Source organism: Achromobacter sp. 1L-A-4-B-C2 (genome assembly GCF_057291955.1).
In genome coordinates this window covers 845265-960607 of sequence record NZ_JBXAWP010000002.1, presented here as the reverse complement: position 1 = coordinate 960607, position 115343 = coordinate 845265, and the positions used below count along the sequence as shown (strand labels likewise).

The 115343-nt window shown below is 64.9% G+C and carries 98 protein-coding genes (1 of these 98 only partly in view); 63 read left to right on the top strand and 35 right to left on the bottom strand.

Features of this window, described 5'->3' with window-relative positions:
• Positions 1–152: 152 nt before the first annotated feature.
• A complete protein-coding gene (locus AC0Z35_RS11755; RefSeq protein WP_319305777.1) occupies positions 153–392 on the top strand; it encodes a helix-turn-helix domain-containing protein in 240 nt (79 codons plus the stop codon).
• An 81-nt stretch (positions 393–473) separates the two neighbouring features.
• Here the strand turns inward: AC0Z35_RS11755 and argH are convergent, their stop codons facing one another.
• Positions 474–1895, bottom strand: a complete 1422-nt coding sequence (gene argH, locus AC0Z35_RS11750; protein WP_104144922.1) for an argininosuccinate lyase — start codon at positions 1893–1895, stop codon at positions 474–476.
• A gap of 152 nt (positions 1896–2047) precedes the next feature.
• Between argH and AC0Z35_RS11745 the strand changes: the two genes are divergently transcribed.
• The 3 genes from AC0Z35_RS11745 (at position 2048) to AC0Z35_RS11735 (ending at position 6031) form a co-directional block, all read left to right on the top strand.
• The gene (locus AC0Z35_RS11745) at positions 2048–3418 is read left to right on the top strand and encodes a mechanosensitive ion channel family protein (protein ID WP_046804647.1); all 1371 of its coding nucleotides are present in this window, start codon (positions 2048–2050) and stop codon (positions 3416–3418) included.
• A gap of 69 nt (positions 3419–3487) precedes the next feature.
• Positions 3488–5554: an NAD(+) synthase gene (locus AC0Z35_RS11740; RefSeq protein WP_485132015.1), complete on the top strand. Its 2067-nt coding sequence runs from the start codon at positions 3488–3490 to the stop codon at positions 5552–5554.
• Positions 5555–5692: 138 nt separating this feature from the next.
• Positions 5693–6031, top strand: a complete 339-nt coding sequence (locus tag AC0Z35_RS11735) for a P-II family nitrogen regulator (RefSeq protein ID WP_485132014.1) — start codon at positions 5693–5695, stop codon at positions 6029–6031.
• Between the two features lie 94 nt (positions 6032–6125).
• Here AC0Z35_RS11735 and gspF read toward each other — a convergent pair whose 3' ends face one another.
• Entirely contained in the window at positions 6126–7331 is a 1206-nt protein-coding gene (gene gspF, locus AC0Z35_RS11730; protein WP_485132013.1) for a type II secretion system inner membrane protein GspF, read from the bottom strand.
• A gap of 180 nt (positions 7332–7511) precedes the next feature.
• On the opposite strand from gspF, the gene gspD reads away from it, so the two are divergent.
• Both gspD and gspE read left to right on the top strand, forming a co-directional pair.
• Positions 7512–9923 carry a type II secretion system secretin GspD gene (gene gspD, locus AC0Z35_RS11725; protein WP_485132012.1) on the top strand — a complete coding sequence of 804 codons (2412 nt, stop codon included), beginning with the start codon at positions 7512–7514 and terminating at the stop codon, positions 9921–9923.
• Positions 9920–11347, top strand: a complete 1428-nt coding sequence (gspE, locus tag AC0Z35_RS11720) for a type II secretion system ATPase GspE (protein WP_046804603.1) — start codon at positions 9920–9922, stop codon at positions 11345–11347. The genes gspD and gspE overlap by 4 nt, the downstream gene beginning before the upstream one ends.
• 54 nt (positions 11348–11401) lie before the next feature.
• Here the strand turns inward: gspE and gspN are convergent, their stop codons facing one another.
• The 8 genes from gspN to gspG all read right to left on the bottom strand — a co-directional run bounded on the left by gspN (position 11402) and on the right by gspG (position 16869).
• A complete protein-coding gene (gspN, locus tag AC0Z35_RS11715) occupies positions 11402–12160 on the bottom strand; it encodes a type II secretion system protein N (RefSeq protein WP_485132011.1) in 759 nt (252 codons plus the stop codon).
• A gap of 37 nt (positions 12161–12197) precedes the next feature.
• Positions 12198–12797 (bottom strand): type II secretion system protein GspM, encoded by a 600-nt coding sequence (gene gspM / locus AC0Z35_RS11710; RefSeq protein WP_219992216.1) that lies wholly within the window; start codon positions 12795–12797, stop codon positions 12198–12200.
• Positions 12794–13882 carry a type II secretion system protein GspL gene (gene gspL / locus AC0Z35_RS11705; protein ID WP_485132010.1) on the bottom strand — a complete coding sequence of 363 codons (1089 nt, stop codon included), beginning with the start codon at positions 13880–13882 and terminating at the stop codon, positions 12794–12796. The genes gspM and gspL overlap by 4 nt, the downstream gene beginning before the upstream one ends.
• A complete protein-coding gene (gene gspK, locus AC0Z35_RS11700) occupies positions 13879–14865 on the bottom strand; it encodes a type II secretion system minor pseudopilin GspK (protein WP_255594058.1) in 987 nt (328 codons plus the stop codon). The genes gspL and gspK overlap by 4 nt, the downstream gene beginning before the upstream one ends.
• Entirely contained in the window at positions 14862–15482 is a 621-nt protein-coding gene (locus tag AC0Z35_RS11695) for a prepilin-type N-terminal cleavage/methylation domain-containing protein (RefSeq protein WP_319305760.1), read from the bottom strand. The genes gspK and AC0Z35_RS11695 overlap by 4 nt, the downstream gene beginning before the upstream one ends.
• The gene (gene gspI, locus AC0Z35_RS11690; protein WP_485132139.1) at positions 15479–15877 is read right to left on the bottom strand and encodes a type II secretion system minor pseudopilin GspI; all 399 of its coding nucleotides are present in this window, start codon (positions 15875–15877) and stop codon (positions 15479–15481) included. The genes AC0Z35_RS11695 and gspI overlap by 4 nt, the downstream gene beginning before the upstream one ends.
• A 103-nt stretch (positions 15878–15980) precedes the next feature.
• Entirely contained in the window at positions 15981–16469 is a 489-nt protein-coding gene (gene gspH / locus AC0Z35_RS11685; RefSeq protein WP_046804608.1) for a type II secretion system minor pseudopilin GspH, read from the bottom strand.
• Complete coding sequence (gene gspG, locus AC0Z35_RS11680) at positions 16441–16869, bottom strand: type II secretion system major pseudopilin GspG (protein ID WP_046804609.1); 429 nt, start codon at positions 16867–16869, stop codon at positions 16441–16443. Before gspG ends, gspH begins: the two co-directional genes overlap by 29 nt.
• A gap of 42 nt (positions 16870–16911) precedes the next feature.
• Here gspG and AC0Z35_RS11675 point away from each other — a divergent pair, with 42 nt between their 5' ends.
• The 3 genes from AC0Z35_RS11675 (at position 16912) to AC0Z35_RS11665 (ending at position 18110) form a co-directional block, all read left to right on the top strand.
• Positions 16912–17568, top strand: coding sequence for a hypothetical protein (locus tag AC0Z35_RS11675; protein ID WP_485132009.1), 657 nt, complete (start codon positions 16912–16914; stop codon positions 17566–17568).
• A gap of 2 nt (positions 17569–17570) precedes the next feature.
• Complete coding sequence (locus AC0Z35_RS11670) at positions 17571–17861, top strand: hypothetical protein (protein ID WP_219992220.1); 291 nt, start codon at positions 17571–17573, stop codon at positions 17859–17861.
• Positions 17862–17948: 87 nt separating this feature from the next.
• Positions 17949–18110 carry a hypothetical protein gene (locus AC0Z35_RS11665; RefSeq protein ID WP_006218955.1) on the top strand — a complete coding sequence of 54 codons (162 nt, stop codon included), beginning with the start codon at positions 17949–17951 and terminating at the stop codon, positions 18108–18110.
• A 45-nt stretch (positions 18111–18155) separates the two neighbouring features.
• Here the strand turns inward: AC0Z35_RS11665 and AC0Z35_RS11660 are convergent, their stop codons facing one another.
• Positions 18156–18602: a hypothetical protein gene (locus AC0Z35_RS11660; RefSeq protein ID WP_485132008.1), complete on the bottom strand. Its 447-nt coding sequence runs from the start codon at positions 18600–18602 to the stop codon at positions 18156–18158.
• Positions 18603–18971: 369 nt separating this feature from the next.
• Between AC0Z35_RS11660 and AC0Z35_RS11655 the strand changes: the two genes are divergently transcribed.
• The 5 genes from AC0Z35_RS11655 (at position 18972) to AC0Z35_RS11635 (ending at position 27969) form a co-directional block, all read left to right on the top strand.
• Positions 18972–20951: a PhoX family protein gene (locus tag AC0Z35_RS11655; protein ID WP_485132007.1), complete on the top strand. Its 1980-nt coding sequence runs from the start codon at positions 18972–18974 to the stop codon at positions 20949–20951.
• Between the two features lie 422 nt (positions 20952–21373).
• Complete coding sequence (locus AC0Z35_RS11650; protein WP_485132006.1) at positions 21374–23377, top strand: PhoX family protein; 2004 nt, start codon at positions 21374–21376, stop codon at positions 23375–23377.
• A 180-nt stretch (positions 23378–23557) separates the two neighbouring features.
• A complete protein-coding gene (locus AC0Z35_RS11645) occupies positions 23558–25540 on the top strand; it encodes an alkaline phosphatase family protein (protein ID WP_485132138.1) in 1983 nt (660 codons plus the stop codon).
• Positions 25541–25561: 21 nt separating this feature from the next.
• Positions 25562–25762: a hypothetical protein gene (locus AC0Z35_RS11640; RefSeq protein ID WP_046804613.1), complete on the top strand. Its 201-nt coding sequence runs from the start codon at positions 25562–25564 to the stop codon at positions 25760–25762.
• 35 nt (positions 25763–25797) lie between these two features.
• A complete protein-coding gene (locus tag AC0Z35_RS11635) occupies positions 25798–27969 on the top strand; it encodes a phosphocholine-specific phospholipase C (protein ID WP_485132005.1) in 2172 nt (723 codons plus the stop codon).
• Positions 27970–27975: 6 nt separating this feature from the next.
• Here the strand turns inward: AC0Z35_RS11635 and AC0Z35_RS11630 are convergent, their stop codons facing one another.
• Positions 27976–28878, bottom strand: a complete 903-nt coding sequence (locus tag AC0Z35_RS11630) for a LysR family transcriptional regulator (RefSeq protein ID WP_046804615.1) — start codon at positions 28876–28878, stop codon at positions 27976–27978.
• A 113-nt stretch (positions 28879–28991) separates the two neighbouring features.
• On the opposite strand from AC0Z35_RS11630, the gene ggt reads away from it, so the two are divergent.
• From ggt to AC0Z35_RS11585, 9 genes are all read left to right on the top strand, one after another.
• A complete protein-coding gene (ggt, locus tag AC0Z35_RS11625; RefSeq protein ID WP_046804616.1) occupies positions 28992–30620 on the top strand; it encodes a gamma-glutamyltransferase in 1629 nt (542 codons plus the stop codon).
• A 38-nt stretch (positions 30621–30658) separates the two neighbouring features.
• Positions 30659–32173: an ABC transporter substrate-binding protein gene (locus tag AC0Z35_RS11620; RefSeq protein WP_485132004.1), complete on the top strand. Its 1515-nt coding sequence runs from the start codon at positions 30659–30661 to the stop codon at positions 32171–32173.
• A gap of 135 nt (positions 32174–32308) precedes the next feature.
• Complete coding sequence (locus AC0Z35_RS11615; protein ID WP_046804618.1) at positions 32309–33253, top strand: ABC transporter permease; 945 nt, start codon at positions 32309–32311, stop codon at positions 33251–33253.
• Positions 33250–34128, top strand: a complete 879-nt coding sequence (nikC, locus tag AC0Z35_RS11610; RefSeq protein WP_046804619.1) for a nickel transporter permease — start codon at positions 33250–33252, stop codon at positions 34126–34128. Before AC0Z35_RS11615 ends, nikC begins: the two co-directional genes overlap by 4 nt.
• Before the next feature lie 14 nt (positions 34129–34142).
• A complete protein-coding gene (locus tag AC0Z35_RS11605) occupies positions 34143–36011 on the top strand; it encodes a dipeptide ABC transporter ATP-binding protein (protein ID WP_120154926.1) in 1869 nt (622 codons plus the stop codon).
• A 67-nt stretch (positions 36012–36078) separates the two neighbouring features.
• Positions 36079–36615, top strand: a complete 537-nt coding sequence (locus AC0Z35_RS11600) for a YaeQ family protein (RefSeq protein ID WP_046804620.1) — start codon at positions 36079–36081, stop codon at positions 36613–36615.
• Between the two features lie 104 nt (positions 36616–36719).
• Positions 36720–37319, top strand: a complete 600-nt coding sequence (locus AC0Z35_RS11595) for a TetR/AcrR family transcriptional regulator (RefSeq protein ID WP_485132003.1) — start codon at positions 36720–36722, stop codon at positions 37317–37319.
• Between the two features lie 115 nt (positions 37320–37434).
• Entirely contained in the window at positions 37435–38139 is a 705-nt protein-coding gene (locus AC0Z35_RS11590; RefSeq protein WP_485132002.1) for an SDR family oxidoreductase, read from the top strand.
• A 7-nt stretch (positions 38140–38146) separates the two neighbouring features.
• Complete coding sequence (locus AC0Z35_RS11585) at positions 38147–39553, top strand: MFS transporter (protein ID WP_314357294.1); 1407 nt, start codon at positions 38147–38149, stop codon at positions 39551–39553.
• 20 nt (positions 39554–39573) lie between these two features.
• Here the strand turns inward: AC0Z35_RS11585 and AC0Z35_RS11580 are convergent, their stop codons facing one another.
• Complete coding sequence (locus AC0Z35_RS11580) at positions 39574–40737, bottom strand: hypothetical protein (protein ID WP_485133310.1); 1164 nt, start codon at positions 40735–40737, stop codon at positions 39574–39576.
• Positions 40738–40837: 100 nt separating this feature from the next.
• Entirely contained in the window at positions 40838–41431 is a 594-nt protein-coding gene (locus AC0Z35_RS11575) for a hypothetical protein (protein ID WP_485132000.1), read from the bottom strand.
• A gap of 134 nt (positions 41432–41565) precedes the next feature.
• Between AC0Z35_RS11575 and AC0Z35_RS11570 the strand changes: the two genes are divergently transcribed.
• The 17 genes from AC0Z35_RS11570 to AC0Z35_RS11490 all read left to right on the top strand — a co-directional run bounded on the left by AC0Z35_RS11570 (position 41566) and on the right by AC0Z35_RS11490 (position 62319).
• Positions 41566–42804 (top strand): autotransporter outer membrane beta-barrel domain-containing protein, encoded by a 1239-nt coding sequence (locus AC0Z35_RS11570; RefSeq protein WP_485132137.1) that lies wholly within the window; start codon positions 41566–41568, stop codon positions 42802–42804.
• Positions 42805–42940: 136 nt separating this feature from the next.
• Positions 42941–43738, top strand: a complete 798-nt coding sequence (locus AC0Z35_RS11565; protein ID WP_319305734.1) for a GntR family transcriptional regulator — start codon at positions 42941–42943, stop codon at positions 43736–43738.
• A gap of 18 nt (positions 43739–43756) precedes the next feature.
• Positions 43757–44962: an ABC transporter substrate-binding protein gene (locus AC0Z35_RS11560; RefSeq protein ID WP_046806403.1), complete on the top strand. Its 1206-nt coding sequence runs from the start codon at positions 43757–43759 to the stop codon at positions 44960–44962.
• A gap of 8 nt (positions 44963–44970) precedes the next feature.
• Positions 44971–45843, top strand: coding sequence for a branched-chain amino acid ABC transporter permease (locus tag AC0Z35_RS11555; protein WP_485131999.1), 873 nt, complete (start codon positions 44971–44973; stop codon positions 45841–45843).
• A 2-nt stretch (positions 45844–45845) separates the two neighbouring features.
• Positions 45846–46814, top strand: a complete 969-nt coding sequence (locus tag AC0Z35_RS11550) for a branched-chain amino acid ABC transporter permease (protein WP_104144943.1) — start codon at positions 45846–45848, stop codon at positions 46812–46814.
• On the top strand, positions 46807–47562 hold the full coding sequence (locus tag AC0Z35_RS11545; RefSeq protein ID WP_046806405.1) for an ABC transporter ATP-binding protein: 756 nt from the start codon (positions 46807–46809) through the stop codon (positions 47560–47562). Before AC0Z35_RS11550 ends, AC0Z35_RS11545 begins: the two co-directional genes overlap by 8 nt.
• The gene (locus AC0Z35_RS11540) at positions 47559–48269 is read left to right on the top strand and encodes an ABC transporter ATP-binding protein (protein ID WP_104144944.1); all 711 of its coding nucleotides are present in this window, start codon (positions 47559–47561) and stop codon (positions 48267–48269) included. The genes AC0Z35_RS11545 and AC0Z35_RS11540 overlap by 4 nt, the downstream gene beginning before the upstream one ends.
• A 2-nt stretch (positions 48270–48271) precedes the next feature.
• Positions 48272–49582: a 3-isopropylmalate dehydratase large subunit gene (locus tag AC0Z35_RS11535; protein ID WP_120154943.1), complete on the top strand. Its 1311-nt coding sequence runs from the start codon at positions 48272–48274 to the stop codon at positions 49580–49582.
• The gene (locus AC0Z35_RS11530) at positions 49579–50142 is read left to right on the top strand and encodes a LeuD/DmdB family oxidoreductase small subunit (RefSeq protein WP_485131998.1); all 564 of its coding nucleotides are present in this window, start codon (positions 49579–49581) and stop codon (positions 50140–50142) included. Before AC0Z35_RS11535 ends, AC0Z35_RS11530 begins: the two co-directional genes overlap by 4 nt.
• Positions 50143–50152: 10 nt before the next feature.
• The gene (locus tag AC0Z35_RS11525; protein WP_485131997.1) at positions 50153–51832 is read left to right on the top strand and encodes a hydantoinase B/oxoprolinase family protein; all 1680 of its coding nucleotides are present in this window, start codon (positions 50153–50155) and stop codon (positions 51830–51832) included.
• Positions 51829–53910 (top strand): hydantoinase/oxoprolinase family protein, encoded by a 2082-nt coding sequence (locus AC0Z35_RS11520; protein WP_485131996.1) that lies wholly within the window; start codon positions 51829–51831, stop codon positions 53908–53910. Before AC0Z35_RS11525 ends, AC0Z35_RS11520 begins: the two co-directional genes overlap by 4 nt.
• 9 nt (positions 53911–53919) lie before the next feature.
• Positions 53920–54528, top strand: coding sequence for a cysteine hydrolase family protein (locus tag AC0Z35_RS11515; RefSeq protein ID WP_485131995.1), 609 nt, complete (start codon positions 53920–53922; stop codon positions 54526–54528).
• Positions 54525–55973 carry an FAD-dependent oxidoreductase gene (locus AC0Z35_RS11510; RefSeq protein ID WP_485131994.1) on the top strand — a complete coding sequence of 483 codons (1449 nt, stop codon included), beginning with the start codon at positions 54525–54527 and terminating at the stop codon, positions 55971–55973. The genes AC0Z35_RS11515 and AC0Z35_RS11510 overlap by 4 nt, the downstream gene beginning before the upstream one ends.
• Positions 55970–56830, top strand: a complete 861-nt coding sequence (locus AC0Z35_RS11505; RefSeq protein ID WP_485131993.1) for an isocitrate lyase/PEP mutase family protein — start codon at positions 55970–55972, stop codon at positions 56828–56830. The genes AC0Z35_RS11510 and AC0Z35_RS11505 overlap by 4 nt, the downstream gene beginning before the upstream one ends.
• Before the next feature lie 174 nt (positions 56831–57004).
• A complete protein-coding gene (locus AC0Z35_RS11500; RefSeq protein ID WP_120157440.1) occupies positions 57005–58651 on the top strand; it encodes a mechanosensitive ion channel family protein in 1647 nt (548 codons plus the stop codon).
• Between the two features lie 214 nt (positions 58652–58865).
• Positions 58866–60557 carry an aspartate-alanine antiporter gene (aspT, locus tag AC0Z35_RS11495; RefSeq protein WP_485131992.1) on the top strand — a complete coding sequence of 564 codons (1692 nt, stop codon included), beginning with the start codon at positions 58866–58868 and terminating at the stop codon, positions 60555–60557.
• Between the two features lie 28 nt (positions 60558–60585).
• Positions 60586–62319 carry a SulP family inorganic anion transporter gene (locus AC0Z35_RS11490; protein ID WP_485131991.1) on the top strand — a complete coding sequence of 578 codons (1734 nt, stop codon included), beginning with the start codon at positions 60586–60588 and terminating at the stop codon, positions 62317–62319.
• 34 nt (positions 62320–62353) lie between these two features.
• Here the strand turns inward: AC0Z35_RS11490 and AC0Z35_RS11485 are convergent, their stop codons facing one another.
• On the bottom strand, positions 62354–62974 hold the full coding sequence (locus AC0Z35_RS11485) for a chorismate--pyruvate lyase family protein (protein WP_046806414.1): 621 nt from the start codon (positions 62972–62974) through the stop codon (positions 62354–62356).
• 56 nt (positions 62975–63030) lie between these two features.
• On the opposite strand from AC0Z35_RS11485, the gene AC0Z35_RS11480 reads away from it, so the two are divergent.
• Positions 63031–63762 (top strand): pseudouridine synthase, encoded by a 732-nt coding sequence (locus tag AC0Z35_RS11480; protein ID WP_046806415.1) that lies wholly within the window; start codon positions 63031–63033, stop codon positions 63760–63762.
• Between the two features lie 110 nt (positions 63763–63872).
• Here the strand turns inward: AC0Z35_RS11480 and AC0Z35_RS11475 are convergent, their stop codons facing one another.
• Entirely contained in the window at positions 63873–64778 is a 906-nt protein-coding gene (locus AC0Z35_RS11475) for a LysR family transcriptional regulator (RefSeq protein ID WP_046806416.1), read from the bottom strand.
• A gap of 271 nt (positions 64779–65049) precedes the next feature.
• Between AC0Z35_RS11475 and AC0Z35_RS11470 the strand changes: the two genes are divergently transcribed.
• Genes AC0Z35_RS11470 through adeC form a run of 3 tightly spaced genes read left to right on the top strand, consistent with a single transcriptional unit; the run spans position 65050 to position 70918 of the window.
• Positions 65050–66225, top strand: a complete 1176-nt coding sequence (locus AC0Z35_RS11470) for an efflux RND transporter periplasmic adaptor subunit (RefSeq protein ID WP_104144953.1) — start codon at positions 65050–65052, stop codon at positions 66223–66225.
• Between the two features lie 14 nt (positions 66226–66239).
• Positions 66240–69419, top strand: a complete 3180-nt coding sequence (locus AC0Z35_RS11465) for an efflux RND transporter permease subunit (protein ID WP_219992235.1) — start codon at positions 66240–66242, stop codon at positions 69417–69419.
• Positions 69419–70918, top strand: coding sequence for an AdeC/AdeK/OprM family multidrug efflux complex outer membrane factor (gene adeC / locus AC0Z35_RS11460; protein WP_046806419.1), 1500 nt, complete (start codon positions 69419–69421; stop codon positions 70916–70918). Before AC0Z35_RS11465 ends, adeC begins: the two co-directional genes overlap by 1 nt.
• 79 nt (positions 70919–70997) lie before the next feature.
• On the opposite strand, the gene AC0Z35_RS11455 is transcribed toward adeC, so the two are convergent.
• Positions 70998–71249, bottom strand: coding sequence for a GlsB/YeaQ/YmgE family stress response membrane protein (locus tag AC0Z35_RS11455; RefSeq protein ID WP_046806420.1), 252 nt, complete (start codon positions 71247–71249; stop codon positions 70998–71000).
• A gap of 137 nt (positions 71250–71386) precedes the next feature.
• On the bottom strand, positions 71387–72001 hold the full coding sequence (locus AC0Z35_RS11450) for an SCO family protein (RefSeq protein ID WP_046806421.1): 615 nt from the start codon (positions 71999–72001) through the stop codon (positions 71387–71389).
• A gap of 303 nt (positions 72002–72304) precedes the next feature.
• Here AC0Z35_RS11450 and AC0Z35_RS11445 point away from each other — a divergent pair, with 303 nt between their 5' ends.
• Positions 72305–73063 (top strand): class I SAM-dependent methyltransferase, encoded by a 759-nt coding sequence (locus AC0Z35_RS11445; protein WP_485132136.1) that lies wholly within the window; start codon positions 72305–72307, stop codon positions 73061–73063.
• A gap of 187 nt (positions 73064–73250) precedes the next feature.
• On the opposite strand, the gene AC0Z35_RS11440 is transcribed toward AC0Z35_RS11445, so the two are convergent.
• The 4 genes from AC0Z35_RS11440 to AC0Z35_RS11425 all read right to left on the bottom strand — a co-directional run bounded on the left by AC0Z35_RS11440 (position 73251) and on the right by AC0Z35_RS11425 (position 78742).
• On the bottom strand, positions 73251–75317 hold the full coding sequence (locus AC0Z35_RS11440; RefSeq protein ID WP_485131990.1) for a M3 family metallopeptidase: 2067 nt from the start codon (positions 75315–75317) through the stop codon (positions 73251–73253).
• 199 nt (positions 75318–75516) lie between these two features.
• Positions 75517–76368 (bottom strand): bifunctional methylenetetrahydrofolate dehydrogenase/methenyltetrahydrofolate cyclohydrolase FolD, encoded by an 852-nt coding sequence (gene folD / locus AC0Z35_RS11435; protein WP_120154968.1) that lies wholly within the window; start codon positions 76366–76368, stop codon positions 75517–75519.
• The gene (locus AC0Z35_RS11430) at positions 76365–76991 is read right to left on the bottom strand and encodes a response regulator transcription factor (protein ID WP_006219003.1); all 627 of its coding nucleotides are present in this window, start codon (positions 76989–76991) and stop codon (positions 76365–76367) included. Before AC0Z35_RS11430 ends, folD begins: the two co-directional genes overlap by 4 nt.
• Positions 76988–78742, bottom strand: coding sequence for a PAS domain-containing sensor histidine kinase (locus AC0Z35_RS11425; RefSeq protein WP_006219004.1), 1755 nt, complete (start codon positions 78740–78742; stop codon positions 76988–76990). Before AC0Z35_RS11425 ends, AC0Z35_RS11430 begins: the two co-directional genes overlap by 4 nt.
• Before the next feature lie 353 nt (positions 78743–79095).
• Between AC0Z35_RS11425 and aceE the strand changes: the two genes are divergently transcribed.
• The 3 genes from aceE to lpdA are packed head-to-tail and all read left to right on the top strand — an operon-like array spanning position 79096 to position 85299.
• Positions 79096–81804, top strand: a complete 2709-nt coding sequence (aceE, locus tag AC0Z35_RS11420; protein WP_046806424.1) for a pyruvate dehydrogenase (acetyl-transferring), homodimeric type — start codon at positions 79096–79098, stop codon at positions 81802–81804.
• 12 nt (positions 81805–81816) lie between these two features.
• Entirely contained in the window at positions 81817–83499 is a 1683-nt protein-coding gene (gene aceF / locus AC0Z35_RS11415) for a dihydrolipoyllysine-residue acetyltransferase (RefSeq protein ID WP_485131989.1), read from the top strand.
• A 12-nt stretch (positions 83500–83511) separates the two neighbouring features.
• Positions 83512–85299 carry a dihydrolipoyl dehydrogenase gene (gene lpdA / locus AC0Z35_RS11410; RefSeq protein WP_485131988.1) on the top strand — a complete coding sequence of 596 codons (1788 nt, stop codon included), beginning with the start codon at positions 83512–83514 and terminating at the stop codon, positions 85297–85299.
• Positions 85300–85534: 235 nt separating this feature from the next.
• On the opposite strand, the gene AC0Z35_RS11405 is transcribed toward lpdA, so the two are convergent.
• The 13 genes from AC0Z35_RS11405 to AC0Z35_RS11345 form a co-directional block, all read right to left on the bottom strand.
• On the bottom strand, positions 85535–85726 hold the full coding sequence (locus tag AC0Z35_RS11405) for a putative motility protein (protein WP_104144959.1): 192 nt from the start codon (positions 85724–85726) through the stop codon (positions 85535–85537).
• A gap of 248 nt (positions 85727–85974) precedes the next feature.
• On the bottom strand, positions 85975–86880 hold the full coding sequence (locus AC0Z35_RS11400; RefSeq protein WP_485131987.1) for a hypothetical protein: 906 nt from the start codon (positions 86878–86880) through the stop codon (positions 85975–85977).
• A 181-nt stretch (positions 86881–87061) separates the two neighbouring features.
• Positions 87062–87571 carry an acyltransferase gene (locus tag AC0Z35_RS11395; protein ID WP_485131986.1) on the bottom strand — a complete coding sequence of 170 codons (510 nt, stop codon included), beginning with the start codon at positions 87569–87571 and terminating at the stop codon, positions 87062–87064.
• A gap of 17 nt (positions 87572–87588) precedes the next feature.
• Positions 87589–88344: a CmcI family methyltransferase gene (locus AC0Z35_RS11390; RefSeq protein ID WP_314364043.1), complete on the bottom strand. Its 756-nt coding sequence runs from the start codon at positions 88342–88344 to the stop codon at positions 87589–87591.
• Positions 88345–89172: an NAD-dependent epimerase/dehydratase family protein gene (locus tag AC0Z35_RS11385; RefSeq protein WP_485131985.1), complete on the bottom strand. Its 828-nt coding sequence runs from the start codon at positions 89170–89172 to the stop codon at positions 88345–88347.
• Complete coding sequence (locus AC0Z35_RS11380) at positions 89169–90413, bottom strand: methyltransferase domain-containing protein (protein WP_485131984.1); 1245 nt, start codon at positions 90411–90413, stop codon at positions 89169–89171. Before AC0Z35_RS11380 ends, AC0Z35_RS11385 begins: the two co-directional genes overlap by 4 nt.
• Positions 90410–90967: a dTDP-4-dehydrorhamnose 3,5-epimerase gene (rfbC, locus tag AC0Z35_RS11375; protein ID WP_485131983.1), complete on the bottom strand. Its 558-nt coding sequence runs from the start codon at positions 90965–90967 to the stop codon at positions 90410–90412. Before rfbC ends, AC0Z35_RS11380 begins: the two co-directional genes overlap by 4 nt.
• The gene (gene rfbG, locus AC0Z35_RS11370; RefSeq protein ID WP_485131982.1) at positions 90964–92034 is read right to left on the bottom strand and encodes a CDP-glucose 4,6-dehydratase; all 1071 of its coding nucleotides are present in this window, start codon (positions 92032–92034) and stop codon (positions 90964–90966) included. Before rfbG ends, rfbC begins: the two co-directional genes overlap by 4 nt.
• Positions 92019–92789, bottom strand: a complete 771-nt coding sequence (gene rfbF, locus AC0Z35_RS11365) for a glucose-1-phosphate cytidylyltransferase (protein WP_485131981.1) — start codon at positions 92787–92789, stop codon at positions 92019–92021. Before rfbF ends, rfbG begins: the two co-directional genes overlap by 16 nt.
• Positions 92786–96220, bottom strand: a complete 3435-nt coding sequence (locus AC0Z35_RS11360; RefSeq protein WP_485131980.1) for an O-linked N-acetylglucosamine transferase family protein — start codon at positions 96218–96220, stop codon at positions 92786–92788. The genes rfbF and AC0Z35_RS11360 overlap by 4 nt, the downstream gene beginning before the upstream one ends.
• 254 nt (positions 96221–96474) lie before the next feature.
• Positions 96475–98163, bottom strand: a complete 1689-nt coding sequence (locus tag AC0Z35_RS11355) for a flagellin N-terminal helical domain-containing protein (RefSeq protein WP_104144968.1) — start codon at positions 98161–98163, stop codon at positions 96475–96477.
• A 226-nt stretch (positions 98164–98389) separates the two neighbouring features.
• Positions 98390–99994 carry a methyltransferase regulatory domain-containing protein gene (locus AC0Z35_RS11350; RefSeq protein ID WP_314364037.1) on the bottom strand — a complete coding sequence of 535 codons (1605 nt, stop codon included), beginning with the start codon at positions 99992–99994 and terminating at the stop codon, positions 98390–98392.
• A 188-nt stretch (positions 99995–100182) separates the two neighbouring features.
• Positions 100183–100938: an RNA polymerase sigma factor FliA gene (locus AC0Z35_RS11345; RefSeq protein WP_046806432.1), complete on the bottom strand. Its 756-nt coding sequence runs from the start codon at positions 100936–100938 to the stop codon at positions 100183–100185.
• Between the two features lie 431 nt (positions 100939–101369).
• Here AC0Z35_RS11345 and flhD point away from each other — a divergent pair, with 431 nt between their 5' ends.
• From flhD to flhA, 15 genes are all read left to right on the top strand, one after another.
• On the top strand, positions 101370–101693 hold the full coding sequence (gene flhD / locus AC0Z35_RS11340; RefSeq protein ID WP_046806433.1) for a flagellar transcriptional regulator FlhD: 324 nt from the start codon (positions 101370–101372) through the stop codon (positions 101691–101693).
• Between the two features lie 32 nt (positions 101694–101725).
• Entirely contained in the window at positions 101726–102307 is a 582-nt protein-coding gene (gene flhC / locus AC0Z35_RS11335) for a flagellar transcriptional regulator FlhC (protein WP_046806434.1), read from the top strand.
• 130 nt (positions 102308–102437) lie between these two features.
• Positions 102438–103307 (top strand): flagellar motor stator protein MotA, encoded by an 870-nt coding sequence (gene motA, locus AC0Z35_RS11330; protein ID WP_046806435.1) that lies wholly within the window; start codon positions 102438–102440, stop codon positions 103305–103307.
• A gap of 11 nt (positions 103308–103318) precedes the next feature.
• Positions 103319–104308, top strand: coding sequence for a flagellar motor protein MotB (motB, locus tag AC0Z35_RS11325; protein WP_046806436.1), 990 nt, complete (start codon positions 103319–103321; stop codon positions 104306–104308).
• Positions 104309–104310: 2 nt separating this feature from the next.
• Entirely contained in the window at positions 104311–104691 is a 381-nt protein-coding gene (locus tag AC0Z35_RS11320; RefSeq protein WP_046806437.1) for a response regulator, read from the top strand.
• Positions 104692–104721: 30 nt separating this feature from the next.
• A complete protein-coding gene (gene cheA, locus AC0Z35_RS11315; RefSeq protein WP_485131979.1) occupies positions 104722–106845 on the top strand; it encodes a chemotaxis protein CheA in 2124 nt (707 codons plus the stop codon).
• Between the two features lie 17 nt (positions 106846–106862).
• Positions 106863–107363 (top strand): chemotaxis protein CheW, encoded by a 501-nt coding sequence (gene cheW, locus AC0Z35_RS11310; RefSeq protein WP_006219029.1) that lies wholly within the window; start codon positions 106863–106865, stop codon positions 107361–107363.
• Positions 107364–107456: 93 nt separating this feature from the next.
• Positions 107457–109160: a methyl-accepting chemotaxis protein gene (locus AC0Z35_RS11305; protein WP_485131978.1), complete on the top strand. Its 1704-nt coding sequence runs from the start codon at positions 107457–107459 to the stop codon at positions 109158–109160.
• An 8-nt stretch (positions 109161–109168) separates the two neighbouring features.
• Complete coding sequence (locus tag AC0Z35_RS11300) at positions 109169–110023, top strand: CheR family methyltransferase (protein WP_046806440.1); 855 nt, start codon at positions 109169–109171, stop codon at positions 110021–110023.
• Positions 110024–110043: 20 nt separating this feature from the next.
• Positions 110044–111102, top strand: coding sequence for a protein-glutamate methylesterase/protein-glutamine glutaminase (locus tag AC0Z35_RS11295; RefSeq protein WP_046806441.1), 1059 nt, complete (start codon positions 110044–110046; stop codon positions 111100–111102).
• Positions 111103–111151: 49 nt separating this feature from the next.
• Entirely contained in the window at positions 111152–111541 is a 390-nt protein-coding gene (gene cheY / locus AC0Z35_RS11290; protein WP_006219033.1) for a chemotaxis response regulator CheY, read from the top strand.
• Between the two features lie 8 nt (positions 111542–111549).
• Complete coding sequence (cheZ, locus tag AC0Z35_RS11285; RefSeq protein ID WP_006219034.1) at positions 111550–112185, top strand: protein phosphatase CheZ; 636 nt, start codon at positions 111550–111552, stop codon at positions 112183–112185.
• A gap of 151 nt (positions 112186–112336) precedes the next feature.
• Positions 112337–113881, top strand: coding sequence for a methyl-accepting chemotaxis protein (locus AC0Z35_RS11280; protein ID WP_370512769.1), 1545 nt, complete (start codon positions 112337–112339; stop codon positions 113879–113881).
• Positions 113882–113991: 110 nt separating this feature from the next.
• Entirely contained in the window at positions 113992–115146 is a 1155-nt protein-coding gene (gene flhB / locus AC0Z35_RS11275) for a flagellar biosynthesis protein FlhB (RefSeq protein ID WP_046806442.1), read from the top strand.
• A 3-nt stretch (positions 115147–115149) separates the two neighbouring features.
• Positions 115150–115343: the 5' portion of a flagellar biosynthesis protein FlhA gene (gene flhA / locus AC0Z35_RS11270; protein ID WP_120154990.1), read on the top strand. Its footprint extends 1924 nt past the window's final position; 194 of the gene's 2118 nt are visible here — the first part of the coding sequence; its start codon is at positions 115150–115152; its stop codon lies off the right edge, out of view.

Below are 115343 nucleotides of genomic sequence, written 5' to 3'. Positions count from 1 at the left end.
TGCGATCATATCGGAGCGGCCACGCCGGCCCGTAGTGGGATGTTTCCAGGTGTGGCCAAGCGTGTGAGCCGGGGGGTGAATCGGTCCCACGCTGACTCCCGACACGAACGGTACGTTGTTGGTGCTCTTTCCCGATTTTTCCGAGGCTGCCAGTGTCGCAACCGATGAACGGGCAGCACTCTGTCACCTTGCCCGCCGTGGTTACCAGCAAAGTGTTCCTGTCCAACGAAATGATTCGCCAAGGGGTTCGCAAAGCCGAGATGGCTCGACGTCTGGGCGTTCATACGCCCCAGGTTGATCGCCTGTTGAATCTGCGGCATTCGTCGCGCATCGAACAGGTCGAAGCGGCGCTGGAAACCCTGGGCCGCAGGCTGGACGTGTCCATCGCGTAGCCGATACGCCTGCATGCCTTGAACGCAACAAGGCCCCCAACCGGGGGCCTTGTCTTTACCGCAACCCGCTGGGCGGTGGAATCAGCCTTGGGCCGTTTCCGCCAGCACGCGGCGGGCTTCTTCGGCGACGCGTTCGGGGGCGGTGCCGCCGATGTGCTTGCGGGCGGCAACCGAGCCTTCCAGTGTCAGCACGTGGTGGACGTCGTCGCCGATCTGGGCGTGATACGCCTTGAGCTCGTCGGTGGACAGGTCGGCCAGGTCGCAATTGCGTTGTTCGCAGTCGCGCACGGCGTGGGCAACCACTTCGTGGGCGTCGCGGAACGGCACGCCGCGCTTGACCAGGTAGTCGGCCAGGTCGGTGGCGGTGGCGAAGCCTTGCAGGGCGGCGGCGCGCATGTTGTCGGCCTTGACCTTGATGCCGGCAGCCATGTCCGCGAAGATGGTCAGCGTGTCGCGCACGGTGTCCACGGTGTCGAACAGACCTTCCTTGTCTTCCTGGTTGTCCTTGTTGTAGGCCAGGGGTTGGCCCTTCATCAGGGTCAGCAGGGCGACCAGGTTGCCGTTGACGCGGCCGGTCTTGCCCCGGGCCAGCTCGGGCACGTCGGGGTTTTTCTTTTGCGGCATGATCGAGCTGCCGGTGCAGAAACGGTCGGCCAGGTCGATGAAGCCCACGCGCGGGCTCATCCACAGCACCAGCTCTTCGGACAGGCGCGACACGTGCGTCATGATCAGCGCGCCGGCGGCGCAGAATTCGATGGCGAAGTCGCGGTCGGACACGGCGTCCAGCGAATTGCGGCACACGCCGTCAAAGCCCAGCGTCTTGGCGACACGTTCGCGGTCGATGGGGAACGACGTGCCGGCCAGCGCGGCGGCGCCCAGCGGCAGGCGGTTCACGCGGCGGCGGCAGTCGGCCAGGCGCTCGGCGTCGCGGCCGAACATTTCGGCGTAGGCCAGCAGGTGGTGGCCGAAGGTGACCGGCTGGGCAACTTGCAGGTGGGTGAAGCCGGGCATGATGGTGCCGGCGTTATCCAGCGCGACGGCGGCCAGCGCATGACGCAGCTGGCGCAGCAGGTCTTGCAGGTTGTCGATTTCGTCGCGCAGCCACAAGCGGATGTCGGTGGCGACCTGGTCGTTGCGTGACCGGCCGGTGTGCAGGCGCTTGCCCGCATCACCCACCAGTTCCACCAGGCGCTTTTCAATATTCAGATGCACGTCTTCCAGATCCAGCAGCCATTGGAAGCTGCCGGCGTCGATTTCAGACAGGATCTGCGTCATGCCGCGCTGGATGTCGGCCAGGTCCTGGGCGCCGATAATGCCCTGGGCGGCCAGCATGTCCGCATGCGCGAGCGAGCCCTGGATGTCGTGTCGCGCCAGGCGCTTGTCGAAATCCACGGACGCCGTATAGCGTTTGACGAGTTCGGATACCGGTTCCGAGAACCGGGCGGACCAGGCCTGCGCCTTGTTGGCGAACTGGTTTTGATCGGGGGAGGGAGTGTTTGCCATGATGGGCGGAATTATAGGGCCTGCCGACAAGCCGGCGCACGCACGGGCGGCGGGGCCGCGATTTTTGGGGACGGGAACGCGCGTCGCACGCCACTTGTCGGATAATCCCCCGTTGGTTTCAAGAACGTAGAGCGAGTACAAGACATATGCCCATGGAATGGGAAGAACTGGTGACCCAGCTGGACGCCCACATGCCGCACGAAGCGTGGGCGCAGACGCTGGTCGGCGCCGGCGTGCTGGTCCTGACGGCGCTGTTCGTGCAGTGGGTGGTGGCGCGCGTGGTGCTGCTGCTGGCGCACCGGGTGCTGGTCCTGAGCGGCCGGGGCGACTGGGACAAGGCCCTGCAACGCCGCCGCGCGTATCAAAACTTGTGGTACGCCGTGCCGTTTGCCGTGGTGTCGATGGGTATCGGCCTGGTGCCGCATGCCGAGCGGGCGGTGTCGGTGGTGGGCCGGTTGGCGCATGCGGGCGCGTGGATCTGCGTGTTCGTGGCGTTCTCGGGCGTGTTGAGCGCCTGGCAGGACACGTATTCGGCGACCACTCGGGCGCAGACGCGGTCCATCAAGGGCTATATCCAGATCGGCAAGCTGGTCCTGATGGCCGTGTGCACCGTGCTGGTGCTTTCCATCCTGATCGACCGCTCGCCGCTGTGGATGATTTCGGGCCTGGGCGCGCTGTCGGCCGTGCTGCTGCTGGTATTCAAGGACACGCTGCTGTCCCTGGTGGCCAGCACGCAATTGACCAGCAACGACATGCTGCGTATCGGCGACTGGATCGAAATGCCGCAGTCCAACGCCGACGGCTTCGTCAAGGACATTGCGCTGCATACCGTCAAGGTGCAGAACTGGGACAACACGGTCACCACGGTGCCGACCTACAAACTGTTCTCGGAAAGCTATCGCAACTACCGTCACATGTTTGAATCGGGCGGCCGTCGCATCAAGCGCACGCTGCGCATCGATGCGGCCAGCGTGCGCTTTCTGACCGACGAAGAAGCCCGGCAACTGATGCGGTTTCGCCTGTTGCACGACTATCTGCAAGCCAAGACGCTGGACATCGCCCAAGCCAACCAGACCATGGGTGAACTGGCCAGCGTGCCGGCCAACCGCCGTCGGCTGACCAACATCGGTACGTTCCGCGCCTACGGCCTGGCCTATCTGAAACAGAACCCCGAAGTGCGCCAGGACATGGCGATGATGGTGCGCATGATGGAACCGGCGTCCGACGGCATCCCGGTCGAGGTCTATTGCTTTACCGCCGTGACCGCCTGGGTGGAATACGAGCGCATCCAGGGCGATATCTTCGACCATCTGCTGGCCATCCTGCCCGAACTGGGCCTGCGCCTGTACCAGCAGCCGTCGGGCGCGGACTTTGGCGCCATGGGCAGCCAACTGCGCGAAAGCGCGATCCAGGCCGCGCTGGCGGCCGAACGCGAGCGCCCCGGGCTGGTCTTGCCGGACGGGCACGGCGCGGCGTCGGCGCAGCGTGGCCCCAGTGACGGCAAGGTGCCCGGCCAGCCGTAGCCGGCCCAGACGCCATGAGATAATCCGCGCGTTGGAATTTAGTCTTCATTGACCCCAGGCGAACCCCCGATGTCGAACCCGTTCTTCAACCTGTATTCCCACGGCTTCGCCCGGGTGGCGGTCGGCGTGCCCGAATGCCGCATCGCCGATCCGGCCTTCAACGCCACCCAAACCATAGAACTGGCCCAGCAGGCCGCCCAGGGCGGCGCGGTGCTGGTGGCGTTTCCCGAGCTGGGCCTGTCGGCCTACACCTGCGACGACCTGTTCCACCAGAAAGCCTTGCTGGATGAGTGCGAAGAAGCGTTGGCGCGGGTGGTGGCGGCCACGGCCGAACTGGATATCGCCGTGATCGTGGGCGCGCCGCTGCGCGTATCCCACCAGCTGTTCAACTGCGCCGTGGTGGCCGCGGGCGGGCGCGTGCTGGGCGTGGTGCCCAAGAGCTACCTGCCCAACTACGGCGAGTTTTACGAAGCCCGCCAGTTCAGCGCCGCCGACTGCGCGGCCGTCGCCGACATCGTCTTGCTGGGTCAGACCGTGCCCTTCGGGCCCGAGCTGCTGTTCCAGATGGAAAAGCTGCCGCTGTTCCAGTTCCACGTCGAAATCTGCGAAGACGTCTGGGTGCCGATCCCGCCGTCCTCGTTCGCCGCGCTGGCCGGCGCCACCGTGCTGGTGAATCTGTCGGCGTCCAATATCGTCGTCGGCAAATCGCAATACCGCCATCAGCTGGTGGCGCAGCAGTCCGCGCGCTGCCTGTCGGCCTATATGTACACGTCGGCCGGCCGGGGCGAATCGTCCACCGACCTGGCCTGGGACGGCCAGGCAATCATCTATGAAAACGGCGAACTGCTGGGCGAATCCGAACGCTTCCTGAACCATTCGCACCTGCTGTTTTCCGATGTGGACCTGGACCGCCTGTCGCGCGAACGCATGCGCCAGACGACGTTCGGCCAGTCCGTGCGCCGCCATCAGGACGAAGTGCGCAAGTTCCGTTCGGTGCCGGTGCCGGTAAACCCGCCGCTGGACGATGCCGAACTGCCGCTTGAGCGCCGCGTGGCGCGCTTCCCGTATGTGCCGGCCGATCCGCAACAGCGCGACGCCCGCTGCAAAGAGGTCTATAGCATCCAGGTGCAGGCCCTGGCCCAGCGCCTGTCGGCCAGCAAGATGTCCAAGGTGGTCATCGGCATTTCCGGCGGGCTGGATTCCACCCACGCGCTGCTGGTGTGCGCGCAGGCCATGGACACGCTGGGCCTGCCTCGGTCCAACATCCTGGCCGTGACGATGCCCGGCTTTGCCACCAGCACCCGCACGCTGCAACAGGCGCGCCGCCTGATGGCGGTAGTGGGCTGCACGGCGTCCGAAGTCGATATCCGCCCCAGCTGCCTGCAAATGCTCAAAGACCTGGGCCACCCGTACGCGGAAGGCAAGCCGGTCTACGACATCACCTTTGAAAACGTGCAGGCCGGCGAACGCACCAATCACCTGTTCCGCATCGCCAACTTCAGCAACGCCATCGTCATCGGCACCGGGGACCTCAGCGAACTTGCACTGGGTTGGTGCACGTACGGCGTGGGCGATCACATGTCGCACTACAGCGTCAACGCCAGCGTGCCCAAGACCCTGATCACGCACCTGGTGCGCTGGGTGGCGGAATCCGGCCGGCTGGGCGATGACGGCGCCGGCGTGCTGCTGGACGTGCTGGGCACCGACGTCAGCCCGGAATTGGTGCCGGGTGGCGCCGACGACAAGCCCGTGCAGAAAAGCGAAGACTCCATCGGCCCGTACGAGCTTCAGGACTTCAACCTTTATTACACGCTGCGCTATGGGTTTGCGCCCACCAAGGTGGCCTTCCTGTCGCTGGCCGCCTGGCGTGACCGCGAAGCGGGCGCCTGGCCGGACGCCGGCCACGTGGCGCGCAACCAGTACGACCTGGCCGCCATCAAGCGCAACCTGAAGATTTTCCTGGACCGGTTTTTCCGTACAACCCAGTTCAAGCGCACCTGCGTGCCCAATGCGCCCAAGGTCGGTTCCGGCGGCTCGTTGTCGCCGCGCGGCGACTGGCGCGCGCCCAGCGATTCGGAATCGGTGGTGTGGATGCGCGACGCCGAACGCATCCCGGATGCCGCGCCCGACGCCTGATCGGGGTTCTCCCGCAATGACGCCGGCCGCCCGTTTGCAGGGCGGGCCCCGGTGGTATTCTCTTATTCATCGCGCCCTGGCTGCCTCGCAAGCGGTGGGCAGGGCGCCGCAACACATCAAAAACCCAGGACGCCCAACGTGAAACAAGTCACCGCCATCATCAAACCCTTCAAGCTCGACGAAGTCCGCGAGGCGCTGGCCGAAGTCGGCGTCAGCGGCCTGACCGTCACCGAAGTCAAGGGTTTCGGCCGCCAGAAGGGCCATACCGAACTGTACCGGGGCGCGGAATACGTGGTGGACTTCCTGCCCAAGATCCGTGTTGAAGTCGTGCTGCCCGACGACCAGGTCGACGCCGCCATCGAAGCCGTGGTCAAGGCCGCGCGCACCGGCAAGATCGGCGACGGCAAGATCTTCGTGTCGCCCGTCGAGCAAGCCATCCGCATCCGCACCGGCGAAGCCGACGAAGAGGCATTGTGATCCGCGCCGCCGGTTGACCGCCAGCGGCTGAATGTCCAAGGCGCCCGCCCCATCACCGGGGCGGGCGCCTTGGTCTTTTTAGCCCTCTGTTTTTTTAACGGATCAGCTGGTTCATTTCCAGGATCGGCATCATCACCGCCAACACGATCAGCAGCACGAACCCGCCCATCAGCAGGATCAGCGCCGGCTCAAGCAACGCCGTCATCGCCATGGCGCGGCGTTCCAGATCGCGCGACAGGTTCTGCGCGCCGCGATCCAGCAATTCCGGCAAGCGGCCGGTTTTCTCGCCGCTGGCGATCAGGTGCACCAGCAGCGACGGGAACACCTTCTGCGCGCCCAACGAGGCCGATAGCGCCGCGCCTTCGCGCACGCGGGCCGACGCCTCATCCACCGCCAGCCGCAGCACATCGTTGCCCAAGGTGCGGCGCGCCGCTTCCAGCGCCGTCAACAAGGCCACGCCGCTGCCGCACAAGATGGCCAACGTCGACGCAAAGCGCGCGGCGTTCACGCCCAGCACAAAGCGGCCCGCCAGCGGCAGCCGCAACACGCGGGCATGCCAGGCGCGGCGCGCGGCCGGCGCGCGCAGCGTGTAGCGCCACAGCACGATGGCGGCCACCAGCACCGCGCCCGTCACCGCACCCCATTCACGCACGTAGTCCGACAGCGCGAGCATCACGCGCGTCAGCATCGGCAGCTGCTGCTTGGCATGGTTGAACGCCGACACCACTTGCGGCACGACATAGCCCAGCAGAAAGATCACGATGATGACCGACACGCTGGCGACCACGGCCGGGTAGATGAACGCCGTCATCACGTTGCTGCGCAGCGTGTTGCGTTCCTCGATGTAGTCCGCCAGCTTTTCCATCACTTGCGCCAGGTCGCCGGATTCTTCACCGGCGCCGATCAGCGCGCGATAGATCTCGGGAAAGTCGCGCGGCCGCGCCGCCAGCGCGGTAGACAAGCGATGGCCGGCGCGCACGTCGTCGCGCACCGCGCCCAGCGTGGCCGCGATGTGTTTTTTCTCGGCTTGTTCAAGCGTGGCCGACAGCGCGGCGTCCAGCGGCAGGCGCGCGGCCAGCAGGCTGGCCAACTGGCGCGTCAACCAGGCCAGGTCCGCATCCGACAAACGCGTGCGCAAGCTGGCGCCCAGCCCTTGTGCGCGCGCCGCCGATGCGGTGGACAAGGGCAGCAAGCCCCGGCCGCGCAGCTGGTTGCGGGCACCGCGCTCGGTGTCGGCATCGATCGTGCCGCGCACGATTTTGCCCAGCGCGTCGGTGGCTTCGTATCGATAGGAAGGCATGGCGAAAGCAGGGGGCGCCGCGCGAATCAAAAACGCGCAAAAGCCCCGAATTTAAAGGGTTTGCAGCCCGTATGTTGCATGTCAAATATGACCGTAGTGTTGCACTGTCACCCCGTATACTCCGACGCGATTTCACGTTTTTTCACACTTGCATTCACGTCTGAAGGCACCTATCTCGTCATGCGTCACATCGCGCAATTCAGCCTTGCCGCCTTGCTCATCGCAAGCCAAATCGGACCGGCGATCAGCACGGCCCATGCTCAACAAACGGACAACCGTGTCAGCTTGAATTTCGTCGACACCGACATCCCCGCCGTGTTGCGCGCGCTGTCGTTGTTCACGCAGCGCAACTTCCTGGTGGACCCTCGCGTCAAGGGCAAACTGACGCTGGTGTCGGACCGACCCGTGGATAGCGGACAGGCGCTGGCCATGCTGACCGGTGCGCTACGACTGCAAGGCTTTGCAATCGTGGATGTGGACGGCGTGACGCGCGTGGTGCCCGAAGCCGACGCCAAGCTGCAAGGCAGCGCGGTGGTGGGCAACACGCCGCCGACCCAGGCGCGGCAAGCTCAGGCGCGTCCCGCGCAGGCGGCATCAGGCGCGCCGGCCGGCAACGCCGCGCGTGGCCCGGTGCCGGTGTCCGCGTTCGCCAAGGGCTCGAGCAGCAGCGGCGAGATGCTGACGCGCGTGTTCCCGCTGAAGTACGAAAACGCCGCCAACCTGGTGCCGGTGCTGCGCCCCATGGTGCCGCCGAATAACCCGATCAACGCGTACCCGGGCAACAACACCCTGGTAGTCACCGACTACGCCGACAACCTGGAACGCATCGCGCAAGTCATCGCGCGCATCGACGTGCCCAGCTCCATCGACACCGATGTGGTGCCGGTGCAGTCCGGCATTGCCACCGACATCGCCATCCTGGCCTCGCAATTGCTGGACACGCAAAGCAGCGACCCCACGCAACGCATCGCCGTGGTGGCCGACCCGCGCAGCAACAGCGTGCTGGTGCGCTCGGGCAGTCCGGCGCGCACGCGGCTGGCGCGCGACCTGATCCTGAAGCTGGACGCGCAGCAAAACCGCGCGGGCAATCTGCACGTGGTCTACATGCGCAACGCGCAGGCCACGCGCATCGCCGAAGTGTTGGGCGGCTTGCTGACCGGACAGGCGAACGCGGCGCCCGGCGCCTCGGGCGGCGCGGCAAGCAGCAACACGGGCGGCGCGCAGAACGGCGCGCGGGCGCAAAACACGTCTGCCGGCAACGTGCCGGCGGGGCAGGGCATGGGGGCAATGTCGGGCTCGTCCAAGGGTGGCTTGTCGGGCGAGCAAGAGCGCATCGCGCGGGAAGACAACAGCTCGCAAGCGGTGTCGTATTCGGCCGGCGGCGCCACCATCCAGGCCGACCCGGCCACCAATTCGCTGATCATCTCCGCGCCGGAACCGCTGTACCGCAGCCTGCGTGAAGTCATCGACCAGCTGGACCAACGTCGCGCGCAAGTGCTGGTGGAAAGCCTGATCGTTGAAGTCAGCGAACAAAAGGCCGCTGAATTCGGCATTCAGTGGATGACGGGCGCGGGCAACATCAACAGCAACGGCACCAGCTTTATCGGCGGCACCAACCTGGGCGGCAGCGGCATCACGGGCACCGGGCCCACGTCGATCGACGCCCTGGGCAGCGGCCTGAGCCTGGGGGTGGTCAAGGGCACGGTGGACGTGTTGGGCAACCAGGTCATCAACCTGGGCGTGCTGGCTCGTGCCATGCAGAACACGGGCGAAGCCAACATCCTGTCCACGCCGAACCTGCTGACGCTGGACAACCAGTCGGCCAGCATCCTGGTGGGCAAGACCGTGCCGTTTGTGACCGGCCAATATGTCACGTCGGGCAGCAACGGCAGTTCGAATCCGTTCCAGACCATCGAACGCGAAGACGTGGGTTTGAAGCTGAACATCCGCCCGCAGATTTCGGAAGGCGGCGCGGTCAAGCTGGACATCTACCAGGAAGTCAGCAGCATCGACGAAAGCCGCTCGAACGCCACGACGGGCATCGTGACCAACAAGCGCGCCATCGACACCAGCGTGCTGATCGACGATGGCCAGATCATCGTGCTGGGCGGCTTGCTGGAAGACAACGTGACGTTGACGTCCAACAGCGTGCCCGGCCTGGGCTCGCTGCCGGTGATCGGTTCGCTGTTCCGCTACGACACGCGCAAGCGCACCAAGACCAACCTGATGGTGTTCCTGCGCCCCTACGTGGTGCGCGACGCCAACCGCAGCGCCAGCGTCACGATGGACCGCTACGACTACATGCGCCGCGCACAGGGTTCGGCGCAACCGGGCCAGCACTGGGCGCTGCCCGATATGCAGGCGCCGATGTTGCCGCCGCCGGGCTCGGCGCCGTCGGTGTCGAACAACGCCTATGACCTGCGCCCCGACCAGCAGGCCGACACGCTGCGCCGCCCGCCACCCACCACGGTGCAGTCGTTTGCCGTGCGGCAGTATCCCGGCGCGAACCCCACGCGCGATGCCGCGCGCCCGATCCGCGTGTCCGGCGCGCTGATGCACAGCGTGGCGGTGGACCCCGAGTCGCTGCTATGAGCGCGCACCCCTTGCCCTATGCCTGGGCACGGGCGCAGCGCGCCGTGCTGTCGCTGCGCGCGGGGCAGGCGCAGCTGACCGTCAGCCCGCGCACGCCGGAATGGGCGGTGCGCGAGATACGCCGTTGCCATGGCGAGGTGGCGCTGGCGCAGGTGGATGACGAGGCGCTGGAAACGTTGTTGACGGCGGCTTACAGCCATTCGGAGGATGCCGCGTCCGTCATGGGCGTGGCCGAAAACGAGATCGATCTGGACCGCCTGTTGCAGGACATGCCCGAAGTGGCCGACCTGCTGGAAGCGCAGGACGATGCGCCGGTGATCCGCATGATCAACGCGCTGTTCGCCCAGGCCGCGCGCGATGGCGCCAGCGATATCCACATCGAACCCTTCGAGACGCACTCGGTGGTGCGGTATCGCGTGGACGGCACGTTGCGCGACGTGGTGTCGCCGCGCAAGGCGCTGCACGCGGCGTTGATTTCGCGTATCAAGATCATGGCGCACCTGGATATTGCCGAAAAGCGCTTGCCGCAAGACGGGCGCATCGCGCTGCGCGTGGGCGGCCGGCCGATTGACGTGCGGGTGTCGACCTTGCCCACGGGCCACGGCGAACGCGCGGTGCTGCGCCTGTTGGACAAAGAGGCGGGGCGCTTGCAGCTGGAACGCCTGGGCATGTGCCCCGATGTGCTGACGCAGCTGGACCGCTTGATCCGGCAGCCGCACGGCATCGTGCTGGTGACGGGGCCGACGGGCAGCGGCAAGACCACCACGCTGTATGCGGCATTGAGCCGCCTGGATTCGGCCACCAGCAATATCCTGACGGTGGAAGACCCTATCGAATACGACTTGTCGGGCATCAGCCAGACGCAGGTGAACGCCAAGATCGACATGAGCTTCGCGCTGGCGCTGCGCGCCATCTTGCGCCAGGACCCGGACGTGATCATGATCGGCGAAATCCGCGACCTGGAAACCGCGCAGATCGCGGTGCAGGCGTCGTTGACCGGTCACCTGGTGTTGGCGACGCTGCACACCAACGACGCGGTCTCGGCCGTGACGCGGCTGACGGACATGGGCGTGGAACCCTTTCTGCTGGCTTCGTCGCTGCTGGGAGTGCTGGCGCAGCGGCTGGTGCGCAAGCTGTGTCCGGAATGCAAGAAGCCGTCGATGCAGGATGGCGTGCGCGTGTTTCACCCTGTGGGTTGCCCGACGTGCAATCACACGGGTTACAGCGGCCGTTCCGGCATCCACGAACTGTTCACGGTGGACGATGACGCGCGCCGTTTGATCCACGAAGGCCGCGACGAACGCGAATTGCGCCAGGCCGCCATGGCCTCGGGCATGCGGACGATGCGGCAAGACGGCCAGCGTTGGGTCGACAGCGGCCAGACGTCGCCCGAGGAAATCGTGCGGGTGACGCGCGACGCTTGATGGCGCCTTTTGCTTTTTGCTTTTTGCTTTTTGCCTTTTGCTTTTTGTTTTTTGCTATTTACCCGTGCTGAAGACGACCGTATCGCCGGAACGGCGGCCCAGGGTGGACATCAGGCCGTCCAGCGCGGCGCGCTGAGCGTCGGTGGCCCCGGGCGCGTACGTCGCCTTGCCATCGAAGCGCACCCCGCGTGGGCCGGCCGTGCCCTGGCCCGTTACCGTCAATAGCCCGCTCTCGGTCGTCAGCGCCAATGTAGCGCCAGACTTTCCCGCGCCTTGCAGACGCAACAGGTAGGTGCCCACGGGGGTGATGGAGGTCAGCGCGGTGCCGGCGTTGCGCCAGCGCAGGTCCGCGATATTGCCCGCGGGCAAATCCCCGCCCAGGCGCAGCGCTTGCCAATTGATCTCCAGCATGCCGTCGGGCGCCAGCGTGTTCCAGGGCGCACCCAGCGCGGGCAACACCGTGGCCGGTACACGCAGGGATTGCGCGGGCAATGACACCCCGGCCCAACCGACGCGCGCGCGCAGCGGGCCTTGCAACCATGGGTGCGTGATGTCCAACGCCATCGCATCCCAGCGCCACTGCCATTGCACGGGTTGCGGCAACACGCGCTGCGACCCCGGTGGCCCCAGCGCCACCCACGCGCTGCCTTGCCACAACGTACCGCTGGCATCCGCGAGCGAAACCAGGGAGTCATCCGGCTGCATCGCCAACAGCAAACGTGCCGGCAGCACGCTTGCGGCGGCCGCCAGGAAACACACGCCGCCGGCCAGCCACAGGCCGGCAGTCCGCTTGTTGAAAGGGATGCGCGCCATCAGCGGGCACCCGGCATGGCAAATGAAAGGATCGGCATCAGTGGCTTGCCCCCGCATCGGCGGTGGTTAACGTGATGTGGCCATTGACCAGGCCCGGCAGTGGGCGGCCATTGGGATTGGTCGCACGCGTCAATTCCACTTGCTGTGTTTGCAGGCCCCAATCGCGCGCGGCGCCATCCAGCCAGCGCAGCAGCGCGGACGAGGGCGCCTGGTTCAACGTCAAGCGCACGCCCTTGCCGGATTCGGGCTGGCCTAGCGACCACATCGCCGCCGGCAGCGCCGCGCCTTCCAGGCTGGCGCTTATTTCGGCGGGCGTGGGGGCAACGGCGACCGGCGTGGCCGAGCGTTGCCGCAGGGCGCGGGCTTGCATCGTCAAGTCGGCCACGGTCGCGGCCTGGCCGCGCAGCGCGGGCAGCTCGGCTTGCAGCTTGCGCACGGTTTTCAGGGGCGGTTCGATCAGCGTGACGAAGATCACGGCGACGCCGACGAGCGCGCCCGCGACAGTGACCAGCCGTCGCTCGCGCGGCGCCAGCGCCTGGTAGCGCTGGCGCGCGCGGGTCAGCGTGGGGTCGACGGTTTTGCGCAACGTCCCGGCGGCGGTTTGCCAATGGCGATGCAGGCGTTCAATGGCGGTCATGGTTGTTTGCGCGTGATGCGCCAGGTGTTATCGGTGTCGCCGCGTTCCAGCTTCAGGCCCAGGGCCGCGGCTTGCTGGATCAGCGCGGGCGTTTCGGAGACGCGCTGCGCGTCGGCACCCGCGTCGGCCAGTTGCAGGGTCAGCGCTTGATCGGCGTACGTCAGCCGCGCGACTTTGTCGGCGGCAAAGGGCAGCGTTTGGGCGGCGGCGCGTGCCAGGGGCAGAAAGTCCCCCGCGCTGGCCGCGCCGCGATTGGCTTGCAGCGCGTCCAGGCCTTGCTGCGCCTGCCGCGCCGGGTCCAGCACGACGGGCAGGTCCGGAAAGGCGGCCAGCACCTGTTGACGCATGCCCGCCGTCAGCGCGTCGGCTTCCGCGCTGAGCCGCGAGGCGTAAAGATTCAATCCCGCAATCCAGACCACCGCCGCCGCCGCGCCCCAGCGCCACACGGGCCGCCAGCGCGACGCGCGCACGGGCGCCAGGCGCGGCATGGCCAACGACCACGAGGGCGACGGCGCGAGCCAACGCGGGTCGGCCGGATCGCGCAAGGGCGTGGCGGATAGATCGGCGTCGAAGGCGGAAGAAGGGGGGGAGGAAGGGGCCGAGGACAGGGTCGAGGAAAGCGGGGCGGACGGCTCTGAGGACGGACCGGCCGCTGTCGTATCCAGCGTCTGCGGTGCAATCAGCGCGTCGACACGCAGGCCGTGCGTGCTCAACAACGCCCACGCGCGTCGTACCGGCTCGCGCGGCGACCACGCCAGTGCCACGCTGCCATCCGCGGCGCGCGGGCTGAAGCCGATGGCCAGCGCCTCCAGGTCGCTAAGCACCAGGGGTTCCAGCGCGCCGTGCACGGCGGCGGCAAAGCGCGCACGCGGCACCGCCGGAATGCGGATGGTGGTGGCGATGACGTCGCGCGGGTGCAGCACGGCTTCGCACACCGCGTTGGGATAGGCGTTGCCCAGCGCGTGCAAGGGCAGTTCGCCCTGCTGCGCGCAGCGCCCGCGCCGGTCGAACCAGGCATAGGGCAGCGGCGAATCCGCGCTGAATTCGTCCAGAGGGGCAAGCGCAATGCGCAAGGCGTTTTTCAAGGGGTTTCTCTTGTCCATATCGTGTCGGGCGCAGCGGGCGGGGCGCTGCGCACCAAGGCTTGCATGGCGACTCGGGCGCGTTCGTAGACGACGGTGCCGCTGGCCAGGAACCAGCCGCTGGCCGTGGTGACGGTGGGGGCGGGCGCGTCCACGCCGGTGCCGGCAAGACGGTTGCCAAAGTCGCCCGCGTTGTTGAACCAGTTGCCGCGATCCCGCTCGCCCGCCAGCGCGCGCGCCTGCCCCAGCGAAAGGCCGGGCACCAACGCCGCGATGACCTCGGCGGGCGCGGTATTGACATTGACGCTGGTGGCGATGGGCAGCACGGTCATGGTGCGGCGCATCTCGTCGCGCACCGTCGGTTCCAGGCCCAGCTGCGCGGCGATGTCATCCACGCCACGCGGCAGCGGCGCGCGCGCGTCCGGCGCGGTGGCGGGTTGGCCGTTGGGGGCGGACGGCGCATCGGCGGGCAGGGCGGGCGGCTGCGCCATGGCAATGATGTCGATGATGCGCGGCGCCAGCGTATCGGGCAGTTGCTGCGCGGCCAGCAGCCGGCGCAACACCTTTTCCTGCTCGGGTTGCGGCACGCCATTGCGCGCCAGGTTGCTCAGGTTGTACTTGCCCTGTTCATCTTGCACGCGCCCCGAGAACACGGCGACGCGATCGTCTCCCGGCCGCTCGATGCGCGTGTCCAGGATCGGCGTGGCCCAGATCTGGTCGCCGCGCGTCGTGGCTTCGCGCTTGCCGTGATCGCGGATGACCAGGCGCGCCCAGTCGATGCCGCCCGCCAGCATGACGCGCGCCTGCACGCGCGCCATTTCGTTTTCCACGCGCCGCGTGCTGGCCGTCTGGCGCTGGAACAGGCTGGTGGTCAAGGCGGCAACAATGGCAACGATGATCAGCGCGCTGATCACCGCGGCGCCCTGTTGCTGCGTGCGCGGGCCGCGTGGGCGGGCAACTTGCTGCGTGTGGCGGCGGCGCATCATGGCAGCTCCAGGATGCGCGTGTAGCGTTGCGGCTGGCCGGGCGCGCCGCGTTCCAGCGCGATTTCGATGCCGGTGGGCGGCGCGCCGAAGCTGGCGTTGGCGTTGGCCCAGCCCACGCCGGGTACCCAGGCGCGCAGGCTCAATGTCTTGACGCCAGGCAGCAGCAGCACGCCATTGACGGCGGCGGGTAGCGGGCTGCGCGGCGCGGGCGGGCCGCTGACGCGCCACAAGCCGTCGGTGCGCACCTGCCACTGCACGCGTTGCCACAGGCCGTTGCCGTCCGGGTCGGGGCGCAGCAGTTCCAGCGTCTGGCCGCCCTGGTTTTGGCGCAGCAGGCGCACGCCGCTGGTCAGCGTGACGGCGTCCTTGCCTGCTGCGTCAAAGCCGGGGCCGGAATAAGACAGTTCCACATCGCGCGCCATCTGCCCCAGCGTGCGGACGATGGCGTCGGTGTCTTCGGCTTGCTGCTCGATCCAGTCGCGCGCGCTGGACACGCTGGCCAGCCCGCGCCAGGCCATCAGGCTGACCAGCGCCATCAGCGCCAACGCGACCAGCACTTCGATCAGCGTAAAGCCCGCCTGGCGGGCGGCGCGGGAAACGGGGCGTTGCATCGTCATCGCAGGCTGGACAGCAGGCCGTCCAATTGCAGCAGCACGGCGTCCGGGCGGGCGGAGCTGGCGTCGTGGACATTGACCGACACCTGGCGGAAGCTGCGGTTCATGGAATTGGTAAAGACCAGCTCGCACTGCAACGCGCGCCCGCCTTGCGGGCAGGGCACGGTTTGCGAGCCGGCGCGCGGCAGGCTTTGTTCCAGCCGCAATTGGGTCAAGGCATTCTGCGCGGCCAGCAGGGCCAGCGTTTTGTCCTGCAAGGCGCGGTTGTTGGCCGTCATGACGCCCGTGGCGCGCAGCGCGGCGGCCATCGCCACGGCGATGATGGCCAGCGCCACCAAGACCTCGATCAGCGTAAAGCCGCGTTCACGGCGCGCGCGGGGGGGGATGGCGCGGGGCATATCGAGGGCGGCGGCGGCCTCTGGCGAGCCGCCCGTATCCGGCAAGGCGTCCCCGTCCGTGGGAACGTCCACGTCGCATCGTTCGCCCTCGCGGCGGGAAAATCTAGTGGATTTCATAACGGCCGGCGGCGTCGCGTTGCAGGGTGACCGTGGCATCGCCCGCGTGCAGCGTCAGGGTGATCGGATCCGCGACCCATTCGGTGTTGAACACCAACGGGCGATCGGGCGTCAGCCGCAGTTGCACGGCACCCGCGCGCCAGGTTTGCGGGCGCAGCATGTCGTCGCCTTCCAGGCGATCCACCGGCACGACCACGTTTTCCTGGGCGCTGGGGCCGGGTGGGCGGCCCGCGCGTTCAAACGACCAGCCGGTGTTGCCGGCCAACCAGCGGATGGACCGGCCATCGCTGCGTGCCTCGCTCTGCGCCACGGTGAACGCGTCCGCCAGCCGCTGCGCATCGGTGCGCAGGCCGTTGTCGCGCTTGCCAATCGACAAGCTGACCATGCTGGCCGCGATGGCCACGATCACCAGCACCACCAGCACCTCGACCAGCGTGAAGCCGCGTTCAGAGTTCCCAGGAACCAATGTCGGCATCGCCGCTTTCCCCGCCGGGCTTGTTGTCGGCGCCAAACGAGAACACGTCGATGTCGCCCTTGACGCCCGGGCTCAGGTATTGATACGGATGGCCCCAAGGGTCATTGGGCAGCTTGTCCAGATAGCCGCGCCAGTTCGACGCGCCATCCGGTTTTTCAGCCAGCGCGCGCAGGCCCTGCGCCGTGCTCGGATAGCGGCCGTTGTCCAGCCGGTACAGCTTCAACGCCTGCATGATGCCCGCAATATCCTGCCGCGCCGCCACCTGGCGCGCCTGGTCCGGGCGATCCAGCACACGCGGCACAATCAGGGCCGCCAGGATCCCCATGATCACAATCACCACCATGATCTCGATCAGGGTGAAACCTTGCTGACGGGCAAGCCCGCGCGGTAACTGACGCACTTTACGACTCCGGTCTTCTAGTAGAAGCCCGGGATTGTGGATATGAAATATGACAGTAATGCTTGCGTTGGCGTGGCGGCGGCAAAAACCCCGGGCATTGCGGCTTCCCACAACTGGTGGCGGCTTCGGCTTTGTGTCTATACTTTCCGAATGTCTTGCTTCGGGTCGCAAGACGCCGATAAAAGGGAAGCGCTCATGCGGTCCATCATTTCTCATAGCGGCTTGGTCGCCTTCATTGTCGAGGGCGCCAGGGCCGACAGCAGCCGTTCGCTGCACTTGCTGCGCGCTATCGAAGACACCGTGGCCAGCAACGAAGTGCTGGCCAATACCTTTGAAGCCATTTCAAGAAACGCCGCCGATGTTGCCTACGCCATCTGCCGTGCGCCCGCAAACGAACGGCAGCCCCTGGATCCTGATGGCGCATTCCAGGCGGCGTTTGACGAAACGCTGGATGTGGTGGCGGAGCTAGGCCGCACACTGGAGGAAAAGCGCCTGGCCGCCTCGCTGGATCGTCAACTTCGTGACAGCGATGGGGTGGTGGAGTCATTCGTCAAGGCAATCATTCAGGTCAAGGATGCCTTTTCCCATTTGCACGACTTGAAATGGGCCGTGATGGAAAATGACGCCGACGCGGCGGCGGTGATCACGGGCGGGCCCCAGGACGACGTCGAGGCGTTCCTCAAGTCCTTGGGTCAATAGATTTGGCGGCCATACTGATCAGGGCGCTGTCCAGAAAAGAGACTTTCGACCGTGACTTTCGCCGGGCTCCTGTTGAAATCCAGAATGCCGCAAAGAACGCCATTCGCGATTTGATGCGTTGCCCGCAACCTAGCAAGCTGAGAATGCACTCGATCACCGGCTGCTTTGACCCGCGCATCCTGAAAATAGACGTGCTGGCCAACAAGTCCTGGCAAATCACATTTGAAATGGACGGTTCCGTGGCGATTCTGCGGCGGTTGGGCACACACCGGAATATTGATCGAAGCCCTTGAATGGGCCCGATAGTGTCATCGCCATCAGCGGCGGGAATCGGTGCAAGCCTCTCGCCTGCTACCATGGCCCTTCTACAAGGAGCGGTAATGGCTACAAAAGAGAAGTCTTCGACTGGTTTGGCAGCGTTGGTTGAAAAGGCGCTTCAACAGAAGAAGCTGGCTGCCGCCACGCAAAAGCCGACGGGATCTTCCCTGTCGAACATGGCGGGACGCAAGCAGATGGGGCGTCCCGCAGGCCGTAAGCGCTGATCGGCGGGCGCGGTAAGGACGCGCCAGCGGGTCTGCAACCCCGCATCATTCTTTTCCCTGCGTAATGCCCGCTGGCGCCGCCAACGCGGCGGGCGTTGCCAGGCGATTCAATCTTCCCCCTTGCTCGACCGTCAAGGCGTCTACTGCGATATCGCGCAGCACGATGCCTGGCGCCACTTCGGCGCCGGCGCGCCACGCCAGTGGCGGGCCACCATCCACACTAAGCACCGCCGCCCCATCCGGGCCGGCCGCGATCAGGCCCAGCACGCTGATCTGCGTGCGCATCACTTCATCTTTGCCAAACCATAGCGCCACCGGCGTGTTGTCGGCCGCGCGCGGCGGGGCCGCGGACACGGCGGGCGGCAGCGCGCCCGGACGCGGGGCCAGCAAGATTGACGCCCACACCCCCAAGCCGGCGGCCAATGCTAGCACGGCAATCACGCGCAGCGTGGCGGGGGCGGAGGGCAGGGTGGGGCGAAACGACAGAGGCATGGCGAACAGGAAACGGTTGGGCGGTTAGGCGGTGGAACGGATAAGCGATGGAACGGTGAAGCGGGGTAGCGGTGATGCGGTGATGCGGCGATGCGGTAATGCGGTAATGCGGCAATGCGGCGATGCGGTAATGCGGCAATGCGGTAATGCGGCAATGCGGCGATGCGGCGATGCGGCGATGCGGCGAATCGGTGCAGCAACGCGCCTGACTATAGCGGCGCTTCGTGACAATCGCGCGATGCCGAAGAGGCTGTGTCGATTCAGCTTGCGTACAGCTTTCTGTCATTGTGATTACACGCCGCCTATCTAGCATGCGGGCACCGCTCGGCGTCAATGGCCGGGCATTCATCCGATCCAATGGGAACCCGCATGCAAGACACGAATCAAGCCAATCGCCGCCGACTCCTGAAGATGCTGGGAGGCGCGCCGATGCTGCCGATTGGCGGCGTCAGCATGGCTGCGTTGCTGGCCGGCTGTAATTCCAGCGACGATGATGACGATGACGCCACGGGCAATCCGCAGCCCAATCCCGGCCCCGGCACGCAGCAGCCCGCACCGGTGACGTTCACGTCGGCATCGTTCACGCCGATGGCCGCGCCCACGCTGGCCAACCCCGAACTGATGGCGCGCACGACCGTCAGCTCCGCCATGGCGCTGACGTTCAGCGATGGCTCCAAGCGGACCGTGCAGCTGGGCTACGAACCGTTCTTCATTACCGGCGACACGGTGCCCGACGGCAAGGGCGGCACTGCCGTCGCCGGTGGCTATTTCAACCTGGCCGGCGCGCCCATCATGGACAACTCGGTGCCCGCCCGCGCGCGCCAGTTTTTCTCGAACTGCCCCGACGGCACCTCGCTGCTGGCCTTGTCCGCGCCCACCACGGTGCCGGGCGTGGCGGGCAACGCCGTGTACGCGGTGGTGCAGTTTGAATACCAGTCGATGGACCAGGCCGGCAACGACATGTACGGCTTGCTGCCGTCGCCCATCGCCGTGCTGACGCTGTCGCAAGACCCGAATACGGGCAAGCTCAGCCTGGTGAAGTACAGCAACGTGGACACCTCGTCGGTGCATGGCCTGTGGATCACCTGCGGCGCCAGCCTGTCGCCGTGGGGCACGCATCTGTCCAGCGAAGAATACGAGCCTGACGCGACCACGGCGCGCACGACGGCCTCGTTCCAGGCCTACAGCAACAACGTGTATGGCGACCCCAACAAGGCCAACCCGTACCACTACGGCCACCTGCCGGAAGTAACGGTGCACCCGGATGGCACCGGCACGATCAAGAAGCACTACTGCATGGGCCGCATCTCGCACGAGCTGGTGCAGATGATGCCGGACCAGCGCACCGCGCTGATGGGCGACGACGCCACCAACGGCGGCCTGTTCATGTTCGTGGCCGACCGCGCGGCGGATCTGTCGGCCGGTACGTTGTACGTGGCGCAATGGACGCAGACGTCGGGCACGGGCCCGGGCGCCGGCACGTTGAAGTGGATCAAGCTGGGTCATGCGACCAGCGCCGAGGTCAAGGAACTGGCCGACCAGCTCACGGCCGCCGACATCATGGACGTGCGCACGACGGACCCGGCCGACGCCTCGTTCACCAAGATCCGCTACAGCGGCAAGGACAACTGGGTCAAGCTGCAACCCGGCCGCCGCCAGGCCGCCGCGTTCCTGGAAACGCACCGCTATGCGGCGCTGGTGGGCGGCACGCTCGCCTTCACGAAGATGGAAGGCACCACCGTCAACGCCAAGGACAAGATCGCGTACAGCGCGATGTCGCGCATTGAATCGTCGATGATCGACGGCAAGGTGCCGGGCTTGAAGGTGGAAGCGAACTCGGCCGGCGCGGTGTACCAGCTGCATCTGCAAGCGGGTCAGGCCGATACCGACGGCGGCGCCATCGACAGCGAATGGGTGCCGGTGGACATGGCGGCCGTGCCGGAACTGATCGGCAAGCCGCTGGCCACGCCCGACGCGCTGGGCAACACGCACAACGCCGACTTCATCTCGAACCCCGATAACCTGAAGTTTTCGGAAAAGCTGCGCACGCTGTTCGTGGGCGAGGACAGCGGCGGCCACGTCAACAACTTCATGTGGGCCTACAACATCGACACCAAGGCCTTGTCGCGGTTGCTGTCGTGCCCGGTCGCGGCGGAATCCACCGGTTTGCAGGCGGTGGACGAGATCAACGGCTGGACCTACATCACCAGCAACTTCCAGCACGCGGCCGACTGGGGCAGCGTGCACGCGGTGGTGCGCCCGACGCTGGAGCCGCTGGTCAAGGCCAACTACAAGGACGGCTTTGGCGCGGCGGTGGGCTACCTGACCGGCGTGAAGATCGGCGCGTAAGCGCCAGGCGCAACGCAACCGCCAATAGCCCGCACGCCGGGGCGCGGCATCGCCCATCGGGATGCCGCGCGGTGTAAGGGAAGACATAAGGGACCGGCTAGCCGGTCCCTTATGCATTGTGGGTATCGGCAATCATTTCACAGGTGTAACGCCGACCATGTCCGCGCCGGCTCGCTCCTACACTCGGCGGCGTCAGGCTTGCCTGATGCAGTTGATGCGTCTTCCGGCATGCGCTGCCAGGCGTGATTGCGTTTGCGGTGGCGTTGCGGTGGCGTTGCGGTCGGGCTTGCAATTAGGCTCGCACCCGCACTTGCACTTGCACCCGCACTTGCACCCGCACCTGCACCTGCACCCGCGCCTTCGCCAGCGTCTGTCCGCGCATTGCCGGTTCGTTGTTCGGCTTTGAACCTGGGAGCGTTCACATGAAAAATCCTGATCACACAGAGCGTCGCCGACTATTGAAGATGCTGGCCGGCGCGCCCATGCTGCCGCTGGGCGCGGCAAGCTTGTTGGCCGGCCACCCCGCGCGAGCCTCTGAGGACGGCACCCCCGCGTTGCCAAGCACCAAACCCATCGCCCGGCCATCCGTCGCCACGCCGGGCGCCGCGCCGTTCGTATCCGCCGAATTCATCTCCATGTCCGCGCCCGGCCTGTCCGAGCCGGAAGGCATGGCGCGCACGACGGTGGAGTCCGCGATGGACCTGGTCTTTGCCGATGGCTCGCGGCGCCGCGTGCAACTGGGCTACGAGGCTTTCTTCATGACCGGCGACCGCGTGCCGGACGGCAAGGGCGGCATGGTGCTGGCGGGCGGCTATCTGGACATCCATGGCGCACCCATCATGGATACGTCCGTGCCCGGCCGCGCGCGCCCGTTCTTTTCGGACTGCCCGGATGGCATGTCGCTGCTGACGCTGGCCGGCCCGCTTGGCGAGGCCGACGGCGCAACGGGTCCGCCCACCGTCACCAAACCGGCAACCGCCACCGTCTACGCCGTCGTGCAGTTCGAATATCTGTCGCGCGATCGGGCCGGCCAGGACATGTGGGCGCGGCTGCCATCGCCCATCGCGGTGCTGACGCTGTCGCAAAACCTGCAAACCGGCCAATTGACCCTGGTGCGCTACAGCAACGTGGACACCGCGCCGGTGCATGGCCTGTGGGTCACCTGTGGCGCCAGCCTGTCGCCGTGGAACACGCATCTGTCCAGCGAAGAATACGAGCCCGACGCCACCACGGCGCGCACCTCGGCGTCGTTCCGCGCATTCAGCCGCCACCTGTATGGCGACGCCCGCCGCGCCAACCCCTATCACTACGGCCACCTGCCCGAAATCACCGTGCAGCCGGACGGCACCGGCAGCATCAAAAAACACTACTGCATGGGCCGCATCTCGCATGAATTGGTGCAGATCATGCCCGACGAGCGCACCGCCTTGATGGGCGACGACGCCACCAACGGCGGGCTGTTCATGTTCGTGGCGGACCGCCGCGCGGATCTGTCCTCGGGCACGCTGTACGTGGCCCGCTGGACGCAGACATCAGGCACGGGGCCCGGCGCCGGGACGCTGACCTGGATCCGGCTGGGCCATGCCACCAGCGCCGAGGTCAAGGAACTGGCCGACGACCTGGTCGCCGCCGACATCATGGACGTGCGCACGGCGGACCCCAAGAATGCCGCCTACACCCGCATTCGGTTTGACGGCAAGAACAACTGGGTGCGTCTGAAGCCCGGCCGCCGCCAAGCCGCGGCATTCCTGGAAACGCACCGCTACGCGGCACTGGTGGGCGGCACGCTGGCCTTCACCAAGATGGAGGGCACCACGGTAAACGCCCAGGACAAGATCGCGTACACCGCGATGGCGCACATCGAAACGTCCATGGTGGACGGCACCTCGCCGCACCTGCATGTGGAAGGCCCGGACGCGGGCGCGGTCTATCAACTGCGGCTGCAAGCCGGGCAAGTGGATACGGACGGGCAGGGCATCGACAGCGAGTGGGTGCCGGTGGACATGGGCGCGGTGCCCGAGTTGGTGGGCGCGATGCTGGCCGCGCCCGACGCCTTGGGCAACCGCCACCGCAGCGACCGGATATCCAACCCCGACAACCTGAAGTTCTCGGAGAAACTGCGCACGCTGTTCGTGGGCGAAGACAGCATGGGCCGCGTCAACAGTTTCCTGTGGGCGTTCAACGTCGATACGCGGGTGCTGTCGCGCCTGTTGTCCTGCCCGGTGGCGGCGGAATCCACGGGGCTGCACGCGGTGGACGACATCAATGGCTGGACTTACATCACCAGCAATTTTCAGCACACGGCGGACTGGAACGACGTGCATGATGCGGTGCGCCCGGTGCTGGAGCCGCTGGTCAAGGCCAAGTACCGCAACGGCCGGGGCGCCTCGGTCGGATATCTGACGGCGGTGAAGATCAACGCCTGAGTCCGTGGCAAGGCGGCGCCGCCCGCCGCCTTGCAAAAATTCCTGATCCGTCGATCAAGCTTTCTGCTCTTTGTTTCATGGGCCTTTCACGTTCGCTCGCCACACTGTGCGCAGCGTAAACCGTGTTCATGAAACGAGAAGAGAAGCATGAGAACAATGGATTGGAGAAAATGGTGCGCCATGTTGCTGGCCACCAGCGCATTGGTCGGCTGTGGGGGCAGTGATGACGACGATGACGGCACGACCGCGCCGCCGCCGCCCACGCAACCGCCAGTCAGCGAACCCGCCGCGCCGCGCGCCGACAAGGTGCTGTTCATCGGCGTGGACGGCCTGACCTATGACGCCATGCGCCGTGGCGTGGCCGACAAGTCCCTGGCCAACATCGGCCAGTTGACCGCAACCCGCGCCTGGACGGGCGGCGTGACCGGCGACGTGACGCAGCAGCCGACGCTGTCCGCGCCCGGCTGGGCCACCTTGTTGACAGGCCAGTGGGCGGACGTACACGGCGTGCGCTCCAACGTGGCCGGGCAGGGGATGAAGGCGGCCAGCCTGTTCCAGCGCATCAAGCTGGCGCACCCCGAGGCGCGCACGGCCGGCGCCTTCAATTCGCCGTTGCTGGCCGGCCTGGTCGGCGGCGATCGCGACGCGGGCTACCTGCAAACCCTGACCGACTGCGCGGGCGTGGACGATTGCGTGGCTTCGCAAGCGCGCGACCGCATCACCGAAGGCTATGACGTGGTGGTTGCGCAGTTCGGCGCACCCGAACGCGCAGCCTCGGACAACGGCTTTACCGGTAACTACGATGCGGTGATCCGCCAGACGGACGCGGCCATCGGCGTGCTGGCCAAGCAGATCGCCGAGCGTCGCGCGGCGCATCCGAACGAGAACTGGCTGATGGTGGTGGCCTCCAGCCATGGCCTGGGCAAGACCGGCGTGGCCGATGGCCTGCCCCTGTCCCCGAACAAGACCATCTTCCTGGCCAGCAACCAGCCGACAATGTTGGGCGGCAGCGCGGATGACGCCTCGTTCGACGGCGCGTGGGACAGCAATTGGTACGCGCTGCCCAGCGCCGCCGACGTGGCCCCCACGATGCTGGCGCACCTGGGCGCCTTGCCCGCCGCCGGCCAGTACGACATGGCGGGCACGCCCTTGTCCGAAGCCCTGGCGCTGCGCCGCCTGTCGGCCCGCACGTCCATGGACAACAAGAGCGTGACGCTGTCCTGGGTGCGCGTGGGCGAACCCGACGGCCAGATCGTGGTCAGCCGCGACGGCGTGGAAGTTGCGCGCTTGCCCGGCACCGACGCCACCTATACCGACAGCGGTTTCACGTTCGACACGGAAGGCGTGCACACGCTGAACTACACCGTGTCGGCGGGCCGCGCCAGCAGCGCCACGCATGCGTCGGTGGTGTATGCCAAGCCGGTGCCGCTGTTGGCGTCACTGCGCACGGGGCTGACGATGCTGTTTCCGTTTGAAGGCAATCTGACCGACGTTGCAGCAGGCGGCGGCGCGATCACCCCGTATGACGGTGTGCAGGCGCCCGCATTCGCGGACGGCGGCGTGTTCGGCAAGATGTTCCAGAACGAGCGTGGCTCGGCCGCCCTGGGCGCGTTCAAGCTGGATTACCCGGCAGGCATGCTGGACAGCGTGTCCGTGTTCACCATCGGCTTCTGGTATCAGTCGGACGGCACGGCGAACGACCGTTCGATCCTGGGCAACAAGGACTACAACTCGGGCGGCAACCCCGGTATCACCATCGCCCAGTGGGCCGGCCCCGAGCTGCGCTTCAACGTGGCCGGGGGTGGCGTGCGCGCTGATATCAACGGCATCAAGTTCACGCCGAACAAGCCCGTGTACATCGCCATGACCATCGACAAGCCCGCCAAGATGATGACGGCGTACGTGTACGACAGCGAAATCGGCTTCCTGCGTCGCAACGTGACCACGGGCTCGGTGAACCTGGCGCAAGTGGCCGGCCTGTTCGGCCCGCACATCGGCCTGAACGAAGACGGCAAGGGCACCTACGGCATCTGCTGCGCCGGCACCAAGGGCCCGTACACGATGAATTTTGACGACCTGGCCTTCTGGTCGCGCGCCCTGACCGAGACGGAAGTGAAGTCCCTGGCGCTGTCCGGCAAGTCCGTTTCCGACCTGTTTCCCTGATGTGGCAAGGATAGAAAAACCATGAGCAAGTCCCTGATATTGCGCGGTTTCGTGCGCGCCGGCGCGGTGCTGATGTTGACCGCGGCCCTGGCCGCGTGTGGCGGCGACGACGGCGATGACAGCAAGCCGGATAACGGCGCCGGCACGCCCGGCAACGGCGGCACCGAAACGCCGGTGACGCCGCCGACCCCGGCCAAGCCCGAACTGCGTTGCGCGCCCTGAGCCGCGCTTCTTATCGATCACTAGGAATAGCATCCGTGAAGTCCGAAAAAGACCCGATCCACGCCGGCAAGCGCCGCTTCCTGCGCAATGCCGCCGCATCCACTGCCGGCCTGACCGCGCTGTCGATGTTCCCGCCCGCCATCCGCCGCGCGCTGGCCATTCCCGCCAACAACCGCACCGGCACGATCAACGACGTTGAACACGTGGTGATCCTGATGCAGGAGAACCGCTCGTTCGACATGTACTTCGGCACGTACAAGGGCGTGCGCGGTTTTGGCGACCGCATGACGATCCCGCTGCCGCAGAACCGTTCGGTGTGGGAACAGACCAACGGCACTCGCGTGGTGATGCCGTATCACCTGGACAGCACGCAGGGCAATGCCCAGCGCGTGTCCGGCACGCCGCACGACTATATGGACGCGCAGATGGCCTGGGACGGCGGCCGCATGGATCAGTGGCCGCGCTACAAGCAGAACCAGTCCATGGGCTATTACCGCCAGAAAGAGGTGGAATTCCAGTTTTCGCTGGCCGAAGCCTTTACGCTGTGCGACGCCTACCACTGTTCCACCCACGGCGGCACCAACACCAACCGCTTGTTCCTGTGGACCGGCACCAACGACCCGCTGGCCCAAGGCAATGGCCCGTCGACCCGCAACCAGTGGGACAGCCTGGGCGCGTCCACCACGGGCTGGACCTGGATGACGTATCCCGAACGCCTGCAAAAGGCCGGCGTCAGCTGGAAGGTTTACCAGAACCTGCCCGAGAACTTCGGCGACAACTCGCTGGCCGGTTTCCAGCAATACCGCCGCGCCAACGAACAGGCGGGCAACGCCGCCGACGGTTCGCCGTACCCGGCCTGGACGCCCAGCATGGACGGCGCCAACCCCTTGTACAAGGGCACGGCCAACACCATGCCCGACGGCGGCTTCCTGCAATCGCTGCGCGATGACGTCAACAACGGCACCTTGCCGCAGGTGTCGTGGATCGTGGCGCCCGCCACGTACTCCGAACACCCCGGCCCGTCCAGCCCGGTGCAGGGCGCGTGGTACATCCAGGAAACGCTGGATGCGCTGACGGCCAATCCGGACGTCTGGAGCAAGACCGTCCTGTTGATCAACTTCGACGAGAACGACGGCTACTTCGACCACGTGCCGTCGCCCGCCGCGCCGTCCCTGAACCCCGACGGCTCGATGGCCGGCGCGTCCACCGTCAACACCGACCTGGATCGCCACACGCACGCCTCGGCGCAAGACGCGGCCGACAACCGCGTCTATGGCCCCGGCCCGCGTGTGCCGATGTACGTGGTGTCGCCGTGGAGCCGTGGCGGCTGGGTCAATTCGCAGGCGTTCGACCACACCTCGGTGCTGCGCTTCCTGGAAGCGCGCTTCGGGGTGCCGGAAGACAACATCAGCCCGTGGCGCCGCGCCGTGCTGGGCGACCTGACGTCCGCCTTCAACTTCGCCACGCCCAACGATGAAAAGCTGCCCGACCTGAATATCCTGACCCGGTCCGGCGCCGACCAGTTGCGCGCCGACCAGCAGGCGCTGACCGCCGTGCCCTTGCCGGACACGACGACGCAGGCCAAGCCGGTGCAGGAGCAAGGCGTGCGTTATTCGCGCGCCTTGCCCTACGAGCTGCACACCAGCGGCCGCAGCCAGCCCACCACCGGCAACATGTGGCTGCTGTTTTCCAACACGGGCAAGCAGGCGGCGGTTTTCCATGTGTATGACCGCCTGCACCTGGACCGCCTGCCGCGCCGCTATACCGTGGAACCGGGCAAGCAGCTGGAAGGCAGCTGGGACACGGCGGCCGACGGCGGCAAGTACGACCTGTGGGTGTTGGGCCCCAACGGCTATCACCGGCATTTCGCGGGCGACCTGGCGCTGGCCCGCACGTCGCAGCTGGACTCGGAAATCCGTGTCTGCTATGACATCGCCAATGGCGACGTCTATGTCAGCTTCATCAACAGCGGCAAGGACGCCTGCACGTTCGAAGTCACGCCCAACGCCTACTACAGCAATAACGAGCGCTGGACGCTGACCGTGCCGGCCGGCAGCAAGGTCGAACAACATTGGGCGCTGGAAGGCAGCGGCCACTGGTACGACTTCACCGCCCGCCTGGCGCAAGACCCGTCCTACCTGCGCCGCTTCGCCGGCCGCGTCGAAACGGGCAAGCCGTCCGTCACCGATCCGGCGATGGGCATGTAAGTAGCCTTACGCGGCGGTTTGCGGTTCGCGCGCCCGGAAGGCCGTGGCGCAGGCTTCGCAGATCGCCGCCGTAATGCTCTGGCGCGCGTGTTCGCGCCGTTCCAGCATCCCGACGGCCCGCGACAGCGGGCCTAAATCTTGCGGCAGCGTCAGGATGCGCAGTTCGGGGCTGTGCTGCCAGTTGGACCCGTTGATCAGCGGCAGCAGGGTGACGCCGACTTCCTGGCGCACCAGTTCCACCAGCGTCTCGATGGCGTTCAGTTCCAGGAATTCATTGATCGGCACCGCCAGGCGGCGCAACAGCCGGTCAATCTGCAAGCCGGTGCGCTGCGTGCGGTCAAAGCGCAGAAAGGGGTTGTTGGCCAGCACCTGGCGGGCGTCCTTGCCGGTGGCTGACGCCGGCGCAATCACCACCAGCTGTTCTTCATATAGCGGGGTCCAGCGCGTGCTGGCCATCTTGCGGCCGGCTTCCACCAGAAAGGCCGCGTCCAGCTCGCCGTCTTCGACCTTGCCGGCCAGTTCGCTGGCCTTGCCCGACAAAATGCGCACGTCCAGCTTGGGGTGCGCTTTCTTTAGCCCGGACACGACCTTGGACAAGGTGCCCATGCAGGACACGATGCTGCCCACCGACACCGACCCGGCCAGTTCGCCCGGCACGGTTCGGGGCAGCCGCATCCGGTCGTATAAATCCAGCAAATGCTTGATTTCGGGTAGCAATTCGCGGCCAGCTGCGTTAAGAATGGCAAGTCGGCCGCTACGGTCGAACAGTTCCCGGCCCAGTTCGGCTTCCAGCGAACGCATCTGGAAGCTGACGGCGGCCTGGGTCAGCGCCACCTGCTCGGCCGCTTCGGAAAAAGAGCCATGGTGCGCGACGGCCAGGAAAGTGCGTAAAAACCGGATGGTGCTCATCGCCGTGATCCATAAAAATTTCTTTTATGACGGAACAAAAAATCAAATTGATTTAATTAGATCACGAGAGTACCTTCGCCTGCTTAACCGTTCAGACCGTTTAGAGACAAGCCATGAAAACCTTCGACTGGGTCAATCCGTATCCTTCCGTACGCATTCCGCTGTTCGCGCGCAACGTGGTGTCCACGTCGCACCCGCTGGCGGCCCAGGCGGGCTTGCGCATGCTGCTCAAGGGCGGCAACGCCGTTGATGCGGCCATTGCCGCCGCCGCCACCATCGTGCTGGTGGAACCGGTGTCCTGCGGCCTGGGCGGCGACTGCTTTGCCATCGTCTGGGACGGCAAGGAATTGCATGGCCTGAATTCGTCGGGCGTGGCCCCGGCGGCCTGGAATACCGAATACTTCAAGGCCAAGTACGGCACGGGCCCGGATGGCCTGGCCATCCAGCCCAAGCGCGGCTGGGACGCCGTGACGGTGCCGGGCGTGGTGGCCGGCTGGGCCGCGCTGCACGAAAAGCTGGGCAAGCTGCCGTTTGAACAACTGTTCGAACCCGCCATCGAAATTGCCGAGCGCGGCTATGCCGTGCCGCCGGTGGTGGCGCACAAATGGGCCGCCGCCGCTGACGAATTGAAGTCGCAGCCCGGCTACGCCGCCGCCTTCATGCCCGAGGGCCGCGCGCCCAAGGTCGGCGAACACTTCCGCTTTCCGGATGCCGCCAACACGCTGCGCCGCATCGCCGAATCCAAGGGCCGCGACTTCTACGAAGGCGAGCTGGCCGAACGCATCGCCGCCTTCAGCAAGGAATGCGGCGGCGCGATGACGCTGGAAGACCTGCGCAACTACCGCCCGGACTGGGTCAAGCCCATTTCCAAGTCGTACCGTGGCTACGAGCTGCACGAGATCCCGCCGAACGGCCAGGGCATTGCCGCGCTGATCGCGCTGGGCATCGTGGAACGCTTCGATATGTCGGACATCCCCGTGGATTCCGTGCAGTCGCAGCACATCCAGATCGAAGCCATGAAGCTGGCGTTTGCCGACCTGTACAAGTACGTGGCCGACCCGCGCGCCATGCAGGTGACGCCCGAACAGATGCTGTCGGACGCCTACCTGGACAGCCGCGCCAAGCTGATCCGCCTGGACCAGGCCACGCATTTCGAAGCCGGCCGCCCGCATGCAGGCGGCACGATCTACCTGACCGCCGCCGACGAAAACGGCATGATGATTTCGTTCATCCAGTCCAACTACATGGGCTTCGGATCGGGCGTGGTCGTGCCGGGCACCGGCATCAGCATGCAGAATCGGGGCGTGGGTTTCTCGATGGATCCCAAGTCGGCCAACGTGGTGGAAGGCGGCAAGCGCCCGTTCCACACCATCATCCCGGGCTTCCTCACGCGCGGCGGCAAGCCGGTGATGAGCTTTGGCGTGATGGGTGGCGACATGCAGCCGCAAGGCCATATGCAGACGGTTGTGCGCATGATCGACTACCACCAGAACCCGCAGGCCGCGTGCTGCGCGCCGCGCTGGAAGGTCAACCGCGACTTCACGCTGGACATCGAGACCAATATGAAGGCTTCCACCATTGCGGGCCTGAAAGACCTGGGGCATGCTCTGAAGTCCGTTGACGATCCGTACATGGACTTTGGCGCCGGCCAATTCATCTGGCGCATGTCGGAAAACGACAACGAACTGGGTTACGTCGCCGCCAGCGACAGCCGTCGCGACGGCCAGGCGGTCGGCTTCTAAGACCAAACCGCTCGCAAGCTACAAGGGGAAAACTCACAATGAAACGCTTGACCTTGACCTTCGGCGCCAGCCTGCTGGCGCTGGCCGCCGGCGCCGCGTGCGCGCAGAACATCCGCATCGGCCTGCAGGAAGATCCGGACGTGCTGGACCCGCACCGCGCCCGCACCTATGTGGGCCGCATCGTGTTCACGTCGCTGTGCGACAAGCTGGTGGACATCGACCCCAAGCTGCACTTTGTGCCGCAACTGGCCACCTCGTGGTCGTTCAGCCCCGACAACAAGGTGCTGACGTTCAAGCTGCGCGACGACGCGCTGTTCCATGACGGCTCGAAGTTCGACGCCGCGGCCGCCAAGGCCAACCTGGAACGCGCGATGACGCTGCCGGACAGCCTGCGCAAGGGTGAACTGGGCTCGGTTGAAAAAGTGGACGCGCCTGATGCCACGACGCTGGTGCTGACCTTGAAGAAGCCGGACGCCACCTTGCTGGCGCAACTGTCCGACCGCGCCGGCATGATGCTGTCGCCCAAGACCTTCACCGACGCCGACGTGGCCGCCGTGGGCCGCAAGCCCGTGTGCTCGGGTCCGTACAAGTTCGTTGAACGCATCCAGAACGACCGCATCGTGCTGGAAAAATTCGACCAGTACTACGACGCCAAGGATTACGCGTTCAAGCGCGTCACCTTCCTGCCGATCCCCGACACGACGGTGCGCCTGTCGAACCTGCGCGCGGGCGACCTGGACATGCTTGAACGCCTGAACCCGTCCGACGCGCCGCAAGTCAAGACCGACGCCAGCCTGACGTTTGCACCGGTGGCCGGCCTGGGCTTCCAGCAGTTCATGTTCAACGTGGGCAACGGCAAGCGCGCCGAAGACAACCCGTTCAAGAACAAGCTGGTGCGCCAGGCATTCCAGTACGCCATCGACCGCAACGCCATCAACGAAGTGGCCGGCGGCGGCATCTTTGAACCCGCGCAGCAGCCGTTCCCGCCCGCAAGCCCCTATCACAGCGACAAATTCCCCGTCACCCAGCGCGACGTGGCGAAGTCCAAGGCGCTGCTCAAGCAGGCCGGCATGGATCGCGTGAAGGCGGAACTGGTGTTCGGCAACAACACGACTACCTCGTCGATTGCCGAGATTGTGCAGGCGATGGCGTCCGAGGCGGGCTTTGACCTGTCGCTGCGCCCCACGGAGTACGCGGCGCTGCAAAAGGAAGCGTCGGGCGGCAACTTCCAGATCGTCATGCTGGGTTGGTCGGGCCGGGTGGACCCGGACGGCAATATCTACGCCTTCGTGACGTGCAAGGGCGCGCTCAACGACGGCCACTACTGCAACCCGGAAGTGGACAAGCTGCTGAACGAAGCGCGCACCGTTCCTGAAGAGACGCGCCGCAAGGCCATCTACGAGCAGGCGATGACCATCATCCAGGACGAACTGCCCGGCGTGTATAACTACTACCAGCCGTGGCCTTTCGCGATGGGCAAGAAGGTCAAGGGCTTCACGCCGTACCCGGATGGCATGATCCGCCTGAAGGGCGTGACGTTCGCCCAGAAGTAAGAACGAGGCGCGGCGGCCCCGGGCTGCCGCGCGCGTTGGACGCGGCAACGCGTCCTTTGGCTTTTTGCGGCGGACGCGCGCCAGGTGATGCAGGCCTGATGCCGTCCGCCGTTCCTGTTATACGGTTTTTCCCACATGCTCAAACTTATCTTGCGCCGCGTGATCGTCGCGATACCGACACTGATACTGGTGTCGATGATCGTCTTCATGCTGCAGAAAATCCTGCCGGGCGACCCGGTGCTGACGCTGGCCGGCGAAGAGCGCGACCCGGCCGTCCTGGATTATCTGCGCGACAAATACCGCCTGAACGACCCCTTGCCGATGCAGTACGCGGCGTGGGCCGGGCAGGTGCTGCAAGGCGACCTGGGCAAGTCGCTGCGCACCGACGTGCCGGTCACGACGCTGATCGCGCAAAAGCTGCCGGTGACCTTGCAACTGGCCGCCATGGCGATGTTCTTTGCGCTGTTGGTCGGCATTCCCATGGGGATCGTCGCCGCGGTGCGCAAGGGCAAGCCGATTGAAATGGGGGCGAACATCGCGGCGCTCTCCGGCATGTCGATACCCAACTTCTGGCTGGGCATCATCCTGATCATGGTGGTGTCGGTGCAATGGAAGCTGCTGCCGGCATCGGGCTATGTGTCGCCCGCCGAAGATTTCTGGTTGTCGATCAAGACCATGCTGATGCCGTCGCTGGTGCTGTCCACGGCCATCGCGGCGTACCTGATGCGGCATACGCGTTCGTCGATGCTGGAAGCCTTGTCGGCTGACTACGTACGCACGGCGCGCGCCAAGGGCGTGTCGCCGCGCCAGGTAGTGTTGCGCCACGCGCTGCGCAATGCGTTGATGCCGATCGTGACGCTGGTGACGCTGCTGTTCGGCGAATTGCTGGCCGGTGCGGTGCTGACGGAACAGGTTTTCACGATTCCGGGGTTCGGCAAGCTGGTGGTGGACGCGGTGTTCACGCGTGATTACGCGGTGGTGCAGGGCGTGGTGCTCTGCGTGGCGGTAGGCTTCATTCTGATGAACCTGCTGGCCGACATTCTCTACATCCTGGTCAACCCCCGCCTGAGGCACTCATGAGCGCAAATACTGCAACGGCCGCTGCCGTCACGCCGCCCCGCAGCCGCAACCGCGCCTGGGGAAAATTCAAACGTAATCACATCGCGATGCTGGGCCTGGCCATCGTCGCGTTCTTTGTGCTGTTGGCCGTGCTGGCGCCTTTCATCGCCAACCACGACCCCTTGCAGACCAGCTTCACCACCATCCGCAAGGCGCCGTCGGCGTCGTACTGGCTGGGCACGGACGAGCTGGGTCGCGACATTTTCAGCCGTATGGTCTATGGCGCCCGGGCGTCGTTGATGGCGGGCCTGGTGTCGGTGTTGATCGCCTTGGTGGTCGGGGTGCCGTTTGGCTTGGCCGCCGGCTACTTCGGTGGCTGGACGGACAGCATCATTTCGCGCGCCACGGAGGCGTTGCTGGCGATTCCGTTCCTGATCCTGGCCATCGCGCTGGCCGCCTTCCTCGGGCCCAGCCTGACAAACGCGATGATCGCCATCGGCGTGTCGGCCGCGCCGAAGTTTGTGCGCTTGACGCGCGGGCAGGTGCTGGCCGTCAAGAACGAAGACTATGTGCAAAGCGCGCGGGCGTTGGGCGCGTCGGACTTGCGCATCATTGGCCGGCACGTGTTCCCGAACGTGATGCCGCCGCTGATCGTGCAGGCCACGATCACCATCGCCACGGCGATCATTGCCGAGGCCAGCCTGTCGTTCCTGGGGCTGGGCCTGCAACCGCCGACGCCGTCGTGGGGCTCGATGCTGAACACGGCCAAGAACTTCATGACCCAGGCGCCCTGGATGTCGATCTTCCCCGGGTCGGCCATTTTCCTGGTGGTGCTGGGCTTCAATCTGCTGGGCGACGGGTTGCGCGACGCGCTCGATCCGCGTCAGGAAAAGTAATGACTATGGCAACAATGGATCCCAAACGCGTCGTTGATGTCAGCGGCCTGACGGTGCGCTTCAAGACGCCCGAACGCACGGTGGAAGCGGTGCGCAATGTGTCGTTCCACGTTGATCGCGGCGAGACGCTGGCGATTGTGGGCGAGTCCGGTTCGGGCAAGTCGGTGACGTCGCTGGCGCTGATGCGGCTGGTGGAATACGGCGGTGGCAAGATCGTCAATGGCGATATGTTCCTGCGCCGCCGCAACGGCGAGGTGCTGGACCTGGCGCATGCGCCCGATACGACGCTGCAACGAGTGCGTGGCGCGGACGTGGCGATGATTTTCCAGGAGCCGATGACGTCGCTTAACCCCAGCTTTACGGCGGGCAACCAGATTGCCGAGGCGTTGCAGTTGCACCAGGGGCTGGACGCGGCGGCGGCGCGGGCGGAAACGTTGCGGATGCTGGAACGGGTACGAATTCCCGAGGCGCGCGCGATTCTTGACCGTTATCCGCACCAGTTGTCGGGTGGCATGCGGCAGCGGGTGATGATTGCGATGGCGTTGTCGTGCAAGCCGCAATTGCTGATTGCGGATGAGCCGACGACGGCGTTGGACGTGACGATTCAGGCCCAGATTCTGCAACTGATACGTCAGCTGCAAGAAGAGATGGACATGGGGGTGATTTTCATCACGCACGATATGGGCGTGGTGGCGGAAGTGGCCGACCGTGTGCTGGTGATGTATCGCGGCGACAAGGTGGAAGAGGGCGGCTCGGACGAGATCTTTGCGCGGCCGCGGCATGCGTATACGCGGGCGTTGTTGTCGGCGGTGCCGCGCTTGGGCGCGATGCATGGCACGGATGAGCCGGCGCCGTTTCCGCTGTTGAAGGTGGAAGAGGCGGCGCATGTGGCAAACCCGGCGGCGCTGGTGGATGCGCCGGTGGCGGCGCCGTCAACGGTGCGTCGGGAGAATGGCCCGGTGCTCAAGGTGCGGGATCTGACGACCAGTTTCGACATCACGGGCGGCATTCTGGGGCGCGTGCAGAAGCGCGTGCATGCGGTGGAGAAAGTCAGCTTCGATCTGTACCCGGGCGAGACCTTGTCGCTGGTGGGTGAGTCGGGTTGCGGGAAGACGACGACGGGTCGGTCGCTGTTGCAGCTGGTCAAGAGCAAGAGCGGCACGATTGAATTCGACGGCAAGAATATCGGGGCGTTGCGCGGTAGCGCGATGCAGACGCTGCGCCAGCACATTCAGTTCATTTTCCAGGACCCCTTTGCGTCGCTGGATCCGCGCATGACGGTGGGCTATTCCATTATGGAACCGCTGCTGATTCATAACGTGGCCAAGGGCAAGGCGGCGCAAGACCGGGTGCGCTGGCTGATGGATAAGTGCGGCTTGCTGCCTGAAATGATCGACCGCTATCCGCATGAGTTCTCCGGCGGGCAGCGTCAACGGATCTGCATTGCGCGGGCATTGGCGCTGAACCCGAAGGTAGTGATTGCCGATGAATCGGTGTCGGCGCTGGATGTGTCGATTCAGGCGCAGATCGTGAATTTGCTGCTGGATCTGCAACGGGAATTGGGGGTGTCGTTCCTGTTTATCTCGCATGACATGGCCGTGGTGGAACGCGTGAGCCATCGGGTGGCGGTGATGTATCTGGGGCAGATCGTCGAGATCGGGCCGCGCCGGGCCATCTTCGAAAATCCGCAGCATCCCTATACGAAAAAGCTGATGGCGGCGGTGCCGATTGCGGATCCGCAAAGGCGGCATCGCGAGAGGTCGTTGCTGGTGGATGAGATTCCCAGCCCGATGAGAAAGCTGGGGGACGATCCGCTGGTGGAGCCGTTGGTGGCCGTCGGAGAGGGGCATTTTGTGGCCCGGCATTCGGTCGGGGTTTATTGACGAATGCGCGCAGGCGGTATCATGGCGGGCTTCACGCTATTTGCCCTTTCTTATACGGATTTTTGCCATGGCCCTGCGCGCCACTATCTACAAGGCCGAACTTAACGTTGCCGATACCGATCGCCACTACTACGGCAGCCACGCGCTGACGGTGGCGCGTCATCCCTCCGAGACCGATGAACGGATGATGGTACGGCTGGTGGCGTTTGCGTTGCATGCGCAGGAAGACCTGGCGTTTACCAAAGGGCTGAGCGATACCGATGAGCCCGATCTGTGGGTCAAGGATCTGACGGGGGCGGTCAAGCTGTGGATCGAGGTCGGGCAGCCGGAAGAGCGGCGCATCTTGCGCGCTTGTGGGCGGGCGGACGAGGTCATCGTTTATTGCTACGGCGGGTCCGCCAGCAAGATCTGGTGGGACGGCGTGCGCAACAAGCTGGAACGCACGCGCAACCTGAAGGTGGTGAATCTGCCTTCGGAGCAGAGCCGGGCGCTGGCGAAGCTGGCGGAACGCACCATGCAGCTGAATGCAAACATTTCTGATGGCATCGTGTATTTCTCGGCCGACAAGGGCGAGGTCAGCATCGAGCCCGAGGTGTGGCGCTAAGCGCTGCGCCCGAACCCGGCGTTACACATTTTCCGGCGATTTTTCTTGCTCGCCGGTTTTTTGCGGGATTAATATGATGATCATCATATTTCAGAAGCCCGATCATGCCTGGCCCATCCAACCGCAAAGCGCTTTCCCACGAACGGATCGTTGACGCCGCCGCGCGCGCGATCCGGCGAGAGGGGTACGCCGGGGTGGGCGTGGCGGACATCATGAAGGAAGCGGGGCTGACGCATGGCGGGTTCTATGCGCACTTCCCATCGCGTGATGCGTTGCTGGCCGCTGCGATGGAGCGGGCGGGCAGCGACGGCGCGGCGCGGATGAAGCAAAGCGTGGCCCGGCGCGAGGCCGAGGGGGCCAGCACGCTGCGTGCGTGGGTGGACGCGTATCTGGGCGATGCGCATCTGAAAGGCTGCGAAAGCGGCTGCCCGGTAGCGGCGCTGGCCTCCGAGATGCCGCGTCAGTCGACCGAAGTGCGCGAGGTGTCGGCGGTGCGTGTGCAGCGCCTGATACAAGCGGTGCGGGCGGTGTTGCCGGCGGAGGCGGGCGAGCATGCGGCGGTGGCGGTGACCAGCACGATGGTGGGCGCCTTGCAGCTGGCGCGTGCGTTGGGCGATAACGATGACGGGCGGGCGGTGTTGGCGTCGGCGCGCCAATCGATTCTGGATCAGTACGAGCGCAAGGCAGTCGGCCCGGCGCACTGAATCCCACATTTCCAAGGGCCGCCATGCGCGGCCTTTTTACCCGACACAAATATGATGATCGTCATATTTGTGCCTTCTGTCACCAGCGGTGTGCAGGCCTTATCGAGAAATCATCATGGATTTAAAGAATGCAGTCGTTTTGATTACCGGCGCCAATCGTGGGCTTGGCCTGGCGTTTGCGCGCGAAGCGTTGGCGCGGGGGGCGCGCAAGGTCTACGCCGGGGCGCGGGACCCGTCCATGGTGACGTTGCCGGGCGTCCAGGCCATCAAGCTTGACGTGACGAACGCGGCCGATGTGGCGGCGGCAGCGGCGCTGGCCACGGACGTGACCTTGGTGATCAACAATGCGGGCATCGCGGCGCTGGGGGGTTTTCTGGATGCGGATGCAATCGAATCGGCCCAGCGTCATCTGGAGGTCAACCTGTACGGGTCATTGCGTGTGGCGCAGGCCTTTGCGCCGGTGCTGGGCGCCAATGGCGGCGGGGCGTTGCTGAACGTGCTGTCGGTGGCCAGCTGGGTCAATGGGCAGCCGCTGGGTTTGTATGCGATGAGCAAGTCAGCCGCGTGGGCGATGACGAACGGGCTGCGCCATGATCTGCGTGGGCAAGGGACGCAGGTCTTGGGGCTGCACATGGGGTTTGTCGATACCGATTTCACCAAAAGCATCGACGCGCCGAAGTCCACGCCGCAAGACATCGTGGTGCAAGCGTTTGACGGCTTGGAAAAGGGCGCCGAGGAAGTGCTGGCCGATGCGGTGGCGCGTCAGGTCAAGCAGGGCTTGTCCGCCGAGCCGGCGGTGTACTTGCAGGCGCGGGGCTAAGGCTGTCATGCACGCTACGACTCATTCTTCTACGTCGCCCGCGGCCGAACCGGTGGCGGCTTCGCCCTGGCCGGTGTTCTGGGTGGCCAGCATTGCGGTGTTTCTGGTGTCGCTGGACGGCACGATGTTGTACGCGGCGTTCGGCGCGTTGCGGGCGGGCTTTCCCGAGGCGTCCGCCGCGGATATGTCGTGGGTGCTGAACGCCTACACGGTGGTGTACGCCGCGATGTTGATTCCGTCGGGCGGGTTGGCGGACACGCATGGGCGCAAGCGCATGTTCATGATGGGGGTGGTGTTGTTCCTGGCCGCGTCGGCGGCGTGTGGCTTGGCGGGCAGCGTGGGCTGGCTGATTGCCGCGCGCGTGTTGCAGGCGATAGGCGCGGCGTTGTTGACGCCGGCGTCGCTGTCGATTGTGCTGGCGGCGTTTCCGGTGTCCAAGCGAGCGGTCGCGGTCAGCCTGTGGGGCGCGGTGGGCGGTCTGGCGGCGGCGGTCGGCCCCAGCCTGGGGGCGTTCGTGGTGGACGCGGCGGGTTGGCCGTGGGCGTTCTATATCAACTTGCCGTTGGGCGCGCTGTCGCTGTGGTTTGGGGCGGGGCTGCTGCGTGAATCGGTCAAGCCGGACGCGCGCCGCCGGGTGGATGGCGTGGGGATGACATTGTTGATGTTGGCGGTGGGTGCGCTGGCGTTGGCGACGGTGCAGTCGGAATCGCCTTCATGGAGCCGGCTGGAATTGGGGGTGGTGGCGGCGGTGGGCGTGGTGTCGTTGGGCGCGTTCGTGGCGTGGGCGCGGGCGACGCCGCATCCGCTGGTGGACCTGTCGCTGTTTTCGCATCGCACGTATCGCTACGTGAACCTGGCGACGTTGAGCTTCGGCATCGCGTTCGCGATGATGTTCTTTGCGTTCTTTTTCTACATGACCGGGGTGTGGCAGTACAGCTTGCCGCGTGCCGGGTTGGCGGTAACGCCGGGGCCTTTGCTGGTGGTGCCCACGGCCATCCTGACGGGGCGGCTGGCCGCGCGTCTGGGCCATCGGCCGTTCCTGGTGACGGGGGCGCTGATCTATGCGGCGAGCGGCCTGTGGTTCTTGCTGGTGCCGGGCGAGCAGCCGGCTTATCTGACGCAATGGTTGCCGGGCCTGTTGCTTAGCGGCATCGGCGTGGGCATGGTGCTGCCGTCCTTGTCGGCGGCGGCGGTCAGCCGTTTACCGGCGCAGCACTACGCGGTGGGCAGCGCCGTGAACCAGGCCACGCGGCAGATCGGCGGCGTGATGGGGGTGGCGATCACGGTGCTGTTGCTGGGGCACGGCGCGGTGAACCATGCGGCGTTTTCACCGCTGTATGTGGGGCATGTGGCGCTGGCCTTGGTGACGGCGTTGCTGTGTTTGGCAGTCGATACGCGGCCGGGCAGGGGCTGATTGCCCGGGCGGGCCGATCCTCAGCTTGCGCAGGCGTCGGGGGCCGGGTTGGCCGGGTCGCTGCATGCCTTCCACTTTTCCGGCGGCAAGGCGGGCAGCAGCATGACGCGGCTTGCCGGGTCCCGGTAGAAGTACACGCGCCATGGGTGTTCCCCCATCGCTTGCCATACCGCTTGCTGTTGAGCCGGCGTCAGGATCGCGCCACCGGGCGTGCTTTGCGCGCCTTCGGCCAGCACGATCTGCGCGTCGGGGTCCCAGGACAGCATGTCGTCGTCCAGCGGCACGTCGTCCTTGATGCGGACAACGCGCCACGGGTTGTCCGGCACGTCGACGGGCAGCGCCGCCAGCGCATCGCGATGCACGGGGAACAATCGATCAGACGGTTTGCCGGGCGGCGCGGCATAGGCGGCCAGCGTATCGCCGCCCGGCGCGAAGTCGCCAAGGCTCTGAAGAACGTAACGCGGCCCGGGCTTGCCCTGCGCATCCACGGTCTGAACGGCCACGGGCTGCCCCGGTGACGCCAGATCGATCACGCGCAGCAAGCCGCCGGACGCATCGCGCACATAGTGACGGCTGGCCCCGGCGGCGGTGCCGGTCGTGGCGCTGGCAGTGCTGCCGGCACTGCCGAGGCTACAACCGTCGTCGATGAACGCCGTCAGCCGGCCTTTGGCGTCGCGCTGCACGCACGCGCGACGCGTTGGCTGGTAGGGTTGATCGCCGGATGCGCCGGCCTCGCCGTATTCGGTATAAGCCTTCAATGCGCCGGTGGCGTCGTACGCCAGCGTAAAGCCGCCGTCCAGCACGGCCTTGCCGCGTATTGGCCGATAGCGCTCTATGCGGCAAAGGTGCCCCTCAGCGTCGAAGTACAGCCGCGTGGGCGCGGAGCCGGCCGCCTTGTTGCCGGCGCGGTAAGCGGACCAGTCGACCTTGTCCGCCCACGTGTGCGGCATCAGGTCGCCGCTGTCATCTATCCAGGCCAGCCTGCCGTTGGTCGGCACCCGTTCTCCGCGCTTGCCGAGCAGCACGCGCTCATCGTCCAGCGCCAGGGTGACCGGCACGGCGGGCAGGGTGGACGGCACCGAGAAGTCGGTCTCGGTCGGGCCGCAGGCGGCGTGGGCCGGGGCGGCGAAGAACATCGGCGCGGCCGCGCACAACAGCATCAACAAACGCGGGATGGGCCGCACGTGCGCGGTGCACGAAATAGGCGGGCTGCGCGAAATATGCAGGGGGTGCGAAGTACGCGGGGTGTGAAAACTGTGCGGCATAGGCAGGCTATTGGGCGGCTTATGCATATTGCAGCGAGTCCATGAACTTCACCAGATCCCAGAATTCCTTCGACACCCCGCCCAGGCGCAGCCCGCCCTGGCTATCTTCGAACAACAGGAACGGGTAAGCACTGCGTTCATACACGCCGTTATCCGGCAGCCGGTAGGGCGTGAAGATTTCCGGGTTATTGAAATACCGCTCTAGCCTTCCGCCGCCGTCCACGTGCATGTAGCGCACGCGCAAGGTCTGCAATTTGTACGTGTCGTGCGTGTCGGGGTACACGCCGCCATCGCCGGCCACCACCGATTGGGCCAAGGCGCCCATGAAGACCCGCTGGATTCCCACGAAGTGAATTTCCCCGTGCGTGCTGCCGCCCGGCGCCTTCGCCAATGACTTGACCAGCTGCGTGGCGCGCGAGCCTGGCACCAGCGTCTTGGCAAACATCTTGTCGATGTCGGCGTTGGCCGGGTCTGGCGACTGCCGCAAGGTTTGCAGGTCTTGCCGGAAGTCGGTCAGCCATTGCTGGTAGCGCTGGTTCTCAAGCTGGCGGTCAAACGACTCGGCCCGGACCACGCCCGCAACCAGCGCGAACCATGCGACCAAGGCGAACATGCCGATGCGCCAAAGCCAGGGGCGGGGGGCGGAAATGGGGAAGGGGGGACGGGTGCGCATAGGAAAGCGATGATACCGCCGAGTTCGGCGGGGCGCGGCGGTTTCTTGGCGACAGGTCTGGCAGGCGACCCTCGATAAAAACCTGGCCGCGATCCCTAAATTTTTGCGCGCACCTGCCAACCCCACCCACCGAGCCGGCTGCGCCCACCCCACCCAGCCGTCCGATTGCCTTTGCCGACGCCGCGCGCACCGGCAACCAGCGCGCCGTCGCCAACGCGCTGGACAGCCTGCCAGCCGGCAATGCGCTGCACGAGTACATCCTGACCTTGCCCGACGGCGCTCCGCCCGCCGCGTTCAACAGCCTGTCCGGCGAAGCGCACGCCAGCGTCGCGTCCAGCCTGATGGGTTCGGCCGGCACGACGCGCACCCTGCCGCTGTCGCACCTGCGCGCAAACCTGAACGCCGGCATGCGCCCGGGGTCTCCCACGGCGCAGGCGGGCGGCACGCTGTCCGCCTCTGCCTTGCCGTCGTCGAACGCGCAGCCCGCCTGGGCCGAGCTGGTTGGCAATTGGCAAACGCAGAACGCCACGGACAACACGGCGCAAGTGCGTCAGCACACCGGCGGGCTGTTTGTGGGCGCCGACCATGCCGTGGGTAACGGATGGCGGCTGGGTGCGGCGCTGGGCTACACGGACAGCAAGATCCGCGTCGACGACCGCGCCTCGAAGGCGGACGTGTCCGGCTACAGCGCCGCTGTCTATGGCGGCAAATCGTTTGACGCCGGCTCGGGCAAGCCGAACCTGCTGGTCGGCACGTCCTACACCTGGCACGACGTCGCCAGCGAGCGCTACGCCTCGGTAGCCGGCGCCTCGCAAAAGCTGACCGCCGACTACGGCGCCAGCACGACGCAGCTTTTTACCGAGCTGGGCTATGCGCTGCCTTTGTCCGACCGCACCACCCTGGAACCCTTCGCGGGCGTGGCCTGGAGCGACTTGCGCAGCCGCAGCTTCAGCGAGACGGGCGGCTCGGCGGCGCTTAGCGGCCAAAGCAGCAGCAACAAGCAGACCAGCAGCACGCTGGGCGTGCGCACGCAAACGAACGTCTCGTTGGCGGGTGCCGAAGCGCGCTTGCAAGCCACGCTGGGTTGGCGCCATGCCTTCGGCGATGTACTGCCGCGGTCCACCATGGCGTTCGATGGCGGGCAAGCGTTCACGGTGTCGGGCGCGCCCATCGCCCGCAACGCCGCCATCGCCGAACTGGGCGGGGAAGTGGCCGTGTCGCGTAATGCGTCGCTGGGCTTGAACTACAGCGGCCAGTACGGCGGCGGCAACCGGGAACATGCAGGGTCGTTGAGCGTGCGCTGGCGGTATTGAGGCGGTATTGAGCCGGGACCGAGGCGGGATCGAGGCGGGGTCGCTCGAACCCGACCTCGGTGTTTTCCCGATAGAACAACCCATCCGGCCATTTGTTCCATTGACGGTACATTAGGACACCCCTAGAGTTTCCGGCATGGGAACCACACTGCCTCTGCCGAAGTACCACCAGATCTACCTTGTGCTGCGCGAGCAGTTGCAAGAAGGTCGTTTCGATCAGGACGGGCTGCCGGGCGAGCACGCGCTGGCGGCGCAGTTCGACGTGGCCCGCATCACCATCCGCAAGGCGATGGAGATGCTGGTGTCCGATGGGCTGGTGTCTCGCCGCCCCGGGTTGGGCACCTGGCCGTTGCGCGCGTCCACCGCCGCGCAGGCCGTGCCCGCCGCCAATGCGTCGCAAAAGGCGCACCTGACCGGGCTGCTTGAGAACATCGTCAACATGGGCCTGCGCACCTCGGTGCAGGTACTGGACAGCACGCTCGTGTCCGCGCCGCCAACGGTGGCCGAGTCGTTGCGCATTCCCGCGGGTGCGCCGGTTCACAAAAGCCTGCGCGTGCGCAGCACCGAGGCCGGGCCGCTGTCCCACATCACCACCTACGTGCCGCAAGCGGTGGCCGACTTCACACGGGAAGACCTGGAACGCGAGCCCTTGCTGATGCTGCTGGAAGCGGCCGGCGTGGAATTTGGCGGCGCCACGCAGACCATCTCGGCGCGTCTGGCCGATGCGCAGGTGGCGCGCCATCTGGATGTGTCCGTGGGTTCGGCGCTGCTGGCCGTGACGCGAGTCGTGCGCGACGTGAATGATCGCCCCGTCCAGCTGTTGCAGGGCCTGTACCGGCCCGACCGATACCAATACCAATTGCAGCTGTCGCGCGTCGGCAGCATCGACGCCAAGGTCTGGGTCAGCGAAGAGCTGTCGGCCCAATTTCATTGAACCCTTCGGAGATCACCCATGAATTCGCGCCGCACCTTCCTCTATCGTTCCGCCGCCGCCACGGCGCTGTTGTCCGCGCCCTGGGTGGCGCGCGCGCAAGGCGCCGCGCCGGTCAAGATCGGCGTGCTGCATCCGGTGACGGGCGCCTTGGCGTATTCGGGCCAGCAATGCCGCTTGGGCGCGCTGCTGGCCATTGAAGACATCAACAAGGCCGGCGGCATCAAGTCCCTGGGTGGCGCGCCGCTGTCCGCCGTGCTGGGCGATGCGCAGTCGCGCCCCGAGGCCGGTTCCGCCGAGGTGGAAAAGATGAATGAGGCGGGCGTGTCGGCCATCGTCGGCGCGTATGCGTCCGCGATCTGCCTGGCCACCACGCAGACGGCGGCCAAGTACAACCTGCCGCATGTGGTGGACGTGGGCGTGGCGGATCAGATTGTCGAGCGCGGGCTCAAGAACACCTTCCGCTTCGGGCCGGGCTACCGGGCTTGCAGCGAGCGCGCCATTACCGACCTGGTGGCGTTGAACGAGGCGGCCGGCAAGCCGGCCAAGACCGTGATGATCGTGCACGAGGATTCGCTGTTCGGCACCGGCACGGCGGCCCTCTTGTCCAAGTCGTTGCCGCAGCACGGCTTTGAAGTGAAGGAAGTGGTCAAGCACCCGAACCCCACGCGCGACTTCAACAACATCGTGCTGCGCATGAAGTCCGTGAATCCGGACATCGTCATCCCCGCCAACTACTACAACGAATACGCGCTGTTGCTGCGCGCCATGAAGCAGCAAAAGGTGCAGCCCAAGGCGATTTATTCGGTGCTGGGGGGCGCGGCGTCCAGCTACAAATTCCTGAAGGAATTTCCGGACATCGCCAACGGCATCATCGACTGCAACCACTGGTTCAATCCAAAAGACCCGCGTGTTGCGCCGTTGAAGGCGCGCGTCGAGGAAAAGGGTGCGTACTTCAGCTACGAAGTGTTCATGACGTACGTGGCGGTGCAATTGCTGGCGGATGCCATCGAACGCGCCAAGTCCGCCGACCGCGCCGCGATCATCGACGCGCTGGCCGCCAGCACCTTTCACGACAACCTGATGCCCTACGGCCCAACCAAGTTCGTCAACGGCCAGAACACGGGCGCGCAACCGCTGCTGACGCAGGTGATCGGCGGCGACATCAAGGTGATCATCCCGGCGGAGTATCGCCAGGCCGACGCGATTTTTCCGTTAAAGGGCTGAGCGCAAGCATGCTGGACCCGGCCATCCTTTTCTCGTCGGTGCTGAACGGCCTGACGACCGGCGCGGTGTACGCGCTGATCGCCCTGGGGCTGACCCTGATCTACGGGGTGCTGCACATCATCAATTTCGCCCACGGCGCCGCGCTGATGGTGGCGCTGTACGCCGTCTATCTGCTTAAGGACCGGCTGGGTATCGACCCGTATGCCGCGCTGCCCCTGGTGGTGGCGGGCATGTTCGGGCTGGGCTATGCGCTACAGCGCTTCGTCATCAACCGGGCCAGCCATGGCAAGGACGAGAACATCCTGCTGGTGACGCTGGGCCTGGCCATTGTGCTGGAGAACCTGGCGCTGGTGTGGTTCAAGTCCGACACGCGCAGCATCGACACCGCCTACACCCTGTCCACGGTTGAAATCGGCCCGGCCATGATCGCGCTGCCCAAGGTCATTGTGTTCTTCGGCGCGCTGGCGGTGGCGGCGGTGCTGTTCTGGATCATCCGCGGCACCGACCTGGGCCGCGCCATCCGCGCGGTGGCGCGCGAAAAGCAGGGCGCCAAGCTGATGGGCATCGACGTGGAAAAAGTCTATGCGCTGTCGTTCGGCATCGGCATGGCCTGCCTGGGCGCGGCGGCCTGTTTCCTGCTGCCGGCCTATTACGTGAACCCGCAGGTGGGCAGCGGCTTCGTGCTGGTGGCCTTCACGATCGTGGTGTTGGGCGGCATGGGCAGCTTCGTGGGGGCGCTGGTGGGCGGGCTATTGATCGGCGTGGTGGAATCCATCGGCGGCCTGTTCCTGGGCGATTCGTTAGGCCAGATGGGCATCTTCGCGATCTTTATCGCGGTGCTGCTGTTTCGCCCGCAGGGGCTGTTCGGGGCGAGGGGCTGAACATGAATAGGGATCTTTGCGCCATCGCGCTGTTCGGCCTTGCGTTGGCCGCCTTGGCAACGTTTGCGCAGTCGGGCGTGCTGCTGACGTTCGTGATGATGTCGCTGTACGCCGCGCTGCTGTCGCAGGCCTGGAACATTCTGGGCGGGTATGGCGGGCAGCTGTCGTTCGGCCATGCGCTGTTCTTCGGCGTGGGCGCTTATGCGCAAGCGCTGGGGCAATTGAACTTCGGCATCAATCCGTGGCTGGCGTTGCCGGTGGCGATTGCACTGGGTGCGCTGGTCGGCCTGGCGGTGGGCGGGCTGACGTTTCGCTACGGCCTGAAGGGGTCTTACTTTGCCCTGGTGACGCTGGCGTTTGCCGAAGTGTTTCGCATCCTGGCCTTGTCCGCGTCCTTCACGGGCGGTGGAGTGGGGCTGATGGTGCCGTTGCAAGAGGGCGCGGCAAACATGCAGTTTGCGTCGCGCCGGGGCTACATCTATCTGCTGCTGGCGTTTGTGGTGCTGGCGTTGCTGGTGACGGCGTGGCTGCGGCACTCGCGCTTTGGCGCGTACTTGCAAGCGGTGCGCGACAACGAAGACGCCGCGCGGGCCATCGGCGTGAACCCCTTGCGGGTGAAGCTGGGCGGCATTGCACTGTCGGCGGCGTTCATGAGCGCGGCGGGCGCGTTCTATGTGCAGGTGTTCCAGTACATCGACCCGGGCATCGCCTTCGGTTCCGCCGTATCGGTGGAAGCGCTGGTGGGGGCCATCGTAGGCGGCATGGGCACGTTGTGGGGGCCGGTGCTGGGCGCCGTCGCCCTGCATGGGCTGGCCGACCTGACGCGCAATCTGTTTGGTGAATTGCCCGGCATCAGCATGGTGATCTACGGCGTGGTGCTGATTCTGATCGTGATGTTCCTGCCGCGCGGCATCAGTGGCAGCGGCCAATCGTTGGGCCGGCTGTTCGGCAAGGAGCGCGCCCGTGCCTGACATCCTTTTGCAAGCCAGCAATCTCTCGATTTCGTTCGGCGGCCTGAAGGCCGTTCAGGACGTGAACCTGGCCGTGCCCGAGGGCTCGTTGACCGCGCTGGTCGGCCCCAACGGCGCAGGCAAGACCACGCTGTTTGCGCTGCTGTCCGGCTTTTTGAAACCGGGCGCCGGGTCGGTGCGCTTTGCCGGGCAAGACATCACCGGACGCGCACCGCATGAATCCGCGCAGCTGGGCCTGACCCGCACTTTCCAGATCGTGCAGCCGTTCGGTGCGCAGACGGTGCGGCAGAACATTGCCGTGGGCGCGCATCTGCGCCTGCGCGATCGGCGCGCCGCCCTGGCCGCCGCCGAAGACGTGGCCGCGCGCGTGAACCTGCACAAGGTGCTGGACAAGCCCGCCGCCGACTTGACCGTGGCCGGGCGCAAGCGGCTGGAACTGGCCCGCGCGCTGGCCACGCGCCCGCGCCTGCTGCTGCTGGACGAAGTGCTGGCCGGCCTGAATCCAAGCGAGATCGACGAGATGATTCCGGTGGTGAAAAAGCTGGTGGACGATGGCGTTACCGTGTTGATGATCGAACACGTGATGCGCGCGGTGATGAGCCTGGCCGAACACGTGTGGGTGCTGGCGCAGGGGCGTTTGATTGCGTCCGGTACGCCGGGCGAAGTCACCCGCGACCCGACGGTGGTGGAGGCCTACCTGGGGCATGGCGCGGCCGCGCGGCTGGCCGCACAAGGGGCGCCGGCATGAGCGCGCTGCTTGAAGTGACCGGCTTGCGGGCGGGCTACGGGCGCATGGAAGTGCTGCGCGGCGTGGACCTGGCGGTGGGCGAAGGGGAAATCGTCGTCCTGCTGGGCAGCAACGGCGCCGGCAAATCCACGTTGAACAACACCGTCTGCGGGCTGTGCAAGCCCTGGGGCGGGTCGGTGCGTTTTGACGGTCACGACCTGACCGGCAGGCACTACCGTGACGTGGTGCGCGCCGGGCTTATCCAGGTCCCTGAAGGCCGCCGCATTTTTCCCAACCTTAGCGTGCGCGAAAACCTGGAACTGGGTTCGTTCACCCGGGCGCGCGAGCATCGCACGGCCAACCTGGACAAGGTGCTGGATATTTTTCCGCGCCTGCGCGAACGGCTGGCGCAGCTGGCCGGCACCATGTCGGGTGGTGAGCAGCAGATGCTGGCGATCGGACGCGGGCTGATGGCCGAACCGCGCCTGTTGATTCTGGACGAACCCTCGCTGGGCCTGTCGCCCTTGATGGTTGAAGAACTGTTCGGCCTGATCCAGCGCCTGCACACCGATGGGTTGGCAATTCTGCTGGTCGAGCAGAACGTGGGGCAATCGCTGGAAACCGGGCAGCGCGCCTATGTGATGGAAAACGGGGCGGTGCGCTATAGCGGATCGTGTGCGCAACTGATGGCCAGCGACGACGTGCGCCGGGCCTATCTGGGGATGTAGCGATGCCTGTTGTTGATCAAGCCCTCCGGCCCCAGGATTCACCGCAGCGCTCACCGCAGACCCTGGCCCAGAAGTTGATCGCCGCCGCCTGCGGACGTGCCTCGGTCCAGCAGGGCGAAATCGTGACCTGCGCCGTGGACCTGGCGATGTTCCATGACTCCAGCGGGCCGCGCCGCTTGCAGCCCATGCTGCAAGAGCTGGGCGCGTCGCTGTGGGACCCGAAGAAGATCGTGCTGGTCATCGACCACTACGTGCCCGAATCCGACGACGAATCGCGCCGCATCGTGCGCATTGCGCGCGACTGGGCGGCGGGGCAGCAACTGCCCAACGTGTATGACTCGGTTGGCATCTGCCATGTGGTCGTGCCGCAGCATGGCCACATCCGCCCCGGCATGTTCTGCGTGGGCGGGGATTCGCATTCGCCCACGGGCGGTGCGTTCGGCGCGTATATGTTCGGCATCGGCAGCACCGAAATGCTGGGCGTGGCCGTCACCGGCAAGATCTGGGTCAAGGTGCCGCAAACGTTGATGATGCGCTGGAACGGGCGGCTGGCCGCCGGCGTGACCGCCAAGGACATGATGCTGCACATGATCGGCCGCTACGGCATGAACGGCGGGCGCTACCAAGCCGTGGAGTTCTGCGGCGAGGCCGTGCGCGCGCTGCCCATGCAGGAACGCATGACCCTGTCCAACATGAGCGCCGAACTGGGCTCGCAGGTGGGCCTGATCGCGCCGGACGAGACCACGGCCGCCTACTTGCGCAAGGCGGGCGTGACCGACAGCCTGGACCTGGCGCGCTGGCAAAGCGACGCGGACGCCGACGCTGAATGGCACGACTTTGACGCGGCCTTGCTGGCGCCACAGGTGGCCGCGCCGCACAGCCCGGCGAACGCGCGCGACGTGGACCAGTACCGCGATGTGCCGGTGCAAGTGGCCTATATCGGCGCGTGCACGGGCGCCAAGCTTGAGGACCTGCGCGCCGCGGCCAGCGTCTTGCGCGGTCGCCGCCTGGCGCCGGGCATGAGCCTGATGGTGGCGCCGGCCAGCCGCCTGGACCAGCAACAGGCCGAACAGGAAGGCGTGATGCAAGTGCTGCAAGACGCCGGCGCAGAGGTGCTGGCCACGTCATGCGGGGCCTGTGCGGGCTATGGCGGGTCCATTCCCGACGGGGCCAGCGTCATCTCCACCACCGCGCGTAATTTCAAGGGCCGCATGGGCTCCGAGACGGCGCGGGTTTACCTGGCGTCGCCCTACACCGTGGCGGCCTCGGCCGTTGCCGGCCGCATTGCAGACCCGCGCGAGGTGATGGCATGACGGACCGCACTGCAACAACTTCCACCGCCGTCGAAGCCGGCGCGGGGCGGACCACGTCGACGCCCGCCACATCGACCCATCGCGTCTGGCGCGTGGGGGCCGATATCGACACCGACGCGCTGGCCCCAGGCGCCTACATGAAGTTCGGCATCGACGAAATCGCGCGCCACTGCCTGCAACGCGTCCGCCCGGAATTCGCGGCGCAGGTGCGGCCGGGCGACGTGTTGGTGGCCGGGCACAACTTCGGCATCGGCTCCTCGCGCGAGCAAGCCGCATCGGCGCTGGTGCGCCTGGGAGTGGCCGCCGTCATCGCCCCGTCTTTCAACGGCCTGTATTTTCGCAACGCCTTCAATGTCGGCCTGTTGCTGTTGACCTGCGCGCAGGCGGATGCGCTGGCCGACGGCGAACGCATCACGTTCGACCCCATCGCCGGGCGTATCGGCCGCGCCCAAGCCGCCGACCCCGCTGCATTGCCTTGCGAGCCCGTACCTGACTTCCTGATGGACATGGTGCGGGCCGGCGGGCTGCTGAATCTGCTGAAACAGCGCCAAACCTCCTAGGAAGAACACGATGCTAGATCCCGTCACCCTGGCGGTCCTGAAGGGCCGTCTGGAACAGATTGCCGATGAGATGGACGCGACGCTGTACCGCAGCGCGTTCAACCCCATCATTGCCGAGGCCCACGACGCCTGCCACGGCATGTACGACGCGGCCACGGGCGCTACGCTGATCCAGGGCAAGTCCGGCCTGCCGGTCTTCGTGGGCGCGATGGCGTTTGCCGTGAAGGCGGCGGCCAAGGTTGCGGCCGAACGCGGCGGCATGGTGGACGGCGACGTCTGGCTGTTCAATGACCCGTACGAAGGCGGCACGCACGCCAACGACTTCAAGCTGGTGCGCCCGGTGTTCCGCGACCAGAAGCTGTTCTGCTTTCTGGCGTCGGCCGCGCATTGGCACGACGTGGGCGGCGCGGTGCCGGGCAACTACAACCCGGCCGCCACCGAATGCTGGCAAGAGGCGGTGCAGATCCCGCCGGTGCGCATCGTGCGCGCGGGCGTGCTGGACCCGGACGTGCTGGCCATCCTGAAGGCCAACACCCGCTTGCCGGACAGCTTGTGGGGCGACCTGAACGGGCAACTGGCCGCGTTGGAGTTGGGCGCGGGGCGTCTGGACGGGCTGCTGGACGAATATGGCGACGCCACCGTGCTGGAGTCGCTGGACACCTTGCGCCAGCGTGCGCGTCGTTTGATGCGCGACCACATCGCGCGCCTGCCCGACGGCGACTACGCGTTCGAAGACATGCTGGACAACGACGGTGTGCGCGACGTGGCGCTGCGCATCGCGCTGAAGCTGTCGATCAATGGTGACCGGCTGACGCTGGACTTCAACGGCACGTCGCCCGCCTGCGCGGGGCCCGTCAATATCTCCCGCGCCACTGCCATCGCGGCGTGCTACGTGGCGCTGAAGCACCTGTTTCCCGACGTGCCGGCCAACGCGGGCGTGCTGGACGCGGTGGACGTGGTGTTGCCCGATGGCCTGGTCATCTCGGCCGACCGGCCGCGCCCGGTGGGCGGCTATACCGAAACCATCCTGCGCATGATCGACGTGATCTTCTGCGCGATGGCGCAAGCCGCCCCAGAGCGCGCGATGGCCCAGGCCTACGGCACGATCAATGCGCTGTCCATCGCGGGCTATCGCAGCGACGCGGCGCGCAAAGGGCAGCGCTGGGTGATGTTCAGCTTTTTCGGTGGCGGGCACGGCGGGCACGCCGATGGCGACGGGCTGAGCCACGGCAATGCGCCGATTTCCACCGCCACCATTCCACCGCTGGAGATCCTGGAAGCCGCCTATCCCGTCCGCTTCACGCAGTGGGCGCTGCGCCCGGATTCGGCGGGCGACGGCAAGCATCGCGGCGGGCTTGGCGCCATCTATGAAATCGAATTGCTGGAAGACAGCGCCGAAGCGTTCATCTTCGGGGAACGCGGGCGCAGCGCGCCCAAGGGCATCGCGGGCGGCGGCCAGGCCGCACTGAACGTGTTCCGGTATCAGCAGGACGGGCAATGGGCATCCCCGCCGATGAGTTCGAAGATGCTGGGCATTCAGCTACAGCGCGGCGACCGCGTGCGGCTGGAAACGCCGGGCGGTGGCGGCTACGGCGATCCTGCCGACCGCACGATGGCCGCGCGTGAACACGACCGCAAGATGGGCTATGTGGGCGATATCGCCGGCAACAAGAAGGAGCAGTTGGCATGAGCACGGCAGATCGGGGTTTCGTCCCAGGCAACAACGCGTCGCGGGGGCTCGTGGTGGGCGTGGACGTGGGCGGCACGTTCACGGACCTGTTCGTGCTGGACGAGGCAGGCGGCACGGCGCGCGTGGTCAAGGTACCGTCCACGCGCGGCGAAGAAGCGCGTGGCTTCATGAACGGCATTGCGCGCGTGGCCGACGGCGCGGGCGCCATCAACACCATCGTGCATGGCACCACCGTGGGCACCAACGCGCTGCTGGAACGCAAGGTGGCGCGCACCGGCATCATCACCACGGCGGGATTCCGCGACGTGCTGGAGATGCGCCGCCGCGACCGGCCTCAGACCTGGGGCCTGCGCGGCAATTACGAGCCGGTCGTCTCGCGCGACCTGCGCCTGGAAGTCAGCGAACGCGTGCTGGCCGACGGCACCGTGCATACGCCGGTGGACCTGGGCCAGGTCGAGGCCGCGGCGCGCGCGCTGCTGGAGCAGGGCTGCGAGGCCGTGTGCGTGTTCTTCGTCAACGCGTATGCGAACCCGGTGAACGAGGCGCAGGCGGTGGCGCGCGTGCGCGCGATTTGGCCCAACGCCAATGTCACGGCGGCCACCGAAGTGCTGCCCGAGATCCGCGAATTCGAACGCTGCTCGACGGCGGTGCTCAATGCCGCGTTGCAGCCGGTGGTGGGCAGTTATCTGACGCGATTGGAATCCGATTTGCGCGAGAACGGCTTTGACGGCGAGCTGCTGGTCGTGCAGAGCAATGGCGGCGTGATGTCGCGGCAGACGGCGTGCGACGTGCCGGTGCGCACCGCGCTGTCGGGCCCGGCGGCGGGCGTGATTGCATGCGCGGCGATTGCGCGCGCTTCCGGCTTTCCCAACGTCGTTACCGGCGACATGGGCGGCACCTCGTTCGATGTGTCGCTGGTGGCGGGCGGCGAGGCCTCGCTGTCGGCGCAGACGGTGATCGACTTCGGCATGGTGGTGCGCGCGCCGATGATCCAGATCGAGACCATCGGCGCGGGCGGCGGGTCGATCGCCAGCGTGGATGCGGGCGGCCTGTTGCAGGTGGGGCCGGAATCCGCGGGCAGCGTTCCGGGCCCGGCCTGCTATGGGCGCGGCAATACCCGGCCCACCGTTACCGACGCCAATGTGCTGCTGGGCCGCATCTCGGCCGAGCGGCCGTTGGGCGGCGGCCTGCTGGCCACCATGAACGTGGAGCTGGCGCGCGCGGCCATCGAAGAACATGTGGCCAAACCGCTGGGCCTGGAGGTGCACGCGGCCGCCGAGGCGATCCTGACGGTGGCCAACGCCAAGATGGCCGGCGCGATACGCGTGGTGTCCATCGAACGCGGCCACGATCCGCGCAAGTTCGCGTACATGCCCTTCGGCGGCGGTGGCGCCTTGCATGTGTGCGCCATGATGAATGAAGTGGACGCCGCGCACGGCATCGTGCCGCGCTACCCGGGCGTGACGTCCGCGCTGGGCTGCGTCATGGCCGACATGCGGCACGACGGCGTGCAGACCTTGAACACCGCGCTGGACGCGCTGGATACCGACGATCTGTTGGCGCGTATCGATGCCCTGGCCGCGGCCTGCCAGGAACGCCTGGATTCGGCGGGCGTGGCATTTGAAGGCGTGCGTGAAAGCATCGAACTGGACATGCTTTATGTGGGCCAAAGCCACACCGTCTGCGTGGAAGTCACGCGCGATGCATTGACCCGGCCAGGCATTGCAGCGGCCTTCGACCGCGCCTACCGCGCCGCATTCGGCCGCAGCTTGAGCGGCATCGCCGTGCGCATCCTGAACCTGCGCTATGCGCGGATCGGCCAACGCCCCAAATTCGATTTGTCGCTGCTGGCGCCCACCTGCCGCGACATGCCGGCCGCGCTGGGCACGCAGCGCGTGTTTCACGCGGGCCAGTGGCGCGACGCCGTGCGCTATGCGCGGCTGGACCTGCCGGTAGGCGCCGAGGTGGCCGGCCCGGCGATTCTTGAACAGCCCGACACCACCATCTGGATCGAACCGGGCTTTGCCGGCCGCGTCGACGCGTTGGGCAATTTGCTGATTACCCGGCAGGACGCCTAGGAGACAAGCATGCAGGTTCTGAACCCTAGTACCACCGCCTTGCTGGTGATCGATCTGCAAAACGATTTCCTGGCGCCCGGCGGCGCCTACGATCGGGGCGGCGCGGTCAGCCCACAGGCGCGGGCCTTGCCGGCCCGCGTGGCGCCCGTTGCCCGCGCGTTGAAGTTGCAAGGCGGCTTTGTGGCGGCCAGCCAGTTCACGCTGTGGCCCGACGCGCACGGCGAGCCCATGATCTCGCCGCATTTGAAGCAACTGCGTCCGTTCCTTGCCAAAGGCGATTTCGCGGCCGGCTCCACGGGGCAGGCCAATGTGGCCGAGCTGGACGGGTTGGTGGACGTGGCGGTGTGGAAGGTGGCGTATTCGGCCTTCTTCAACACGCAGCTGGATTGGGTGTTGCGCCGCGCGGGCATCTCCAGCGTGGTGATTGCGGGCATCGTCACCAACGGCGGCGTGGCCAGCACCGCCCGCGATGCGCACATGCGCGACTATCACGTGACCGTGCTGGCCGACGGCTGCGCCGCGCCCACGCCCGCCATGCACGATGCCGCGCTGGCGGACCTGCGCACGGTGGCGGACGTGATCACGTGCAAGGATTTCATCGGCAGGCTGGCGTCGTGAGCGCGGCTGTCGTCAAACGAGGAAAGCCCGGCGGCCCTTCGGACGCCGACATGATGCAGGTGCCGGTGCTGATCATCGGCGCGGGCGCTTGCGGGCTGACCGCCGCGCTGCGGCTGGCGCAGGCGGGCATTGAAACCGTGTTGATCGAACGCGACGCCGCGCCCAGTGGCTCGTCGGCGCTGTCCTCGGGGTTTATTCCGGCAGCGGGGTCGGCGGTGCAGCGCGCCGCCGGCATCGATGACGACGCGGCGCGTTTCGCCGCCGACATCCAGGCCAAGGCCCACGGCACGGCCGCGCCGCATCTGGTTGCCGCCTACACGGGCGCGGCGGCCCCCGCCATGGATATGTTGGCGCGACATGGCCTGGCGTTCGAGGTCCTGGACGGTTTTCTGTATCCGGGACACCGCGCGCGCCGCATGCATGCCTTGCCGGAACGCACGGGCGTGGCCTTGGTGACCGCGCTGGAACGCGCCGCCACGGCGGCGGGCGCGCATCTGTTGACGCGCGCGCTGGCCCGCGACATCTGGGTGGAAGCGGGCGAGGGCGACCGTGGCGGCGTGGACGCCGGCAGCCGCATCACCGCCGTGGGCTGCGAACGGCCGGACGGGTCCGTGGACGTGATCGGCTGCCAGGTGCTGATCCTGGCCTGCAACGGATTTGGCGGCAACGCGGCCATGGTGGCCGAACATTTGCCCGCCATGCGCGAGGCCGTCTACGGCGGCCACGTCGGCAACGACGGCAGCGCCATCGAATGGGGCAAGGCCCTGGGCGCACGCCTGGCCGATCTGGGCGCCTACCAGGGGCACGGGTCCTGGGCGACACCGCAAGGCGCGTTGATCTCCTGGGCCGTCATGATGGACGGCGGGGTGCAGATCAATCGCGATGGGCGGCGCTTTCATGACGAAACGCAGGGCTATTCCGAAGCCGCCGTGCATGTGTTGTCCCAGCCGGGCGGCGTGGCCTGGAACGTGTTCGACGACCGCACGCTGGCATTGGCACGTGGCTTTCCGGATTTTGTGGCGGCCGACGCGGGCCAAGCAGTGAAAACCTGTGCGGATCTGCCCGCCCTGGCGGCGCTGATCGGCTGCGATGCCGGCGTGTTGCAACAGACCTTGCAAGCCGTCGGCCCGGATGGGGCGGACCCCCATGGGCGCCGCTTTGAACGCACGCTGCAAGCGCCGTACCACGCCGTCAAGGTCACGGGCGCGCTGTTTCATACGCAAGGTGGCCTGGATATCGATGCGCAATGCCGCGTGTTGACCCGCGATGGGCGGCCGCTGCCGAATTTGCTGGCTGCCGGTGGCGCCGCGCGCGGCGTGTCGGGCAACGACGTGTCGGGCTATCTGTCCGGCAACGGATTGCTCAGTGCGGTGGCGGGCGGCTATATCGCCGCCGCGACCGCCGCATCGCTGCTGGGGCACGAACTTGTACAGGAACCCTCATGAAGCAAACCCTGAAAACGCAATTGGCAGCGGGCGCCGTGCTGGCCCCCGGCATCTACGACCCCCTGTCGGCGCTGATCGCCGAGCAGGCCGGGTTTGCCGCGCTGTACCTGTCGGGCGCTTCCATCGCCTACACCCGCTTGGGCCGTTCAGACATCGGCCTGACCACGTATTCCGAGGTCGAGGACACGCTGGCCCGGATCACCGAACGCGTCGCCACGCCGGTGATCGTGGATGCCGACACGGGCTTTGGCAACGCGTTGAACACGCAGCGCACCGTGCGCGGCTTCGAACGCGCGGGCGCTGCCATGATCCAGTTGGAAGACCAGACGTTTCCCAAACGCTGCGGGCATCTGGATGGCAAGGCGGTGATACCCGCGACCGAGATGTGCGGCAAGCTGCGCGCCGCCGTGGACGCGCGGGTGTCAGCGTCCACGCTGATACTGGCGCGCACCGACGCGGTGGCGGTTGAAGGGCTGGAGGCCGCGCTGGACCGCGCCGAGCGCTATCTTGAAGCCGGCGCCGACGCGCTGTTCATTGAAGCCTTGCGCACGCCAGAACAGATGCAGGCGGCCTGCGCCCGCTTTGCCGCGCGCGTGCCGCTGTTGGCCAATATGGTGGAAGGCGGCAAGACGCCGGTGCAAAGCGCGGACGCGCTGACCGCCCTGGGCTTTCGCATCGTCATCTTTCCCGGCGGCACGGCGCGCGCCGTGGCGCACACCTTGCAGGCTTACTACGGCAGCCTGCGCCAGCACGGCACGACTGCGCCATGGCAGGACCGGATGCTGGATTTTGACGGCTTGAACGCGGTGATCGGTACGCCTGAACTGCTGGAGCAGGGGCGACAGTACGAGGGCTAGGGCAACGGTAGGACACGAGCGCGGCCCGATCATAAATTCCCCCAAGCGCATCGCATTTCGCGAATCAATAGCGCTAAGATGGATTCGCTGCAACCGCCGGGCCAACTATCGTGCTGGCCAGGCAATCGCCGTCATCGCAAGACGAAGACGGCGGCATCGGCGCGAGAGGGAATCATGACTGGAATCATCCGAGTCTCCATTCTTGCTGTGTTGCTGCTGATCCTGACGCCTGCACTGTCCGCTGGGGCAGAGGACGCGCGTCCGGAACCCTCTCCCCTTGAGCTGGCGCTTGAGACCGCCCCGGTCGAGGTGGACGGCCAGGTGCTCTTCCGGGTCCGAGGGCTGTCCTCATTTCCCGCCGAGCGGCGCGCCGAGGCCATCCGGGAAAGAATCACGAAGGTCGCGGCGGATACCTCGTTTTCAAGCGCCGGCCTTCGGACCGAGCCCGTTGATAATGGCACCGTCATCATGGCGGGGGCAACCGCGCTGATCATCGTCAGCGACGCCGACGCCCAGCTTGAACAAACTACGCGTGACAATCTCGCGGCGTTGCATCTGCTGCGCATCCGGCAAGCCATAGACGACTTCCGGCGGGCGCGCGGCACCGAAGCCCTGCTCAGGTCCGGCCTTTACAGTGCCGGCGCAACGGTATTGCTGGCCCTGGGTATCGCCGTTCTGCTGTTGCTTAACCGCTGGCTGGACAAGGCGGTGTCCCGGCTTTTGAAAAGCCGCGTCCGCGCGGTGGATATCCAGTCATTCGAGCTGTTGCGATCGGACACCATCTGGAAGGCGTTGCACGCGCTGGTGCTGGCGGTGGGCGCCGCCACCATCGTCATATCGGTGTATGCGTACCTGCAATACGTGCTTGCGCTGTTTCCCTGGACGCGCTCGCTTTCCAACGACCTGTTCGACCTGGCCACCGGTACCGCCGAAAGGCTGGGAAAATCCGCAGCCGCGGTGATCCCCGACATTCTTATCCTTGTCCTTATCTATTACGTGGCCCGTTTCGCGCTGCGACGGGTCCGCACTTTCTTCGATGCGGTCGAACACCGGCGCGTGAGCTTCGCCCAATTCGAGCCGGAATGGGCCATCCCCACCTACAAGCTTGCGCGGATATTGATCCTGGCGTTTGCGCTGATCGTTGCATACCCGTATATCCCCGGTTCCGAGACGGCCGCGTTCAAGGGCATTTCGATCTTCATCGGCCTGGTGGTGTCGCTGGGATCTTCCACGGCAATCTCCAACTTTATCGCCGGCTATCTGATGACCTATCGACGCGTGTTCAAGGTGGGGGACAGGGTGAAGGTGGGTGACGTGGTGGGGGAAGTGGTGTCGGTGCGCCTACAGGTGACCCACGTCCGGACGAACAAGAATGAAGAAATCACGATTCCGAATTCCCAGATCCTGAACAGCGACGTCACCAACTACAGCTCGCTGGCCGCCTCCCAAGGCTTGATTCTTCACACCAGTGTCGGCATTGGCTACGAAGTCCCGTGGCGGCAGGTTGAAGCCATGCTGCACGCCGCGGCCGCGCGGTGCGCGGTGGTGCTGGCCGAGCCCGGCCCCTTCGTGCTGCTGACCAAGCTGGGAGACTTTGCGGTTACCTACGAGCTGAACGCCTACACCCGCGATACGCAAAGAATCGCCAAGACCTATGCCGAACTGCACCGCCACATTCTTGACGTCTTCAACGAATACGGCGTGCAGATCATGACGCCGGCCTACGAAGGGGACCCGGACGAGCCCAAGGTGGTGGCGCCGGCGCAATGGTATACGGCGCCGGCGGTGCCGGCAGTATCGGATGATCGCGCGGACCGCTGATCGGTTCGGCGTCAAACCCGTGATTGGCCGGCCTGGGCGGCGCGCACACCCACGGACGCGGCCGATCCCCGGTCTGACGGAATTTTGCCGGATATAGCATGGACTTTGCGATCCGTCGGTAGCAACAATGCCATGCAGGTTTCGCACTTGAGGGGGCTTCCCCGGAGGTGGTAGGTCGGGGGTCCAGAACGTCGTCTTTCGAGGGCCGAACGCCATGGACTTCTTAGGCAACTTGCTGCAGCGCTACCCCGAGCTTGCCGTTTTCCTGGCGATCGGCCTGGGCTATTGGGTCGGCGGATTCAAGATTCGCGGGGTCGGCTTTGGGCCGGTGACAGGCTCCTTGCTGGCGGGATTGCTGATCGGCTATTTCTTTCTCATACCGGTATCCGACACCGCCAAGCAGGTGCTGTTCCTGCTGTTTATGTTCGGAATCGGCTACTCGGTGGGGCCAAGTTTCTTTCGAGGCATGAAGGATGGCGGCTGGCGGTGGGCGGTGCTGGGCGTCGTCATACCCGTTGCGGGGCTGCTCACGGCCTGGGCGCTGGCGCTCTTGCTGAAGCTGGAACTCGGTTATGCCGTGGGCTTGATCTCGGGCGGCTTGACCGAGTCGCCCGCTATCGGCACGGGTAGTGAAGCCATCCGCAATCTTCCCATCAGCGCTGCCGAGAAGGACCGCCTGATCAGCCAGATCGCCGTTGCCGATGCGCTCTGCTACATCTTCGGGACGTTCGGAATCATCTGGTTCTGCTCCAGCCTGGGGCCGAAGCTATTGCGCGTGGACCTGAAGGCGGAGGGCGCGCGGCTTGAGCAGGCGTACGGCATACAGCGTCAGAAAGCCGGCGTGGCTTCGGCGTGGCGTAAATTCGACTTGCGCGCCTATCTTCTTCAGCCCGACCACCCCGCCGTGGGCCATAGCGTTGCGCTGGTCGAATCGCGATATGCCCCGGACCGGATGTTCGTGGAACGCATCCGGCGTGACGGCAGCTTGCTTGCCGTCGAGGCCACGACGGTCCTGCGCGCCGGTGACGTGGTGGCGGTCTCGGGCAAAAGCGAAGTGATACTGAAATGGCTGGACGGCCACGCCGTCGAACAGGCAGACCGCGAACTGCTGGATATTCCAAGCGCGATGTACGACGTCGTGTTGTCCAACCCTGCGCTTGTCGGCAAGACAGTGGCTCAGATTGCGGAGCAGGCCCAGGAAGTGCGCGGCGTGTTCCTTCGCGACATCCGGCGCAACGGCGTACAGATACCGGTGGGTTCCAAAACGGTGCTGTTGCGCGGCGACGTGCTCAGTATCGTCGGGCTTGAGCCCGCGGTTGAACGCGTGGCCGAGCGCATGGGCAGCATCGTGCGGGAATTGAACGCCACGGACTTTGTTGCGCTGGGATTCGGCATTTTCGTCGGCGCGGTGGTGGGGACGTCGCTGGTGCTGCCCATCGGCAGCATGCATATCGCCATTGGCAGCAGTGTCGGGACACTGATTCTTGGGCTGCTGGTGGGCTGGCGAAATTCCGCAAGGCCGTTGTTTGGGCGCATCTCCCACGGCGCCCTTGAATTCATGAAGTCCATCGGGTTGGCGGGCTTTGTCGCGATGATCGGGCTGAAGGCGGGGCCGGTATTCGTGCAAGCGCTTCAAGAAGTCGGGCTGACGATTTTCCTGGCGGGCATCGTGGTCACGATGGTTCCGCAGTTTGTCGGCTTGCTGTTCGGGCGCTACGTGCTGGGGCTTGAGCCCCTGTTGCTGCTGGGCGCGCTGGCCGGGGCACAAACGATGACGGCCGGGCTTGCCGCGGTGCAGGAAAAATCACAGAGCCCGGTCGCGGTCATCGGGTATTCCGGCACGGTGGCGTTCGGACACATTCTGATCACGACGTGGGGAACGGTGATCGTCTGGCTGCTTTACTGATCGACCCCGCGACGGACCGTTGCCCACCATGCCCGCATCCTCGCCCACGCCTGCCCCCGTCGACTCGGCGGTTACGCGCTGGATGCCCGGGCTGTCTGTACTACGGTCATATCAAGCGGCTTGGCTACCCAACGACCTGGCGGCGGGCCTGGTATTGGCCGCGATGCTGGTACCGGTGGGCATCGCCTATGCCGAGGCGTCGGGCGTGCCGGGCATCTACGGGCTTTACGCCACCATCGTGCCGCTGCTGGCCTATGCCATTTTTGGGCCAAGCCGCATCCTGGTGCTGGGGCCGGATTCGGCGCTGGCCGCGCCCATTCTTGCGGTGGTGCTGAGCGTGTCCGGGGGCGACCCCGTGCGCGCGGTGGCCGCGGCCAGCCTGATGGCCGTCATTGCCGGGCTGGTCTGCATCGTTCTGGGCTTGTTGCGCCTGGGGTTCATCACCGAACTGTTGTCCAAGCCCATACGCTATGGCTACATGAACGGCATTGCGCTCACCGTGCTTGTCAGCCAGCTGCCGAAATTGTTCGCCATTCCGATCGACGGCGGCGGCCCCTTGCGCGAGCTGTGGCAATTGGGGCGGGCAGTGGCCGATGGCAAAACCAACAGCTATGCCTTCGCGGTAGGGGCGGCCAGTTTGGTGACGATCTTGCTGCTTAAGCGTTTTAAGCGCGTGCCCGGCATCTTGGTCGCCGTTGTCCTGGCGACATTGGCGGTCAGCATTTTTCGGCTGGATGTTCACGGCGTGAAAGTGCTGGGCGAGATCCCGCAGGGCTTGCCGACATTCACCTGGCCATGGCTGGACAACGCGGACTGGCTCACCATCATCGTCGGGGGCGGCGCGGTGGCGATGATTTCCTTCGCGGATACAAGCGTGCTGTCGCGAACCTACGCCGCACGCACGCACTCCCATGTCGATCCAAATCAGGAAATGGTGGGCTTGGGCGTGGCCAACCTGGCGGCGGGATTCTTCCAGGGGTTTCCGATCAGCAGCAGCGCATCACGCACGCCCGTGGCTGAAGCGGCGGGTGCGCGCACGCAGCTGACGGGCGTGGTCGGGGCGGCGGCCGTGGCGCTTTTGCTGTTGTTGGCGCCTGACCTGCTGCGCTACCTGCCCAACAGCGCGTTGGCCGCCGTGGTGATCGCCGCGGCCATCGGCCTGTTCGAAATCAAGGACCTGCGCCGTATCTACCGCATCCAGCAATGGGAGTTCTGGCTGTCGATGTTGTGCTTTGCCGGCGTGGCGGCGTTTGGGGCGATACCCGGCATCGGCCTGGCGGTCGTCATCGCCATCATCGAGTTTCTGTGGGACGGCTGGCGGCCGCATTTCGCGGTGTTGGGGCGTGTGCCCAACTTGCGCGGCTATCACGACTTGAAGCGCTATCCAGATGCCGCACTGATCGACGGCCTGGTGCTGTTTCGCTGGGACGCGCCGCTATTCTTCGCCAATGCCGAGCTGTTTCAGCAACGGCTGTTGGAAGCCGTCGATGCCTCGCCCACGCCGGTGCGCCGGGTCGTGGTGGCGGCCGAACCCGTCACCAGCGTTGACGTGACCGCGGCGGACATGTTGCGCGAACTTGCCCAACATCTGTCCAAGGAAGGCGCGGCACTGCATTTTGCCGAGATGAAGGATCCGGTACGGGACAAGCTCAAGCGCTTCGAACTGGCGGAAATTTTTGGCGACGATCATTTCCATCCAACGGTGGAAAGCGCCGTGGAGCTTTATCTGGGCAAAACCGGCGCCGACGGTTGCGAGCAATAGCGCCAGGCGGTTCCGGCGTGCCTGGCGGCTACTGTTATCGCGCCGTGCGCTGATGCGGCACCAGCGGGGGCGTGGGCTGGCCGGCTATCACATCCCAGAAGCCGGGCAGGAAGCACTCGGCCACCAGCAGCGGCTGGCCCTGGCGCCAGAAGACGGACCGTCTTGCCCACACGCGGTGGGCGTCTTGCGAGTGGCCGTCGGTGGGCAGCACGTCGCGCGCCGTGGCGTAGAACGGCACGGGCGAGGCCAGGCGGCGGCAGGCAAAGCGGGAACGGATGACGGTGCTGTCGTGATACAGCATGTCGGCCAGCGGCCGGGTCAGCAGGCGGCGCATGCCTTGCCACGCGCCATGCGACGCGCGTAGCGGCGTCAGGCTGCGGGCGGGCACGCTGTCCACGCCGTTCACCGACATCAGCACTTCGCGGATCCAGACCGGCGAGCCGGGCGCGATGCCCATGGCGCGGGCTTCGTCGGGCGGCGCGCCGTCGGCGTATTCGGCCAGCACGCGCAGGCGCACCTGGCCTACCTGGCGCAGGCCGGCGGTCAGGGCGCCGGGGCGAAACAGCCAGTGGCGCATGGCGGGGGGCAGGACGGGTGGCGCGACGGCCAGCCAGCCGGGAGCAAGCGGGGGGAGATGGGCGGCGGGTTTCATCATGGCTGCGTATTATGCCAAGCCCGAAGGGCGGCTCGCCAACGCATACAATACCGGCCATGGAAAAAGTACGAATCTCCAAGCTCATGTCCGAGCGCGGACTTTGCTCGCGCCGCGAGGCCGACAGCTATATCGAACGCGGCTGGGTCCGCGTGGACGGCGAAGTGGTGTCCGAACTGGGCGCCAAGGCGTTTCCGGATCAGGTCATCACGCTAGAGCGCGCCGCGCAGGCGCGCCAGACCTCGCGCGTGACCATCCTGATCAACAAGCCGGTGGGATATGTGTCCGGCCAGGCCGAAAAAGGCTATACGCCCGCCGTGGCGTTGATCGACTCGCGCTCGCGTTTTGCCGGCGACCGCCATCCGCAGCGCTTTGAACGCGCGCACCTGGACGGCCTGGCGGTGGCGGGGCGGTTGGACATCGATTCGCAAGGCTTGCTGGTGCTGACGCAAGACGGTCGCATCGCCAAGCACCTGATCGGCGAAGACTCCAGCGTGGACAAGGAATACCTGGTGCGGGTGCAGGGCGATTTGCCCGACCGTGGCCTGGAACTGCTGAATCACGGCCTGTCGCTGGACGGCAAGGCGCTGAAGCCCGCCCATGTGCGCTGGCAAAACCACGACCAGCTGCGCTTCGTGCTGCGCGAAGGCAAGAAACGCCAGATCCGCCGCATGTGCGAACTGGTCGGGCTGAAAGTCGTGGGCCTGAAGCGCGTGCGCATCGGCCGCGTGTCGCTGGGCGACCTGCCGCTGGGGCAGTGGCGGTATCTGCGCGACGACGAGGGCTTTTAATCCCACTATCGTTCAGCATCTAGTCAGCCTGGGCCCGCCCGGGCTGTTCTTTCTGGCCGACAAGTGAATTCGGGCGTCAGCAGATTTTTCAGTCTGTTTCGAACCTGCCGTTATTTCATGAAGGCGGGCGTATCCTTCGCTTGCCCGTTGCTGCCCAGGCGCTCCATCAGGAATTCGATGAAGATCCGGGTCTTGGCCGGCAGCAGCCGCGTCTCGGTCACGGCATAGACGGGGAAGGGGCCCAGTTGCCAGTCTGGCAATACGCGCCGCAACTGCCCTGATTGCTGTTCAGCCGTCTGGCCGCCCACCAGGACCGCGATGCCCGCGCCCAGCATGGCCAGCCGCCGCGCCATGGCGACGCCGTTGACCGAAAACCGGTTGCCCGGCGTGAACTCAATGTGCTGATCGCCATTGCTGAGCGGCCATCGCGTGACGCGGCCCGCGCCTTCCGCGCGGAACTCAATGCACTCATGGCGAGTCAAGTCACTGGGATGTTTGGGTTCTCCGTGCTTTTCCAGGTAGTCGTGCGAGGCATACAGGTGGGCGGGCAGCATGCCCAGCAGCCGGGCGATTTGCGTCGAGTCGGGCAGGTCGCCGATTTCGATTGAGATATCGCAGGTCTGGAACACGCGCGAGGCGTGGTCCGGGTTTGCCAGGTCCAGGAAAAACGTGACGTCGGGATAGCGGCGGGAGAACTCCATGAACGATTCAGCCAGGAAGTCGGTGCCGAAATCCGCGGGCATGTTGACCCGCAGCGGCCCGGCCGGCGTGTCGACCAGCTTTTGCAGTTCTTCATGGGCGATCTGCGCCTCGGCCACGATGCGCTGGCAGCGTTCGAAGTACAGCCGCCCGGCATCGGTCAGCTCTACCTTGCGGGTGGTGCGGCTCAACAAGCGCAGGCCCACCGATTTTTCCAATTCGGCCACCTGGCGAGACAAGGTCGATTTCGGCACGCCCAGCGTTGCTGCAGCGCGGCTAAAACTACGTGTCTTGGCCACTTCGACGAAGAGTTCCATGCCTTGTAAGCGTTTCATGTCGAGATTCTTTCACAGACTTGGTGTGGGAAATTGTCCCATAAATGGAATGATGTTTTCTTTATCCGCCCCTTTGTTTCTGGGGCGGGATAACTCAGAATGCGGGTTCTGCAATGCAGCAATGCAATAAAGCCCTCTTGCGTTTTCAATGCCAATCCACCCATTCGATGCACAAGACCTCCCCCTTATCGTGGGCGGAGGCGGGCTCCTTTTTTGTCGGAAATCGGGAATATCTATGAATAAGAAAAGCGCTATGTGGCGCAGCGCGGCAGTGCTCACGCTGACGGCATCGGCTCTCACCCTGGCCGCTTGCGGCAAGAAACAAGACGCACCGCAAGCGGGCAAACCGCAAGTGACCGTGGTGACCCTGACCACGCAACCCGTTTCCCTGACCACCGAACTGCCGGGCCGCACGTCCGCGTTCCGCGTGGCCGAAGTGCGGCCCCAGGTGAACGGCATCGTGCAAAAGCGCCTGTTCACCGAAGGCGGCGAGGTCAAGGCCGGCCAGCAGCTCTATCAGATCGACCCGGCGCTGTACCAAGCCAGCCTCGACAGCCAGAAGGCTGCGCTGGCCCGCGCCCAGGCGCAGCAGAAGACGGCCGCCTTGCTGGCCGAACGCTACAAGCCGCTGGTGGCCACGCGCGCCGTCAGCCAACAGACCTACGACAACGCCGTGGCGTCGCGTGACCAGGCGGCGGCCGATGTGCTGTCGGCCAAGGCCGCGCTGGATACGGCGCGCATCAACCTCGTCTACACCAAGGTGCTGTCGCCCATCGACGGCATCATCGGCCGTTCCGCGGTGACCGAAGGCGCGCTGGTCACGGCCAACCAGACCGCCGCCCTGGCCTCGGTGCAGCAGATTGACCCGATCTACGTCGACGTGACGCAGTCCAGCGTGCAGCTGCTGCGCTTGCAGGACGCGCTGGCCAGCGGCCAGCTGAAGAAGGCCGATGGCGAACAAGCCGCGCTGGTGTCGCTGACCCTGGAAGACGGCTCGCAATACAAGCAGACCGGCAAGCTGCAATTCTCGGAAGTCACGGTGGACCAGGGTACGGGTTCCATCACGTTGCGCGCGGTGTTCCCGAACCCCGACCGGCGCCTGTTGCCCGGCATGTTCGTGCGCGCGCGGCTGGCTGACGGCGTGGCCGCCGACGGGCTGCTGGTGCCGCAACGCGGCGTGACGCGCAACCAGCGTGGCCTGCCGACGGCGCTTGTCGTCAATGACAAGAACCAGGTCGAGCTGCGCCAACTGACGACCGACCGCGCCATTGGGGACAAGTGGCTGGTTACCGACGGCCTGGCCGCCGGCGACAAGGTGATCGTGGAAGGCTTGCAAATGGTGCGTCCGGGCGTCGAAGTCGTCGCTACCGAGGCTGGCGCCAACGCACAGCAGCCGCAGGCGGCCAATGCCGCCCCGGCCAAGCAGTAATCAGGGAGCCTTGCATGGCAAAGTTTTTTATCGATAGGCCGGTATTCGCGTGGGTGATCGCGATTGTGCTGATGATGGCCGGTGCGCTGTCCATCCTGCAATTGCCGGTCTCGCAGTACCCCAACATCGCCCCGCCCGCGATCGGCATCGCGGTGACCTACCCGGGTGCGTCCGCGCAAACCGTGCAGGACACCGTGGTGCAGGTCATCGAACAGCAGATGAACGGGCTGGACGGCTTGCAGTACATCTCGTCGGAAAGCAATTCCGACGGCAGCATGTCCATCACGCTGACGTTCAAGCAGGGCACCAACCCGGACACGGCGCAGGTGCAGGTGCAGAACAAGCTGGCGCTGGCGCAGCCTTTGTTGCCGCAGGAAGTGCAGCAGCAGGGTATCCGCGTCACCAAGGCCACGAAGAACTTCCTGATCGTGGCGGGCTTCGTGTCCACCGACGGCACGATGACCAAGGACGACCTGGCCGACTACGTGGCCTCGTACGTGCAGGACCCCATCAGCCGCACGCAAGGCGTGGGTGACTTCCAGCTGTTCGGCTCGCAGTACGCGATGCGGATCTGGCTGGACCCGGCCAAGCTCGTGAACTACGGGCTGACCACGGTGGACGTGGTGACGGCGATCAAGGAACAGAACGTGCAGGTGTCGTCCGGCCAGCTGGGCGGCTTGCCGTCCGTGCGCGGGCAGCAATTGAACGCCACCATCATCGGGCCGTCGCGCCTGGAGAAGCCGGAAGACTTCGGCCGCATCCTGCTCAAGGTCAATGCCGATGGCTCGCAAGTGCGTCTGGGCGATGTCTCGCGCATTGAACTGGGTGGGCAGACCTACGCCATCGACAGCTTCTACAACGGCAAGCCCGCCTCGGGCCTGGCGATCAAGCTGGCCCCGGGCGCCAACGCGCTGGACACGGCGCAGGCGGTGCGCGACACCATCAACAACCTGAAGCCGTACTTCCCGCCGGGCATGGACGTCGTCTATCCGTACGACACGACGCCGTTCGTCAGCCTGTCGATTCATGAAGTGTTCAAGACGCTGGTCGAAGCCATCATCCTGGTCTTCCTGGTGATGTACCTGTTCTTGCAGAACTTCCGCGCCACCATCATCCCCACGCTGGCCGTGCCGGTGGTGTTGCTGGGTACGTTCGGCGTGCTGGCCGCGTTCGGTTATTCCATCAACACCTTGACGATGTTCGGCATGGTGCTGGCCATTGGCCTGTTGGTGGACGATGCGATCGTGGTGGTCGAAAACGTGGAGCGGGTGATGGCCGAAGAGGGCTTGACGCCCAAGCAGGCCACACGCAAATCCATGGGCCAGATCACGGGCGCGCTGATCGGTATTGCCATGGTGCTGGCCGCCGTGTTCATCCCGATGGCGTTCTTCGGCGGCTCCACCGGCGTGATCTACCGCCAGTTCTCGATCACGATCGTGTCCTCGATGGTGTTGTCGGTGCTGGTTGCCATCGTGTTCACGCCAGCCTTGTGCGCCACCTTGCTCAAGCCGATCCCCAAGGGCCATCACGGTACGAAGAAGGGTTTCTTCGGCTGGTTCAACCGCTCGTTCGAGCGCAGCAGCAACGGCTATGCCAATACGGTTGCGCGCGGGCTGAACCGCACCAAGCGCCTGATGATCGTGTACCTGGCGTTGGTCATTGCCATGGGTTGGCTGTTCACGCGTATTCCCACGGCCTTCCTGCCGGCCGAGGACCAGGGCATCTTGTTTGCCCAGATCCAGACGCCCGCCGGCGCCACCGCCGAAGCCACCAAGGCCGTTATCGACGACGCGACCAAGTACCTGCTGACCGAGGAAAAGGACGCCGTGACATCGGTGTTCGCCGTCAACGGCTTTAACTTCGGCGGCCGTGGTCAGAACGCGTCCATCCTGTTCATCAAGCTGCGCGACTGGGAAGAACGCGGCGACGCCAGGCTTAAGGCCGGCGCCGTGGCGGCACGCGCCAACGCGCACTTCGGCAAGACCGAGCGCCGCGCGCAACTGTTCGTGGTGCCGCCGCCGTCCGTGATGGAATTGGGCAACGTCACCGGCTTTGACTTCCAGCTGATGGACCGCGCCGGCGTGGGCCACGAAAAGCTGCTTGCCGCGCGCAACCAGCTGCTGGGCGAAGCCGCCAAGAGCCCGGTGCTGGTGGGCGTGCGTCCCAACGGCATCGAAGACGCACCGCAGTACCAACTGGATATCGACCGGGAAAAAGCGCGTGCGCTGGGCGTGGCCGTGTCGGACATCAACAGCACGCTGGCCACGGCGTGGGGGTCTTCGTACGTCAACGACTTCATCGACCGGGGCCGCGTGAAGAAGGTGTTCGCGCAGGGCGAGGCATCCTCGCGCATGCTGCCGGAAGACCTGAACAAATGGTACGTACGCAACAATGCGGGCGACATGGTGCCGTTCTCGGCGTTCTCGAAAGCCACGTGGAGCTTCGGCCCGCAAAAGCTGAACCGCTATAACGGCGTGCCGTCCTACAACATCCAGGGCCAGGCGGCGCCGGGTTATAGCTCGGGCGCGGCCATGGAAGAAATGGAAAAGCTGGCGGCCAAGCTGCCGGTGGGCGTGGGCTTTGAATGGACGGGACTGTCGTTCGAAGAACGCCTGTCCGGTTCGCAGGCCCCGGCGCTGTACGCCATTTCGTTGATCGTGGTGTTCCTGTGCCTGGCCGCGTTGTATGAAAGCTGGTCCATCCCGACGGCGGTGATGCTGGTGGTGCCGCTGGGCATTATCGGCGTGCTGCTGGCGACGCTGGCACGCGGGCTGTCCAACGACGTGTACTTCCAGGTGGGGCTGTTGACCACGGTGGGGCTGGCGGCCAAGAACGCGATTCTGATCGTGGAATTTGCCAAGGAACACTTCGAGGCAGGCGCAAGCCTGACGGAGTCGGCCATCCACGCCGCCCGCCAACGCTTGCGCCCCATCCTGATGACGTCGCTGGCGTTCATCTTGGGCGTGACGCCGCTGGCGATTTCGTCGGGCGCCGGTTCGGGCAGCCAGAACGCCATCGGCACGGGCGTGATCGGCGGCATGCTGACCGGCACGTTCCTGGCCATCTTCTTTGTTCCGGCTTTCTTCGTCATCATGCTGCGCGTGTTCAAGGTCAAGCGCATGAGCGAAAACCAAGACAAGCACGACACCAGCGCCAACGGCTCGCAGGAAGTGTCCGCCGAAGGACAACCGTAATGAAACTTCAGATGAGAACCTTGTTGTCTGTTTCCCTGGCGGCGGCCCTGGCGGGCTGCTCGCTGGCCCCGACCTACGAACGGCCCGACGCGCCCGTCAGCGCCAACTATCCCACGGGCGATGCCTACAAGGCCGATGGCTCGCAGCTGGCGCAGGGCATGTCCACCGCCGACGTCGGCTGGCGCGACTTCTTCAGCGACCCGCTGCTGCAACAGCTGATCGAACTGTCGCTGGCCAACAACCGCGACCTGCGCGTGGCCGCGTTGAACGTGGAAGCGGCGCGTGCGCAGTACCGTATCCAGCGTGCCGACCTGCTGCCCAGCGTGGGCGTGGCCGGCAAGGAAACCGCGCAGCGCACGCCGGCCGACCTGTCGCCCAGCGGCAGCGCCACCACCAGCCACAACTACCAGGTGGGCGCCGCACTGTCGGCCTGGGAACTGGACCTGTTCGGCCGCATCCGCAGCCTGAGCGACAAGGCGCTGGAGTCCTATCTGGCGCTGGACGAAACGCGTACGGCCACGCAGCTGACGCTGATTGCCGAAGTGGCCAATGCCTATCTGACCTTGCGCGCCGACCAGGAATTGCTGGGCCTGACGCGTGACACGCTAAAGAGCCAGGAAGATTCGTTCAAGCTCACGCAGCAAAGCTACGACCAGGGGCTGTCCACGGCGCTGGACCTGAGCCAGGCGGAAGTGTCGCTGCGCACGGCCCAGCGCAACCTGTCGCAATACACGCGTCAGGCCGCGCAGGACCGCAATGCGTTGACGCTGCTGGTGGGCCAGCCGATGTCGCCGGAAATGGTGGCGGCGCTGGACCAGGCCGTAAAGCTGGATGACGGCATGTTGCCCACGACCTTGCCGGCCGGCTTGCCGTCGGATCTGTTGGCGCGCCGCCCGGACATCCGCGCGGCCGAACATCAGCTCAAGGGCGCCAACGCCAACATCGGCGCGGCGCGCGCGGCGTTCTTTCCCACCATCAGCCTGACCGGCCAGGCGGGCACCGCCAGCGCCAGCCTGGGCGGCTTGTTCGAAGGCGGGTCGGGCGCGTGGAGCTTCGTGCCGCAGATCACCGTGCCGATCTTCGCCGGCGGTTCGCTGCAAGCGAATCTGGATTTGGCCAAGGTGCAGAAGAACATCCAGGTGGCGCAGTACGAAAGGTCCATTCAGACGGGCTTTCGTGAAGTGGCCGACGCCCTGGCCGGGCGCGGCACGCTGGACGACCAGATCCAGGCGCAGCGCTTGCTGGTGGACGCCAACCAGCGCGCCTACGACGTGTCGGACCAGCGTTTCCGCCAGGGCATCGACGACTACCTGAGCGTGCTGGATTCGCAGCGTTCGCTGTACACATCGCAGCAAGCGCTGGTGGATACGCGGCTGGCCCGGCTGTCCAACTTGGTTACCTTGTACAAGGTGCTGGGCGGCGGTTGGACCGAGCGCACGGTCACGGCTACGACCGCGCAGGGGTCGGGCGCGGGCGCGAGCGCAGGCTCGGGTTCGTAACCGCAACGGACTCGCCAAAAACAAAACGGGCCGATCGAAAGATCGGCCCGTTTTTTATTGATGCTTGCCTGGCAGGGCGTCAGGTGCGCTTGCGGGCGACAAGGCCAACCACGAACAGCACGATGATGGCGCCCACAACCGAGGCGATCCAGCCAGCCGGTTCGCCCTCTGCGTACCAACCCATCGTCTGACCCAGGAAACCGGCAACCACGGCGCCGACGATACCCAGGATGGTGGTCATGATGATCCCCATGTTCTGGTCTCCGGGCATGATGGCGCGGGCGATCAAGCCCACGATGAACCCGACGATGATCATGATGATAATGCTCATGCGCATACTCCTTGCTTTAATAAAAAGGGGGCGATGTGCACTGATGATACTCACGCTTTTTGGGGGGCGGCTGTAACAACTGGTATGTGGCGCGGCCATGCAACAAGTCGGGCAATCGGGCCTGGATGGTGTCCGGATCAGGAGGTAATGTCGATCAGTTGGGCGACGTCCTTGGTCAGCGCCGAGACGCTGTCGGTGTCAGACGCCAGCAGCCGCGCGTGGCCGTCCTTGTCGAAAATGTACACGCCACGGCTGTGCGTGACCTCGTACATGTCGGCGTCGTCGCCCGGGCGCGGCTTTTCAATCTGGTAGGCCACGCGGTAGCGCCGAGCCAGGTCGGCGATCTGTTTTTCGTCCCCCGTCACGCCGATGGCGTTGTTGTTGAAGGCGTTGACGTAGGCTTGCAGGATGTCGGGCGTGTCGCGGTGCGGGTCGACGCTGACGAACACGATGCGCACGTTCTTGGCCTTGTCGCCCAGGTTTTGCAGCACGGCCGTCAACTGCGCCATGGTGGTGGGGCAGATGTCCGGGCAACTGGCGTAGCCGAAGAACAGCATGACCGTCTTGCCCTTCAGGTCGTCGCTGCTGATGGTCTTGCCGCCCGCGCCGGGCAGCGAGAATTTCAGGTCGGGCAGATGCCCCTTGACGTTGTACAGCGTCCAGTCCACGTTCCGATCGCCGCAGGCGGCAAGAAACACGCAAAGGGCCAACAGCAGACCACGCCAGGCGCGGCCGGTAATGAGGTGTCGCATGAGTCTCAGGAAAGGCCGAAAGAGTTGTAGGAGCAATCCGTCCCGGATCAAGCCGGTCAAACCCTTTGATTCTACCTGCATGGATGCGGCGGGCCGGCGGCCGGCCAGGGGCACGGGGCGTTGGGCGCGCCCGGTTCTTGTCCTGGCGCAAACATCCGCTTCGGCCTGGGGCCCCGGGCCGATTTGTGAAGCTTTGTGGGGAGTGTGTTTGAGATGTCGCAAAGTCATTCCATCGACGATGCGCGCGGTCTATATTCAGAGCCTCGTCAGTAACGCAGCTACAGGAAGGTCCTGAACGTGGATATGGCATCCGGCACGGCAATTCGTTATCCGTTGTTCCCGTATTACCCCGCAGTAATCGACATCCTGCATAACCGCAACGCCGGCCGCGTGCTGGACGCGCCCTGCGGAACAGGCTGGCTGGGCGATATGCTCTCGGCCCAGGGCAGCCGGCAAATTGCCGTGGACGGCGTAGGCCTGTGGGAATTTCCGCCCGCCGACGCCGGCTATCAGTCAGTCACCGAGCACGATCTGGACACGCCCCTGAAGGTGGACACCGCCTACGACGCGGTGGTGTGCTGCGAGGCGATCCACCTGATGACCAACCCGGGCGTGCTGGCGCAGAGCCTGTACCAGGCGCTGCGGCCGGGCGGTACCTTGATCGTCACCACCCCGAATACGTGGTATCTGCGGTCCCGGTGGCAATTTCTGATGCGCGGGTTTCATTCCGGCTTTCGCCCCATGGTGGGCAAGCAGCGCGGCGTGGATTACATCGCGTATTTTCCGTTCAGCTTTCCGCAACTGCACCTGCTGCTGACGCATTACGGCTACACGGACATTACGCTGCATGAGGTCAACGAGCCCAAGCCCAAGCGCATGATCGAGCGTTTGCTGGCCGTGCCGTCGCGCCTGTATTACCGAGGCCGGGTGAAGGGGGCCGAGAACGAAGACGTGCGTCGATTCTGGAAGCAGGCCGGGTCGGATCAGTCGGTGTATGGACGCTGGCTGGTGGTGTCGGCGCGTCGTCCGGACGAGCCGGTGCTTGCGCAGACGCAGGCGTAGGTGACGGGGAAAGGCGAAGCGAAGTCGAAGTCGAAGTCGAAGTCGAAGTCGAAGTCGAAGCCGAAGCCGTAGCCCTAGCCGTAGCCGTAGCCGTAGCCGTAGCCCTAGGCGCAGGCGCAGGCGCAGGCGAAAAAAAGCCCGCAGCGGATTGCAACCGCTGCGGGCTTTTCTGCGCGGGGCAGGGCGATCAGCTGCCGCTCATTCCACTGTGGCGCAGCAGGGCGTCGATGCGAGGCGCGCGGCCGCGGAACGCGGCGAACGATTCGGCCGCCGGGCGCGAGCCGCCCACGGCCAGCACTTCGCGCCGGAAGCGCGCGCCGGTTTCCGGGTCCAGCGTGCCCAAGGGGTTGCCCGGCTGCTTGGCCGCGGCTTCCTCGAAGGCCTCGTACGCGTCGGCCGACAGCACTTCCGCCCACTTGTAGCTGTAGTAGCCCGCGCCGTAGCCGCCGGCGAACAGGTGCGAAAACGCGTGCGGCAGACGATGCCACGACGGCGGGAACAGCACGGCCACTTCCTGGCGCACTTCCTGCAACAGCGCCAGCACTTCCGTAATGGTGGCGCCGTTGGGGCGGTCGTGCATCAACATGTCGAACAAAGCAAATTCGATCTGGCGCACCGCCTGCATGCCGCTTTGGAAATTGCGCGCGGCGACCAGGCGGTCGTAAAGCGCGCGCGGCAGCGGCTCACCGGTGTCCACGTGCGCCGACAGCTTTTGCACCACGGCCCATTCCCAGCAGAAGTTCTCCATGAACTGCGACGGCAGTTCGATGGCATCCCATTCAACGCTGGCGAAGGCCGCCGCGCCGGGTTCGTCCACCTCGGACAGCAGCGCGTGCAGCGCATGGCCGGTTTCGTGGAACAGCGTGATGACGTCGTCGTGCGTAAGCACGGCGGCGCGGTCGCCGTTGGGGCGCGAGAAGTTGCAGGTCAGGTAGACCACGGGCGTTTGCACGTGGCCGGCGACGACGCGGCGGGCGCGTTCGCTGTCGACCCAGGCGCCGCTTTGCTTGCCCGAGCGGGCGTACAGGTCCAGGTACAGATAGCCGATCAAGCCGCCATCCGCGCGCTCGACGCGCACACCGCGCGCGTCGCTGTGCCAGGTGGAGACGGGCGTTTCGGTCAGGCGCACGTCGAACAGTTTTTCGATGACGTCGAACAGGCCGGCCAGCACACGCGGTTCGGTGAAGTACTGCTTCACTTGGTCTTCGGAATACGCATAGCGCGATTCGCGCAGGCGTTCCGAAGCAAAGGCCACGTCCCAGGGTTGCAGCTCGTCCAGGCCCAGTTCGCCCGTGGCGTAGGCCTTAAGTTCAGCCAGGTCGCGTTGCGCAAACGGCTTGGCGCGGGCGGCCAGGTCACGCAAAAAGACGGTGACTTCGCCGGCGTCGCGCGCCATGCGGGTCTGCAAGCGCAGCGAGGCGTAGGTGCCCAGGCCCAGCAGGCCGGATTCTTCGGCGCGCAGCGACAGCAGCTCTTCGATCAGGGGGGAATTGTCGAACTTGGCATCGCCTTGTTCGGATGCCACGGTGCCGTAGCCGCGATACAGCGCTTCGCGCAGCGTGCGGTCTTGCGCGTACTGCATCACGGGCAGGTAGCACGGCATTTTCAGGGTCAGCTTCCAGCCCGTCTTGCCGTCTTCTTCGGCGGCGGCGCGGGCGGCGGACAGCACATCGGCCGGGATGCCGGCCAGGCGCGATTCATCGTCCACCAGCAGCGACCAGGCGTCGATGGCGTCCAGCACGTTCTCGGAAAACTTCTGCGACGCCTGCGCTTCGCGGTCGGAGATCTGCGCGTAGCGTTCGCGGTCGGCGCCTTGCAATTCCACGCCGCTCAAGCGGAAGTCGCGCAGCGCCATGTCGACGATGCGGCGGCGCACGGGCGACCACGATGCAAAGTCGGGCGCGGCGGCCAGACGCTGGTATTGCTGGTACAGGCCTTCGTGCAGCCCGACCCAGGTTGAAAATTCGGTGATCAGCGGCAGCGCGGCGTTATAGGCTTCGCGCAGTTCGGGCGTGTTGACGACAGCGTTCAAGTGGCCGGCCACCGACCAGGCGCGCCACAGGCGTTCAGAGGCGGTGTCCAGCGGTTCCACCACGGCTTCCCAGGTGGGCGCCAGCGCGGCATCGGCGGCGTGGTCCACGGCCTTGCGGGCGATGCCCAGCAGTTCTTCCACGGCCGGCACGATGTGCTCGGGCTTGACGGCCGCGTAGTCGACCAGATCGGAAACGGGGGCAAGCAAGGGGTTCTGGGTCATGGTGTTACCGGGATCGGGATGTGAAAAGGCGGGGCGGACCCAGCACGGTGCCCAACGAAGGCACGCGGGGCCGCAAAGACATAAGGATCAGATAGGGACGATCCGCCCGAAAGCAAGGGCAGTCAAGCCCACATGCGGCAAGGGCAACGCGCAGCCGTTGGCGGCCTGCGCATTGCCCTTGTGATGGGTCTGGAACGTGTCAGCCCGCCGCGCGTTCGGCGGCTTCGACCGTGTTGACCAGCAGCATGGCGATGGTCATGGGGCCCACGCCACCCGGCACGGGCGTGATGGCGCCGGCAACTTCCTTGGCGGACGCGAAGTCCACGTCGCCGCACAGCTTGCCGTCTTCGCCACGGTTGATGCCCACGTCGATGACCACGGCGCCGGGCTTGATCATCGAACCGTCGATCATGCCGGGCTTGCCGGTGGCCACCACCAGGACGTCGGCGCGGCGGGTCTGGGCCGCCAGGTCGCGCGTCTTGGAATTGCAGATGGTGATGGTGGCGCCGGCGGCAAGCAGCAACATGGCCATCGGCTTGCCGACGATGTTGCTGGCGCCGACGATCACGGCTTCCGCGCCGCGCAGCGTCACGCCTTCCGATTCCAGCATCTTCATCACGCCGTAGGGCGTGCAGGGGCGGAACAGCGGCTGGCCGGTCATGAGCAGGCCGGCGTTGCTGATGTGAAAGCCGTCCACGTCCTTCTCGGCCGAAATGGCTTCGATGACCTTGTGGGCATCCATGTGCTTGGGCAGCGGCAACTGCACCAGGATGCCGTGGATGGTGGGGTCCTGGTTCAACACGGCGATGCGGGCCAGCAGTTCGGCCTCGGTCATCTCGGCCGGGTACTGTTCCTTGACGGAATGCAGGCCGGCTTTTTCGCAGGCGGCAACCTTGTTGCGCACGTAAACCTGGGACGCGGGGTCCGCGCCCACCAGCACCACCGCCAAGCCGGGGCGCGTGCCCTTGGCCGCCAGGGTGGCGACGCGCTGGGCGACTTCCTCACGAATGCGCAGCGACAGGGCCGCGCCGTCAATAATCCTGGCGGTCATGCATGCGCCTCGGGTTTGGCCAATGCCACTTTCATCAAATCAGCAACGGTAGTCACTTCCAGTTTTTCCATAATGTTGGCGCGGTGCGCCTCGACGGTCTTGATGCTGATGCCCAGGTCGTCGGCAATCTGCTTGTTCAAGCGGCCGGCGACGATGCGCTCCAGCACCTGCTGCTCGCGCGCGGTCAGGCGTGCCAGCATGGCTTCGTGGTCCTTTTGGGCCTGGTGCTTGGACACGCGCTGCGTGGCTTGCTCAAGCATGCGCGCAACGATCTCGCGCAGGTCCGATTCGTTGAAGGGCTTTTCCAGGAAGTCGACGGCGCCTTTCTTCATCGTGGAAACGGCCATGGGCACGTCGCCGTGGCCGGTGATGAAGACGATGGGTAGCGGCGCGTTGCGGGCGATAAGCTGCTCCTGGAGTTCCAGGCCGCTCATGCCGGGCATGCGCACGTCGGCGATCAGCACGCCGATCTGGCTGGCGTCGTAGTCTTCCAGGAAGGATTCGCCGCTGGCATAGGCGCGAACGCGATAGCCATTGGCTTCCAACAGCCAGCGCAGCGAATCGCGGACCGCTTCGTCGTCGTCAACTATGAATACCGTGCTCGACAGGTGGGGCGTGTTCATGCGTGCAACTCCTCGGACTGATCATTCTGGGCCTGCGGCTGGGAAGCAGCGCAGGGCAGGGTAAAGCGGAAAATAGTACCGCCAGCGGGGTTGGGGTCCGCCCACAGGCGGCCATGGTGCGATTCAATAATGGTACGGCAGATGTTCAGCCCCATGCCCAGGCCCTGGGTTTTGGTGCTGAAGAACGGTTCGAACAGGCGTTCGGGCTCGGCCAGGCCATGGCCGCGGTCCACCACGGCCACTTCTATATGTTGCTCGTGCAGGATCACGGCGACTTTCAATTCGTCCGATTCGCTGTTTTCCATGGCTTCCAGCCCGTTCTTGAGCAGGTTCAACAGCACCTGTTCGATCAGGATCGGGTCGGCCAGCACGTCGGGCGCATTCGACGGCACGAAGCTGTCGATGCGGATGCGGCGCTTGCGGGCGTCGATTTCGGCAAAGCCGATGGCGTTGTCGACAATGCGCCCAATGGCCACGCGTTGGCGGCGCGGCTCGCTGCGCTTCACGAATTCGCGGATGCGGCTGATGATCTTGCCCGCGCGTTCGGCCTGCGACGCGGCCTTTTCCAGCGCGGGCAGCAGCATGTTGGGGCTGGTGTGGCCGGCCTTGACCAAGGCCACCGCGCCCATGCTGTAGTTGGCGATGGCGGTCAGCGGCTGGTTCAGTTCGTGCGCCAGCGACGAGGCCATTTCGCCCATCGTCGTCAGGCGGCTGGTCAGCTGGATCTTTTCCTGCTGCACGCGGGACGCTTCTTCGTGGCCACGGCGCTCGGTGATGTCGCGCGCCACCTGCATGCGCACGCGGCGGCCGTCCGTCCAGGCCAGCATGCGGTGGTGCACTTCAAACCAGCGCTGCACCGACGGCGCGAACACTTCCACGGATTCATCGGTGAAGCGGCCACGGCGGCCGGCCAGCAGTTCGTCGTGGCCGCCCGTCTGCGCGCCGAATACGCGGCGATAGGTGCGGTTGGCAAACAGCAGTTCCAGGCCGTCGTGGGTGTCCGCCGTGACCGAGATGGCGTCGTCCAGGCCTTCCAGCACGGTCATGAAGCGTTCGTGCGCGGCCGTCAGGGCTTCGCGGATGCGCTTGGGTTCGGTGATGTCGGTCATCGACGTCATCCAGCCGATCTGGTTGCCGTTCGGGTCCAGCAGCGGCGACACATACATGCGCGCGGTGAAGCGCGAGCCGTCGCGGCGTTGCGCTTCCACTTCCAGGCCGCTGCTGGGCGTCTTGCCCGACATCAGCACGTCCAGCGTGTGCTGGTGTTGTTCATGGCGGCCGGGCACCCAATAAGGAAAGGGCGGGCTGCGGCCGATCAGGTCGGCTTCGTTCCAGCCGATCATGCGGCAGAACGCGGGGTTCACGTAGGCGATGCGGCCTTCCATATCCAGCACGCGCATGCCGGTGGACATGGAATTTTCCATGGCGCGGCGAAAGCCGGTCTCGGCGATGAGCGCGGCTTCGGCGGTGGATCGAAAGCGGGTATAGCGCCACAGCATCAGCAGGCTGATGACGATCACGCAGGACAATGCCAGCACCACCCATATCAGGCGCTGCTGGCGCATTTCCTGGTCGATCGTCACAAACATGACGCTATCGTCATGAATGCGTTGCAGCCAGAAGAACACCCCCATCACACAGATGTACAGGATCAGCACCATGGCAGGCGTGACCCAATACACGCCGCGGCGGCGAGTGCGGGCGTGATCGTGGAACGGCGTAGGAATATTGGACTTGGGCGCGCTGGACATGGAATTCGGGCCAGATAGACCGCGCATTTTAGTGCGTGTTGGGCGGGAATTGCCGGGAATCAAGCCCTGCTTTTGGCCTAGGCCATAAAAAGACGCGTCAGAGGCCGTTCAGCGGATGGTCAACATTTCGCATTATGAAATGCCGTACCGCAACATGAAATTTTCCTTGCGACCGGTTAATCTTCTTTCTTAGAATGCCGGCTGATAGGGAACCGACCCAAAGCAGGTCTCTAGAAAAACACCCCGACCCATGCCTGACATGGTAGCCCGGATGATCCCGGCTACCATGCAGAGTCCGCGAGTTGAACCATCAAGCGGGTGTGGTCACGACGAACCCCAACAGGAGACACACGATGTCCTCTTTCGCCCAGGCTGGCGCCCCGCAGGCTGCCAACGACGAAGACACCCTTGAAACCCAGGAGTGGCTCGAAGCCCTGGCGGCAGTCCTTGATCGCGAAGGGCCGCAGCGCGCGCACTACCTGCTGGAACGCCTGATCGACGAAGCGCGTCGTTCGGGTGCCCACATCCCGTTCTCGCCGAATACCGCTTACGTCAACACGATTCCGCCGGGCCTGGAGCCCGCGCATCCGGGCAATCTGGAACTGGAAACGCGTATCCGCTCGTATGTGCGCTGGAACGCCATGGCCATGGTCGTCAAGGCCAACAAGCACAACCCGCCGGACGGCGGCGACCTGGGCGGCCACATCGCATCGTTTGCCTCGCTGGCCACCATGATCGGCTGCGGCCAGAACCACTTCTGGCACGCCGAAGACGAAAACCACGGCGGTGACCTGGTCTACTTCCAGGGCCACACGTCGCCCGGCATGTACGGCCGCGCCTACCTTGAAGGCCGCCTGACCGAAGAACAGCTGAACCACTTCCGCCAGGAAGTGGACGGCAAGGGCCTGTCGTCCTACCCGCACCCGAAGCTGATGCCGGATTTCTGGCAATTCCCGACGGTGTCGATGGGCCTGGGCCCGCTGATGGCCATCTATCAAGCCCGCTTCCTGAAGTACCTGCACGCCCGCGGCATTGCCGACACCAGCAACCGCAAGGTCTGGGTATTCTGCGGCGACGGCGAAATGGACGAACCGGAATCGCTGGGCGCCATCGCCCTGGCCGCGCGCGAAAAGCTCGACAACCTGATCTTCGTGGTGAACTGCAACCTGCAACGCCTGGACGGCCCGGTGCGCGGCAACGGCAAGATCATCCAGGAACTGGAAGGCGACTTCCGCGGTTCGGGCTGGAACGTCATCAAGCTGATCTGGGGCGGTTACTGGGATCCGCTGCTTGCGCACGACAAGGAAGGCATCCTGCGCCAGATCATGGAAGAAACCGTGGACGGCGAGTACCAGGCGTACAAGGCCAACGACGGCAAGTTCGTCCGTGAACATTTCTTTGGCAAGCACCCCAAGCTGCTGGAAGCCGTCTCGCGCATGAGCGACGAAGACATCTGGCGCCTGAACCGTGGCGGCCACGACCCCCACAAGGTGTACGCCGCGTTCGACGCCGCCACCAGCCACACCGGGCAACCCACCGTCATCCTGGCCAAGACCATCAAGGGCTACGGCATGGGCCACGTGGGTCAGGCCAAGAACCCGACCCACCAGCAAAAGAAGCTGGAACTGGAATCCATCCGCGAATTCCGCGATCGCTTCGGCATCCCGATTCCGGACGACAAGCTGGAAGACCTGCCGTACTTCAAGCCGGCCGAAGATTCGCCCGAAATGAAGTACCTGCACGAGCGCCGCGCCGCGCTGGGCGGCTATCTGCCGCGCCGCCGCGCCAAGGCCGACGAGCAGCTCAAGGCCCCCGCGCTGGACGCCTTCAAGGCCGTGCTGGAACCCACTGCCGAAGGCCGTGAAATTTCCACCACGCAAGCCTTCGTTCGCATCCTGAACCAGGTGCTGCGCGACAAGGAACTGGGTCCGCGCGTGGTGCCGATCCTGGCCGACGAATCGCGTACCTTCGGTATGGAAGGCCTGTTCCGCCAGATCGGCATCTATGCCCCGGAAGGCCAGAAGTACATCCCGGTCGATAAGGACCAGGTCATGTACTACAAGGAGTCGGCCGACGGCCAGCTGCTGCAGGAAGGCATCAACGAAGCGGGTGCAATGAGCTCGTGGATCGCGGCGGCCACGTCGTATTCCTCGAACAACCGCATCATGATTCCGTTCTTCATCTACTACTCGATGTTCGGGTTCCAGCGCATTGGCGATCTGGCCTGGGCGGCGGGCGACATGCAGGCGCGCGGCTTCCTGTTGGGCGGCACTGCCGGCCGCACGACGCTGAACGGCGAAGGCTTGCAGCACGAAGACGGCCACAGCCACATCCTGGCGTCCACCATCCCGAACTGCGTGTCGTACGACCCGACGTTCGGCCATGAGCTGGCCGTGATCATCCAGCATGGCTTGAAGCGCATGGTGGAAGACCAGGAAAACGTCTATTACTACCTGACGGTGATGAACGAAAACTACCCGCAGCCCGGTCTGACCCAGGGCGACGAGGAAGGCATCATCAAGGGCATGTACAAGCTGAAGACGCACGGCAAGGGCAAGAACCGCGTGCAGCTGATGGGCTCGGGCACGATCCTGCGCGAAGTCATGGCCGCGCAAGAACTGCTGGACGCCGACTGGGGCGTGGCATCGGATCTGTGGAGCGTCACCAGCTTCACCGAACTGCGCCGCAACGGCCTGGACGCCGAGCGCCACAACATGCTGCACCCTGACGAGAAAAAGCCGCAAGTGGCTTACGTCACGGAACAGCTGGCCAAGACGGAAGGCCCGATCATCGCGTCGACCGACTACATGAAGCTCTTTGCCGACCAGATCCGTCCGTTCGTGCCCAAGGGCCGCGAATACAAGGTGCTGGGCACCGACGGTTTCGGCCGCTCGGACTTCCGCGCCAAGCTGCGTGAGCACTTCGAAGTGGATCGCCACTTTGTCGTGGTCGCCGCGCTGCGCGCACTGGCAGACGAAGGCAAGGTTCCGATGGCCAAGGTGGCGGAAGCCATCAAGAAGTACGGCATCAATCCGAACAAAGCCAACCCGCAATACGCCTGAGGGTAAAGAGACATGAGCAACATCGTGCAAATCAAGGTTCCCGATATCGGCGACTTCAAGGAAGTGGAAGTCATTGAGGTGTTGGTGGCGGTGGGCGACACGATCAAGGCCGAACAAAGCCTGATCACCGTCGAGTCCGACAAGGCGTCGATGGAAATTCCCGCGTCGCAAGGCGGCGTGGTGAAGTCCATCTCTGTGAAGGTGGGCGACAAGGTTGCCGAAGGCGCGGTCGTGCTGGAAGTGGAAGCCGAAGCCGAAGGCTCGGGCGCCGCCCCGGCCGCCAAGGAAGAAGCCCCCAAGGCCGCTGCCAAGGAAGCACCGAAGCAGGCCGCCGCTGCCGCGCCTGCTGCCAAGGCGCAAGCCGCGGCGCCGGCCGCCAGCAGCGGCCCGGTCAATATCGAAGTGCCGGACATCGGCGACTTCAAGGAAGTGGAAGTCATCGAAGTGATGGTCGCCGTGGGCGACACCATCAAGGCCGAGCAAAGCCTGATCACCGTCGAGTCCGACAAGGCCTCGATGGAGATCCCGGCGTCGCAAGGCGGCGTGGTCAAGGAAGTGAAGGTCAAGGTGGGCGACAAGGTGGCCAAGGGTTCGGTGGTGGTCGTCGTTGAAGGCGACGCCGGCGCCGCGCCTGCTGCCACGTCCGACGCCAAGCCGGAAGCCAAGGCCGAAGCTAAGACCGAAGCGAAAGCAGAATCCAAGGCTGACGCACCCGCCGCCGCCCCTGCGTCGCGTCCGGCACCCGCCGCCGCGCTGGAAGACCCCAACCTGAAGCCCGGCCAACTGCCCCACGCGTCGCCGTCCGTGCGCAAGTTCGCGCGCGAACTGGGCGTGAACCTCAGCAAGGTCAAGGGTTCGGGTCCCAAGGAACGCATCACCGCCGACGACGTGCGCGGTTTCGTCAAGCAGGCGCTGGCCGCTGCACCGGCTGCCGCAGCTGGCGGTTCGGCCGATGGCGCCGCGCTAGGCCTGTTGCCGTGGCCCAAGGTCGACTTCACCAAGTTTGGCCCGATCGAAGCCAAGCCGCTGTCGCGCATCAAGAAGATTTCCGGCGCGAACCTGCACCGCAACTGGGTCATGATCCCGCACGTCACCAACAACGACGAAGCGGACATCACCGACCTGGAAGCGCTGCGCGTCACGCTGAACAAGGAAAACGAGAAGTCGGGCGTCAAGGTCACGATGCTGGCCTTCCTGATCAAGGCCGTGGTTGCCGCCTTGAAGAAATTCCCCGAGTTCAACGCGTCGCTGGATGGCGACAACCTGGTGTTGAAGCAGTACTACCACATCGGTTTCGCCGCCGACACGCCCAACGGGCTGGTGGTGCCGGTGATTCGCGACGCCGACAAGAAGGGCATCTTGCAGATTGCGCAAGAAATGACGGACCTGTCCAAGAAGGCGCGCGACGGCAAGATCTCGCCCGCTGAAATGCAGGGCGGCTGCTTCTCGATTTCGTCCTTGGGCGGTATCGGCGGCACGTCGTTCACGCCGATCATCAACGCGCCCGAAGTGGCCATCCTGGGTGTGTCGCGTTCCGCGCACAAGCCCGTCTGGGACGGCAAGCAGTTCGTGCCGCGCCTGATGGTGCCGCTGTCGCTGTCGTACGACCACCGCGTCATCGACGGCGCCTCCGCTGCCCGCTTCAACGCCTATCTGGGCGCCTTGCTGGCCGACTTCCGCCGCATCGCGCTGTAAACGGGGAGCCCTATGAGCAATACCGTTCAAATCAAAGTGCCGGACATCGGCGACTTCAAGGAAGTGGAAGTCATCGAAGTGCTGGTCGCCGTGGGCGACACGATCAAGGCCGAACAAAGCCTGATCACCGTTGAGTCGGACAAGGCGTCGATGGAAATTCCCGCGTCGCAAGGCGGCGTGGTGAAGTCCATCGCGGTCAAGGTCGGCGACAAGGTCGCCGAAGGCGCGGTCGTGCTGGAAGTGGAGGCGGCGGACGCCGCCGCTGCGCCGGCCGCCAAGGAAGCACCCAAGGCCGCTGAGGCACCCAAGCAAGCTGCGGCTGCTGCGGCGCCTGCCTCGAAGTCCGCGACGCCTGCGCCGACGGCAGCCATCTTCAAGGGTTCAGCCGACGGTGAATACGACATGCTGGTGCTGGGCGCGGGCCCCGGCGGCTATTCCGCCGCCTTCCGCGCGGCCGACCTCGGCCTGTCCGTGGTCCTGGTCGAACGCTACGCCACGCTGGGCGGCGTCTGCCTGAACGTGGGCTGCATCCCGTCCAAGGCGCTGTTGCACAACGCCGCCGTCATCGACGAAGCCCGCGAGCTGGCTGCCCACGGCATCAGCTTCGGCGAGCCCAAGATCGATCTGGACAAGCTGCGCGGCTACAAGGACAGCGTGGTCGCCAAGCTGACCGGCGGTCTCGCCGGCATGGCCAAGGCCCGCAAGGTCACCGTGGTGACGGGCGTGGGCGAATTCGCCGATGCCAACCACCTGACCGTGACGTCGGCCGACGGCAAGAGCCAGACGCTGCGCTTCAAGCAAGCCATTATCGCGGCCGGCAGCCAGTCGGTGAAGCTGCCCTTCATGCCCAAGGACGACCGCGTCGTCGACTCCACCGGCGCGCTGCTGCTGCGTGAAGTACCCAAGAAGATGCTGATCGTGGGCGGCGGCATCATCGGCCTGGAAATGGGCACGGTGTACTCCACGCTGGGCGCACGCCTGGACGTCGTGGAAATGCTGGACGGCCTGATGCAAGGCGCTGACCGCGATCTGGTCAAGGTCTGGCAGAAGAAGAACGCCTATCGCTTCGACAACATCATGTTGAAGACGAAGACCGTGGGCGCCGAAGCCAAGAAAGACGGCATCTACGTCACGTTCGAAGGCGAGGGCGCGCCCAAGGAACCGCAACGCTACGACCTGGTTCTGCAAGCCGTGGGCCGCAGCCCCAACGGCAAGAAGATCGGCGCCGACAAGGCCGGCATTGCCGTGACCGACCGCGGTTTCATCGAGGTCGATCGCCAGATGCGCACCAACGTGCCGCACATCTACGCCATTGGCGACATCGTCGGCCAGCCGATGCTGGCGCACAAGGCCGTGCACGAAGGCCACGTGGCAGCGGAAGCCGCCGCCGGCCAGAAGTCGTTCTTTGACGCCCGGGTCATCCCGTCGGTGGCCTACACCGATCCGGAAGTGGCATGGGTGGGCCTGACCGAAGACGAAGCCAAGAAGCAAGGCATCAAGATCGAGAAGGGCGTGTTCCCGTGGGCCGCCTCCGGCCGCGCCATCGCCAACGGCCGCGACGAAGGCTTCACCAAGCTGATTTTCGACGCGGAAACGCATCGCATCCTGGGCGGCAGCATCGTGGGCACCCACGCTGGCGACCTGATCAGCGAACTGGCCCTGGCCGTGGAAATGGGCGCCGACGTCGTCGACATCGCCAAGACCATCCACCCGCACCCGACGCTGGGTGAGTCGGTGGGCATGGCGGCGGAAGTGGCGGAAGGCGTCTGCACGGACTTGCCGCCGATGAAGAAGAAGTAGTGTGTGGGGGTAGCGTGTTGCGACGGTTGTCGTCGCACACGCCGCCGCATACGTCGTCGCACGCGATGACGCCGCAATGCAAAAAGCGCTGGCCTTGTAAAAGGACCAGCGCTTTTTTTTGGGATGCCGCCGCGTGGCGTCCGGCGTCCGGGGCAGGGGTGGATATCAGGGGTGGGATATCAGCCGGGACATATCAGGCTTGCGATATCAGGCTTGCGATATCCGACGTGTGATATCAGGCGTGCGTATTGATGCGCGAACCCAGCGTGGCGTCAACGGCCATCGGGGCCACCGACTGCATCAGCGTCAGCGCGGTATCGGCTTGCGCGTTCAGCGCCTTCTTCAGCACGCGGGCCTGGATTTCCTGCGATAGGTTCACGTCTTGCAAAGCCAGTGCGGCGTTGACGGTGCTGCTGATGGAATCCATGGTCTTTGTGTCCTTGTGGAAGAGTGCTTGCGGCAGGCGATACGGCTGGGTCGACAAGCTTGGGTCGATCGCTTGGGTCGATCGGCTTGGCTCGATTAGCTAACCTACTTCAAACATGTCGCATTATTGCGCAGGTTTGCGGTTCTTGTGCAAAAGATTGTGGGTGTTTTACGTGGCTGGGATGTGACAGGGACGGTGCTGGACGCTGCATCGGGCAAGACAACATCGCTGCGGTACGGTGTGCGGCCTTAAGGCTGCGCCGGACATTCCTTCACCGCGCCCCAGCCATGGTTCGGTTCGCAGTATTGCTTGCGAGCCGCCCACGCGCATTCCGGACGTTCAAAAAACCCAAGCTCGGCGCAACGCGCCAGTTCTCGGTCCAGTGCGTCCACCCACGCCATCGGGTTCCGGGCAGGAATTTCGGTGATGCGCAGCATTGATCGCGGAGCGCTAGGGGCGGCAGTTGCGGGAGCGGCGGCGTTAGCAGCGCCAGCAGCATCAGAAGTGCCGGCAGCAGCTGGGGCACCAGAGGCCGCAGAAGCGTCAGCACCAGAGGCCGCAGAAGCGTCAGCATCGGACGCGGCATCAGGGCTGGTAGCGGAGGGCACGGGGGCGCTTGCCGCCGGCGCTGATTGCGCTGGCGCAGCCGTCTGTGGCGCATCAACGGACACGCCCGCCTCGGGCTTCGTCGTCTCCCATTCGCTGGGCGCTTCTTCCGTGGGCAGTGCCGGCAGCGGCGCCAACGGCACGCGTACCGGGCTGGCCGACCTGGCGCCCGTGATCCCGTTGTTAGGCGCATTCCACGACACCACCAGCAGCACCAAGGCGCCATAGATTGCCAGCGTGTACAGCACGGTCAACGTGGCGGAACCCACACGCCGACCCGTCATCGGCTGGCCTTCATCCCGCCCCAACAGGGCGCGCCAACCCACCAGCGCAGCGCCCGGCGCCGAGATCAATGCCCAGCCGATACGCCGCAGGCAACTAGGCTGAGGCTGCGGCATCGCGGCCTGCACCTGGGCCGCCAGCAATTCCCGCAACGCGCGATTCTCTTCCCGCAGACGCCGCGTCTGCGCATCCACGGGCGCCGTGGCATCGGGATCCGTGGTGCTGTCATGCTGCGTAGCGAAGGGATCGGGAGGCGTGGCGGTCATGGGGCTGCAAAATATAGATACAAAGGCGGTGCGGTGGCAATTATGAAGTAAGCGAAGACCGCCTCAAAAGAGGAATAGAACGGGAAAAGGGTGTCTTGGCTCAGGTTCGGCCCGGGTCAGGCCCAAGGGGGGCGCGCAAGTCTTAGTGCCGACGGATTGCAGCTGGGGGAACCCCGGCGACTTAAGCGTCAGTGGCGTCAGTGTCCTCACGCCAGCCCAGCATTTTCATCGGATTGCCACCCTGGATCGAAAATGCAGCGACCTCGCCGCGCACGATGGTGCCCGCGGCAATGACACAACCCTCGCGTAGCACGGCGCCGTCCAGCAGGACGCAGTTGGCGCCGATCCACACGTCGTCCTCAATCACGATGCCGCCCTTGCTGGGGCGGAAACCCTGCTCGCGGATGGGTATGTCACGGCGCCGGAATTCGTGGTTGGCCGGGGCGAACGTGCAGTTCGCCGCCACAGCCACGCGCGCGCCCATACGGATGCCATTGCCGGTGTACAGGACGCACCCGGAATTGATGACGCATTCCGGCCCGATCTCGACGTCGCCCGAGCCGCCGGCCGGTTTGATCTTGACGAACGCGTCCACCACGGCGCGCGCCCCGACAACGATGCGGGTGCCGCGCGTTGAATCCTCGATGTCGGCCAGTGGAGAAACGCGCGCGGTGGGATCGATCAGTATCACAATGCTGGCCTGACCCGTCAGGCCTTGCGGCGCAGGAAACCGTCCGGCGCGGACGTGACCAGCAGGCGGTCTTCCACCGATCGGTCGATTTCGAACTCGGGGTGTTGCTTGATCCATTCCCACACGGCGGTCTTGGGGTTGTTGCCCTTGCCCCAGTGCCGGCCCGGCCATTCGTAGTCGGCCGGCATGTCTTCCACGAAGGTGTCGAACACGACGCAGTAGCTGCCGACGCTGACCAGATCCGCATAGGCGTTCAGTTCCGCCAGCACATGGTCGTGCGTGTGGTTCGAATCCAGGCAGACCATGATGTTCTTCTTGCCTTCGGCGTGTGCTCGCACTTGGGCTATCGTGGCGGCGTCGATGCTGGAGCCTTCGATCAAATGGATGCGCTTGGCCAGCGGATGCGCCTCAATCGCTTTGCGGTTGTGTTCGCGGATCTCGATGTCGACACCCACAACTTCGCCCGCGCCCAGCAGTTGCAGCATGGAGGCGGACAGCATCAGCGAACCGCCATGGGCAATTCCCGTTTCGATGATCAGGTCGGGCTTGACGGCCCAGATCAGTTCCTGCATCGCCATGGCGTCCATGGGCAACTGGATCAGCGGGCGGCCGGCCCACGAAAAGTTGTTCATGTACTTGCGTTCCAACGCCATCTGGCGCCAGGCAATGGACAACTCGCGAAATTCCTGGTCGCTGGCGAAGCCGGCGATGCGGGCTTCTTTTTCCTGGCGGTACTCGGGGTGCGCGTCGGGCGTGGTTTCAAGGTAGGACATTCAGATTCCTTTGTGCAGGCGGTACTGCTCGAGAAAATTCGGGAAATAGTCGGAGAAGGCGCGCGGGGCGGCCCCGCAAAGCGCCTGGATACGGGTCACGTCGACATCGGCAAAGGTCCATTCGGCAGCGCCCGGTTCAACGGTGCAGCGATAGCCCAGCGTCTCGCGCAGCCAGTGCGCCACGTCGCGGTTGGCAATGCCCGTGCCATGGGCAACGTTGTAAATGCCGCAGGCCGCCGGCGACAGGGCGATGGCCAAAATTTGCGACACCGCGTCGTCAACGTAGAGATAGTCCTTGCAGGACGAAAGCGAGGTGCGCAGCGTGACGCCGTTGCCGCGTGCGCCTTCTTCCAGCAATTGGTCGATAAAGCTGTCCGGCGTGTCACGCAAGCCCACGATATTGGACAGGCGCGCAACCTTTGCGCCCGCGCGACCCCCGTGCAGGCACAATGATTCGCCCATCAGCTTGGACAGGTTGTACAGGTCGCTCGGGTCGTTCGGGTTGACGGCAAGCGTTGCCGTTTCGCGAGTGTCGCAGGATCCGGCATAGACGCGAGTGCTGGACAGATAGGTCAGGCTGTCGAAGTCAGCATCGGCCAGCAAGGTGCGAAGCAGGCAGACATGCGCTTCCACGGTCTCAAGCGGACGGCTGCGAAAGTCCGAAGTCAGGCCGATTGCATAGATCACATGACCCAAGGGTCGGCTCAGCAGGTCAGCATCGCTTCGAGGCGGGGCGTTGCACGGCACGCCGTCCGCCCACAAGCGCGCGACCAGGTGCCGGCCGATAAAGCCCGACGCGCCCAGGACGGTGACCTGTCGATGGCTCATGCGGACGGGCTGCTTTCAATGGACAGCGAAGGAATGGCCGTGACCAGTTTGGCGTGCCATTCGCGGCGGGCGTAATCCAGTTGCTCGGAAACTTCTGCCTTCAGGTTCCAGGGCAGGATCAGGATGTACTCGGGCTTGTCTTCCCGCAACCGGGCTTCCGTGACGATCGGGATATGGCTGCCGGGCAGGTACTTCTCTTGCTTGGCGGGGTTCAAATCCACCACGTAGGCAAGCAGATCGGGGCGCACACCCGCGAAGTTCAGCAGCGTGTTGCCCTTGGCAGCCGCGCCGTAGGCCGCGATGCGCTTGCCACCTCGACGCAGTTCCACCAGAAACGCCAGCAGATCGTTCTTGATGCGCTCGGCCTCTTGCTGAAAGCGCGAATAGAACTCGGGGGCGGTCATGCCGGCCTGATTTTCCAGGGCCAGGATGCGCTCGACATTGTCGCTGACGGCATGCCGGCCGGTGTCGGCCCGTTGCGCGAAAACGCGCAGGCTGCCGCCGTGCGTGCCCAACTGCTCGACATCGAATACGGACAAGCCATTGGATGCGAAGATGCGCGACACAGCCGTCAACGACAGATATGAATAGTGTTCGTGATACGCCGTATCGAACTGGTTTTCCTGCACCATGCGCAGTAGATGCGGAAACTCGAAGGTCGCCACGCCTTGCGGCTTGAGCAACGCCGTAAAACCCGACACGAAATCGTTGATGTCGGGCACGTGAGCCAGCACGTTATTGGCTGCAATCAGGTCGGCCGCACGGCCTTGCTCGGCAAGCTCATCACCCAGCGCCACGCCAAAGAAGCGTTGCACGATATCGATGCCACGCTCACGCGCGGCCTGCGCCGTGCTGGCCGTGGGCTCCACGCCATAGCACGGTACGCCAGCCGCTTTCACGTACTGCAACAGATAGCCGTCATTGGCGGCAATCTCGGTCACCATGCTGTCGGCGCCGAGTCCGAAACGGCTGATCATCGTATCGACGTACTGGCGCGAATGCGCCAGCCACGACGACGAGAACGAGCTGAAGTAGGCGTAGTCGTCGGTGAACAATGCCTCGCGTCCCGCATGATCTTCGGTCTGGACCAGCCAGCACGATTCGCATACCAGGATGCGCAGCGGAAACCACGTCTCGGGGCCGCGCAGTGCGGCCTCGGTCAGATAGGCGTTGGACGGCGGCGCATGGCCGAGGTCCAGGAAAGGAAGGCGCAAGTCGGCCTGGCAATGGCGGCACTTCACAGTGCGACTCCAGAAAATGCAGTGTCCAGGCGGGGGTGTTGCTGATCGCGCTCGGACACCAGGGTCAGGGGTAACGGCCAGGCGATGCCCACGCGGGCGTCCTGGAAGTGCAGGCCGGCTTCGGCCTGCGGTGAATAGGGGGCGGAATGGCAATACAGCATTTCCGCGTCGTCAGTCAGTGTCTGAAAGCCGTGGGCAAAGCCCTCGGGAATCAGCAGGGCGCGACCGTTGTCGGCGCTTAAACGCTCGGCGTGCCATTGCAGGAAAGTGGGCGAGCCAGCGCGCAGATCCACGGCGACATCCCAGACGGCGCCACGGATGCAACTGACCAGCTTCATCTCGGCGTGTGGCGGCAGCTGATAATGCATGCCGCGTATCGTGCCGGCCTGCGCGGTATAGGTGTGGTTGACCTGCTCAACAGCACGTTGCCAGCCGCAGGCTCGCAAGTCGCCCGCATCGAATAGGCGCGCCAGAAAGCCCCGCGCATCGCCACGAGGGTGGCGCTGTATGACCTTCAAATCGGCCAAAGGTGTATCGATGACGTCCAGGCTCATGGCTGCCCCTCGTAGTCGTCGATGTCGGCGTGGCACAACGCCAGCGCGTGTTCACCCGCGTCAAAGCGGCGATACCACTGCATGCTGCGCGTGACGCCCTGCGCCAGCGGCCAGCGCGGAGCCACATTCAAAACGGCTCTTGCCTTGGACGTGTCCAGCGTCAGCAAACCGGCTTCGTGCGGACCTTCGACCTGTTCAGCGTAAACGGTCCGGCCGCGTCCGTACGCAGCCTGCGCGATGTCCACCACTGTCCGCACGGATGCGGCTTCCGCGGCATCCGGGCCAAAGTTGAACGGGCCGGCAAGCACGGGTTGGTCCCATAGCGCCTCCGCCAGCATCAGATAGCCCGCCAACGGTTCCAGCACATGCTGCCAAGGCCGTACGGCGTCGGGACGGCGAATGTGCAGATCGCCGTCGTCGCGCCAGGCGCGAACGGCATCGGGCAGCAAGCGATCCACCGACCAGTCACCACCGCCGATGACGTTGCCGGCGCGGGCCGTGGCCACGGCGACGCCCTGCGCCTGAAGGAAGGCATCCCGATACGATGCGATGACCAATTCGCTGGCCGCTTTGCTGGCGCTGTAGGGATCGTGCCCGCCTAGCGTGTCGCTTTCGCGATACGGGTATAGCCATTCGTTGTTGCGATAGACCTTGTCGGTCGTGATCATGACGGCAACGCGCGCAGACGGCACCGCGCGCAGTGCGTCCAGCAGGTGTGCCGTGCCCATGATGTTGGTCGCAAAGGTATCCAGCGGGGCGGCGTAGCTGGGGCGCACCAGCGCTTGTGCGGCCAGATGCAGCACGACGTCGGGCCGGGCGGCCAGCACGATGTCGCGTAGCGAGGCGGCATCGCGGATGTCGGCATGATGGCTGTCGATCAGCTTGGCGACGCCGGCGGACTGGTACAGGCTGGGTTGCGTGCAGGGCGGCAACGCCACCCCCGTCACCCGGGCGCCCAAGCGGTGCAACCACAACGCCAGCCAGCTGCCCTTGAAGCCTGTGTGGCCGGTCAGCAGGACGCGCTTGCCACGCCAGAACGCGGGGGAGGGACTCACCAGACTTTCCATGGCGCCTTGCCCGTGCTCCACAGCGATTCAAGCAGATTTTTCTCGCGCAGCGTGTCCATGGGCTGCCAGAAGCCCAGATGCTCGAAGGCATGCAACTGACCTTCGCGGCTCAGGGTTTCAAGCGGGCCGGCTTCCCAGGTGGTGTCGTCGTCCTGGATCAGGGAAAGCACGCTGGGCGACAGCACAAAAAAGCCGCCGTTGATGAGGCCGCCGTCGCCACGCGGTTTTTCCGTGAATCCAGTGACCCGGTCGCCGTCCCGGCGCAGCGCGCCATAGCGTCCGGGCGGCTGCACGGCGGTGACCGTGGCCGCCTTGCCATGCTGGCGATGAAAGGCGACCAGTGCGCTGATGTCAATATCCGCCACGCCGTCGCCATAGGTGAAGCAGAACGCTTCGTCTTCCTTCACATAGTCGGCCACGCGCTTGAGGCGGCCCCCCGTCATGGTCGTTTCACCGGTGTCCACCAACGTCACGCGCCAGGGTTCGGCCTTGCGCTGGTGCACTTCCATGCGGTTGTCGGCCATGTCGAAGGTCACATCCGACATGTGCAGGAAGTAGTTGGCGAAGTACTCCTTGATCATGTAGCCCTTGTAGCCGCAGCAGATCACGAAGTCGTTCACGCCGTGGGCGGAGTACGTTTTCATGATGTGCCACAGGATGGGCCGCCCGCCGATTTCGATCATCGGCTTGGGGCGTGTGTGGGTTTCTTCCGAGATCCGGGTGCCCAGGCCCCCGGCAAGAATGATGGCTCTCATGCTTGGGATTCGCACCAGGTAGTGAACATGCCGCGCAGGGCGGCTTCGAACTTGCGGGCAAACGCGGGTTCGTCCATCAAGGGGCTGGCGTGCATCTCGGCGCGCAGATTGGCGCGGATGCGGGCCAGCGCGGGAAGGTCGCTGGCAAGCGCGACGACCTTTTGGATGTATTCCTCTTGACTCTGCGAAATCCACTCTGGGTGGCCGATGCCATGCAGGATGGAGCTGCCGATGCGCCCCACGCTGGGGCGGTCGGCCAGCGTTACGTAGGGAACACCCATATAAACGGTTTCGACGAGAGTCACGCCCGAATTGTGCGGGAAGCAGTCCAGGCCTATGTCCATACTGCGCAGAACATTCCAGGGAGGGCTTTCCCAGCCGATCAAAAGCCGGTCGCGTTCGATCCCTTGTGCGATAAAGCGATTAGCCAGTTCTTCCCGCATGGGGCCGTCGCGATAGCTGTTGCTGTTTACGATCAGGCGCGATTTGGGAATGCGATGAAGAATTTCGGACCATACCCGCACGACTTTGTCGTTCACGCGGATGGCTCGAGTCAAACTGCCCAGGGTGATGTAGCCATTGTTCAGGGCCGGCAAATCTCCGCAGTCGCCCATCGTGGTCCCTGCGCGGTAGACGAAATTTGTGTCAGCGAGTCGCCAGGGCTTTTCCGAGAACAGATGTTCGCTGCCACTGGGGGCCATCATCTCGTCGCTCACGATGTAGTCGATGGCGGTCAGGCCGGTCGTGTAACCGAAACCCAGCCACGTCAGGGATACCGGCGCGGGCTTGCGCGCGAAGACTCCCAGACGGTTGCCGCCTGTGTGCCCTGCCACGTCAACCAAAATATCAATGCCGTCGGCACGGATTCGTTCTGCCAGCGCGCTGTCGCTCATTCCTGCCGTCGGCGTCCACTTGTCGAAATAGCGCTTGAATCGCGCCGTGACTGCGTCTTCAGCAACGAATTCGGCATAAGCGTGCGTTTCAAAGTCCTTGCGGTCATGGTGCGCAAGAAGCGGCTCAATGAAATTGTTGCCCGAGTGTTGCCGGAAGTCCGGCGAGACATAGCCTATGCGAATGGGTCGGCGGGCATCGCGCGAATTCGTATGCGCGCGCCATGTCGACCGTAGTCCCTCGCAATGTGTTTGGTTGTATTGACGGTAGGCGTCGAACACCTCTTGCGCGCTTGCGCTCGGGGAGTAATTCAACGAAAACAGCAAGTTGTTGTGCGGGATTAGGGCCTTTGGGGCGAGGGCAACCGCTGTTCTTGCTGCGGCAACCGCGCCTTCGGCATCACCGCGATCCATCAGGATTTTGCCGAGGTTGGTCCGTGCTTTTTCTTGGTTCGGGTCTAAAGCCAGCGCGGCCAGGCAGCTCGCCTGAGCTTCTTTGTAGCGCAATTCCGAACATAGGGCGTCGCCGAGAACGCCATGTGTGCTGGCGTCGTACGGCGCTAGCTCCACAGCACGCCGGGCCGCGCCGATGGCCTCGGACGTGCGCGTCAGGGCCGTCAGGCAGGACGCCAGGATGATGTAGCACTGCGCGCGGGCGGGAGCTAATTCCAGCATGCGCAGCGTAGGCGCCAGCGCCTCGCGGAACCTGCCGGAGTTGCACAGCGTCACCGCTAGTGGTTCCCACGCCGCCGAGGCGCCTGGCACCGTCTTGGCAAGCTGCCGGGCCAAGGCTTCGGCCTTGTCGTACTGCGATTCGGACAGCAAGCCCTGAATCCGTATCGCCAGAGACGCCGCAGCCGAAGGGAGGCCTCCCGTCATGGCGCTCAGGGAAAGAATTCGTTGATTCAGACTGACGCGCGCCAACGCGCCGGTGTAGAGGCCGAAGAGCTGGGCGTCTCCTTTGCTTGCGCTTAAGGCGGTGCCCAGTAGCGAAACCCAGGCAGACGCAGATCCTTCAAGCAGCCCATAGCGTTTAAGCAAGCCAAGGAATTCGAGCAGACTGGACGAGTCTTGCACGACTCCAGGCTCGTCGGGGGCCGGGGCGGTATTGACTTGCAACAGTGGCAGGCCTTCGCCCAGCCTGCGTGCCATTTCTCTTTGATTGTCGGAAAAAACAAGCTTGACGCGCTCATGCCACAAGTTGAAGCGGGGGATAGCCAAACGCTCGTCCTTCCCGTCGGGCGTAACGGCAATGCAGGCGAGCGGCCGGACTGGAACGTCACCTTCGCGGTCGTAAGGACCAGCGTCAACGCAGTAGTGGGCGAGGTCATGCTCCAGAAGCGTCGTCAGCGCCTTGTCCAACAGCTTGCGCGCGCCTGCGTCATCCAGGTTTTCGGCGTGCATCAATACGGCGACGAGCGTCGTGTAAGGCAGCGAACCCGGCCACGCGTGCGAGAGAGTGTCCAGCAACTTCACCATATGGGACTCGGTCGTAACCAGCCCGCGACCCAGATGGTCGACGTAGGTAGCGCCTTGTTCCTGCCCATTGGCAGCCAGTCGTTGAGCGCCGCAGGCCCAGCGCAGGCCCTTCAAGCGCTCAAGGTCCGGCCTGGGCCGAAGTCGTTCTGCCGTCGCGTGGGTGGTGAACAAGCTCTGCCTGAATCCCCTTCCTGAGGCGAAGTCCAAATATTGTTGTTTGACAGTTGTGGGCTGGCCGATGGTCAGCAGGCTGTTTGTGAGCGAAACGTTTTGGCCATGATTAAGGGCAATTTCGGCCAGGGGCATGGCATCGCCCACGTAGCCCAGGCCAGCTTGCGAGGCACGGCCGGCAAGTTCGATGAAGTAGCAGGGGTGGCTGGACAGAGCATTGGCGCCCGTTTGGACGTCGCCCTCCAGTCCTCGCTGCAGTTGGGCGGCCGCCATGCGTAGTGGCGTTACCTGCGGATTGAAGGAGGAAAGTCCTTCGTTGAACAGCGTCAACGCGGCCGTGGCGCTGCCACGGAGTTGCTCTTCAGTCTGGGCCGAATGACCATGCAGCAGGACGGCGTCGCGCACCACTTCCTGGGCTTTGGCTCCGGGATATACGTGATAGTCCACATACAGAATCCCATTCGACGCCAACCATTGCGCGCAACGGTCAAGCATGGTCTGGGCCTGGTCAGGTGCTAAGAAGCTGTAAAGCCCAGTAATGATGACGTAGTCAAACGGTTGGGTGTCGGCGCCCATGCCCAGGTCGGCGTAGTCCTGAGCGAACAGTGAAATGTTGGTCAGCCGTAGCGCTTGCGCGATACGCTGGCCTTGCTCAATCTCGCTTGCCGAAGCGTCAATGCCGATGAGTTGTGCGCCGGGGTAGGCCAGTGCGAACGGAAACAGGCCTTCGCCGGAGCCGCAGCCAACGTAAAGTACGCGTGCGTTGTCCAAGGCGGGAGCATCCATCCCGAACAGGTAGGCAGTGGCCCGTAGGTTCATGGGGGAATGGCAGGGGGCCAGACGCCCCGGTTCGGCGATTGCCTGACGGTGAAGATAGGCCGGATTCGACATGGAAGTTTGTGGCAGGCAGGCGTGAGGCCCGTAGGTGAGGATTGGGCCATTCTACGAACGACTTCAAGCGTTCATTCCTCGAATCAGCGTTGGAAATCCGCGCCATTTTCCGCGAAGCTGTCTGTGCTCGAGAGAAACGAAAAAACCCGCCGAAGGGCGGGTTTTGGAGTTGGCCAGCGATGAAGCGAAGGTTCCAGCGCTGGCCAGAAGTGGGAAAGCCGAAGCTTTCCCAACCGTTGGTGTCTCGCTGAGAATTAACGCAGCAGGGACAGAACGGTTTGCGGCACTTGGTTGGCTTGCGCCAGAACCGAGGTACCAGCCTGTTGCAGGATCTGAGCCTTGGACATGTTCGACACTTCCGTGGCGTAGTCGGCGTCTTGAATACGCGAACGAGCGTTGGACAGGTTGTTGACCACGTTGTTCAGGTTCGAGATCGTCGATTCCAGACGGTTCTGCACAGCACCCAGTTCGCCGGTCAGCTTGTCCAGCTTGGTGAAGGCAGCGTCCAAGGTCTTCAGCGGATCGCCCGTCTTCGTACCCTTGCTGGTGTCTTCCGTGGTCAGCTTGCCCGAGCTGTTGACCTTGGCTTCTGCACCGAGCTTGGGAGCGTAGTCGCCCGTGCCCGTGCCGCTCTTGACCGTAGCCTTGCCCGTGTTGGGGTCAACGGTGTAGGTCGTGTCGTACGTCTTGAGGGTGGTGAACGTGCCCTTGTCGTCAACGTACGTGTCGGTCGACTTGCCGCTGGTGAAGGTGACGTTGGCGCTGGTGATGCCTTGACCCAGCTTGACGATCACGTTGCCGGCGCCTGCATCGGCCTTGACGTTGGCCAGCAGAGCATCGCTGGCGATCGTGTTCTTGAACGACAGTTGGTTTGCCGTACCGGTGTTCGAGTACGTCTTGCCGCCGATCGAGACCGACGAGTTGCCGGCGCCGCCGCTACCATTCGAAGCAGCCGCCATGACGGTGTCGAGGGTCGCTGCCGTGGCGCTGGAGCTGTTGGTGGTCAGGTTGCCAGCGGCGTCCAGGTAGGCCGATTGGCCGCCCATCGTAACCTTGCCCGTGGCGTCAACTTCGAACGAGGTCGAAGCGGAGCCGTTGCTGTGGGTGTAGGTGCCGGTCGTGGTGCCGGTGGCCGGGCGCAGCGAGGTGGCCAGGGTGGTAACCGCAGCAGCGTTCGAAGCCGACTTGTCGGTGAACGTGAAGTTCTTGTTTGCGGCGTCGTACGTGTACGTCACGCCAGTGGCGCCGGTGCCGACGCTGACGGTGTTACCGTTTTCCAGCTTGGCGAAGGTTTGGTCGGCGGTGGCGGCGGCGTGCGTCGTCGTCACTTTCCAGTCGTTGCCGGTGGCGACGCCACCAGCAGCTTGCAGGTCCGACACGGTAGCCGAACGGTTCTGGGTCACGCCCGAGCCGTTCACGTTGAAGCCGTCCAGACCCAGCGTCTTGACGCTGATTTCCGACAGGTTCAGGGTGATCGTTTCGCCGTCGTTGGCGCCAACTTGCAGCGTCAGGGGCTTGGCCGAATCCGACAGAACCTTCACGCCGTTGAAGTCGGTTTGTTGCGAGATGCGGTCGATGTCCGACAGACGTTGGTTAATTTCGTCTTGCATCGAGTTCAGCTGTTCTTGCGAGTAGCTGCTGTTACCGGCTTGCACGGTCAGTTCGCGAACACGTTGCAGGTGGGTATTGATTTCGGAGGCAGCGCCTTCCGTCGTCTGAGCCAGCGAGATGCCGTCGTTGGCGTTACGAGCGGCTTGGGTCAGGCCCTTGACGTTCGCGGTGAAACGGTTGGCAATGGCCATACCGGCGGCGTCGTCCTTGGCGCTGTTGATGCGCAGGCCCGACGACAGGCGTTCGATGGCGGTACCGAGGGAAGATTGCGACTTGTTCAGGTTGTTCTGAGCAACGAGCGACAAGTAGTTGGTGTTAATGACTGCAGCCATGTTTAGGCTCCCAAGAGAGAAAGGCTTCTTCAAACCGGGCAGCGGGGCCGCCCATCGTGTTAACGGGAGAATTCGCTTTCTTGCGTCTTCGAATTTCTCCGTTGTCAGGATTACGGCAGTCGCAAATCAATCTTTAGGCTTTTTTTTGGTAATTCGTAAATATGCCGACGAGATTTGAGCCTCGGCCACCCGGCTCAAGGCGAGGGTGGCCGGAAATCGAGCGGGATCAATTCAATAGCAGCCCGGTTCTGCGCAGCTCGGCCAGCAGGGAGTTGAGGAATTCCTGGGCCACCGGTTCCAGATTGCGAGCGCCTTTGTAGCTTTGACCGTTGGGATGCGGGTGGCGTCCGGAAGTCAGTGCGTCGCGTATCGCGCTGCGCAACTCCAGGGTGCTGTGGGCGCCGTCGATGTCATTCATGACGTGCCGGCTAAGGGGGTCGGCCGGGGGCGTAATGCCCTGGTGCCAGAGGTTGTGCATGCTTACCTGGCAGTCCGCCTTCGACACTTCGCGCAACAGCTCACGCGCGCCGGGGATCAAGGCCGGCTTGGATTGCAGGGCTTGATAGGTGGCGGGTTCCAGGCGGTACAGCAGGGCATTGGACTGCACCAGCGCAATAATGTGGCCCAAGATGGCGCTGGTCAGTTCGTCCTGCGACGCACTGGGCGCGTGTTCGCGGGCCATTTCCAGGATGACGTTGAACGGGACAGTTCCCGGCCACGCTTGTTTCAGCATGTCGATCATGCCGCTTGCCACCGGATCGTGCGTGGTCAGGGTGGCGCCGCGGGTGGTCCGATATTGCCGTTGATTCGCCGGGGCGCCAGGGGCCGCCGGCAATGCAGTCAGGTCGGCGGCAAAAGCCATGGCGGTGAAGGCGGAGCCTTCGGGTTGATCCAAGATGGCTTCGGCGCGCTCCGAGTGGACGAGCAGACTCTTCCGAAACGATCGGCCGACTGCGAAGTCCAGATACTGTTCCCGCATTTCCCGGCTGGCGTTGACGGCCAGACCGTTCAGGCCCAGCGCGACCTTCGAGCCGAACGTGGATGGGAATGTCAGCTGAGGTTCCGCGTCGGTCAGGTATGTCAGGCCCGCTTGCTGAGCGGAGGCGGCGAACTCCAGGAAGTAGCAGGGTGTGTTAATCGCTTCCAGGTACTCGTGGATTAAATAATGATCCGACTGGCCGCGCAGCTTTTGGGCCGTGTGCTGTAGTGCCGACTGCAACGGGTTGTCATTCCATAGGCCGTTTTCGATCAACTCCAACATATCTTTAGCGCGGGCCACCTTTTCTTGAGGGGTTTCGGCGCCGTAGCTATTCAGGATCATGGCGTCGCGAATGACGTCTGACGCCTTCCAGCCTGGATAGGTGTTGTAGCTGACGTATGCGATTCCTTCCGGAGAAAGGTTATCGCGGCAGATGCGGAAGATGGCATCGCGGACCTCGGGCGGCACCCAGCTGAACACGCCATGGCAGATGATGTAGTCGAACATGCCGAAATCGGCGGTGATGTCCACTAGGCTCATCGCCCGCAAATCGAGGTTGCGGGCGCCCACAGCTTCAGCGACGCGTTGCCCTGCCTCGATTTGCTGTGGCGATAAATCCACGCCTACGACGCGGGCATCAGGATAAGCCAGCGCGAAGGGCAGCACATTGCCCCCAGCGGCGCATCCAAGCTCCAAGACTCGGGCACGATCAAGTGCCGGCGCGGAAAGACCGTACAGGCTCGCGACGGCGCGGAGGCTGCCTGGCGCGGTATAGGAAAACGGTAAAGATATATAGGGGGTTTCGTCGTAGGCGTCTGAGATGGCCTGCGTCAAGCGGTCTTGTGCGCTCATGGCGAAATTCCGGGAAAGAAAGGGTGCGCGGCGACGCTAAAGGCGGTACGCCGCAAAAGTTGTAGGGCAGTTGAAAGGCTAGCAGTGCGCAGCGGCAATGGAAGGGGCGAATAAGGTCCGATTTCACCCCGTTTCCAGCCCGATTTCGCCGGCCGTTGCGCCGGCGCTGAAGTCGGATGCTCGGCGCCTCAAATAATCTGCGCGATCTGCCCTTCCAGCGGCAGGTCCTGCCAAGCCATCTCTTTCAGCTTCGCCCGGATCCGCGCCGTGGCCTGCGACCGTAACTGGCACACCCGTGCCTCGGTCACATTCATGATGGCGCCGATCTCTTTCAGATTCAGGCCCTGCTCGTAGCACAAGGACAGCAACAACTTCTCCCGATCAGGCAAGGCATCAATCGCCTGCACCAGCGCCTGACGGAAATCACCAGCCAGTAACGCGTCCAGCGGATTCCCACCGGCCGAGCCGTGGTTCAGCGTGGCGGTCCAGTCGGATTGGCCGGAGGCGGAATCGGGTTCGGTGGTGAAGTCTTCGTAATGCACGATCTGCACGCCTTGGGCGTCGTGCAGCAGCGACTGGTATTCGCCGATCGGCATTTCAAGCTGGGCGGCGATCTCGGCTTCGGAAGGCGCGCGCATCAGGCGCTGCTCAAGCTGCTGGATAGCCTGCTCGATCTTGCGCGCCTTGGTGCGGACGCTGCGGGGCAGCCAGTCCTGGCCGCGAAGCTCGTCCAGCATCGCGCCACGAATACGGGTCGTGGCGTAGGTCTCGAATTGGGCGTCTGCCGTTTCCTGATAGCGCCTTACGGCGTCAAGCAGGCCGATCATGCCGGCCTGTATCAGGTCGTCGAGCTCCACACTAGCGGGTAGCCGTGCGAGCAATTGCAGGGCCAGCTTCCGCACTAGCGGGGCATATTCGACCAAGCTGTCATCTGCGTGGGGCATTGCGGGAATGTCAGGCGGTGTCCATCGTGACGCATCGTCAGACGTTGTCAATTTGCGACATTGTCGACAAACGCGCGGCTGCGCTAAAGCGACCAGGATTTAGTGATCGGCAAGGTGACATTGTCGGCACTGCACAACATTTCATTCCTGGAAGTACGCAACGTTTTGAATGCTTATTTGCCAAATTGACGTAAATTCGTCACGAGTTTCTATGTCAATGTGTATCGAAACTCACAGGTTGCGCAATATCAACAAAGATTTGTCATATAAGTCATAGAAAATGACATCACCTGTGGTAAATTTTACTTAAATTGCGAACAAATGATACATTTCGCATTAAAACAGGATGCAGCAGCAATCAGGTGTCACTAAGACACCGGTGCTTTTGGTTATCGAGCCCCCGTGGGTGGGATTGGGATAGGGAGTAGGGCGTGCAACAAGTCGAAAATTCTTTGCTGGCAGACATTCGCGAAGTGAATCTGTCATACCTGTTACTTGCGCAACGTATGTTGCGTGATGACTTTGCAGCATCCATGTTTCGTTTGGGATTCAGCAATGAAGTCGCTGACATCCTGATGCGCCTGTCGCCGGCGCAACTGGTCAAGCTGGCCAGCTCTAGCTCGCTGCTGTGCCGTTTCCGCTTTGATGACTACAGCCTGTTGTCGGCCCTGACCCATGATGTTCTGGGCGGCGCGCTGCAACAAGCTCACGCAACAATCTTGCTGGCCAAGCAACCTGTAGAAGAACTGGCCTGACGGCCGCTCCAACACCCACTCGGACTCGTGTAATGGCCTCCAAAAGCGTATCTCAGGAAGCGGACGACATCCTGCTTGCCAGCTCCATGATTACCCTGGGAGCGCGGCTTCAGGTTCTGGAGGCTGAAACCAGCCTCAGCCACGACCGCCTGGCACGCTTGTACCGCGAAATCCGCGGCTGCTCGCCACCCAAGGGCATGCTGCCGTTCTCGGTGGACTGGTTCATGACCTGGCTGCCGAATATTCACTCGTCGCTGTTCTACAACGTTTATTCGTTCTTGAACGCGCGCACCAGCAGCAAAGGCATTCGCGCCATCATCGACGCCTACCGCCTTTATCTGGAAAACGCCGGCCTGGACACGGCCGAAAGCTCGGAACCGGTGTTGAGCTTCACTCGTGCCTGGATGCTTGTGCGTTTCTTTGACAGCGGCATGCTCCAGCTGTCCGCCTGCCGCCAATGCGGTGGCCATTTCATCGCCCATGCCCACGATCCGCACTCGGATTTCGTGTGCGCGATCTGCCGCCCGCCTCCTCGCGCCGGCAAGACGCGCGCGGCCGCCAAAGCCCGTGCCGGCACCCGTCCGGTGCCCGCGCTCGGCGCTGCCCGTCCGTGACCCGGACGCGCCAGGCGCGCGTCCAAATACATCAAAAGCCCTGGAAAACTCCCCGTAACCCGCCTTTTTGGGTCGGGGGGAACAGGGGATCATTGACGCCAGTTTTAGACTTCGTTGGCAGGGGCCTGATGTGTTGATTGTTATCGGTTTTCTCGTGGTGATCGTGTCGGTCGTCGGCAGCTTTATAGCGCTGGGCGGCCATTTGGGCGCGCTTTACCAGCCCTTCGAGCTGACACTGATTTTTGGTGCGGCCTTTGGGGCTTTTCTTGCCGGCAACAGCAAAAAATCGCTGATGCTGGTCAAGAAGGCGCTGCCCGACGCGCTTAAAAGCTCGCGCTACAGCAAGGACGTGTACATGGAGCTGATGGCTCTGCTGTACGTGTTGTTGAATAAAGCGCGCCGTGAAGGCCTGATGGCCATCGAATCGCATATTGAGGACCCGGCTTCCAGCCCGATCTTCAGCGAATATCCGCGCATTGCCAAAGACGCGAAGCTCATGGAGTTCATTACGGACTACCTGCGCATCATGATCAGCGGCAACATGAGCTCGTTTGAAATCGAGACGCTCATGGACGAGGAAATCGAGACCTATCGCCATGAACGCGAAGTGCCCGCGCACGCGCTGCAACAGATGGCTGACGGCCTGCCGGCCTTCGGTATCGTGGCCGCGGTGCTGGGCGTGATCAAGGCGCTGGCCGCCGTGGACCAGCCGCCCGCCATCCTGGGCGACCTGATCTCCAAGGCCATGGTGGGCACGTTCCTGGGCATCTTGCTGGCGTACGGTTTCGTGGGGCCGCTGGCTTCGCGGGTCGAGCGCCGCAATGACGAAGCCATGAAAGTGCTGGAATGCATCAAGACCACGCTGCTGGCCAGCATGAACGGCTACCCGCCGCAGCTGGCGGTGGAATTTGGCCGCAAGGTGCTGTTCTCGTCCGTGCGTCCGACTTTTGGTGAGCTGGAAGAGCACGTCCGGCAAACCAAGTCGACCGGCAAGGCCTGACGGAGCGGGCGATGAGCACCGTAAACAACCACCGTGTGGTGATCCGCCGCAAGAAGGTCAAGGGCGGCGGGCATCATGGCGGCAGCTGGAAAATCGCCTACGCCGACTTCATCACGGCGATGATGGCGTTCTTCCTGGTGATGTGGCTGATCAGCATCGTGCCGCGCGAAGAGCTCAAGGGCATCGCGGAATACTTCCGCATGCCGCTGCGCGTGGCGATCACGGGCGGGCCCAGCAGCTCGGCCGAGACCAGCGCCGTGCCCGGCGGCGGCCGCGACCCCTTGCGCAGCGAGGGCGATGTGCGCAAAGGGCAGGGCAATCGGGTCGAATCGCAACCCATGGGCGACGCCGAACGGCGCGAACAGCACCGCCTGGAAAACCTGAAGCGCCGCCTTGAAAACGTCATCGAGACCAGCCCCGTCCTGAAAAGCTTCAGGCCGCAGCTGCTGATCGACCTGACGACCGAGGGCCTGCGCATCCAGATCATCGACAACCAGAACCGCCCGATGTTCGCCACCGGCCGCGCCGAAGTGCAGCCGTACATGCGCGACATCCTGCGCGAACTGGGGCCGGTGCTGAACGAGCTGCCCAACCGCGTCAGTATCTCGGGCCACACCGACGCCTCGCAGTACGCGCGCGGTGAGCGCGCCTATAGCAACTGGGAATTGTCGGCCGACCGCGCCAATGCCTCGCGTCAGGAATTGGTGGCCGGCGGCATGAGCGAAAGCAAGGTCATGCGCATCCAGGGTCTGTCTTCCAGCATGAGTCTGGTTAAAGATGATCCGTATGCAGCCGTTAATAGACGTATCAGCCTCGTGGTGCTCAATATGAACACCCAGAAGCGCATCGAAAACGAGAACGCCGCAGCCGCGGACGTAAGCGCCAAAGATGCTCGCGAGGTGGGGACGGCCGTGGAGGCGGTGCAAGCCGCCGCCCAGGCCGCGACGGCAACCAATCAAGGCGAAGCGGCGAACGCGCCGCCGGTTCAGGGGGTTCGATAGCAATGGCGGCAACGATTCTGGTGGCGGACGACTCGGCGACGATGCGGATGATCGTCCAGGCGACGTTGACGGGCGCGGGGTGGAAAGTGTTGACGGCCGGCAACGGTCAGGAAGCGCTGGAGGTGGCCAAGAGCCATCCGGTGGACCTCGTGGTCAGCGACTGGAATATGCCCGTCAAGGGCGGGCTTGAATTGATTCAAGGCCTGCGTGAGCTGGACCAGTACCTGGATGTGCCGGTGCTGGTGCTGACCACGGAAGACGATGTGGGTAGCAAGATGGCCGCTCGGGATCTGGGCGTTTGTGGCTGGCTGTCCAAGCCGGTCGACCCCGATGTGCTGGTGGAATTGGCGACCGAGCTGCTCGATGAGCAGGCCGGCGCGTAAAGCAGGTTCATTTATGAAGGCGTACGGGTCATGAGTTCTGGTTTGGACCTCAGTCAGTTTTACGAGACCTTTTTCGACGAGGCGGATGAGCTGCTCGCGCAGATGGAGCAGCTGCTGCTGGAGCTCGACGTAGGGTCTCCCGACATTGAACAGCTCAATGCCATCTTCCGCGCAGCGCACTCGATCAAGGGCGGCGCGGCGACATTCGGCTGTTTTACGCAGCTGGCGGGCACCACCCACCTGCTTGAAAACCTTCTTGACGCAATCCGTCGCGGCGAAATGGCGCTGCGCACGGACATGATTGATATCTTCTTGGAAACGAAAGACGTGCTCAAAAGCCAACTGGATGCCTATCGGGCCTCCGAAGAGCCCGATGAAGCCGTGTTTGAGCGTATCTGCGCCGTATTGAGGCAGTTGGCGCTGGAGCATAAGGACCCCGCCGCGGCCGTGGCCGCGCCGGCGGCCCCCGCGCCCGTCGTGGCCCCTGCGCCCGCGCCTGTCGCCGCTGCGCCGGCCCCCGCGCCCGAACCCGTACAGACGCCGGCGGCTGACGCCGGCGACTTGCCGCTCAAGGTCAGGATCACCAAGGTGTCCGACAAGGACGCCGCGTCGCTGCTCGAAGAAATGGGCAACCTGGGCAACGTGCGCGCCAGCGAACGTGCCAACGGCGCCTTGACCGTGTGGATGGACAGCACGTGCACGCCGGACGATATCGAAGCGGTGTGCTGCTTCATCGTTGACGGCGACCAGTTGTCCATCACCCGCGAAGCCGCGCCCGCCGCCCAGGCCGCCGCGCCCGTGGCCGAACCCGTGGCAGCAGCCCCGGCACCGGCAGCCGCCCCGGCGCCCGTCGCCGCCGAGCCCGTGCCGTCGGTCGCCGACACCGCCGCCGCGGCCGAAGCCATCACGCAAGCCGCCGCCCGCGCCTCGCGTCCGGCTGCGCCCGCGCATGCCGACAAGGAATCCACGTCGATTCGGGTGGGCGTTGAAAAAGTCGACCAGGTCATCAACCTGGTGGGCGAGCTGGTCATCACGCAAGCCATGCTGGCGCAGACCGCGTCCACGCTGGACCCGGTGCTGCACGACCGCCTGCTTAACGGCATGGAACAGCTGGAACGCAATGCCCGCGACTTGCAGGAAGCGGTGATGTCGATCCGCATGATGCCGATGGACTACGTGTTCAGCCGCTTCCCGCGTCTGGTGCGCGATATCGCCGGCAAGATGGGCAAGCAGATCGAATTGCAGACCTACGGCCGCGCGACCGAGCTGGACAAGAGCCTGATCGAACGCATCATCGACCCGCTGACGCACTTGGTGCGCAACAGCCTGGACCACGGCATCGAAACGCCCGAAAAGCGTATCGCCGCCGGCAAGGACCCGGTTGGCCAGCTGGTGCTGTCCGCGCAACACAACGGCGGCAACATCGTCATCGAAGTCAGCGATGACGGCGGTGGCCTGAGCCGCGAAAAGATCCTGAAGAAGGCGATGGCGCAAGGTTTGGCCGTCAACGAAAATTCGCCTGACGATGAAATCTGGCAGCTGATCTTCGCGCCGGGTTTCTCCACGGCGGAAAAGGTCACGGACATCTCGGGTCGCGGCGTGGGCATGGACGTCGTGCGCCGCAACATCCAGGACATGGGCGGCCACGTGCAGCTGTCGTGCGAGCCGGGCAACGGCACCACCACGCGCATCGTGCTGCCGCTGACGCTGGCCATTCTGGACGGCATGTCGGTTCGGGTGGGCGAAGAGACCTTCATCCTGCCGCTGAACCACGTTACCGAATCGCTGCAACCGACCAACGACCAGATCTACTCGGTGGCGGGCAACGAACGCGTGATGCATGTGCGCGGCGAATACCTGCCGCTGGTCGAGATGCACCGCGTGTTCTCGGTTGCCCAGGCGCAGACCGATCCCACGCAGGCCATCGCGGTCATCATGCAAGCCGAAGACCGTCGATTTGCGCTGCTGGTGGATCACCTGATCGGCCAGCACCAGGTGGTGGTCAAGAACCTGGAATCCAACTACCGCAAGGTGCCTGGCATCTCGGCCGCCACCATCCTGGGTGATGGCAGCGTGGCCCTGATTGTCGACGTATTTGCGCTTGCGCGCGCCAACCGTGAGCGTTGGTCGCAGCCCGAAGCCATTCTGAATTGATGGAGCAATAAAAAATCATGGCAGCCAAACCGCAAGCGCAATCCGCGCGCAACGAAGATGTCGGCAGCGAATTCCTCGTCTTCACGCTGGGCGACGAAGAGTACGGCATCGACATCCTGAAGGTGCAGGAAATCCGCGGCTACGACGCCGACACGGTGACCCGTATCGCCAACGTTCCCACGTTCATCAAGGGCGTGACGAACCTGCGCGGCATCATCGTCCCGATCGTGGACCTGCGCATCAAGTTCAACCTGGGTCGCGTCGACTACAACGAGCAGACCGTCGTCATCATCCTCAACCTGGATCGCCGCGTCGTCGGCATCGTGGTTGACGGCGTGTCCGACGTGCTGATGTTGAACGCCGGCCAGATTCGTCCGGCGCCGGAATTCGGCGCCACCTTGTCCACCGAATACCTGACCGGTCTGGGCACGGTGGACGAACGCATGCTGATCCTGGTTGACATCGAAAAGATGATGACCAGCGATGAAATGGCGCTGGTGGAGAAGGTCGCTTCCTGATCGGAATCCGGCCGGAACGCGGGGTAGAGGCGCCATATTCAATCCGATGTGGCGCTTTCCTTTAACGATTGCAGTCAAAGGGTGGTTCTTGAGATGCGCAAGTTTTTCGCGAACATGACGATACGCAGCAGCCTGTTGTGGGTGCTGGCGTTCTTCTCATTCATGTTGGTGATTGGGGCGGCGCTGGGCGTGCTGTCCCTGCGCATCAGCAATGGCACCCTGGCCGAAATCAAGCAAGCGCAGGAACTGGACGACGCGGTGGGCCGCGTCGTGTACAGCTACAAGGACACGATGAGCGGCCTGGGCCGCGCCGCCACCGCCAACTATGCCGACATCGTGGGCAGCGTGGGCCAGGCCACCTTGCTGACGACGGGCCTGTCGGCGGAAGCCACCGGTTTGCTGGAACGCGCCAAGGCGTCCATGAACAAGGGCCAGGCCGAATACGAGTATTACAAGAGCCTGCCGCAACCAGCGGAAGCCGCCGAATCGCTGAAAGAAATCGAAGCGTCGTACGCCGCGCTGGTGCAGCAGGGCTTGACCCCGCTGGTCGCCGCGCTGGAAAAGGCCGACATGCCGGCCTACCAGAAGCAGGTGCAGACGGTGCAGGACGCGCTGGAAGGGCGCTTTGCCCGCGCCGTCGAAGGTTTTGATTTCTGGCGCGCCAGCAAGATGCTGGACGCGCACGAAGTGGCGCAGGTGCGTTACCAATTTGTGTTGATCGCCGTGGCCGCCGGTGGCGTGATCGCCGCGCTGCTGGTGTTCGCCACCTACGTGTTCCTGCGCCGCCGCGTGCTGCTGCCGCTGAAAGAGGCCGGTCATCACTTTGACCGCATCGCGGGCGGCGACCTGACCGCGCGCGTGGACGTGCGCAACACCAATGAAATCGGCCAGCTGTTTGCCGCCTTGAAGCGCATGCAGGAAAGCCTGACGCGCACGGTGTCGACCGTGCGTCGGGGCGTGGACGAAATCAACGTGGGCTCGCATGAAATCGCGGCCGGCAACACGGACCTGTCCAGCCGTACCGAACAGCAGGCGGCGTCCCTGGAAGAAACCGCCGCGTCGATGGAACAGCTGGCGTCCACCGTCAAGCAAAACGCCGACAACGCGCGCCAGGCCAATCAGCTTGCCGCCAGTGCGTCGGACGTGGCCGAGCGGGGCGGTTCGGCGGTGTCGGAAGTGGTCAACACCATGCACGACATCTCGGCCAGCTCGCGCAAGATTTCCGAAATCGTTTCCGTGATCGACGGCATCGCCTTCCAGACCAACATCCTGGCGCTGAACGCCGCGGTGGAAGCGGCGCGCGCGGGCGAGCAGGGCAAGGGCTTTGCGGTGGTGGCGGGCGAAGTGCGCTCGTTGGCGCAGCGCAGCGCGCAGGCCGCCAAGGAAATCAAGGGCCTGATCGAAGACTCGGTCAGCAAGGTGGGCGCGGGTTCGCAGCAGGTGGAACGCGCGGGCGCGACCATGCAGGAAATCGTCGCGTCGGTAAAGCGCGTGACGGACATCATGGGCGAGATCTCGGCGGCCTCGGAAGAACAATCCAGCGGCATCGACCAGGTCAACCGCGCCGTGTCGCAGATGGACGAAGTGACGCAGCAGAACGCGGCGCTGGTGGAAGAAGCGGCCGCCGCGGCGGGCTCGCTGCAAGAGCAGGCCCAACGCCTGGCGGAAGCCGTGGCCGTGTTCAAGATCAATGCGGGCGAAGTCATCGAAGTACCGGCGCATCGCCTGTCTTCGGCGCGCCCGTCCGATGAAGACTCTCGTTTGCAAGCGCCTGACGCGTTTGCGCTTGGGCACTGAGGAATCGCGTGGCAACTGCGGCAACCCAGGCGCCGTCCATCTCGGTGGACCGCCAATTCGATTTCCGTGACGCGGACTTTTCCCGCGTCCGCAAGATGATCCACGCGCGCGCGGGCATCTCGCTGGGCACGCACAAGCGTGAAATGGTCTACAGCCGCCTGGCCCGACGCTTGCGCGCGCTGGGCCGCCACGACTTCGGCAGCTATCTGGACCAGCTGGAAAACGAGCCCGACGCGCACGAGTGGGAAGAATTCGTCAATGCGCTGACGACCAACCTGACGGCGTTTTTCCGCGAGTCGCATCACTTTCCCATCCTGGCCGACTTCGCCCAAAAGCGCGGCGGCCCGGTGTCGGTGTGGTGCTGTGCGGCGTCCACGGGCGAAGAACCTTATTCGATTGCGATGACGCTGGTCGAGGCCCTGGGCCCGCGCGCGGCCTCGTCCACGGTGCTGGCCACCGACATCGACACCAACGTGCTGAACCGCGCGCGCGCCGCCGTGTATCCGGCCGAACGCGTGGCCAAGATGGAAGACGAGCGCCTGCGCCGCTTCTTCCTAAAGGGCCGTGGCGCCAACGCCGGCCAGGTCCGCGTGCGCCCCGAGATTGCCGACATGGTGCGGTACGAAACGTTGAACCTGTTGGCGCCCAGCTGGCCGATCAACGAAAAGTTCGACGTGATTTTCTGCCGCAACGTCATGATTTATTTCGACAAGCCGACACAGGCGAAGATCCTGGAGCGCTTTGCGCCGCTGCTCAAGCCGGGCGGCCTGCTGTTTGCGGGGCACTCCGAGAACTTCACCTACATCAGCCGTGATTTTCGTCTGCGCGGGCAGACCGTCTACGAATGTGCGAGTAAGGCCTGAACGGGTCGAGGCAGCAAACAATGAAAAAAATAAGCGTTTTGTGTGTAGACGACTCCGCGCTGGTGCGCGGGCTGATGACCGAAATCATCAACAGCCAGCCGGACATGGAAGTGGTTGCGACCGCGCCCGACCCGTTGGTGGCGCGCGACCTGATCAAGCGCCACAACCCCGACGTGCTGACGCTGGACGTGGAAATGCCCCGCATGGACGGGCTGGATTTCCTGGAAAAGCTGATGCGCCTGCGGCCGATGCCGGTGGTGATGGTGTCGTCGCTGACCGAGCGCGGCGGTGAAATCACGCTGCGCGCGCTGGAACTGGGCGCCATCGACTTCGTGACCAAGCCCAAGCTGGGCATTCGCGACGGCCTGCTGGAATACACCGAGATCATCGCCGACAAGATCCGTGCCGCCTCGCGCGCCAAGCTGCGCGCGCCCACGCCGCACGCCGCGCCGGCAGCGCCCGCGCCGATGTTGCGCCGGCCGCTGGCCAGCTCGGAAAAGCTGGTGATTGTGGGCGCCTCCACGGGCGGCACCGAGGCCATCCGCGAAGTGCTGCAACCCTTGCCGCCGGACAGCCCCGCCATTCTTATTACGCAGCACATGCCCGCCGGCTTCACGCGTTCGTTCGCGCAGCGGCTGGATGCGCTGTGCGCCGTCACGGTGCGCGAAGCCGTCCATGGCGACCGCGTGCTGCCGGGCCACGTGTATCTGGCGCCGGGCGGCGACACGCACATGCGCCTGGGCCGTAGCGGCGCCAACTATGTGATCGAACTGGAAGCCAGCGAACCGGTCAACCGCCACCGCCCGTCGGTGGACGTGTTGTTCAATTCCGCTGCCGTGGCCGCGGGCAAGAACGCCATCGGCGTCATCCTGACCGGCATGGGCAAGGACGGCGCGGCGGGCATGCTGGCCATGCACCGCGCGGGCGCGCACACCATCGCGCAAGACGAAGCCAGCTGCGTGGTGTTCGGCATGCCGCGCGAGGCCATTGCCATTGGCGCAGCCGACGAAGTGGTGACGCTGTCGGCGATTAGCGAACGCATTCTGACTCGCCTGGGCGACCGTGGGCACCGCGTGTGACGCGACTGCACCCCGATCGATCTCAAGCAAATTTCTTCTGGAGTGAAAGATGGTAGACAAGGGCATCAAGATTCTGGTGGTGGATGACTTCCCCACCATGCGACGAATCATCCGCAACCTGCTCAAAGAGCTGGGTTTCGAGAACGTCGACGAGGCCGAAGACGGCGCGATCGGTCTGGAAAAGCTGCGTAACGGCGGCTTCCAATTCGTCGTGTCCGACTGGAACATGCCCAACCTGGACGGCCTGGAAATGCTCAAGCAGATCCGCGCCGACGCATCGCTGGCTTCGTTGCCGGTGCTGATGGTGACGGCTGAAGCCAAAAAGGAAAACATCGTCGCGGCGGCCCAGGCCGGCGCCAACGGTTACGTGGTCAAGCCTTTCACCGCGGCAACGCTGGAAGAAAAGCTCACCAAGATCTTCGAGAAAATTGCGGGCTGAGGTGTGCAATGAGCACAACGGAACATGTAGAACCCGCTGGGGAAAATCCTGACCTGATTCATCGGATCGCCTCGTTGACGCGTATGTTGCGCGACAGCATGCGCGAGCTTGGGCTGGATCAGGCCATCAAAGACGCCGCCAACGCCATCCCCGATGCGCGCGATCGTTTGCGCTACGTGGCGCAGATGACCGAGCAGGCCGCCAACCGCGTGCTGAACGCCACCGAGCAGGCCGGCCCCATCCAGGACGGCATGTCGCGTTCGGCGCAGGCGCTGGATAGCCGCTGGCAGCAATGGTACGACCAGCCGCTGGAAATGCCCGAAGCGCGTGAACTGGTCAAGGACACCCGCGCCTTCCTGGCGGATGTGCCCAAGCAGACGCAGCAGACCCAGTCCAAGCTGATGGAAATCATCATGGCGCAGGATTTCCAGGACCTGACGGGCCAGGTCATCATGCGCATGATGGACGTGGTCGGCGCGATTGAGCGCGAGCTGTTGCAGGTGCTGCTGGACAACGTGCCGCAGGAACGCCGCGACGAGGCCAACAGCCTGTTGAACGGTCCGCAGATCAGTCCGCAGGGCAAGACCGATGTGGTGACCAGCCAGGACCAGGTCGACGACCTGCTGGCCAGCCTGGGGTTCTGATCGACCCATCGCGCCGCCCGGCCTGGCCGCCGGCGGCGCGTGCATAGAAGAATAAGCAGGGGGGCCTTGCAGTACGAGACAAGGCGCGCGCCGCGCGCCAGGCAACGGACGCCCACAGAAGGCGGTCCGGGCCAGCACAAGGAGGTCCATCATGGCCAGATCCGTATTCCGCCTCGGCGGCATGTGGGCACTGTTACGCCGCTTGAACCGGGGCGACGGCACGCTGTCGGAACGCACCTTTTCCTTAAGTCCCGCGGTATTTCCCCTGCATCGTTTCCTGTCGCGCATGCGCGGGCGCGTGGTCACCGTCAGGCAATCCAGCATTGAAATCGCGCTGAACGCGGCCCGCACGCAATACCAGGCGGGGCGCTGTTCGGTCTTGGCGCAAGAGCAGGCGCGGGCGGCGGGTGCGCTGGCGGACAGCGGCGCGCAGATTGCCGCGTTGTCCGCATCCACATCCGAACATGCACGCCAGATTGCCGACGTGTCCGGCAAGAACCTGCATGCGGCCGAAGCGGCGCTGTCCGAGCTGTCCGACGTCAAATCCCGGGTCGACCGCATGACGCGCGAGATGGCCGCATTTACCGAAGTAGTGGGTCAGCTGACCCTGCGCGCGCGTTCGGTCGCGGACATCAGCAAGCTCATCAAGGACATTGCCCTGCAAACGCAGCTGCTGGCCTTGAATGCGGGCGTGGAAGCGGCCAGGGCAGGGGACGCGGGGCGGGGCTTTGCGGTGGTGGCCAGCGAAGTGGGGCGGCTGGCCGAGCGCGTGAACGCCGCGACCAACGATATCGGCCGGCATACGGTTGAAATGCTGGACCTGGTCGACACCACCCAGCGCCAAACCGGCACGCTGCGCGAAGATGTGGACGCGTCCGGCGCGGTGCTGGACCGCACCTGCACCGACTTCGAACGCTTCGTGCGCGATTTCGGCAGCATGAACCTGCAAGTGAACGAAGTTGTGCAGGCCATCGGCGACGTCGACGCCACCAACCACGGCATGAGCCAGGAAGTGAGCCGCATCGCCGCCTTGAGCGCCGATGTGCTGGGCCGGGTGGGCAGCATGTCGGACGAGATCGACCGCATCCGCCGCCAGACCGAAAGCGTGCAGGAAGTGCTGGCGGACGTGCGCACCGGCCGTACCGCCTTTGACCAGTTGTGCGAGGCGGTCGAGAGTTTCCGCGATGCGGCGACGCGCTTGCTGGACGACGCCCGGCGCCGGGGCGTGGACGTGTTCGACCGCCATTACCAGCGCATCGCGGGCAGCGAGCCGCCGCGCTATCACACGCGTTACGACCGTGCCATCGACGACGCCCTGACGCAGTTGCTGGACGAGGTGCTGGACGCCGTGCCCGGCGGCATCTACACGCTGGTGGTGGATGCGCGCGGCTATGCGCCGGCCCACAACGGGCGCTTTTCGCATCCGCCCACGGGCGACCCGCAGCAGGACATCGCGCGGTCGCGGCACAAGCGCATCTTTGACGATCCGGTGGGCGCGCGGCTGGCGGCCAATACCGGCGCGATGCTGTTCCAGACCTATTCCCGGGATACGGGCGAGATCGTTAACGACATTTCCGTCCCGCTTTATTTGGGGTCGGAACACTGGGGCGCCGTCCGTATCGGGCTGGACTACGTGCGCTTCCAGGCAGCGCTGGACGGGGGCCGCGCGCCCGCCATCGGGCGCAACGGCGAATAGCGCCGCTTTCTTCCCGCTTCTTGGCTTATCGCCCAACCCCGGGCGATCCTAGAATCTCGGCGGGCGGCTCGTAATCCGAAAATCCGCGAGCCGCAACGACACCGCAGAGCATGGCTGAAGAAAGCGACCTCGAGAAATCAGAAGCAGCCTCTCCCAGGCGCCTGGAAAAGGCGCGCGAGGAGGGGCAGATTGCGCGTTCCCGCGAACTGGGAACGTTCATGATGCTGGCCGCCGGTGTCGGGGTGATCTGGGCGCTGGGCGGTTCGCTGTACCAGGGCATGAGCGGCGTGCTGCACAACGGCCTGGCCTTCGACCAGCGCATCGTGACGGACCCGGGCGTGATGGTGGAGCAGGCCGTGATCGGCTTCGGCCACGCCCTGACCGCCTTGCTGCCCGTATTCGGCGTGCTGGCAGTGGTGGCCGTGCTGTCCAGCGTGTTGCTGGGCGGCATCGTGATTTCCGGCAAGCCGCTGCAAGCCAATTTTTCGAAGCTGAGCCTGTTCGCCGGCCTGAAGCGGATGTTCTCGTCGCAGACGGTGGTGGAACTGATCAAGGCGCTGGCCAAGGCGTTGCTGGTGGGCGGCGTGGCCGTCTGGGTCATCTGGCGCTACCACGACGACATGCTGGGCCTGATGCACGTGGCCCCGTCGGCCGCGCTGATCAAGGCGCTGTCGCTGGTGGCGATCTGCTGCGCGTTGATCGTGTCCTCGCTGCTGGTGATTGTGCTGCTGGATGTGCCATGGCAGATCTGGAGCCATTTGAAAAAGCTGCGCATGTCCAAAGAGGATGTGCGCCAGGAACACAAGGAAAGCGAAGGCGATCCGCACGTGAAGGCGCGTATCCGGCAGCAGCAGCGCCAGGCGGCGCGGCGCCGGATGATGTCGGAAGTGCCCAAGGCGGATGTGGTCGTGACCAACCCGACGCACTACGCCGTGGCGCTCAAGTACGACGAGGACAAAAGCGGCGCCCCGCGCGTGATCGCCAAGGGCACCGGCCTGATCGCGGCCAAGATCCGCGAACTGGCTGCTGAAAACCGCATTCCCACATTGGAAGCGCCGCCGTTGGCGCGCGCATTGCATCAACACGTCGACCTGGGTAAGGAAATCCCGGCCGAGCTATATACCGCGGTGGCGGAAGTGCTGGCGTGGGTCTTCCAGCTGCGCTCGTGGCGGTCGGGATGGGGCGTCCAACCGACGGCTCCGACCCGCCTGGCCGTGCCCGCCGAGCTGGACCCGCAAGCAAAAACCGCAGCACAAGGAGTCTAAGGTATGAGCGCTTTGCTCACCATGTTGAAGAGTAGCGGGGCCGGCCATGCGCGGCTTCTGGCAGGCCCGATCCTGATCGTGATGGTGCTGGGCATGATGGTGCTGCCCCTGCCCACGTTCCTGCTCGACCTGCTGTTCACCTTCAACATTGCGCTGTCGGTAATGATTCTGCTGGTGGCCATGTTCACGCGCAAGCC

Excerpts from the sequence above, each read along its gene's own strand:
- argH (WP_104144922.1), bottom strand. The coding sequence starts at position 1,895 with ATGGCAAACACTCCCTCCCCCGATCAAAACCAGTTCGCCAACAAGGCG.
- AC0Z35_RS11745 (WP_046804647.1), top strand. The coding sequence starts at position 2,048 with ATGGAATGGGAAGAACTGGTGACCCAGCTGGACGCCCACATGCCGCAC.
- AC0Z35_RS11740 (WP_485132015.1), top strand. The coding sequence starts at position 3,488 with ATGTCGAACCCGTTCTTCAACCTGTATTCCCACGGCTTCGCCCGGGTG.
- gspF (WP_485132013.1), bottom strand. The coding sequence starts at position 7,331 with ATGCCTTCCTATCGATACGAAGCCACCGACGCGCTGGGCAAAATCGTG.
- gspD (WP_485132012.1), top strand. The coding sequence starts at position 7,512 with ATGCGTCACATCGCGCAATTCAGCCTTGCCGCCTTGCTCATCGCAAGC.
- gspE (WP_046804603.1), top strand. The coding sequence starts at position 9,920 with ATGAGCGCGCACCCCTTGCCCTATGCCTGGGCACGGGCGCAGCGCGCC.
- gspN (WP_485132011.1), bottom strand. The coding sequence starts at position 12,160 with ATGGCGCGCATCCCTTTCAACAAGCGGACTGCCGGCCTGTGGCTGGCC.
- gspM (WP_219992216.1), bottom strand. The coding sequence starts at position 12,797 with ATGACCGCCATTGAACGCCTGCATCGCCATTGGCAAACCGCCGCCGGG.
- gspK (WP_255594058.1), bottom strand. The coding sequence starts at position 14,865 with ATGATGCGCCGCCGCCACACGCAGCAAGTTGCCCGCCCACGCGGCCCG.
- AC0Z35_RS11695 (WP_319305760.1), bottom strand. The coding sequence starts at position 15,482 with ATGACGATGCAACGCCCCGTTTCCCGCGCCGCCCGCCAGGCGGGCTTT.
- gspI (WP_485132139.1), bottom strand. The coding sequence starts at position 15,877 with ATGCCCCGCGCCATCCCCCCCCGCGCGCGCCGTGAACGCGGCTTTACG.
- gspH (WP_046804608.1), bottom strand. The coding sequence starts at position 16,469 with ATGCCGACATTGGTTCCTGGGAACTCTGAACGCGGCTTCACGCTGGTC.
- AC0Z35_RS11675 (WP_485132009.1), top strand. The coding sequence starts at position 16,912 with ATGAAATATGACAGTAATGCTTGCGTTGGCGTGGCGGCGGCAAAAACC.
- AC0Z35_RS11665 (WP_006218955.1), top strand. The coding sequence starts at position 17,949 with ATGGCTACAAAAGAGAAGTCTTCGACTGGTTTGGCAGCGTTGGTTGAA.
- AC0Z35_RS11660 (WP_485132008.1), bottom strand. The coding sequence starts at position 18,602 with ATGCCTCTGTCGTTTCGCCCCACCCTGCCCTCCGCCCCCGCCACGCTG.
- AC0Z35_RS11655 (WP_485132007.1), top strand. The coding sequence starts at position 18,972 with ATGCAAGACACGAATCAAGCCAATCGCCGCCGACTCCTGAAGATGCTG.
- AC0Z35_RS11650 (WP_485132006.1), top strand. The coding sequence starts at position 21,374 with ATGAAAAATCCTGATCACACAGAGCGTCGCCGACTATTGAAGATGCTG.
- AC0Z35_RS11645 (WP_485132138.1), top strand. The coding sequence starts at position 23,558 with ATGTTGCTGGCCACCAGCGCATTGGTCGGCTGTGGGGGCAGTGATGAC.
- AC0Z35_RS11640 (WP_046804613.1), top strand. The coding sequence starts at position 25,562 with ATGAGCAAGTCCCTGATATTGCGCGGTTTCGTGCGCGCCGGCGCGGTG.
- AC0Z35_RS11630 (WP_046804615.1), bottom strand. The coding sequence starts at position 28,878 with ATGAGCACCATCCGGTTTTTACGCACTTTCCTGGCCGTCGCGCACCAT.
- ggt (WP_046804616.1), top strand. The coding sequence starts at position 28,992 with ATGAAAACCTTCGACTGGGTCAATCCGTATCCTTCCGTACGCATTCCG.
- AC0Z35_RS11620 (WP_485132004.1), top strand. The coding sequence starts at position 30,659 with ATGAAACGCTTGACCTTGACCTTCGGCGCCAGCCTGCTGGCGCTGGCC.
- AC0Z35_RS11615 (WP_046804618.1), top strand. The coding sequence starts at position 32,309 with ATGCTCAAACTTATCTTGCGCCGCGTGATCGTCGCGATACCGACACTG.
- nikC (WP_046804619.1), top strand. The coding sequence starts at position 33,250 with ATGAGCGCAAATACTGCAACGGCCGCTGCCGTCACGCCGCCCCGCAGC.
- AC0Z35_RS11605 (WP_120154926.1), top strand. The coding sequence starts at position 34,143 with ATGGATCCCAAACGCGTCGTTGATGTCAGCGGCCTGACGGTGCGCTTC.
- AC0Z35_RS11600 (WP_046804620.1), top strand. The coding sequence starts at position 36,079 with ATGGCCCTGCGCGCCACTATCTACAAGGCCGAACTTAACGTTGCCGAT.
- AC0Z35_RS11595 (WP_485132003.1), top strand. The coding sequence starts at position 36,720 with ATGCCTGGCCCATCCAACCGCAAAGCGCTTTCCCACGAACGGATCGTT.
- AC0Z35_RS11590 (WP_485132002.1), top strand. The coding sequence starts at position 37,435 with ATGGATTTAAAGAATGCAGTCGTTTTGATTACCGGCGCCAATCGTGGG.
- AC0Z35_RS11585 (WP_314357294.1), top strand. The coding sequence starts at position 38,147 with ATGCACGCTACGACTCATTCTTCTACGTCGCCCGCGGCCGAACCGGTG.
- AC0Z35_RS11575 (WP_485132000.1), bottom strand. The coding sequence starts at position 41,431 with ATGTTCGCCTTGGTCGCATGGTTCGCGCTGGTTGCGGGCGTGGTCCGG.
- AC0Z35_RS11565 (WP_319305734.1), top strand. The coding sequence starts at position 42,941 with ATGGGAACCACACTGCCTCTGCCGAAGTACCACCAGATCTACCTTGTG.
- AC0Z35_RS11560 (WP_046806403.1), top strand. The coding sequence starts at position 43,757 with ATGAATTCGCGCCGCACCTTCCTCTATCGTTCCGCCGCCGCCACGGCG.
- AC0Z35_RS11555 (WP_485131999.1), top strand. The coding sequence starts at position 44,971 with ATGCTGGACCCGGCCATCCTTTTCTCGTCGGTGCTGAACGGCCTGACG.
- AC0Z35_RS11550 (WP_104144943.1), top strand. The coding sequence starts at position 45,846 with ATGAATAGGGATCTTTGCGCCATCGCGCTGTTCGGCCTTGCGTTGGCC.
- AC0Z35_RS11540 (WP_104144944.1), top strand. The coding sequence starts at position 47,559 with ATGAGCGCGCTGCTTGAAGTGACCGGCTTGCGGGCGGGCTACGGGCGC.
- AC0Z35_RS11535 (WP_120154943.1), top strand. The coding sequence starts at position 48,272 with ATGCCTGTTGTTGATCAAGCCCTCCGGCCCCAGGATTCACCGCAGCGC.
- AC0Z35_RS11530 (WP_485131998.1), top strand. The coding sequence starts at position 49,579 with ATGACGGACCGCACTGCAACAACTTCCACCGCCGTCGAAGCCGGCGCG.
- AC0Z35_RS11525 (WP_485131997.1), top strand. The coding sequence starts at position 50,153 with ATGCTAGATCCCGTCACCCTGGCGGTCCTGAAGGGCCGTCTGGAACAG.
- AC0Z35_RS11520 (WP_485131996.1), top strand. The coding sequence starts at position 51,829 with ATGAGCACGGCAGATCGGGGTTTCGTCCCAGGCAACAACGCGTCGCGG.
- AC0Z35_RS11515 (WP_485131995.1), top strand. The coding sequence starts at position 53,920 with ATGCAGGTTCTGAACCCTAGTACCACCGCCTTGCTGGTGATCGATCTG.
- AC0Z35_RS11505 (WP_485131993.1), top strand. The coding sequence starts at position 55,970 with ATGAAGCAAACCCTGAAAACGCAATTGGCAGCGGGCGCCGTGCTGGCC.
- AC0Z35_RS11500 (WP_120157440.1), top strand. The coding sequence starts at position 57,005 with ATGACTGGAATCATCCGAGTCTCCATTCTTGCTGTGTTGCTGCTGATC.
- aspT (WP_485131992.1), top strand. The coding sequence starts at position 58,866 with ATGGACTTCTTAGGCAACTTGCTGCAGCGCTACCCCGAGCTTGCCGTT.
- AC0Z35_RS11490 (WP_485131991.1), top strand. The coding sequence starts at position 60,586 with ATGCCCGCATCCTCGCCCACGCCTGCCCCCGTCGACTCGGCGGTTACG.
- AC0Z35_RS11485 (WP_046806414.1), bottom strand. The coding sequence starts at position 62,974 with ATGATGAAACCCGCCGCCCATCTCCCCCCGCTTGCTCCCGGCTGGCTG.
- AC0Z35_RS11480 (WP_046806415.1), top strand. The coding sequence starts at position 63,031 with ATGGAAAAAGTACGAATCTCCAAGCTCATGTCCGAGCGCGGACTTTGC.
- AC0Z35_RS11475 (WP_046806416.1), bottom strand. The coding sequence starts at position 64,778 with ATGGAACTCTTCGTCGAAGTGGCCAAGACACGTAGTTTTAGCCGCGCT.
- AC0Z35_RS11470 (WP_104144953.1), top strand. The coding sequence starts at position 65,050 with ATGTGGCGCAGCGCGGCAGTGCTCACGCTGACGGCATCGGCTCTCACC.
- AC0Z35_RS11465 (WP_219992235.1), top strand. The coding sequence starts at position 66,240 with ATGGCAAAGTTTTTTATCGATAGGCCGGTATTCGCGTGGGTGATCGCG.
- adeC (WP_046806419.1), top strand. The coding sequence starts at position 69,419 with ATGAAACTTCAGATGAGAACCTTGTTGTCTGTTTCCCTGGCGGCGGCC.
- AC0Z35_RS11455 (WP_046806420.1), bottom strand. The coding sequence starts at position 71,249 with ATGAGCATTATCATCATGATCATCGTCGGGTTCATCGTGGGCTTGATC.
- AC0Z35_RS11450 (WP_046806421.1), bottom strand. The coding sequence starts at position 72,001 with ATGCGACACCTCATTACCGGCCGCGCCTGGCGTGGTCTGCTGTTGGCC.
- AC0Z35_RS11445 (WP_485132136.1), top strand. The coding sequence starts at position 72,305 with ATGGCATCCGGCACGGCAATTCGTTATCCGTTGTTCCCGTATTACCCC.
- AC0Z35_RS11440 (WP_485131990.1), bottom strand. The coding sequence starts at position 75,317 with ATGACCCAGAACCCCTTGCTTGCCCCCGTTTCCGATCTGGTCGACTAC.
- folD (WP_120154968.1), bottom strand. The coding sequence starts at position 76,368 with ATGACCGCCAGGATTATTGACGGCGCGGCCCTGTCGCTGCGCATTCGT.
- AC0Z35_RS11430 (WP_006219003.1), bottom strand. The coding sequence starts at position 76,991 with ATGAACACGCCCCACCTGTCGAGCACGGTATTCATAGTTGACGACGAC.
- AC0Z35_RS11425 (WP_006219004.1), bottom strand. The coding sequence starts at position 78,742 with ATGTCCAGCGCGCCCAAGTCCAATATTCCTACGCCGTTCCACGATCAC.
- aceE (WP_046806424.1), top strand. The coding sequence starts at position 79,096 with ATGTCCTCTTTCGCCCAGGCTGGCGCCCCGCAGGCTGCCAACGACGAA.
- aceF (WP_485131989.1), top strand. The coding sequence starts at position 81,817 with ATGAGCAACATCGTGCAAATCAAGGTTCCCGATATCGGCGACTTCAAG.
- lpdA (WP_485131988.1), top strand. The coding sequence starts at position 83,512 with ATGAGCAATACCGTTCAAATCAAAGTGCCGGACATCGGCGACTTCAAG.
- AC0Z35_RS11405 (WP_104144959.1), bottom strand. The coding sequence starts at position 85,726 with ATGGATTCCATCAGCAGCACCGTCAACGCCGCACTGGCTTTGCAAGAC.
- AC0Z35_RS11400 (WP_485131987.1), bottom strand. The coding sequence starts at position 86,880 with ATGACCGCCACGCCTCCCGATCCCTTCGCTACGCAGCATGACAGCACC.
- AC0Z35_RS11390 (WP_314364043.1), bottom strand. The coding sequence starts at position 88,344 with ATGTCCTACCTTGAAACCACGCCCGACGCGCACCCCGAGTACCGCCAG.
- AC0Z35_RS11385 (WP_485131985.1), bottom strand. The coding sequence starts at position 89,172 with ATGAGCCATCGACAGGTCACCGTCCTGGGCGCGTCGGGCTTTATCGGC.
- rfbC (WP_485131983.1), bottom strand. The coding sequence starts at position 90,967 with ATGAGCCTGGACGTCATCGATACACCTTTGGCCGATTTGAAGGTCATA.
- rfbG (WP_485131982.1), bottom strand. The coding sequence starts at position 92,034 with ATGGAAAGTCTGGTGAGTCCCTCCCCCGCGTTCTGGCGTGGCAAGCGC.
- rfbF (WP_485131981.1), bottom strand. The coding sequence starts at position 92,789 with ATGAGAGCCATCATTCTTGCCGGGGGCCTGGGCACCCGGATCTCGGAA.
- AC0Z35_RS11360 (WP_485131980.1), bottom strand. The coding sequence starts at position 96,220 with ATGTCGAATCCGGCCTATCTTCACCGTCAGGCAATCGCCGAACCGGGG.
- AC0Z35_RS11355 (WP_104144968.1), bottom strand. The coding sequence starts at position 98,163 with ATGGCTGCAGTCATTAACACCAACTACTTGTCGCTCGTTGCTCAGAAC.
- AC0Z35_RS11350 (WP_314364037.1), bottom strand. The coding sequence starts at position 99,994 with ATGAGCGCACAAGACCGCTTGACGCAGGCCATCTCAGACGCCTACGAC.
- AC0Z35_RS11345 (WP_046806432.1), bottom strand. The coding sequence starts at position 100,938 with ATGCCCCACGCAGATGACAGCTTGGTCGAATATGCCCCGCTAGTGCGG.
- flhC (WP_046806434.1), top strand. The coding sequence starts at position 101,726 with ATGGCCTCCAAAAGCGTATCTCAGGAAGCGGACGACATCCTGCTTGCC.
- motB (WP_046806436.1), top strand. The coding sequence starts at position 103,319 with ATGAGCACCGTAAACAACCACCGTGTGGTGATCCGCCGCAAGAAGGTC.
- AC0Z35_RS11320 (WP_046806437.1), top strand. The coding sequence starts at position 104,311 with ATGGCGGCAACGATTCTGGTGGCGGACGACTCGGCGACGATGCGGATG.
- cheA (WP_485131979.1), top strand. The coding sequence starts at position 104,722 with ATGAGTTCTGGTTTGGACCTCAGTCAGTTTTACGAGACCTTTTTCGAC.
- cheW (WP_006219029.1), top strand. The coding sequence starts at position 106,863 with ATGGCAGCCAAACCGCAAGCGCAATCCGCGCGCAACGAAGATGTCGGC.
- AC0Z35_RS11305 (WP_485131978.1), top strand. The coding sequence starts at position 107,457 with ATGCGCAAGTTTTTCGCGAACATGACGATACGCAGCAGCCTGTTGTGG.
- AC0Z35_RS11295 (WP_046806441.1), top strand. The coding sequence starts at position 110,044 with ATGAAAAAAATAAGCGTTTTGTGTGTAGACGACTCCGCGCTGGTGCGC.
- cheY (WP_006219033.1), top strand. The coding sequence starts at position 111,152 with ATGGTAGACAAGGGCATCAAGATTCTGGTGGTGGATGACTTCCCCACC.
- cheZ (WP_006219034.1), top strand. The coding sequence starts at position 111,550 with ATGAGCACAACGGAACATGTAGAACCCGCTGGGGAAAATCCTGACCTG.
- AC0Z35_RS11280 (WP_370512769.1), top strand. The coding sequence starts at position 112,337 with ATGGCCAGATCCGTATTCCGCCTCGGCGGCATGTGGGCACTGTTACGC.
- flhB (WP_046806442.1), top strand. The coding sequence starts at position 113,992 with ATGGCTGAAGAAAGCGACCTCGAGAAATCAGAAGCAGCCTCTCCCAGG.